75 protein-coding genes, 1 tRNA gene and 1 pseudogene (1 of these 77 only partly in view) are annotated in these 85,511 nt (G+C 59.9%); 46 read left to right on the top strand and 31 right to left on the bottom strand.

The features are described from left to right. Window positions 1-56: 56 nt before the first annotated feature. On the bottom strand, window positions 57-1,256 hold the full coding sequence (gene tyrS / locus HX811_RS16285) for a tyrosine--tRNA ligase (RefSeq protein ID WP_003210928.1): 1,200 nt from the start codon (window positions 1,254-1,256) through the stop codon (window positions 57-59). 211 nt (window positions 1,257-1,467) lie between these two features. Here tyrS and HX811_RS16280 point away from each other — a divergent pair, with 211 nt between their 5' ends. Then, a complete protein-coding gene (locus HX811_RS16280) occupies window positions 1,468-2,883 on the top strand; it encodes a peptidoglycan DD-metalloendopeptidase family protein (RefSeq protein ID WP_003210931.1) in 1,416 nt (471 codons plus the stop codon). A 3-nt stretch (window positions 2,884-2,886) separates the two neighbouring features. Continuing rightward, entirely contained in the window at window positions 2,887-3,978 is a 1,092-nt protein-coding gene (locus tag HX811_RS16275) for an anhydro-N-acetylmuramic acid kinase (protein ID WP_008434463.1), read from the top strand. A gap of 66 nt (window positions 3,979-4,044) precedes the next feature. On the opposite strand, the gene erpA is transcribed toward HX811_RS16275, so the two are convergent. Both erpA and argC read right to left on the bottom strand, forming a co-directional pair. Then, on the bottom strand, window positions 4,045-4,395 hold the full coding sequence (gene erpA, locus HX811_RS16270) for an iron-sulfur cluster insertion protein ErpA (RefSeq protein WP_003176443.1): 351 nt from the start codon (window positions 4,393-4,395) through the stop codon (window positions 4,045-4,047). A 162-nt stretch (window positions 4,396-4,557) separates the two neighbouring features. Beyond that, window positions 4,558-5,592 (bottom strand): N-acetyl-gamma-glutamyl-phosphate reductase, encoded by a 1,035-nt coding sequence (argC, locus tag HX811_RS16265; protein ID WP_003210935.1) that lies wholly within the window; start codon window positions 5,590-5,592, stop codon window positions 4,558-4,560. Between the two features lie 136 nt (window positions 5,593-5,728). On the opposite strand from argC, the gene hemJ reads away from it, so the two are divergent. The 6 genes from hemJ to coq7 all read left to right on the top strand — a co-directional run bounded on the left by hemJ (window position 5,729) and on the right by coq7 (window position 10,259). Then, window positions 5,729-6,157: a protoporphyrinogen oxidase HemJ gene (gene hemJ / locus HX811_RS16260; protein ID WP_003210937.1), complete on the top strand. Its 429-nt coding sequence runs from the start codon at window positions 5,729-5,731 to the stop codon at window positions 6,155-6,157. A 24-nt stretch (window positions 6,158-6,181) separates the two neighbouring features. After that, complete coding sequence (locus HX811_RS16255) at window positions 6,182-7,150, top strand: nitronate monooxygenase family protein (RefSeq protein WP_177046540.1); 969 nt, start codon at window positions 6,182-6,184, stop codon at window positions 7,148-7,150. A gap of 63 nt (window positions 7,151-7,213) precedes the next feature. Further along, the gene (locus HX811_RS16250; protein ID WP_177046538.1) at window positions 7,214-8,179 is read left to right on the top strand and encodes a DUF805 domain-containing protein; all 966 of its coding nucleotides are present in this window, start codon (window positions 7,214-7,216) and stop codon (window positions 8,177-8,179) included. Between the two features lie 62 nt (window positions 8,180-8,241). Further along, window positions 8,242-9,030 carry an SDR family oxidoreductase gene (locus tag HX811_RS16245; RefSeq protein ID WP_003210941.1) on the top strand — a complete coding sequence of 263 codons (789 nt, stop codon included), beginning with the start codon at window positions 8,242-8,244 and terminating at the stop codon, window positions 9,028-9,030. Between the two features lie 46 nt (window positions 9,031-9,076). Beyond that, the gene (locus HX811_RS16240; RefSeq protein ID WP_177046536.1) at window positions 9,077-9,415 is read left to right on the top strand and encodes a histidine triad nucleotide-binding protein; all 339 of its coding nucleotides are present in this window, start codon (window positions 9,077-9,079) and stop codon (window positions 9,413-9,415) included. A gap of 196 nt (window positions 9,416-9,611) precedes the next feature. Further along, window positions 9,612-10,259 carry a 2-polyprenyl-3-methyl-6-methoxy-1,4-benzoquinone monooxygenase gene (coq7, locus tag HX811_RS16235; RefSeq protein WP_003210945.1) on the top strand — a complete coding sequence of 216 codons (648 nt, stop codon included), beginning with the start codon at window positions 9,612-9,614 and terminating at the stop codon, window positions 10,257-10,259. A gap of 64 nt (window positions 10,260-10,323) precedes the next feature. Here the strand turns inward: coq7 and HX811_RS16230 are convergent, their stop codons facing one another. After that, window positions 10,324-10,746 carry an OsmC family protein gene (locus HX811_RS16230; protein ID WP_003210947.1) on the bottom strand — a complete coding sequence of 141 codons (423 nt, stop codon included), beginning with the start codon at window positions 10,744-10,746 and terminating at the stop codon, window positions 10,324-10,326. A gap of 250 nt (window positions 10,747-10,996) precedes the next feature. On the opposite strand from HX811_RS16230, the gene crp reads away from it, so the two are divergent. Further along, entirely contained in the window at window positions 10,997-11,641 is a 645-nt protein-coding gene (crp, locus tag HX811_RS16225; RefSeq protein WP_003210949.1) for a cAMP-activated global transcriptional regulator CRP, read from the top strand. Here crp and HX811_RS16220 read toward each other — a convergent pair. Genes HX811_RS16220 through HX811_RS16205 form a run of 4 tightly spaced genes read right to left on the bottom strand, consistent with a single transcriptional unit; the run spans window position 11,638 to window position 14,821 of the window. Next, a complete protein-coding gene (locus tag HX811_RS16220; protein WP_043226257.1) occupies window positions 11,638-12,333 on the bottom strand; it encodes a lipoate--protein ligase family protein in 696 nt (231 codons plus the stop codon). The two genes, crp and HX811_RS16220, sit on opposite strands and share 4 nt — an antisense overlap. Window positions 12,334-12,335: 2 nt before the next feature. Further along, window positions 12,336-13,172 (bottom strand): indole-3-glycerol phosphate synthase TrpC, encoded by an 837-nt coding sequence (trpC, locus tag HX811_RS16215; protein ID WP_003210953.1) that lies wholly within the window; start codon window positions 13,170-13,172, stop codon window positions 12,336-12,338. Next, window positions 13,169-14,218, bottom strand: a complete 1,050-nt coding sequence (gene trpD / locus HX811_RS16210; protein ID WP_177046534.1) for an anthranilate phosphoribosyltransferase — start codon at window positions 14,216-14,218, stop codon at window positions 13,169-13,171. The genes trpC and trpD overlap by 4 nt, the downstream gene beginning before the upstream one ends. Before the next feature lie 9 nt (window positions 14,219-14,227). Next, the gene (locus HX811_RS16205) at window positions 14,228-14,821 is read right to left on the bottom strand and encodes an aminodeoxychorismate/anthranilate synthase component II (protein WP_177046533.1); all 594 of its coding nucleotides are present in this window, start codon (window positions 14,819-14,821) and stop codon (window positions 14,228-14,230) included. Window positions 14,822-15,232: 411 nt separating this feature from the next. Here HX811_RS16205 and estP point away from each other — a divergent pair, with 411 nt between their 5' ends. After that, the gene (gene estP, locus HX811_RS16200; RefSeq protein ID WP_008434445.1) at window positions 15,233-17,155 is read left to right on the top strand and encodes an esterase EstP; all 1,923 of its coding nucleotides are present in this window, start codon (window positions 15,233-15,235) and stop codon (window positions 17,153-17,155) included. A 138-nt stretch (window positions 17,156-17,293) separates the two neighbouring features. Here the strand turns inward: estP and trpE are convergent, their stop codons facing one another. From trpE to HX811_RS16150, 10 genes are all read right to left on the bottom strand, one after another. Further along, window positions 17,294-18,775 carry an anthranilate synthase component I gene (trpE, locus tag HX811_RS16195; RefSeq protein ID WP_087694720.1) on the bottom strand — a complete coding sequence of 494 codons (1,482 nt, stop codon included), beginning with the start codon at window positions 18,773-18,775 and terminating at the stop codon, window positions 17,294-17,296. Window positions 18,776-18,843: 68 nt separating this feature from the next. Next, a complete protein-coding gene (locus HX811_RS16190; RefSeq protein WP_177046532.1) occupies window positions 18,844-19,662 on the bottom strand; it encodes a phosphoglycolate phosphatase in 819 nt (272 codons plus the stop codon). Continuing rightward, the gene (gene rpe, locus HX811_RS16185) at window positions 19,659-20,333 is read right to left on the bottom strand and encodes a ribulose-phosphate 3-epimerase (protein ID WP_003210966.1); all 675 of its coding nucleotides are present in this window, start codon (window positions 20,331-20,333) and stop codon (window positions 19,659-19,661) included. The genes HX811_RS16190 and rpe overlap by 4 nt, the downstream gene beginning before the upstream one ends. 83 nt (window positions 20,334-20,416) lie before the next feature. After that, on the bottom strand, window positions 20,417-21,565 hold the full coding sequence (locus tag HX811_RS16180; RefSeq protein ID WP_003210968.1) for an iron-containing alcohol dehydrogenase: 1,149 nt from the start codon (window positions 21,563-21,565) through the stop codon (window positions 20,417-20,419). Between the two features lie 202 nt (window positions 21,566-21,767). Then, window positions 21,768-22,592 carry an ABC transporter permease gene (locus HX811_RS16175; protein WP_003210970.1) on the bottom strand — a complete coding sequence of 275 codons (825 nt, stop codon included), beginning with the start codon at window positions 22,590-22,592 and terminating at the stop codon, window positions 21,768-21,770. Between the two features lie 13 nt (window positions 22,593-22,605). Continuing rightward, a complete protein-coding gene (locus HX811_RS16170; protein ID WP_003210972.1) occupies window positions 22,606-23,838 on the bottom strand; it encodes an ABC transporter permease in 1,233 nt (410 codons plus the stop codon). Window positions 23,839-24,011: 173 nt separating this feature from the next. Continuing rightward, the gene (locus HX811_RS16165) at window positions 24,012-25,052 is read right to left on the bottom strand and encodes an ABC transporter substrate-binding protein (RefSeq protein WP_010167251.1); all 1,041 of its coding nucleotides are present in this window, start codon (window positions 25,050-25,052) and stop codon (window positions 24,012-24,014) included. A 43-nt stretch (window positions 25,053-25,095) separates the two neighbouring features. Next, window positions 25,096-26,208, bottom strand: coding sequence for an ABC transporter ATP-binding protein (locus HX811_RS16160; RefSeq protein ID WP_003210974.1), 1,113 nt, complete (start codon window positions 26,206-26,208; stop codon window positions 25,096-25,098). 214 nt (window positions 26,209-26,422) lie between these two features. After that, on the bottom strand, window positions 26,423-27,052 hold the full coding sequence (locus HX811_RS16155) for a response regulator transcription factor (protein WP_003210977.1): 630 nt from the start codon (window positions 27,050-27,052) through the stop codon (window positions 26,423-26,425). 25 nt (window positions 27,053-27,077) lie between these two features. Further along, on the bottom strand, window positions 27,078-29,465 hold the full coding sequence (locus HX811_RS16150; protein WP_177046531.1) for a PAS domain S-box protein: 2,388 nt from the start codon (window positions 29,463-29,465) through the stop codon (window positions 27,078-27,080). Between the two features lie 77 nt (window positions 29,466-29,542). Here HX811_RS16150 and HX811_RS16145 point away from each other — a divergent pair, with 77 nt between their 5' ends. After that, window positions 29,543-30,517, top strand: a complete 975-nt coding sequence (locus HX811_RS16145) for an alpha/beta hydrolase family protein (protein WP_087694721.1) — start codon at window positions 29,543-29,545, stop codon at window positions 30,515-30,517. A gap of 118 nt (window positions 30,518-30,635) precedes the next feature. On the opposite strand, the gene HX811_RS16140 is transcribed toward HX811_RS16145, so the two are convergent. Genes HX811_RS16140 through HX811_RS16130 form a run of 3 tightly spaced genes read right to left on the bottom strand, consistent with a single transcriptional unit; the run spans window position 30,636 to window position 33,095 of the window. Next, complete coding sequence (locus HX811_RS16140) at window positions 30,636-31,403, bottom strand: TerB family tellurite resistance protein (RefSeq protein WP_177046530.1); 768 nt, start codon at window positions 31,401-31,403, stop codon at window positions 30,636-30,638. 1 nt (window position 31,404) lies between these two features. Continuing rightward, window positions 31,405-32,079 (bottom strand): N-acetylmuramate alpha-1-phosphate uridylyltransferase MurU, encoded by a 675-nt coding sequence (gene murU / locus HX811_RS16135; RefSeq protein ID WP_177020667.1) that lies wholly within the window; start codon window positions 32,077-32,079, stop codon window positions 31,405-31,407. After that, on the bottom strand, window positions 32,076-33,095 hold the full coding sequence (locus HX811_RS16130) for an aminoglycoside phosphotransferase family protein (RefSeq protein WP_177046529.1): 1,020 nt from the start codon (window positions 33,093-33,095) through the stop codon (window positions 32,076-32,078). The genes murU and HX811_RS16130 overlap by 4 nt, the downstream gene beginning before the upstream one ends. 130 nt (window positions 33,096-33,225) lie before the next feature. On the opposite strand from HX811_RS16130, the gene HX811_RS16125 reads away from it, so the two are divergent. The 11 genes from HX811_RS16125 (at window position 33,226) to HX811_RS16075 (ending at window position 47,320) form a co-directional block, all read left to right on the top strand. After that, on the top strand, window positions 33,226-36,024 hold the full coding sequence (locus tag HX811_RS16125; protein WP_102604411.1) for an LPS-assembly protein LptD: 2,799 nt from the start codon (window positions 33,226-33,228) through the stop codon (window positions 36,022-36,024). Continuing rightward, a complete protein-coding gene (locus HX811_RS16120) occupies window positions 36,005-37,342 on the top strand; it encodes a peptidylprolyl isomerase (protein ID WP_003210991.1) in 1,338 nt (445 codons plus the stop codon). Before HX811_RS16125 ends, HX811_RS16120 begins: the two co-directional genes overlap by 20 nt. Further along, window positions 37,339-38,328, top strand: coding sequence for a 4-hydroxythreonine-4-phosphate dehydrogenase PdxA (pdxA, locus tag HX811_RS16115; RefSeq protein WP_177046528.1), 990 nt, complete (start codon window positions 37,339-37,341; stop codon window positions 38,326-38,328). Before HX811_RS16120 ends, pdxA begins: the two co-directional genes overlap by 4 nt. Next, window positions 38,325-39,137, top strand: coding sequence for a 16S rRNA (adenine(1518)-N(6)/adenine(1519)-N(6))-dimethyltransferase RsmA (gene rsmA, locus HX811_RS16110; RefSeq protein ID WP_177046526.1), 813 nt, complete (start codon window positions 38,325-38,327; stop codon window positions 39,135-39,137). The genes pdxA and rsmA overlap by 4 nt, the downstream gene beginning before the upstream one ends. 124 nt (window positions 39,138-39,261) lie before the next feature. After that, window positions 39,262-39,642, top strand: a complete 381-nt coding sequence (gene apaG, locus HX811_RS16105; RefSeq protein ID WP_003210996.1) for a Co2+/Mg2+ efflux protein ApaG — start codon at window positions 39,262-39,264, stop codon at window positions 39,640-39,642. Then, window positions 39,642-40,493, top strand: a complete 852-nt coding sequence (locus HX811_RS16100; protein WP_177046525.1) for a symmetrical bis(5'-nucleosyl)-tetraphosphatase — start codon at window positions 39,642-39,644, stop codon at window positions 40,491-40,493. Before apaG ends, HX811_RS16100 begins: the two co-directional genes overlap by 1 nt. A gap of 33 nt (window positions 40,494-40,526) precedes the next feature. Beyond that, complete coding sequence (gene glpE, locus HX811_RS16095; RefSeq protein ID WP_003210998.1) at window positions 40,527-40,856, top strand: thiosulfate sulfurtransferase GlpE; 330 nt, start codon at window positions 40,527-40,529, stop codon at window positions 40,854-40,856. 285 nt (window positions 40,857-41,141) lie between these two features. Further along, window positions 41,142-43,064 carry a PrkA family serine protein kinase gene (locus HX811_RS16090; RefSeq protein ID WP_003210999.1) on the top strand — a complete coding sequence of 641 codons (1,923 nt, stop codon included), beginning with the start codon at window positions 41,142-41,144 and terminating at the stop codon, window positions 43,062-43,064. Between the two features lie 126 nt (window positions 43,065-43,190). Continuing rightward, a complete protein-coding gene (locus tag HX811_RS16085) occupies window positions 43,191-44,462 on the top strand; it encodes a YeaH/YhbH family protein (RefSeq protein ID WP_003211000.1) in 1,272 nt (423 codons plus the stop codon). Further along, on the top strand, window positions 44,459-46,021 hold the full coding sequence (locus tag HX811_RS16080) for a SpoVR family protein (protein WP_003211001.1): 1,563 nt from the start codon (window positions 44,459-44,461) through the stop codon (window positions 46,019-46,021). The genes HX811_RS16085 and HX811_RS16080 overlap by 4 nt, the downstream gene beginning before the upstream one ends. Window positions 46,022-46,084: 63 nt before the next feature. Continuing rightward, window positions 46,085-47,320, top strand: a complete 1,236-nt coding sequence (locus tag HX811_RS16075) for a multifunctional CCA addition/repair protein (protein WP_177046524.1) — start codon at window positions 46,085-46,087, stop codon at window positions 47,318-47,320. On the opposite strand, the gene folK is transcribed toward HX811_RS16075, so the two are convergent. Further along, window positions 47,290-47,808: a 2-amino-4-hydroxy-6-hydroxymethyldihydropteridine diphosphokinase gene (gene folK, locus HX811_RS16070; protein ID WP_102370018.1), complete on the bottom strand. Its 519-nt coding sequence runs from the start codon at window positions 47,806-47,808 to the stop codon at window positions 47,290-47,292. The genes HX811_RS16075 and folK overlap by 31 nt on opposite strands. Next, window positions 47,799-48,152, bottom strand: a complete 354-nt coding sequence (gene folB / locus HX811_RS16065) for a dihydroneopterin aldolase (protein WP_003211007.1) — start codon at window positions 48,150-48,152, stop codon at window positions 47,799-47,801. The genes folK and folB overlap by 10 nt, the downstream gene beginning before the upstream one ends. 74 nt (window positions 48,153-48,226) lie before the next feature. Here folB and plsY point away from each other — a divergent pair, with 74 nt between their 5' ends. Beyond that, window positions 48,227-48,796, top strand: a complete 570-nt coding sequence (gene plsY / locus HX811_RS16060; RefSeq protein ID WP_003211009.1) for a glycerol-3-phosphate 1-O-acyltransferase PlsY — start codon at window positions 48,227-48,229, stop codon at window positions 48,794-48,796. A gap of 33 nt (window positions 48,797-48,829) precedes the next feature. On the opposite strand, the gene tsaD is transcribed toward plsY, so the two are convergent. Next, the gene (gene tsaD / locus HX811_RS16055) at window positions 48,830-49,855 is read right to left on the bottom strand and encodes a tRNA (adenosine(37)-N6)-threonylcarbamoyltransferase complex transferase subunit TsaD (protein ID WP_087694726.1); all 1,026 of its coding nucleotides are present in this window, start codon (window positions 49,853-49,855) and stop codon (window positions 48,830-48,832) included. A 203-nt stretch (window positions 49,856-50,058) separates the two neighbouring features. On the opposite strand from tsaD, the gene rpsU reads away from it, so the two are divergent. The 12 genes from rpsU (at window position 50,059) to HX811_RS15995 (ending at window position 67,098) form a co-directional block, all read left to right on the top strand. After that, the gene (gene rpsU, locus HX811_RS16050; RefSeq protein ID WP_002551877.1) at window positions 50,059-50,274 is read left to right on the top strand and encodes a 30S ribosomal protein S21; all 216 of its coding nucleotides are present in this window, start codon (window positions 50,059-50,061) and stop codon (window positions 50,272-50,274) included. Between the two features lie 445 nt (window positions 50,275-50,719). Next, window positions 50,720-52,681 (top strand): DNA primase, encoded by a 1,962-nt coding sequence (gene dnaG, locus HX811_RS16045; protein WP_003211012.1) that lies wholly within the window; start codon window positions 50,720-50,722, stop codon window positions 52,679-52,681. 67 nt (window positions 52,682-52,748) lie between these two features. Then, window positions 52,749-54,599: an RNA polymerase sigma factor RpoD gene (gene rpoD, locus HX811_RS16040; protein ID WP_003211014.1), complete on the top strand. Its 1,851-nt coding sequence runs from the start codon at window positions 52,749-52,751 to the stop codon at window positions 54,597-54,599. A 120-nt stretch (window positions 54,600-54,719) separates the two neighbouring features. Beyond that, entirely contained in the window at window positions 54,720-58,463 is a 3,744-nt protein-coding gene (locus HX811_RS16035; RefSeq protein WP_102370019.1) for a bifunctional diguanylate cyclase/phosphodiesterase, read from the top strand. A gap of 15 nt (window positions 58,464-58,478) precedes the next feature. Then, a tRNA-Ile gene (locus HX811_RS16030) sits at window positions 58,479-58,555 on the top strand. Between the two features lie 114 nt (window positions 58,556-58,669). Next, on the top strand, window positions 58,670-59,485 hold the full coding sequence (locus HX811_RS16025) for a type IV secretion system protein (protein ID WP_256344435.1): 816 nt from the start codon (window positions 58,670-58,672) through the stop codon (window positions 59,483-59,485). A 723-nt stretch (window positions 59,486-60,208) separates the two neighbouring features. Beyond that, complete coding sequence (locus HX811_RS16020; RefSeq protein WP_177046523.1) at window positions 60,209-60,499, top strand: antitoxin VbhA family protein; 291 nt, start codon at window positions 60,209-60,211, stop codon at window positions 60,497-60,499. A gap of 484 nt (window positions 60,500-60,983) precedes the next feature. After that, the gene (locus tag HX811_RS16015) at window positions 60,984-62,273 is read left to right on the top strand and encodes a hypothetical protein (protein ID WP_177046522.1); all 1,290 of its coding nucleotides are present in this window, start codon (window positions 60,984-60,986) and stop codon (window positions 62,271-62,273) included. A 16-nt stretch (window positions 62,274-62,289) separates the two neighbouring features. Beyond that, complete coding sequence (locus HX811_RS16010) at window positions 62,290-64,374, top strand: sensor histidine kinase (protein WP_177046521.1); 2,085 nt, start codon at window positions 62,290-62,292, stop codon at window positions 64,372-64,374. Beyond that, window positions 64,371-65,060, top strand: coding sequence for a hypothetical protein (locus HX811_RS16005; RefSeq protein WP_177046520.1), 690 nt, complete (start codon window positions 64,371-64,373; stop codon window positions 65,058-65,060). The genes HX811_RS16010 and HX811_RS16005 overlap by 4 nt, the downstream gene beginning before the upstream one ends. Beyond that, window positions 65,050-66,087 (top strand): ComEC/Rec2 family competence protein, encoded by a 1,038-nt coding sequence (locus HX811_RS16000; RefSeq protein WP_164545342.1) that lies wholly within the window; start codon window positions 65,050-65,052, stop codon window positions 66,085-66,087. The genes HX811_RS16005 and HX811_RS16000 overlap by 11 nt, the downstream gene beginning before the upstream one ends. A 498-nt stretch (window positions 66,088-66,585) precedes the next feature. Further along, complete coding sequence (locus HX811_RS15995) at window positions 66,586-67,098, top strand: cupin domain-containing protein (protein WP_177046518.1); 513 nt, start codon at window positions 66,586-66,588, stop codon at window positions 67,096-67,098. A gap of 89 nt (window positions 67,099-67,187) precedes the next feature. Here the strand turns inward: HX811_RS15995 and HX811_RS15990 are convergent. The 3 genes and pseudogenes from HX811_RS15990 to HX811_RS15980 form a co-directional block, all read right to left on the bottom strand. After that, a pseudogene (locus HX811_RS15990) lies at window positions 67,188-67,594 on the bottom strand (type II toxin-antitoxin system HicB family antitoxin). Between the two features lie 70 nt (window positions 67,595-67,664). Further along, window positions 67,665-68,918 carry an amidase gene (locus tag HX811_RS15985; protein WP_177046516.1) on the bottom strand — a complete coding sequence of 418 codons (1,254 nt, stop codon included), beginning with the start codon at window positions 68,916-68,918 and terminating at the stop codon, window positions 67,665-67,667. Between the two features lie 10 nt (window positions 68,919-68,928). Continuing rightward, entirely contained in the window at window positions 68,929-69,354 is a 426-nt protein-coding gene (locus HX811_RS15980; RefSeq protein WP_003211024.1) for a VOC family protein, read from the bottom strand. A 113-nt stretch (window positions 69,355-69,467) separates the two neighbouring features. Between HX811_RS15980 and HX811_RS15975 the strand changes: the two genes are divergently transcribed. Beyond that, window positions 69,468-70,334, top strand: a complete 867-nt coding sequence (locus HX811_RS15975) for a LysR family transcriptional regulator (RefSeq protein WP_177046514.1) — start codon at window positions 69,468-69,470, stop codon at window positions 70,332-70,334. Window positions 70,335-70,376: 42 nt separating this feature from the next. On the opposite strand, the gene HX811_RS15970 is transcribed toward HX811_RS15975, so the two are convergent. Beyond that, window positions 70,377-72,737: a glucose/quinate/shikimate family membrane-bound PQQ-dependent dehydrogenase gene (locus HX811_RS15970; RefSeq protein WP_177046512.1), complete on the bottom strand. Its 2,361-nt coding sequence runs from the start codon at window positions 72,735-72,737 to the stop codon at window positions 70,377-70,379. Window positions 72,738-72,898: 161 nt separating this feature from the next. On the opposite strand from HX811_RS15970, the gene HX811_RS15965 reads away from it, so the two are divergent. The 9 genes from HX811_RS15965 (at window position 72,899) to pqqE (ending at window position 81,850) form a co-directional block, all read left to right on the top strand. After that, complete coding sequence (locus HX811_RS15965; protein WP_102604402.1) at window positions 72,899-73,381, top strand: Lrp/AsnC family transcriptional regulator; 483 nt, start codon at window positions 72,899-72,901, stop codon at window positions 73,379-73,381. Window positions 73,382-73,548: 167 nt separating this feature from the next. Further along, on the top strand, window positions 73,549-75,231 hold the full coding sequence (locus HX811_RS15960; protein ID WP_177020672.1) for an NAD(P)/FAD-dependent oxidoreductase: 1,683 nt from the start codon (window positions 73,549-73,551) through the stop codon (window positions 75,229-75,231). A 10-nt stretch (window positions 75,232-75,241) separates the two neighbouring features. Beyond that, window positions 75,242-76,036 carry a carbon-nitrogen hydrolase family protein gene (locus tag HX811_RS15955; RefSeq protein WP_177046510.1) on the top strand — a complete coding sequence of 265 codons (795 nt, stop codon included), beginning with the start codon at window positions 75,242-75,244 and terminating at the stop codon, window positions 76,034-76,036. A 50-nt stretch (window positions 76,037-76,086) separates the two neighbouring features. Further along, entirely contained in the window at window positions 76,087-78,459 is a 2,373-nt protein-coding gene (gene pqqF / locus HX811_RS15950; protein ID WP_177046508.1) for a pyrroloquinoline quinone biosynthesis protein PqqF, read from the top strand. Between the two features lie 159 nt (window positions 78,460-78,618). Further along, the gene (gene pqqA, locus HX811_RS15945; protein ID WP_003194766.1) at window positions 78,619-78,693 is read left to right on the top strand and encodes a pyrroloquinoline quinone precursor peptide PqqA; all 75 of its coding nucleotides are present in this window, start codon (window positions 78,619-78,621) and stop codon (window positions 78,691-78,693) included. Window positions 78,694-78,770: 77 nt separating this feature from the next. Continuing rightward, window positions 78,771-79,682 carry a pyrroloquinoline quinone biosynthesis protein PqqB gene (gene pqqB, locus HX811_RS15940; RefSeq protein ID WP_003211040.1) on the top strand — a complete coding sequence of 304 codons (912 nt, stop codon included), beginning with the start codon at window positions 78,771-78,773 and terminating at the stop codon, window positions 79,680-79,682. 11 nt (window positions 79,683-79,693) lie between these two features. Beyond that, window positions 79,694-80,446 (top strand): pyrroloquinoline-quinone synthase PqqC, encoded by a 753-nt coding sequence (gene pqqC, locus HX811_RS15935; protein ID WP_177046506.1) that lies wholly within the window; start codon window positions 79,694-79,696, stop codon window positions 80,444-80,446. After that, window positions 80,443-80,718 carry a pyrroloquinoline quinone biosynthesis peptide chaperone PqqD gene (gene pqqD, locus HX811_RS15930; RefSeq protein ID WP_003211043.1) on the top strand — a complete coding sequence of 92 codons (276 nt, stop codon included), beginning with the start codon at window positions 80,443-80,445 and terminating at the stop codon, window positions 80,716-80,718. Before pqqC ends, pqqD begins: the two co-directional genes overlap by 4 nt. Then, complete coding sequence (gene pqqE / locus HX811_RS15925; RefSeq protein WP_008434380.1) at window positions 80,711-81,850, top strand: pyrroloquinoline quinone biosynthesis protein PqqE; 1,140 nt, start codon at window positions 80,711-80,713, stop codon at window positions 81,848-81,850. Before pqqD ends, pqqE begins: the two co-directional genes overlap by 8 nt. 6 nt (window positions 81,851-81,856) lie before the next feature. Here pqqE and HX811_RS15920 read toward each other — a convergent pair whose 3' ends face one another. Together HX811_RS15920 and HX811_RS15915 are read right to left on the bottom strand one after the other, a co-directional pair. Continuing rightward, a complete protein-coding gene (locus tag HX811_RS15920) occupies window positions 81,857-82,015 on the bottom strand; it encodes a YqaE/Pmp3 family membrane protein (protein WP_003211049.1) in 159 nt (52 codons plus the stop codon). A gap of 186 nt (window positions 82,016-82,201) precedes the next feature. Further along, window positions 82,202-83,482 carry an aspartate aminotransferase family protein gene (locus HX811_RS15915; RefSeq protein ID WP_177046503.1) on the bottom strand — a complete coding sequence of 427 codons (1,281 nt, stop codon included), beginning with the start codon at window positions 83,480-83,482 and terminating at the stop codon, window positions 82,202-82,204. A gap of 209 nt (window positions 83,483-83,691) precedes the next feature. Here HX811_RS15915 and HX811_RS15910 point away from each other — a divergent pair, with 209 nt between their 5' ends. Continuing rightward, window positions 83,692-84,582 carry a LysR family transcriptional regulator gene (locus HX811_RS15910; protein ID WP_003211052.1) on the top strand — a complete coding sequence of 297 codons (891 nt, stop codon included), beginning with the start codon at window positions 83,692-83,694 and terminating at the stop codon, window positions 84,580-84,582. Window positions 84,583-84,808: 226 nt separating this feature from the next. Here the strand turns inward: HX811_RS15910 and HX811_RS15905 are convergent, their stop codons facing one another. Then, on the bottom strand, window positions 84,809-85,511 hold the 3' end of the coding sequence (locus HX811_RS15905; RefSeq protein ID WP_177046501.1) for an acyl-CoA dehydrogenase C-terminal domain-containing protein. The gene runs 1,076 nt beyond the window's last position; 703 of the gene's 1,779 nt are visible here — the last part of the coding sequence; the start codon falls outside the window, past its right edge; its stop codon occupies window positions 84,809-84,811.

The raw sequence follows: 85,511 nt of genomic DNA, 5'->3' as shown, positions 1-85,511 counted from the left end.
GGAAGTGGGGCGAATTATAGACAGATATAAAACGCCGTCAACAGTTAATTTCAGGTTTATTCGGATTTAAGCGTAATACGCGCAAATGCCTTCTTGCCGGCCTGGCAAACGTGGGTCGCGCCCAGCTCGTATATAAAGGTGCGATCGACAACCTCACCATCTATACGTACACCGCCAGACCCCAGAAGGTCGCGCGCCACCGCCGAGTTCTTCACCAGGCCCGCCTTATTAAGGACGGCAGCGATCGGCATTGCCTCGCCAGCAGTCAATTCAATCTCAGGCAGATCATCCGGCAGCTCGCCATCCTTCATACGGTTACCCGCAGCACGGTGAGCACTGGCCGCAGCCTCTTCACCATGGAAGCGCGCAACAATCTCTTCAGCCAGCTTGATCTTCACATCCCGCGGGTTAGCCCCAGCTTCCACTTCAGCACGCAACGCATTGATCTCATCCATCGAGCGGAAACTCAACAGTTCGAAGTAACGCCACATCAGCGCATCCGGAATCGAAACCAGCTTGCCGTACATCACACCCGGCGCTTCCTGGATACCGACATAGTTACCCAGGGACTTGGACATCTTCTTGACGCCATCCAGCCCTTCCAGCAACGGCATCGTCAGAATGCACTGAGCCTCTTGCCCATACGCACGCTGCAGCTCACGCCCCATCAGCAGGTTGAACTTCTGATCAGTACCGCCCAGCTCGACATCGGCACGCAACGCCACCGAGTCATACCCTTGAACCAATGGGTACAGGAACTCATGGATAGCGATCGGCTGATTGGTGGAGTAGCGCTTATCGAAGTCATCGCGCTCGAGCATGCGAGCAACGGTGTACTGGGACGTAAGACGAATGAAATCCGCCGGCCCCATCTGATCCATCCAGGTGGAGTTGAAGGCCACCTCGGTCTTGGCCGGATCAAGAATCTTGAAGACCTGGGTCTTGTAGGTCTCGGCGTTATCGAGAACCTGCTCACGGGTCAGCGGCGGACGCGTAGCGCTCTTGCCGCTCGGATCGCCGATCATCCCGGTGAAGTCACCTATAAGGAAGATCACCTGATGCCCCAGTTCCTGGAACTGGCGCAGCTTATTAATAAGCACCGTATGCCCAAGGTGCAGATCCGGCGCCGTCGGATCAAAGCCAGCCTTAATACGCAGGGGCTGACCACGCTTGAGCTTTTCGATCAGCTCAGCTTCGACCAACAGTTCTTCCGCACCACGTTTGATCAGCGCTAGCTGCTCTTCAACCGACTTCATAACAGACCCGCAAGGCTCAGATTCAAAAGGGAACCAACCATACAAGATCAGGGACTAATTACAAGTTTTGCCCTGCGCACGGACACCGTTCAGCAAGCCCAGCGTTCGCAAGCTTGCACCACAGATGATTTGGTTATATTTTATACAGTTATTTCATCTTCATCATGTCATTCATCTTTTCCAATTCATCTTTTCAAAGTCAAAATTACTTATGACCACAGAACCGTCTAAAGCGCCGCCGCTTTACCCGAAGACCCACCTGCTCGCCGCAAGTGGGATCGCCGCCCTTCTGAGCCTGGCACTCCTGGTATTTCCTTCCAGCGACGTAGAAGCCAAACGAACGACCCTAAGCCTTGACCTTGAAAGTCCGGTTGAGCAACTGACACAAGATCAAGACGCTTCCGACGCACTTCAAGCCACAAATGGCGCAGCCGAATCGCCGTTTGCCCAGATCGAAAGCAGCGCCGAAGACACCAAGGAAACCGCGCAGGCCGAACCTGCGGTAGTAGAGGCACCCAAGAACCCGCTGCACCGGGAAGTCATTGTTGCCAAGGGCGACACCCTTTCGACCCTGTTCGAAAAGGTCGGCCTCCCCGCCGCGACGGTCAACGATGTACTGGCAAGCGACAAGCAGGCCAAGCAATTCACCCAACTCAAGCATGGCCAGAAGCTTGAATTCGAACTGGCGCCCGACGGCCAGTTGACCAACCTGCACAGCAACGTCAGCGACCTGGAAAGCATCACCCTGACCAAAGGCGCCAAGGGCTTTGCGTTCAACCGCATCACCACCAAGCCGGTCATGCGCTCCGCCTATGTACACGGCGTGATCAACAGCTCGCTGTCGCAGTCCGCCGCCCGCGCCGGCCTGTCCCACAGCATGACCATGGACATGGCCAGCGTGTTTGGCTACGACATCGACTTCGCCCAGGACATTCGCCAGGGTGACGAATTCGACGTGATCTACGAACAGAAGGTCGCCAACGGCAAGGTCGTCGGCACCGGCAACATCCTTTCTGCGCGGTTTACCAACCGTGGCAAGACCTACACCGCCGTGCGCTACACCAACAAACAAGGCAACAGCAGCTACTACACCGCCGACGGCAACAGCATGCGCAAGGCGTTCATCCGTACCCCGGTTGACTTCGCCCGTATTAGCTCGCGTTTCTCGATGGGTCGCAAGCATCCAATTCTGAACAAAATTCGCGCTCACAAAGGCGTCGACTACGCCGCCCCGCGTGGCACGCCGATCAAGGCTGCCGGTGACGGCAAGGTCTTGCTGGCTGGTCGCCGTGGCGGCTACGGCAACACCGTGATCATCCAGCACGGGGCCACCTACCGCACGCTGTATGGCCACATGCAAGGTTTCGCCAAGGGCATCCAGACCGGCGGCAACGTCAAGCAGGGCCAGGTGATCGGTTACATCGGCACTACCGGGCTGTCCACCGGCCCGCACTTGCACTACGAGTTCCAGGTCAACGGCGTGCACGTCGACCCACTGGGCCAGAAGCTGCCAATGGCCGACCCGATCGCCAAGGCCGAGCGCGCTCGCTTCCTGCAGCAGAGCCAGCCATTGATGGCCCGCATGGACCAGGAGCGCTCTACTCTCCTGGCTTCGGCGAAGCGCTAAGCCATGTCGCTCTATATAGGTGTGATGTCCGGGACCAGCCTTGATGGCCTGGACATTGCCCTGATCGAGCAAGGCCCGGCGATCAAGCTGATCGCCACCCACTACATCCCCATGCCTGAATCCCTGCGTTCCGAGCTGCTTGGCCTGTGCGCCAGCGGCCCGGACGAGATTGCCCGTTCGGCGCTCGCGCAGCAGAACTGGGTGACGCTTGCCGCCCAAGGTATTCACGCCCTACTCGATCAGCAGAACCTCAAGCCCCAGGACATTCGAGCGATTGGCAGCCACGGCCAAACCATTCGTCACGAACCTGCACGGGGTTTTACCGTGCAGATCGGCAACCCGGCGCTGCTCACCGAATTGACCGGAATCACCGTCGTCAGTGATTTCCGTAGCCGCGATGTCGCCGCCGGAGGCCAAGGCGCCCCGCTGGTGCCTGCATTTCATGAGGCACTGTTTGGCGAGCGCACGGGCAACCGCGCCGTGCTGAATGTGGGCGGCTTCAGCAACCTCAGCCTGATCGAGACCGGCAAACCGGTTGCGGGCTTCGACTGCGGCCCGGGGAATGTCCTGCTGGATGCCTGGATTCACCAGCAACGCGGCGAGAACTTCGACCGCGATGGCCAGTGGGCTGCCAGCGGGAAGGTTGAACCCCAGCTACTCAAGGCATTGCTCAGCGATCCGTTCTTTGTGACCAAGGGGCCAAAAAGCACCGGTCGCGAAGTCTTCAACCTGGGATGGCTTGAGCATCACCTGGGACGATTGCCGCCATTCGCAGCCCAGGACGTGCAAGCCACATTGCTCGAGCTGACTGCCCTGACCATCGTCGAATCCCTGCAAACCGCCCAACCACAGACCGAAACCCTGCTGGTCTGCGGCGGCGGCGCCCACAACGCAACCTTGATGAGCCGCCTGAGCGCCCTGCTGCCGGCGACCCAGGTCAGCAGCACCGCCACCTGCGGCGTAGACCCTGACTGGGTCGAAGCCATGGCGTTCGCCTGGCTGGCCCATTGCTGCCTGGAAGGCATCGCCGCCAACCGCCCCAGCGTCACCGGCGCCCGCGGCCTTCGTGTACTCGGCGCGATCTACCCCGCCTGAATCCCACACAGCAAAACGCCGCTTGGCCCTATCAAGGCCAAGCGGCGTTTTTATATCCGCTGTCGATCAGATCGAGAACGAAGACCCGCAACCACAAGTGGTGGTGGCATTCGGGTTCTTGATCACGAAGCGCGAACCTTCCAGACCTTCCTGATAGTCCACCTCGGCTCCTGCCAGGTACTGGAAGCTCATCGGATCGACAACCAGGCTGACGCCCTCGCGCTCAACGATGGTGTCGTCATCGGCCACGTCTTCATCGAAGGTAAAACCGTACTGAAACCCTGAACAACCGCCGCCCGTAACAAATACGCGCAGCTTCAAGCGATCATTACCCTCTTCATCGACCAGGCTCTTCACCTTGTGCGCAGCACCGTGGGTGAATTGCAAAGCCGTGGGGGTGAAGGATTCAACGCTCATGCTGATAATCTCCCGGCGTAGCGCCGCCATATGCGTGATGGCGGGCATTATCCGCTTCTCCTAGAAAAGCGGTCAACTATTGTTACGGTATATCAATCTGCGCAGTGGCCATTAAAAACACGAAAGGCCCGATCAACGGGCCTTTGCGCAACAGCAGAAAATTTACGGCAGCATGCCCGCGTGGGACAGGCCCAGCTTCTCATCCAGGCCAAACAGGATGTTCATGTTCTGCACAGCCTGGCCCGAAGCGCCCTTGACCAGGTTGTCGATGACCGACAATACCACCACCAGGTCACCATCCTGTGGACGGTGTACCGCGATACGGCACACGTTGGCACCGCGCACGCTACGGGTCTCCGGGTGGCTGCCCGCCGGCATCACATCGACGAACGGCTCATTGGCGTAGCGCTTTTCAAACAGCGCCTGCAGGTCTACCGAACGATCAACGACTGTCGCATACAGTGTGGAGTGGATCCCGCGGATCATCGGTGTCAGGTGCGGCACAAACGTCAGGCCAACATCCTTGCCCGCAGCACGACGCAGCCCCTGGCGAATTTCCGGCAAGTGACGATGGCCTTTGACTGCATAGGCTTTCATGCTTTCCGACGTCTCGGAGTAAAGCGAACCTACAGCGGCCCCACGACCAGCACCGCTGACGCCCGACTTGCAGTCAGCAATCAGCCGCGATGCATCCGCCAGCCCGGCTTCCAGCAATGGCAGGAACCCCAACTGCGTAGCCGTCGGATAGCAACCCGGCACCGCGATCAGGCGTGCTTGCTTGATCTGCTCACGATTGACTTCCGGCAGGCCGTACACCGCCTCTTCCAGCAACTGCGGTGCACCGTGAGGCTGGCCGTACCACTTGGCCCACTCATCGGCGTCCTGCAGGCGGAAGTCTGCCGACAAGTCGATCACCTTGGTACCGGCGGCCAGCAACTCGCCCGCCAGGGCATGGGCCACACCGTGAGGCGTGGCAAAGAAGACCACATCACACGCGCCCAGGGTCTTGATATCCGGAACGCTGAACGCCAGGCCGTCATAGTGGCCTCGCAGGTTCGGGTACATATCGGCCACAGCCAGGCCGGCCTCGGATCGGGAAGTGATCACCACCACCTCAGCTTGCGGATGCTGAGCCAACAGACGCAGCAATTCGACACCGGTGTAACCCGTGCCGCCGACGATACCGACCTTGACCATAAACCTGCCCTCAACGAACCCACTGGAAAGCCGTCGATAATAGGGTTCGTATCGTCCTGCGACAACCTTCAACATGACGTGTAGACGCAAGAGCCACTACTATCTTCAGCTACCGTGAACCTGGGAATAACTAAAAATGCTTTATCTATGGGTCAAAGCCTTTCATATCGTCAGCATCGTCTGCTGGTTTGCCGCGCTGTTCTACCTTCCGCGCCTGTTCGTCTACCACGCCCAAAGCGAGGACACCATCAGCAAGGAACGCTTCAGCGTGATGGAGCGCAAGCTGTACCGCGGCATCATGGGCCCGGCGATGATCGCCAGCCTGGTGTTCGGCGGCTGGCTGATCTACCTCAACCCGGCCATCTTTCAATCCGGCGGGTGGATCCACGCCAAGTTGACCCTGGTAGTACTGCTCATCGGCTACCACCATATGTGCGGCGCGCAGGTAAAACGTTTCGCCCGTGGCGAAAACACCCGCAGCCATGTCTTTTATCGCTGGTTCAATGAAGTGCCAGTTCTGATATTGCTGGCTATCGTAATTTTGGTCGTGGTCAAACCGTTCTAATCTCTATTACTCGGGGTACTTCCAATGTCGCTGCCCGCTTCGCTCGAACAAAATCTGCGCCTGCCCGTCGTGGCTGCGCCGATGTTTCTGATCTCCAACCCGCAACTGGTGCTGGCCTGCTGCCGCAACGGGATCGTCGGCAGCTTCCCTGCCCTCAACCAGCGGGAAAGCAGCGGCTTCAAGGCGTGGCTGGAAGAAATCGAAGCGGGCCTGGCGCTGCTGGAGAACCCGGCGCCTTATGCGGTCAACCTGATCGTGCACAACAGTAACCCGCGGGTGGAAGCTGACCTGGCAATCTGCGTCGAGCACAAGGTGCCGATCGTCATCACCAGCCTGGGCGCGGTGAAAGAATTGGTAGACGCGGTGCATAGCTACGGCGGCCTGGTATTCCACGATGTCACCACCCGGCGCCACGCCGAAAAAGCCGCTGAAGCCGGCGTCGATGGCCTGATCGCCGTTGCGGCGGGCGCCGGTGGCCATGCCGGCACCTGGAGCCCGTTCTCGCTGATCGCAGAAATCCGTCAGTTCTTCGACAAAACCCTGCTGCTCGCCGGTTGCCTGAACCACGGCCACGAAATCCTCGCCGCGCAACTGCTCGGCGCCGACCTGGCCTATTTCGGCACGCGTTTTATCGGCACCACCGAAAGCCATGCCCCGGATGCCTATAAAGAGATGCTGCTCACATCGCGCGCCGCCGACATCGTGCACACTCCAGCCGTCTCCGGTGTTCCCGCAAGCTTCATGCGCCAGAGCCTGGAAAATGCCGGTTTCGACCTCGCCGCGCTGCAAGGCAAGGGTGAAGTCAATTTTGGCTCCAAGCTCAAGCCCCTCAACGACGAAGCCAAAGCCTGGAAGACCGTATGGTCCGCCGGCCAGGGCGTCGGAGAGATTGATGATTTGCCCAGCGTCGATGAACTCGTGGCCCGCCTGGATGCCGAATACCGCAAGGCGCTCGAGCATGCGGCACAATTGCCAGAACGCTGGCCACGCTGATCCGCGATCCAGAGCCTGCTGATCAAGGCAGGCCTCCCCAATTCAAGTGACAAGGATGCCCGCATGAGCGACAACCGTTTCAAGATTGTGTTTGATGGCGCATTGCTCCCGGGTGTCGAAAGCACCACCGCCAAGCTGAACCTCGCCGAGTTGTTCAAAAGTGATGTCGAAGCGATCGAAAAGCTATTCACCGGCCGCCCGGTCGCGCTGAAACGCGACCTTTCCCGCGCCGATGCCGAGACCTATCTGCAAGCGCTGAAAAACGCCGGGGTGGATGCGCGGATAGAAGAAGAGCAGCCGGTCGCCTTCAGCCTTGCCGAAACCCATGAAACGGACTCCGGCAGCTCGACTGATTACACCCGCCCCGCCGCATCGCCTTACGCCCCGCCCCGGGCCGCGGTTGGCGAGAACCTGCCGGAGTTTTCCACCCTTAAGGTATTCACCGTCAACGGCCGGATCGGACGCCTGCGCTTCCTGGCGTGGACGCTGGTGCTGAGCGTGGTGATCCTCCTCGTCTCAAGCGTGTTCTTCACCGTCGGACTTGGTATCGCTGCGGTCTCTCCGACGATTGCCATGGTCATTGGCTTCCTGGTGGGGATTGCCATACTCGTGGCCGCTGTGTGGGTCAGCGTACAGATCACCGTGCAGCGCCTGCATGACCTGGGCTGGTCCGGCTGGCTGTGGTTCCTGCACCTGGTGCCCTTCGTTGGCAGCATCTTCCCGATCCTGCTGATGGTCCTCCCCGGTAACACGGGCGCAAACCAGTACGGCGCGCCACCACCGCGTAACTCCACTGCGGTGAAAATCCTCTCCGCATTGTGGCTCGCATTCATTCCGCTGGTATTTGCCGGCGCGGTGTTGGTTGGCATGAGCGGCTACCTGGATCAACTGGAAAGCGATGTAGGTGGCAGCTACGAAAGCAGCTCCATCAACTCCGATGACGACAGCGACCAGGCCACCACCGTCGATGAAGTCGATGTGCAAAGTGCTGACGACACAGCCGAACCTGTAGACTCTACGCAACAGTGAAAAACGCCCGACGCCTGTGACGCCTCTGTCACAGGCCCGGTAGCGTTGCGATGGAGAAACGCATGACCCGTTACGCTCTGATCACCGGTGCCTCCAGCGGCATCGGCCTGGCCTTGGCCGAAGCACTGGCCCGTCGCGGCCGCAGCTTGATTCTGGTGGCCCGCCAGCGTGATCAGTTGGAAAGCATTGCAATCGAATTGACTCAGCGCTTCGGCGTCGAGGTGCTGTTCCGAGCCTGTGACCTGGGCGAGCCCCTGCGGCTCTCCGGGTTCCTGCTGGAACTGGAAGAAGGCGAGCGGCAAATCGACCTGCTGGTCAACTGCGCCGGCATCGGTACCAGCGGTCCGTTCCTGGCGCAGGACTGGATGACCGAGCAGGACCTGATGGAGGTCAACATCCTCGCCCTGACCCGCATGTGCCACGCCCTCGGCAACGCCATGGCCCTGCACGGCGGCGGGCAGATTCTCAACGTCGCGTCGGTTGCCGCGTTCCAACCCGGCCCGTGGATGAGCACTTACTACGCCAGCAAGGCCTACGTGCTGCACTTTTCCGAAGGCTTGCGCGAGGAACTGAAGACCTGCGGCATCAAGGTTTCCGTACTTTGCCCCGGCCCGACCCGCACCGCATTCTTCGGCACCGCCCAAATGGACACCGCCAAGCTGGATCGCAGCCAACAGTTGATGAGCCCGGAAGAAGTCGCGCTCTACACCGTGCGTGCGCTGGCCAGGAACAAAGCCATCATCATTCCCGGCCGGCGTAATCGCTGGCTGGCGTTCAGCCCGCGCCTGAGCCCGCGCTGGCTGACCCGCAAGATCGCCGGCGCGATCAACAAGGCCTATTGCCCGCGCTGATCGCCTGAGTACACTCACCCTGCACTTTCACAATGGAGAAACAGCTGTGGATACTCTGTTCACCAAGATCATCAACAGAGAAATACCCGCGAAGATCATCTACGAGGATGACCAGGTCATGGCCTTCCACGACATCGCGCCAATGGCACCCGTGCATTTCCTGGTGATTCCGAAAAAGCCGATCCGCACCCTCAACGACCTCACCGAGGAAGACAAGGCGCTGGCCGGGCATATCCTGTTCACCGCCCAGCGCCTGGCGGTTGAGCAAGGCTGTGAGAAGGGCTTCCGTGTGGTGATGAACTGCAACGAAGATGGCGGACAGACCGTTTATCACATCCACATGCATGTTCTGGGTCAACGCCAGATGAACTGGCCGCCGGGCTGAGCACTACCTGTGGCGAGGCAGCTTGCTGTGGCGAGGGAGCTTGCTCCCGCTGGGCTGCGTAGCAGCCCCAAAAACGAGAGCGCTGCGCACTCCAGCGCGAGCAAGCTCCCTCGCCACACAAGCAATTTGACCCAGCGCAAACGCTTCCCCCTCTCTTGCGGTAAACTGGCCGCCGAGATTCTTCCCGGAGGTCAGCATGACTACCCAACGTCACTACTCGCCGATTGATCGTCTGTTGCTGCAAGCCGATACGGCCATGCGCACGCTGCTGCCATTCAGCGGCCAACCGCACCGCCCGTCGCCCGCCATCGTGCGGCCCGAAGCGCAGATGAGCGAGACCGACACCCGCCACGTCGCCGGCCTGATGCGTATCAACCATACCGGTGAGGTCTGTGCCCAGGCGCTGTACCAGGGCCAAGCCCTGACCGCCAAGCTGCCGCAAGTGCGCGCCGCGATGGAACATGCCGCCGAAGAAGAAATCGATCACCTGGCCTGGTGCGAACAACGCATTCGCCAGTTGAACAGCCATCCGAGCGTGCTGAACCCGCTGTTCTACGGCTTATCGTTTGGCATTGGTGCGGTGGCCGGGCTGATCAGCGACAAAGTCAGCCTGGGTTTTGTGGCCGCCACCGAGCATCAGGTGTGCAAACACCTCAATGAACACCTCGAGCAACTGCCGGCTGAAGACGAAAAGTCCCGGGCGATTCTTGAGCAGATGCGCATTGATGAAGAACATCACGCCGAAAGCGCGCTGGACGCGGGCGGCTTCCGCTTCCCGGCACCGGTGAAATTTGGCATGAGCCTGCTGGCCAAGGTCATGACCAAAAGCACGTACCGCATCTAGTTTCAGCAGAAAACAAAAAAGGGCGCTATCAAGCGCCCTTTCTTTTTGCCTGCCGATTGAAGAATCAGCCCAACTCAATGATCTCGTAATCATGAGTGATGGCAACGCCCGCAGCGCCCAGCATGATCGAGGCCGAGCAGTACTTCTCTGCCGACAACTCGATGGCCCGCTTGACCTGGGCTTCTTTAAGCGCCCGGCCCTTGACGACAAAGTGCATGTGGATCCTGGTAAACACCTTCGGGTCTTCGGTGGCACGCTCGGCTTCCAGGAATGCTTCGCAGCTTTCCACCGCCTGGCGGGACTTCTTCAGGATGCTCACCACATCGAAATTGCTGCAACCGCCTACACCGAGCAGGAGCATTTCCATCGGGCGTACGCCCAGGTTGCGGCCACCGGCTTCCGGCGGGCCGTCCATGACCACCACGTGGCCACTGCCCGACTCACCGAGGAACATGGCTTCGCCCGCCCATTGGATGCGTGCCTTCATCGCCCAGACTCCACTGCTAAAAAAGGGTCGCCAGCTTAGCACAGCACTTTGGGCCGGCAGCGTTTCCCATGAAAGCGATCAACAGCAGGGTTTGCTGGGTAAATTCCCTAATGAAGTCAGAATGTGTCTGTTAAGCTGGCGCCAAATCAATGGCGCATTGCCATCCATTGGATGATGTAGCTTAGCCGTTGATCGCGCTGGATAAAAAAACAAGCTCACCAACACCGTGCAGTCTTTTCGGGATACAACCATGGTTGCTATTACTCCCACACCCAAAATCAAGAACCTCGACAAACTGCTGATGCATTGTCAGCGCCGGCGTCATCCGGCCAAGCACAACATCATCTGCGCGGGCGAGCGCTCGGAATCCCTGTTCTTCATTATCAAAGGCTCGGTCACCATCCTGATCGAGGATGACGATGGTCGCGAAATGATCATCGCCTACCTCAATACCGGTGATTTCTTCGGTGAACTCGGGCTTTTCGAACAAGCCGGAAAGGAACAGCAACGCAGTGCCTGGGTGCGGGCCAAGGTCGAATGCGAAGTCGCCGAGATCAGCTATACGAAATTTCGCGAACTGGCCCAACAGGATCCCGACATTCTGTACGCCCTGAGCGGCCAGATCGCACAGCGCCTGAGAGACACCACGCGCAAAGTCGGCGACCTGGCGTTCTTCGACGTCACCGGCCGGGTTGCCCGCTGCCTGCTGGAGTTGTGCAAGCAACCGGACGCCATGACCCATCCCGACGGGATGCAGATCAAGATCACCCGCCAGGAAATCGGGCGGATCGTCGGTTGCTCAAGGGAAATGGTTGGCCGTGTGCTCAAGGACCTGGAGGAACGCAACCTGGTGCATGTCAAAGGCAAGACCATGGTGGTCTTCGGTACGCGTTAAACCGGCAGGAAACTCGCAAGCATCTGACGGTACAACGTATCAAGCCGGGCAATCGCATCTGGCGCCGCAAAGGCTTCGTGCAGGGCGATGTGGCTTTCGGCGCGCACCCGTTGTTCCAGGCCGCATGCTTCATTGAAGCGATTGACCGCGGCGATCAACTCGACGCGATCGTCATCCAGCAGCAACGCACCATGCACCAACCCCACCGGGCGCCCGCCACTCTGGCGCCAGCGCTGGGCGGTACCGACCATTTTGCGACCATCAAGGTTGACGTTGTAGCGACCGTCGCAAAACGCACCGTCGATCTCGCCCACCGACGCGTTGCCACCCAACTCGGTCAGCAGGTCGCAAATCGGCTGGCACAGACGCTGGTAGCCGGTTTCGATACGGCCCTGGTCACCTTCACTGCGCGGTGGCGCGTAGACCAGCGCGATATTGACCGTGGCTGCCGACTGTGGAACCGGCTCACCGCCCGTTTCCCGCAGCAGCACCGGCCAACCGGCGTCTGCCGACACCTGGCTGGCGGTCTCGAATGCCGGAAGGCGGCTCAAACGACGAGGCATCACCAACGCTTGATCGCTGGGCTGCCAGAACAGCAGGCCGAACGGTTGCTCGCCGGCACAGACCGCGGCGAGCAAATCCTGCTCGGCCTTAAGGCCTGCCTCGACCGTCATCGCCACCGGCTGGGTCATCATCAATCCAGGGTCGAGCCACTGACGGCAACGCCACGCTCCGGGAAGAACAGGCGCTGCAACTCAGCCCCCGGGTTCTCGGCACGCATGAAGGTTTCGCCGACGAGGAACGAGTACACGCCGCTGATTTCCATCAGCTCCACATCGGCGCGATTGACGATGCCGCTTTCGGTGATCACCAACCGGTCGCGCGGGATGCGCGGCAACAGGTCGAGGGTGTTTTCCAGGCTGACTTCGAAGGTGTGCAGGTTGCGGTTGTTGACGCCCACCAACGGTGTGTCGAGGGTTTTCAGCGCGCGTTCCAGTTCATCACCGTCGTGCACTTCCACCAGCACGTCGAGGCCGACGCTCTTGGCCACGGCCGCCAGTTCAGCCATTTTCACGTCATCCAGTGCGGAGACGATCAACAGCACGCAATCGGCGCCCAAGGCACGGGCTTCGACGATCTGGTAAGGGTCGACCATGAAGTCCTTGCGGATCACCGGCAGCGAACACGCCGCACGTGCTTGCTGCAGGTACAGGTCGGCACCCTGGAAATAGTCGATATCGGTCAACACCGAGAGGCACGTCGCGCCGCCCTTCTCGTAGCTTTTGGCGATGTCTTCAGGGATGAAGATCTCGCGAATCACGCCCTTGCTCGGCGAAGCCTTCTTGATTTCAGCGATAACGGCCGGCTGTTTTTCCTTGGCCTGCTTGATCAGCGCATTGGCGAACCCACGCGGTGCATCAGCGGTTTTCGCCAGGCCTTCCAGCTCAGCCAGGCTGACCCGGGCACGGCGCTCGGCGACTTCTTCTGCCTTGCGGGCCAGGATTTTTTCCAGAACGGTCGGAACACTCATCCTTCATTCTCCACTTTGAACACCGCAGTAAACGCACCCAGTTCTTCGAGCTTTTCGCGCGCCAGCCCGGTATGCAATGCATCATGAGCGAGGGCAACACCCTCTTTAAGACTGTAGGCGTGATCCGCGGCGTACAGCGCCGCACCGGCGTTGAGCACAATCATTTCTGCGGCTTTCTGTCCGTTTTCGGTCCTGCGGCGTCCCAGGGCATCGCGAATCAGTTCAAGGGAGGCTGCCGGGCTTTCTACCGCCAGGCCGTGCAGGCTCTGGCTTTTCATGCCGAGGTCTTCTGGCTCGACCCAATACTCGGTGACCTGGTCGTTCTTCAGCTCCGCCACGAAGGTCGGTGCCGCCAGGCTGAACTCGTCGAGGCCATCCTTGGAGTGCACCACCAGCACGTGCTTGCTGCCCAGGCGCTGCAGGACTTCAGCCAATGGCCGGCACAGCGCCTGGCTGAACACGCCCACTACCTGATGCTTCACACCGGCCGGATTCGTAAGCGGGCCGAGCATGTTGAACAGGGTACGCAAGCCCAAGTCCTTGCGCGGGCCGGCGGCGTGTTTCATCGCGCCGTGATGGGACTGGGCAAACATGAAGCCGATGCCGACATGATCGATGCAGCGCGCCACTTGTACCGGGGTCAGGTTCAGGTAGATGCCTGCTGCTTCCAGCAAATCGGCGCTGCCGCTTTTACCCGACACCGCGCGGTTACCGTGCTTGGCCACGGTGCAGCCGGCAGCGGCCACCACAAAGGAAGAAGCCGTCGACACGTTGAAAATGTTCGCACCGTCGCCGCCGGTGCCGACCACGTCGACCACGCCGTCGAGGGTCTTGAGTTCAACCTTGTCGGCCAGCTCACGCATGACCGACACAGCGCCGACGATTTCGTCGATGCTCTCGCTCTTCATGCGCATGGCCATCATGAACGCGCCGATCTGCGCGTCGGTGCATTGACCGGTCATGATCTCGCGCATCACATCGCTCATTTCAGCGGTGCTCAGGTCCAGATGGCCGACGATACGGCTCAGGGCAGTCTTGATATCCATGAAAAGTCCTTAGCGCGTGCCGCCGCTCTGCTTGAGAAAGTTAGCGAACAGCTCGAAGCCCTGCTCGGTCAAAATCGATTCCGGGTGAAATTGCACCCCTTCGACGTTCAGTGTCTTGTGACGCAGGCCCATGATCTCGTCGACCGAGCCGTCTTCCAGCTGGGTCCAGGCCGTCAGCTCAAGGCACTCGGGCAGGGTTTCACGCTTGACCACCAGCGAGTGGTAGCGGGTTACCGTTACCGGCAGGTTCAAACCCTGGAATACGCCCTGGTCCTTGTGAAATACCGGGCTGGTCTTGCCGTGCATTACCTGGCGGGCGCGGACGACGTCGCCACCAAAGGCCTGGCCGATGGACTGATGGCCCAGGCACACGCCCAGGATCGGCAGCTTGCCGGCAAAGTATTGGATGGCTTCGAGGGAGATGCCCGCTTCGGTCGGCGTACACGGGCCTGGGGAGACGACGATGCGTTCAGGGTTCAACACGGCGATCTGGGCCACGGTCAATTCGTCGTTGCGCACCACCTTGACCTCGGCGCCGAGCTCGCCCAAGTACTGCACAACGTTGTAGGTAAAGGAGTCGTAGTTATCAATCATCAGCAACATGTGGGTTAAAACCTCTTGAATTCACTGACTTCTAATGACGGCCTTCCAAGGGAGTGACCCGCTGCCAGACGCACTTTCCGGTTGCCGGGGTTGGTCGGCAAGGGGCGTTTAACAGAGGGTGAAGAAGGCAAATCGGTACAGGTCCGGCGGGGCCGGTAGAGAAAAGTTAGGCGCGCCAACGCCAACGGGCGTGTGCCTTGACTACTCGCATCAAGAGTTTGCTGATGATCAACACGGGGAGGGTCTCATTCATACGTTCAGGCACAGTAACGTAGCCTCGCCAACGGTGCAATATCGAGCCGCAAATACGGGGGAAACTGCCCGACTGATAATTGGCGTCAAACTTTTCAGAACCCTTCCAAGGGCGCTACAGTCACAGTGCTGACAAAAAACAAAATCATGGACGGACTCATGACCAAGATGCCCTATTTCACCCCCATCGTCGGCTGCCTCTTGGCGCTGGCATGCTCGCAAGCCTTCGCCGCACCCTCGCCTTATTCGACGATGGTCGTTTTCGGTGACAGCCTGGCCGACGCCGGTACATTTGCCGACCCTGGCGCACCGGGCTCAACCTATCGCTTCACCAACCGCACCGGCCCGCAATACTTCGACGGCAGCGGCGAAAGCACATCGCTGATCTCCTCGACGTTATTGGGCGGCAAGCTGGGTGTTGCCCCGGGCGACCTGAATGCCTCGACCTCGCCGGAGCGCGCCGCGCTGGGCCAGCCAGACGGCAATAACTGGGCCGTCGGCGGCTACACCACCCAACAGATCTACGATGCCATCACCGGTAACTCCACCGTCACCGACAGCGACACCGGGCAGGTGTTGCGTACACGTCCCGGATACCTGGCATCAACGGGGGGCCGAGCCGACCCCAACGCGTTGTACTTTCTCTCCGGCGGCGGCAATGACTTCCTCGACGGCCTGGTCCTCAGCCCCGACCAGGCCTCGGCCGCAGCCGGGCGCCTGGCCGACAGCGCCCAGGCGCTGCAACAGGCTGGCGCCCGTTATGTAATGGTATGGATGCTGCCGGACCTGGGCCTGACACCTGCCGTCAATGGCACCCCGCTCCAAGGGGCCGTCAGCACCCTGGCCGGCGCGTTCAACCAGACCCTGGTACAGCGCCTGTCGCAAATCGATGCGCAGATCATCCCGCTGAACATTCCGTTGCTGCTCAAGGAAACCTTTGCCGATCCCGGGCGTTTTGGTTTTGCCACCGACCAGAACCTCAACCAGACGTGCTTCAGTGGCACCACCTGCAGGAATCCGGTGTATGGCGTCGGCGGCACCAATCCGGACCCGACCAAGCTGATTTACAACGACACCGTGCACCCGACCGAGGCCGGCCAGGTACTGATCGCCGACTACGCGTATTCACTGCTGGCAGCGCCCTGGGAAATCACCCTGCTTCCGGAAATGGCCCAAGGCACCTTGCGCGCCCATCAGGATTCATTGCGCAACCAATGGCAAGCCGACTCCCGTAGCTGGCAGGCCGTGGGCCAATGGCGGGCGATCGTCGACGCTGGCGGCCAGCACCTGGACTTCGATGATCAGAACAGCTCGGCCAGCGGTGACGGCAGCGGCTATAACCTGAACATCGGTGGCAGCTACAGGCTCAATGACGAGTGGCGCGTGGGTGTGGCAGCAGGCTTCTATCGCCAGAGTCTTGAGGCCGGCGCCAGCGATTCGGACTACAAGCTCAACAGCTACCTGGGCACCGCGTTCGCCCAATATCAGGAAGATCACTGGTGGGCCGACGCCGCATTGACCGGCGGCAAACTGGACTTCGACAACCTCAAGCGCAAGTTCGCCCTGGGCATCAGCGAAGGCACCGAGAAAGGCGACACCGACGGCTGGCTATGGGCATTGAGCGCACGGGTTGGGTATGACATCGCCGAGCCAAACAGCGAATGGCACTTCTCACCCTTTATCAGCGCTGACTATTCGCGGGTCGAGGTGAATGGTTACTCGGAGAAAGATGCCCGTTCCACCGCGCTGACCTTTGATGACCAACAGCGCGACTCCAAGCGTTTGGGGATTGGCCTGCAAGCCAACTACCGCTTCACCCCGCAAACCCTGGTGTTTGGCGAAGTGGCCCACGAGCACGAGTTTGAAAACGATACGCAGCGAGTGGGCATGTCCCTCAACAGCGTGCCGGGGATTGATTTCAAACTGGACGGCTACACGCCACGCAGCAATTCGGATCGCTTGAACCTGGGGATTACCCACAAGGTGACCAAGGACCTGGCGCTGAACGCGGCCTATAACGTGAGAAAGGATGACAACTTTACCCAGCAAGGGCTGAGTGTCGGGGTGAGTCTGGATTTCTGAGGCGATCTTAAATCCCTCACAAAACAACTGTGGGAGCTGGCTTGCCTGCGATAGCGGTAGATCAGTCAACTAATCTGTCGACTGTCACACCGCCATCGCGGGCAAGCCCGGCTCCCACATTTGGATCGAGATCAGCAGTTAGCCCTGCGGGGTCTGCTCAGCCAACGCCACCGCACGGAACATCGCCCGGCGCTTGTTCAGCGTCTCTTCCCATTCCAGGGCCGGTACCGAGTCGGCCACGATCCCGCCGCCCGCCTGCACGTGCAGTTCGCCGTCCTTGATCACCGCCGTACGGATCGCGATCGCAGTGTCCATATTGCCGTTCCAGGCGAAATACCCCACCGCGCCGCCATACACACCCCGCTTCACCGGCTCCAGCTCGTCGATGATTTCCATCGCGCGAATCTTCGGTGCGCCCGACAAGGTGCCCGCCGGCAGGATCGCCCGCAGTGCATCCATCGCCGTCAACCCGGCCTTCAGCTCGCCGGTGACGTTGGACACGATGTGCATCACGTTGGAGTAACGCTCGATCACCATCTTCTCGGTGAGTTTCACCGAACCGATTTCCGAGACACGCCCGGTGTCGTTGCGGCCCAGGTCGATCAGCATCAAGTGCTCGGCGATTTCCTTGTCGTCGCTCAACAGGTCCTGTTCCAGCGCCAGATCCGCCTCTTCGGTCGCACCGCGAGGGCGCGTGCCGGCAATCGGGCGCACGGTGATCAGGTTGTCTTCGACCCGCACCAGCACTTCCGGCGAACTGCCCACGACGTGGAAGTCGCCAAAGTTGAAGAAGTACATGTACGGCGTCGGGTTGAAACAGCGCAGCGCCCGGTACAAATCAATCGGCGCGGCCTTGAAGTCGATGGACATGCGTTGCGACGGCACCACCTGCATGCAGTCACCGGCAAGGATGTATTCCTTGATGGTATCGACCGCACGCTCGTAGTCATCCTGGGTAAAGCTGGAGCGGAACACCGGGTCAGCCGCCGGTGGGCGGCTGAGGTCCAGGCCGCGACGCGGGGTGATCGGCTGGCGCAGTTTTTCCAGCAGCGCTTCCAGGCTCGCCTGGCCTTGCTCGAACGCATCGGCCTGGGAAGGATCCGCCAACACGATCGCGTGCATCTTGCCCGCGAGGTTGTCGAACACCACCACCGCGTCGGAAACCATCAGCAGAATGTCCGGCACACCCAACGGATCGGGGTTCGGGGATTTGCCCAGGCGTTTTTCCACGTAGCGCACGCAGTCGTAGCCGAAGTAACCCACCAGGCCGCCGTTGAAGCGCGGCAGGCCGGCGATGGTCGGCACGTTGTAGCGCGCCTTGAATTCCTCGACGAAGGCAAGCGGGTCTTCCACGTCATGGCTTTCGATCTCGACGCCGTCCAGGGTGATGCTCACATGGTGATCATGTACCCGCAGCACCGTGCGGCACGGCAGGCCGATGATCGAATAACGGCCCCACTTCTCGCCGCCCTGCACCGACTCCAGCAGATAGGAGTTGGGCTCGTCGGCCAGTTTCAGGTAGATCGACAGCGGGGTGTCGAAGTCGGCCAGGGTTTCGCAGGCCATGGGGATACGGTTGTAGCCGGCAGCGGCCAAACGCAGGAATTCTTCGCGGATCATAAGGTGCCTCGTGGCTTGAGGGTCTAACGGTCAGGTGTGCAAACGTGCCGCAGCGCGGCGAGGATCAGTCAGGCGCGCCAACGCCAGCGGGCCAGGGCCTTGATGACTTTCATCCAGAGTTTGCGAGTGACCACCACGATGGGATTTCCAGAAGGGGATGGAACAGCGTCGGGCAACGTTATCTCAGCGCCCGTTCCCAAGCAACCGGGGATTAACAGGCGCAGGTCATCAATCACCAGCGCCGGGGATTCTTCGGCAATCGGCCGGCCATGGTTGTAGCCGTAACTCAAGGCCACACACTTGACCCCCGCCGCTTTCGCCGCCAGCACATCACTGCGCGAATCGCCGACAAACAGCGATTGGGACGCCGGGATATTGGCCATTTTCATCACGAAGAACAGCGCGGCCGGGTCGGGCTTCTTCTGCGGCAAGGTATCGCCGCCGATGATCCAGCGGAAATACCGGCCTATCTTCATCTGGTCCAACAGCGGTGCGACGAAACGCTCCGGCTTGTTGGTGATCAGGGCCATTTCCACGCCCTGCTTGTGCAGCCATTTCAGGGTGTCGCGCACGCCGGGATAAACCACGGTCAGTTCGTGGCCGTTTTCGTAGGCCACGTTGAACAGCTCAAGCGCATGCTCGGCTTCCACATCATCGACACCCTCGGCCTCGATGTTGTTGGCCAGGGCCCGGCGCACCAGCATCTGCGCGCCATTGCCGACCCACTCGCGCACCGACTCGATACCCGCCGGCTTGCGCCCCAGCTTGACCAGCATCTGGTCCACCGCCGCGGCCAGGTCCGGCACTGAATCGATCAACGTACCGTCCAGATCGAACATCACCAGCCGTGGCAGTTTGCCGGGGAACAGTTGCTCAAAGCCACTCATGGACGCGCCAGCGCCAGTTCTGCACGCATCTTGGCGATCACTTCCTGATAGTCCGGGGCATTGAAGATGGCCGAACCGGCCACAAAGGTGTCGGCACCGGCCGCGGCGATTTCGCGGATGTTGTTGACGTTGACGCCACCGTCGATCTCCAGGCGGATATCACGGCCCGACGCATCGATCAGCGCCCGCGCTTCACGCAGCTTGTTAAGGGTGCCGGGGATGAACTTCTGCCCGCCGAAGCCCGGGTTGACGCTCATCAGCAACACCATGTCGACTTTGTCCATCACGTACTCAAGCACGCTCAGCGGCGTGGCCGGGTTGAACACCAGGCCCGCCTTGCAACCGCCCTCGCGGATCAGTTGCAGGGTGCGGTCCACGTGCAACGTGGCTTCCGGGTGGAAGGTGATGTAGGTCGCGCCGGCTTCGATGAAGTCACCGACGATGCGGTCCACCGGGCTGACCATCAAGTGCGCATCGATAGGCGCGGTCACGCCGTATTTACGCAGGGCGGCGCAGACCATCGGACCAATGGTCAGGTTCGGCACATAGTGGTTGTCCATGACATCGAAGTGAACGAAGTCGGCACCGGCGGCCAACACCTTGTCCACTTCCTCGCCCAGGCGGGCGAAGTCGGCGGAGAGAATCGATGGAGCAATGACGAAGGGCTGCATGACGCACCTTTTTGAGCTAAATCACGATGGCGCGCATTGTATACCTCATGCTTTGCCGCGCGCACCGTGACCTCGCTCAATGGTTAATAAGCTGCCCGGTAGATTTTCTCGATATCAGCGGCGCTGAGCTTGCGCGGATTGTTGCGCATCAGCCGCTCGATCCCCGCCGCTTCTACCGCCATGGCCGGGATCGCATCTTCAGGCACACCGAAGCTGCGCAGGCCGGACGGAATCTCGACTGCGGCACACAGTCGCGTCATCGCATCGACGGCCTGGTCGGCGGCATCCACCGCACTCAAACCCGTGATATTCACGCCCATGGCCTCGGCTATCTCCTGCATGCGCTCCACACACGCCAGCTTGTTCCAGTGCATCACGTAGGGCAGCAGCAAGGCATTGCTTACGCCGTGGGCGATGTTGAAACGCCCGCCCAACGGGTAGGCCAACGCATGCACCGCGCCCACGCCGGCATTCCCGAACGCCATCCCGGCCATCAGGCTGGCGGTGGCCATGTCGTCCCGGGCCTCAAGGTTGGCGGGGTTGGCGTAGGCCTTGGGCAACGCCTTGGCAATCAGTTTGATCGCCCCGATGGCCAGTGCATCGGTGATCGGCGAGGCATTCAGCGACAGGTAGGATTCGATGGCGTGCACCAATGCGTCCACCCCACTGGCGGCGGTGACGCTGCGGGGGCAAGTCAGGGTCATCTGCGGGCTGATCAGGGCCACGTCCGGCAGCAGGTAATCGCTGACGATGCCTTTTTTCAGTTGCGCGACCTTGTCCGACAGAATCGCCACGTTGGTCACCTCCGAACCGGTGCCGGCCGTGGTGGGAATCGCGATCAGCGGCGGGCCTTTGCGCGGCACCTGGTCCACGCCGAACAGGTCGGCCAGGGCGCCATGGTAACCGGCGTAGGCCGCCACGCTCTTGGCGATGTCGATGGCACTGCCGCCGCCGACGCCGATCAGGCCGTCATGCCCGCCTTCGCGGTAGACGCGCATGCAGTCCTCGACGATGGCGATTTCCGGGTCGGGCAGCACGCGGTCGAAAATCTCGTAGGTCCGTTCGCCCAGGTGTTCCAGCGCCAGCGCCACGGTGCCGGACTTGACCAGTGCCGCATCGGTGACAATCAGCGGGTTGTCGACATCCAGCCGCGTCAGCTCGGCGGCCAGTTGCTCGATGGCGCCTGGGCCGGTGAGCAGTTTGTGGGCGATCTTGAATGAGGAAGTACTCATGTGCGCGGCCTCTTATCAGTTATGGGCTGGCACAAGATTAGCTGACTTGGGCTGGTTGTCTTGCATTCAGCTACTGAATAGACACAAACCCAATGTGGGAGCGGGCTTGCTCGCGAAGGCGGTAGGCCAGTCGATATCTCTGTTGACTGACACACCGCCTTCGCGAGCAAGCCCGCTCCCACATTTTGATCTCTGTTTGGCTTTAGACCTGGGCCGTACGCAGTTTCTCGCTGCGCCCGCGCAGCCATTCCAGGGTCAGCAACAGCACCACCGAGAAGGCAATCAGCAAGGTGGCCGCGGCGGCAATGGTAGGGCTGAGGTTTTCACGGATGCCGCTGAACATCTGCCGTGGCAAGGTTGCCTGCTCGGGCCCGGCAAGGAACAGCGTCACCACCACTTCATCGAACGAGGTGGCAAAGGCGAACAGCGCCCCGGAGATCACCCCCGGGGCAATCAATGGCAAGGTCACCCGACGAAACGCCGTCAGCGGTGACGCGCCCAGGCTGGCCGCCGCCCGCACCAGGTTATGGTTGAACCCCTGCAAGGTCGCCGACACGGTGATGATCACAAACGGCACGCCCAGCACCGCGTGCACCACGATCAGCGAGAAGAAGCTGTTGCCCAGGCCCAGCGGCGCGAAGAACAGGTAACTGGCCACACCGATAATCACCACGGGCACTACCATCGGCGAAATCACCAGGGCCATCACCAGCGCCTTGCCGGGAAAGTGCCCCCGGGTCAGGCCAATCGCCGCCAGCGTGCCGAACACCATCGCCAGCACTGTAGCCGCCGGAGCCACGATGATGCTGTTCTTCAGGGCGCGCATCCATTCCGCCGAACCGAAGAAATCCTGGTACCAGTGCAGCGAGAAACCTTGCAGCGGGTAAACCAGGAAACTTCCACTGTTGAACGACAGCGGGATGATCACCAGCACCGGCAAGATCAGGAACAACAGGATCAGGCCGCAGAGGATCCGCAAGCTGTAGAACCAGACCCGTTCCACGGGCGACATATAAGGGCTCAGCATCGCAACGGTCTCCTTAGCTCAGGCGCAGGCGGCTGGCGCCCACCAGCCAGTTGTAGATCAGGTACAGCACCACGGTGGCCAGCAGCAACAAGCCGCCCAAGGCCGTGGCCATGCCCCAGTTGATGCTGGTGTTGGTGTAGAAGGCCACGAAGTAGCTGACCATCTGGTCGTTCGGGCTGCCCAGCAAGGCCGGGGTGATGTAGTAGCCAATCGCCAAAATGAACACCAACAGGCAGCCGGCACCAACGCCTGCGTAGGTCTGCGGGAAGTACACGCGCCAGAAGCTGGCGAATGGGTGGCAGCCCAGGGAGATTGCCGCCCGCATGTAGGTGGGCGAGATGCCTTTCATCACGCTGTAGATCGGCAAGATCATGAAGGGCAGCAGAATGTGCACCATGGAGATGTAGACCCCCAGCCGGTTGAACACCAACTCGACGGGTTTATCGATCAGCCCCATGCCCATCAGCGCGCTGTTGATCAAGCCGCCGGACTGCAGCAACACGATCCAGGCCGCCACGCGCACCAGCACCGAGGTCCAGAACGGCAGCAGCACCAGGATCATCAGCAAATTGCTTTGCCGCGCCGGCAAGTTGGCCAGCAGGTAAGCCAACGGATAGGCCAGCAGCAGGCAGCACACGGTGATGACCAGGCCCATCCAGAACGTACGGGCGAAGATATCGAGGTAGATCGCCTGGTCCGGGGTGGCCGGGGCGATTTCGCCGAGGTCGTCGATGCGGTGATCGACGGCGGCCAGCAAGTAGTATGGCGTGAGGCTGCTGGTGTTACGCCGGATCGCCTGCCAGTACGCCGGGTCGCCCCAGCGTTCGTCGAGGTTTTCCAGCGCTTCTTTATAGGAGGCAGGCGCTTCGGTGAACGGCAGCGCCCGCGCGGTTTTCGTCAGCAGGCTGCGATAGCCCGCCAGCTCCATGTTCAAGCGTTTGGAGAGGTCGCCCAGGGTCGAGTTTTTCCGGGCTTCGCCCAAGTCCTCGCTGATGGCCTGGTACACCGGCTCGCCAGGCAAGCCACGACCGTCCCAGGCCGTCACCGCCACCACCGTGCGCGGCAGGCCGCCCACCACTTCCGGGTTGCCGACGCTTTTGTAGAGCAGCGCCACAATCGGTACCAGGAACACCAGCAGCAAAAACACCACCAATGGCGCGATCAGGGCCTGGGCCTTCCAGCGGTTGAGCCGCTCGGCACGCGCCAGGCGCTGTTTCAGGGTGGGGCTGGGAATGGCGAGGGCCATGGCGAACTCCGGGTTCTTAAACATGAATGCAAAACGTGGGTGTGGCGCTTGTCCTATGGCGAGGGAGCTTGCTCCCGCTGGGGTGCGAAGCGGCCCCCAAAGATGGGACTGCTGCGCAGTCCAGCGGGAGCAAGCTCCCTCGCCACAAGGTGGGTGTCACATCAGCGACCGGGTTACTTGGCCGCCCACGCGTTAAAGCGCTGCTCCAATTGCTCACCGTTATCCGCCCAGAAGCTCACGTCGATCTGCACCTGATTGGCGATGTTTTCCGGGGTAGTCGGCATATCCTTCAGGATGTCCTTCGCCAGCAACGGTACCGCCTGGGTATTGGCCGGGCCGTAGGCGATGTTTTCCGAATAGGTCTTCTGCTGCTGCGGCTGCACCGAGAAGGCGATGAACTTCTTCGCCGCGTCAGCACGGTCCTTGGCCAGGCCTTTTGGAATGGCCCAGGCGTCGAAATCGTAGATCCCGCCGTTCCACACCACTTTCAAATTGCTTTCTTTCTGCACGGCAGCGATCCGGCCGTTGTAGGCAGAACTCATCACCACGTCGCCAGAAGCGAGGTACTGCGGCGGTTGGGCGCCCGCTTCCCACCACTGGATATACGGCTTGAGCTCATCGAGCTTCTTGAACGCACGGTCCTGGCCATCTTTGCCGGCCAGCACCTTGTACACATCCTTCGGCGCCACACCGTCAGCCATCAAGGCGAATTCCAGGGTGTACTTGGCGCCCTTGCGCAGGCCGCGTTTGCCCGGGAATTTCTTGGTGTCCCAGAAATCGGCCCAGCCGCCTGGCGGTGCTTTCAGTTTGTCGGCGTTGTAGGCCAGCACCGTGGACCACACGAAGAAACCCACGCCGCACGGCTGGATCGCGCCCTTCACGTAGTCGCCCGGGTTGCCGAACAGTTTCGGGTCCAGGGGCTCGAACATGTCTTCGTCACAGCCACGGGACAGTTCCGGCGACTCCACTTCCACCAGGTCCCAGGACACGCTCTTGGTGTCGACCATGGCCTTGACCTTGGCCATTTCACCGTTGTATTCGCCGGCGACGATCTTGCCGTTGCCCGCGCTTTCCCACGGTGCATAGAAGGCCTTGACCTGCGCCGCCTTGTTCGCGCCACCAAAGGACACCACCGTCAAATCAGGGCCTGCCATGGCCTGTGTCGCGCCCATCAAGCTCAGAGCCAGGGCGGAATATTTCAGGGATCTCAACATTGTTGTTCTCTCCACGTGCGAGGTTGGTGAAGCAAGGGGGCGATCAATTCGCCTCTAGAAGTGGGTCGAGTGCGCGAACGTGCTCGACTTGCCAGCCAATCGGTACCACGTCGCCGACCGCCAAGGCTGTGTCCAGCTCGGCGATCGGTTGTTTCACAAAAAAATCGGTCTTGCCACAGACTTCCAGGCGCACCCGCACGTGGTCGCCCAGGTAGATGAACTCGGCCACGCGCCCGGAGAAACGGTTGACGCAGCTTTCACTGGAGCCATTCAGGCTGACGCGCTCGGGGCGCACCGACAGGGTCACCGGGCCGCCGACCTGGCCGACGTTCACCGCCAGCGCCTCGACCTTTTCGCCGCGCGCCAGCTCGACCACGCAGCGGTCGCCGGTGTGGCTGTGCAGGCGGCCATTGAGGCGGTTGTTCTCGCCGATGAAGTTGGCGACGAAGGTGTTTTTCGGTTCTTCGTACAAGGTGCGCGGGGCAGCGATCTGCTGGATCTCGCCCTGGTGGAACACCGCCACCCGGTCGGACATGGTCAGTGCTTCGCCCTGGTCGTGGGTCACGTACACCACCGTCACGCCGAGGCGCTGGTGCAGGTGCTTGATCTCCATCTGCATGTGTTCGCGCAGTTGCTTGTCGAGGGCGCCGAGGGGTTCGTCCATCAGCACCAGCTGTGGCTCGAACACCAGCGCCCGGGCCAGGGCCACCCGCTGCTGCTGGCCACCGGAGAGTTGCGCCGGGTAGCGCTGGGCGAAGGCATCGAGCTGGACCATGCTCAGTACACGCTTGACCCGCTCGCTGATGTCGGTCTTGCTCAGGCCGCGTACAGAGAGCGGAAACGCCAGGTTCTCGGAGACGGTCATGTGCGGGAACAGCGCGTAGTTCTGGAACACCATGCCGATGTCGCGCTTGTGGGGCGGCACGTTGTTGATGGAGCGGCCGGCCAGCTGGATCTCGCCGGCGGTGGGGGTTTCGAAACCGGCGAGCATCATCAGGCTGGTGGTCTTGCCCGACCCGGACGGCCCGAGCAGGGTCAGGAACTCGCCCTTGCGAATCTCCAGGTTGAGGTCTTTGACGATCAGGTTCTCGCCGTCGTAGCTCTTCTGCACGCCACGAAAGCTGACCAGCACATCATTTGAATCCACCTCGCTCATACCCGCACCTTTTTGTTTTGGACTGCCATGGAGCAAGCGTAGTCCAGCCGCCAGCCCGCGGAAATCGGGGGGCCGGAGAGATTGGCATCAGCCGGATGGAAGGTTTGGGGTAGGGATCGCCCTACACGGATGGCGGGCACAGGACAGTGCGACAGCTACAGGTGGCAGGAACGGGTCTGCCGGGGCCTGGGAGTGGTCGCGAATAGATATGCGGTTATAGAAGCTTATGCTCCATGGCGTACTTCACCAGTTCCGCCAGGGAGGTGATATTGAGCTTTTGCATCAAGCGCGCCTTGTGGGTGCTGATGGTTTTGCTGCTCAAGGCCAACTGCTGGGCGATGTCATTGACGTTGGCGCCTTGGGCCAAACGCTCGAATACCGAGAACTCGCGCTCCGACAGCAATGAATGCAATGGGCGCGAATCGGTCAGGCCGACTTCGAAGACCATGCGGTCTGCCAGGTCCGGGTCGATATACCGCCCGCCCGCCGCGACCTTGCGGATCGCCGTCAGCAGCAGCGCCGGGTCACTGTCCTTGGTGGCGTAGCCTGCGGCACCGACCTTCAGCGCACGGGCGGCCATTTGCGCTTCGTCGTGCATCGACAGCACCAGGATCGCCGGGGGATTGTTCAGCGCACGGATCCGCGGGATGGCTTCCAGGCCGTTGACGCCGGGCATCGAGATGTCCAGCAACACCACCTCGCAGGGCACGTGGCGCAGGGTTTCCAGCAACTGCTCGCCATTGCTCGCCTCGCCCACCACCAGCAAGTCCTTGGCCAGGCCGATCAGTTGCTTGATGCCTTCGCGAACGATGGTGTGGTCTTCAGCTACCAGTACACGGATCACTGTGGATGTCCTCTTCTTTTGGTTATCAATCCAGCGGCACCGTCACACTCAGGGTGGTGCCTTCGCCCAATGCGCTGTCCAGGCTCAACTGCCCGCCCATGATCAGCACCCGCTCGCGCATGCCCACCAGGCCAAACGATACCGGGCGCCCGGGGGCCTGGACGAAACCTGCACCGTCGTCGCTGATGGTCAGGCGCAAGTGCGCGCCCTCCACCACCAGCGTCAGCTCGACAGTATGCGCCTGGGCATGGCGCATCACATTGGTCAGTGCCTCTTGCAGGATGCGGAACAGGCCGATGGCCTTGGCGTCGCTCAGCGCCGGCAGATTATCCGGCACCTGCACCAGGCACGGAATCTGCGTGCGGGCCTCGAAACGCCGGGCTTGCCATTCGATTGCCGAGGCAATCCCGGCGTCGAGAATCGGCGGGCGCAGGGCAGTAGCCACGTCGCGCACCAGTTGGAACAGTTGGGCGATCAGGCGCTTCATGCTGTTCAGCCGCTCGTGCAGGCCAGGATCCAGTTGCGCGTAGGTCAGCTCGCACATCGAGGTTTCCAGCTTGAGCACGGTGAGCATCTGTCCCAACTCGTCGTGCACTTCCCGGGCGATGCGGGCCTTCTCTTCCTCGCGCACGGTTTCCAGGTGGGCCGACAATTCCCGCAATTGCGCGCGGGAGGCGTCCAGCTCCAGCTCGATGCGCTTGCTCTCGCTGATGTCCCAGACAATTCCGTCCCAAACCACGGCGCCGTCTTCCAGGCGCCGGGTCACGGCCTTGATATCGGCCCAGCGCTGCTCGCCCAGGCGGGTCAGGATGCGGCCCTGCCAGGCCCAGTTGCTCTCGGTCTCGATGGCCTGGTCCTGGGTGCGGTGATAACTGGCGCGGTCGTCGGGATGCACCAGGCTGCGAATGCCCATGGCCGGATGGCTGAGCACTTCCGGCGCGTAACCCACCAGGCGCTCGCTGCCCTGACTGATGTAGGCGAACTCGATCGCCTCGCTGCGCGGCAAGCGCTCCAGGCGAAACACCAGCCCCGGCACATTGGCGGCGATCCCTTGCAGCCGCGCCTCACTTTCCTGCAACGCCGCGAGGGCCCGGCGACGCTCGGTGACATCGTTGAGGTAGACCACCAGGTACTCGCCGTCGGCAAAGCGCAGGAAACTCAGGGACACATCGGCTGGCAATACGCTGCCATCGGCGCGCAGGCAACTGGTGGCAAAACTCTGTGGCCCGTCTTCGCTGGCCCGGGCGCGCTTCCACAGGTTGAGCCAGCGGTCCATGGTCAGCGTCGGGTCGAACTCGATCAGCGGGCGTTCGATCAGGGCGCCGGGGGCGTAGCCGAGCATGGTTTCCGCCGCCTGATTGGCGTAGCGCACATGGCTGTCCCAATTGACCCAGAGGATACCGACGGTGCTTTGGTCGATGGAGAACTGGGTCAGGCGCAAGGCTTCGGCACCCGCGGCGCGGGCGGCGCTTTCTTCGCGGGCGGCCAGCAGATTGTGCTCCAGGCCGCGTTGCTGGCGGCGCTGCCAGAACACCACGGCCAGGCTGGCGAGCAATAGCAGGCCCAGCAGCAACGTGAGGTTTTGCCAGAAGCCGGGGGACTCGGTCACCCGTGGGTATTTGGGCTGCAGCCAGCGGCTGTGCAACTGGTCCAGATCACGAGCGGGAATCGCGCGCAAGCCGCTTTGCATGATATCGGCCAGCTCGGGCCAGTCGCGCCGTGTGGCCACCCGCAGCAATTGCGGCAGGCCGATATCGCCGACCACGGCAAGGCCGGCGAACTCGGTTTCGCCCGACAACCGGCTCAATTGCGCCTCATCCACCACTGCATACCGCGCCTGCTGACTCACCAGTAATTGCAGGGCCTGGCGCTCCATGGGCACGCCTTGCAGGTTGAGGCTCGGGTAGGTGCTGCGCAGGTAATCCGCCACTGCGCTGGGCATGCGCACGGCGACGCGGGATTGGTCGTCGAGTTTCTCCAGGTCGACTGCGGTGCTGCCATCACGAACCCCGACAATGTGCTGGGGCACGCGCATATACGGATCGGAGAACAACCACAGGCGCAGGCCGGCCGGGGTTTGCAGCAGGCCGGGGGCGAGGTCGACCTCGCCGTCACGCACCGCCGCCTCCAGTTGCTCCTGATTGGGAAAGTTGCGCCAGGTCAGTTCGATATTCAGCGCCTTGGCCAGCCACTGCATCAATTCGACATTGGCCCCGGACAGCCGCTGCAAGCGCCGATCGTATTGGGCATAAGGCGCCTGTAACACCAGCCCGACCCGCAGGTCGGGATGCTGTTCGAGCCATTCGCGCTGGGCGGCATCGAGCTGCGCCTGATGAGTGGAAGGCGCAGGCACGGCGCCCGCGATCAAGGGAAAGCATATACAGCCGATAACCAGCAGGTAGCGAAAACCCATGATCCACGTCTCATATCACTGACAAATACTGACCAACCCATTAGGCTGCCGGAATCACTTCTGGCCGGAAATCAACGATGCCACTTTCCCACCGCTCGGCACTGCCAGCATTGTGCCTGTCGCTGCTGTTTACCAGCGCCTTTTGTGTCGAGGCCGCCGACACTCCCGCTCCCGCCCCGGAAAAGCCAGTGGTGCGCCAGCCCTTGCCGGAGCGCAGCCAGGAAGAAGCCAACGCCCTGGAACGACAAATCCCGCAGCAGGAACAACAACAGTTGCAGGCGGGCAGCGATTCTTTCCTGGCTTTGTGGAAGCCGGCCAACAGCGGTGAGCCTGAAGGCGTGGTGATTATCGTCCCGGGCAACGGCGAAAGTGCTGACTGGCCTCAAGCAATCGCGCCGTTGCGCAAGAAATTGCCGGACGCCTCCTGGGGCACCCTGAGCTTGTCGCTGCCGGACCTGACCCTGGACACCTTGCCACCCCGCGTCATCGAATCGCCCAAGGCGACCGTGGAGACCAGCAGCAAAGACGCCAGCACCGTCGCCAAACCCGTGGAGCAAGCCGCCAGCGCCGAAGCGGAAGGCACTGACCCGGCCGTGGTTCCCGGCACCGATGAACAAGACAAGACCGACACCACGCGAATCTTCGCGCGCATTGACGCCGCCCTCGCCTTCGCCCAGACCCAGAATGCCCGCAGCGTCGTATTGCTCGGCCACGGCACCGGCGCCTGGTGGGCCGCGCGTTACCTGAGTGAAAAACAACCGGCGCAGGTGCAGAAATTTGTCATGGTGGCCGCGCAGACCCCGGCGGGCCGTGCCCCGGACCTGCAACAACTGGCACCGAAACTGAAGCTGGCCACGGCAGACTTTTTCTACCAGGACAACGCCCAGGCACGCAAAGCGGCCCAGGAACGTTCCCAGGCCAGCAAGCGTTTGAAGAATGACAGCTACAAGCAGGTGTCGTTGAAGGCCTTCCCCGATAACAGCCAGGCAGGGCAAGAGCAGCTGTACCGGCGGATTCGCGGGTGGCTGAGCCCGCAAAATCCCGGAGACTGATCGCCGCTGTTGAAACGGATAAAAATCAACTGTGGGAGCTGGCTTGCCTGCGATACAGGCAACTCGGTTTCACTGATGCACCGAGGTGATGCCATCGCAGGCAAGCCAGCTCTCACAGTCAGCGAAAATCTCGTCTTTCGCGAATCAGCGCGTAAGCGTTGTGCAGCTCGCGGGTGCGCTCGGTCGCCTCGCGCACTTGTGCGGGGCTGGCGCCACTGCCGGCAATCTTGTCCGGGTGGTGCCGGCTGAGCAGGCGCCGGTAGGCACGCTTGATCACCGCGGGCTCCGTCGTCGACGTCACCCCCAGAATCCGCAACGCCTCCTGATAAGCCCCGCCACGATTGGCCAACGGCTTGCGCTCCGGCTCATAGTCAGCCGCCAGCGCCTGGATCTGCTGGACCGTCCAACCCAGCCATTTGCCCCATTGTTCAATCAACTCGCGCTCGGCCGTACTGGCCTTGCCGTCCGCCCAGGCCATGCGCCAACAGGCACGCAGCACACCTTCCGCCGCATGGGGCTGGGCCTTGAGCACGCCCAGATAACTGCGTACCCGGTCCGAGCCGGACTTGCCGCGATTGAACGCGGCAATCGCACGGCGCTGGGCCGGCTCGGCCATGTCCAGCGAGCGCATTTCCTGGCGCGCCTGCTGGATATGCCCGTCCACCACCCGGCCGTTGCTCTTGGCCAGGCGGCCAAGCAACACGAACAGCAACTCGTCATTGCGCAGCGCCGCCCGACCGCCAAGGCGCTCGCGTAACTGGGCCCAACTTTGCAGTTCCAGGCGCCGGTCCAGCGCCTGGCCCAGCAGTGCGCCCAACATGGCCCCCGGAATGCTGGCAATGGCAAAGCCCGCCCCGGCTCCGATCAGAGTCCCTGGCCACAACATCCTAGTGCCCCGCTGTCAGCAGGGTTTCGACTTGCGCCAGACGCTCCAGCGTCCCGACATCGATCCAGCGTCCGTTCATGTGTTCCCCCGTCACCAACCCTTTCGCCATGGCGTCACGCAACAGCGGCGCCAGCTTGAAGGCACCCGCACTGCAACCCGCGAACAGCTGGGGGTGGAGTACGGAAATGCCACTGAAGGTCAGGTTATCGGCACCGGCGGCGGCATCATGAAGCGCGCCGTCCTTCAGGTAGAAATCACCACCGGACGGATGGTGCGGCGGGTTGTCGACCATCACCAGGTGGGCCAGCCCATCCAGTGGCTGGTGGAGGCTGGCGAAGTCGTAGTCGGTCCAGATGTCGCCATTGACCACCAGGAACGGTTCGTCCCCCAGCAGCGGCAAGGCCTTGAAGATCCCGCCGCCGGTTTCCAGCGGCTCGCCTTCGGCCGAGTACTGGATGCGTACGCCGTACTGCGAGCCATCGCCCAGATAGCCTTCGATCTGCTGGCCAAGCCACGCATGGTTGATGACGATCTCGGTAAAGCCCGCTTTCGCCAGCGCCTCGAGGTGGTACTCGATCAGGCGCTTGCCGCCGGCCTGGATCAGCGGCTTGGGCGTGTGCAAGGTCAGCGGGCGCATCCGCTCACCTTTGCCGGCGGCCAGGATCATGGCCTTCATACCACCGCCTCGACGCGCAGGCTCGCCAGCAATTCACCCAGTTCGCTCAACTCTGGCCGGTCCACGAGCACCGCTTCTATATACGCAAAGAAGCGCGACACGTCCGCCAGGTAGCGCGGCTTGCCATCGCGGTGGCAGATGCGCGCAAAGATGCCGATCACCTTGAGGTGACGCTGCACGCCCATCAGGTCGCTGGCCCGCAGGAACTCCTCGAAGTCCGCCTGCACCGGGATACCCAGCGCGCCGGCGCGCTGCCAGTAACCGCGCTGCCATTCCCGCACGCGGGCCTGCGGCCAACTGAGGAAGGCGTCCTTGAACAGGCACGTGATGTCGTAGGTCACCGGGCCGTAGACCGCATCCTGGAAGTCCAGCACGCCGGGATTCGGCTCGCTGATCATCAGGTTGCGCGGCATATAGTCGCGATGCACCAGGACCTTGGGCTGGGCCAGGGCGCTGTCGATCAGGTGTTCGCTGACGCGTTGCCACAGGCCAAGCTGCCGGGCGTCGAACTCGATGCCCAACTCCCGGCGAACGTACCATTCAGGAAACAATTCCAGCTCCCGACGCAACAGCGCGACGTCATAACTGGGAAATGGGGCGTCCATCGGCAATTGCTGGAAAGCCAACAATGCGTCTATGGCATCGGCGAACAATTGATCGGCATTTTCAGCCGTAATCACGTCCAGATAAGTTTTTTTCCCCAGGTCGTTAAGCAAAAGAAAGCCGCGAAGCAGATCTTGCGCATAAATTTTCGGAACATTTATTCCCGATTGACCGAGTAAATGAGCGATATCGACGAAAGGTTTGCAGTTTTCCTGGGGGGGTGGAGCGTCCATCACGACAAAACTGCGACCTCCTCCCTCCCACCGGAAGTAACGCCTGAAACTCGCGTCACTGCTGGCCGCAGTCAACGTGGCCGGGGGTACGACACCCCAGCCCTGGGTGGTAAAGAGGCCTGGCAATTGCTCATCAAGCCAGACTTTCAGCTGTTGCAAACGTAGATCTTGGTCGGGCATTACAAGGGTCTCCGACGGCGCTAGCCGTCAAGCGGGTCATGCTTTATTATCACGCATCTTTTTCAGACCATCGAGAGGCGTGCGGCCCACACCGCGGGCAGATGGCACGCAGGAAGCCCGGACTAATAAGATGGCATTGAAATCCCCCGCGTTTCGTAGAAAATTTCCGTTGCTGGTAACCGGCAGTCTGCTGGCCATGCAACCTTTCGCCACCTCATTCGTGGTCGCCGCGGAACAGTATGACTGCTCAGTCTCTGCTTCGGGTGCCTGGGATTGCGCGCCGAAAACGGCCGCAGCCCCGCTGCCACCGCGCCCGGTGCATGACGGCAGTGCCGTCAGCTCTGCCAGTGGCACGCCGCAAGGCGAGTCCGGCGGCACCGCCGAGGCCGTGCCGCAGACCGCTCTGGTCACCGAAGCCAAGGGCCGCGGCCTGCGTTCGCGCAGCGCCGACTACAGCCACCTGGACTGGGTCCCTCGCGAGAAGCTCACCGCCGCACAACTGGCCGAGACCGGCCCGTACTGCTCCGGCGCGTACATCGAGCCGATCCGTCCTGGCATGAACGACAAGACGAACAAGAGCGACGCGCCGACCTTCATCGGCGCCAAGGTCTCTCGTTACGAGCAGGAACAACAAGTTGCTTCCCTGGCCGGTGACGTCGTCATGCGCCAGGGCAGCATGCAGGTCGAGGCCGACGAGGCCAACCTGTACCAGGCCGAGAACCGTGGCGAGCTGAACGGCAACGTCCGTCTGCGCGACAACGGTGCCCTGCTGGTGGGCGACCACGCTGAAGTCCAACTGGACACCGGCGCCGCCAAGGTCGACAACGCCGAATACGTGATGCACAAATCGCGCATCCGCGGTAACGCGCTCTACGCCAAGCGTGCCGAGAACGCGATCATCCGTCTCAAGGACGGTACGTACACCACCTGCGAGCCGAACAGCAACGCCTGGCAGCTCAAGGGCAACAACATCACGCTCAACCCGGCCACCGGTTTCGGTACCGCGACCAACGTGACGTTGCGGGTCAAGGACATTCCGATCCTTTACACCCCGTATATCTATTTCCCGATCGACAACCGTCGTCAATCCGGCTTCCTGCCGCCGAGCTTCAGCACCGGTAGCGAGACTGGCTTTACCCTGGTTACGCCGTACTACTTCAACCTGGCGCCAAACTACGACGCCACGTTGTACCCGCAATACATGACCAAGCGCGGCCTGTTGATGGAAGGCGAATTCCGCTACCTCACCAAGTCCAGCGAAGGCCAGTTTGGCGGCGCGTACCTGAACGATGATAACGACGAGCGCAAAAACCAGACCGACTACGAAAAAACCCGCTACATGCTCAACTGGCAGCACAAGGGCGGTCTGGATTCACGCCTGCTGACACAGGTCGACTACACCAAGATCAGCGACCCGTATTACTTCCAGGACCTGAAGTCGTACCAGATTGGCGTTCAGAGCCAGGAATACGTCAACCAACAGGGTTCCGTAAGCTATCGCGGCGACAGCTATACGGCGCGATTGAACGTCCAGGCTTATCAGCTGGCGACTATCTCCAATATTACGCCTTACAACAGGCTGCCCCAGCTCACGTTCAACGGCACGCTGCCATATCATCCAGCCGGTCTGGAGTTTGCCTACGAGACTGAAGCAGTCAGGTTCGAACGAGACCTTGAGAACGGCACGTTTACCGACGAGGACGGCCTTACATCTGACCGACTCGATAAAAACGTAGCCGGCCTGAACCGTGCGAACGGTAACCGTCTGAACCTGGCACCTAGCGTCTCGCTGCCACTGAACTGGACCTACGGTTTCATCACGCCGAAATTGAAGTACGTTTACACCAAGTACGATCTGGACTTGGACAGCATCGGCAAGAATGACCTGGTCACCAATCGCCTTGGCTCCTCCTCGCTTGGCGAGAGCTTCAAAAGCTCTGAGGACCGTGCAGTACCGATTGCCAGTATCGATAGCGGCCTTTACTTTGACCGCAATACCCAATGGTTCGGCGACAACTATCGTCAAACCCTGGAACCACGCTTGTTCTACCTCTATGTACCTGAGAAAGATCAAACCGACATTCCGGTATTCGACACCAGCGAGACAACGTTTAACTACTCATCGCTGTTCCGCGACAACCGCTTTGTCGGAAGCGACCGTATCGGCGACGAGAACAAACTGTCCCTCGGCGTGACCAGCCGCTGGATTCAGGACAACGGTTTCGAGCGTCAACGCGTCTCCATCGGCCAGGCCCTGTACTTCAAGGATCGCGAAGTCCAGTTGCCAGGTATTGATGCCAAGACCCGCGACGATGCGCATTCGAACGTCTCGCCTATCGCACTGGATTACGAGTTCCGCTTCAACCGCGACTGGCGCGCTACTGCAGACTATAACTGGGACACCGACAGCCACAGCCCACGCTCCGGCAGCGCGATGTTCCACTATCAGCCGGAAGACAACCCGAACAAGGTTATCAACGTCGGCTACCGCTATCGCAATGACCAGGTCGTCTACAACCAGTCGACCGGCAAGTGGCAGTTCGGCGGCGACTATGGCACTCCGGGCACCGACAACTTCGTGAAGGATTACTACAAAATCCAGCAACACGACTTCTCGATGATGTGGCCGATCATTCCGCAGTGGAACCTGATCACCCGCTGGCAGTATGACTATGCCCGCAACCGCACCCTGGAAGCCTTTGGTGGTTTCGAGTACGACAACTGCTGTTGGAAACTGCGTGTGATCAACCGTTACTGGGTCTCCAACGACGAATACACCCAGGCTGCCCCGCTGAACGAAAAGGGTGACCACGGGCTCTTCTTCCAAGTTGTCCTCAAAGGACTCGGCGGCCTGACCGGCGCCAAGGTAGAGAGCTTCCTCGACAAAGGCATTGAAGGTTATCGTGAACGTGAAGACCAAGCTTTCTGATTGTCTGCGCCCGCTGATGCTGGGCGCGCTGTTCCTGGGTACCGCCGCAGCTCACGCTGCGGTTCAACCGCTGGATAAGGTAGTGGCCATCGTCGATAACGACGTGATCATGCAGAGCCAACTGGACCAACGGGTCAAGGAAGTTCAGCAAACCATCGCCAAGCGTGGCGGCGGCGTACCGCCGACCAGCGTGCTGGACCAGCAGGTGCTTGAACGCCTGATCGTTGAAAACCTGCAACTGCAGATCGGCGATCGCTCCGGTATCCGTATCAGCGACGAAGAATTGAACCAGGCTGTCGGCACCATCGCCCAGCGCAACAACATGAGTGTTGATCAGTTCCGCGCCGCCCTGGCTCACGACGGCCTGTCCTATGAGGACGCCCGTGACCAGATTCGCCGGGAAATGATCATCAGCCGTGTACGTCAGCGTCGCGTGGCCGAACGGATTCAGGTGTCCGAGCAGGAAGTGAAGAACTTCCTCGCCTCCGACCTTGGCAAGATGCAGCTTTCCGAAGAACTGCACCTGGCCAACATCCTGGTGCCTACGCCCGACAGCGCCAACGCTGAACAGCTCAATGCTGCTGCAGCGAAAACCCAGGCTATCTATGACCGTCTCAAGCAAGGTGCCGACTTTGCCCAGATGGCCATTGCCCAGTCCGGCAGCGACAACGCCCTCGAAGGCGGTGACATGGGCTGGCGTAAAGCCGCGCAACTGCCACCACCGTTCGACCGCGAGCTGAGCGCCATGGAAGTTGGTGGCATCACCCAGCCTGCCCGTACGCCTGGCGGTTTCATCATCCTCAAGTTGCTCGGCAAGCGCGGTGGCGAAGAAGCCCAGATGAAGGACGAAGTTCACGTTCGTCACATCCTGGTCAAGCCAAGCGAGATCCGTACCGAAGCCCAAACCAAGGAACTGGCCCAAAAGCTCTATGACCGCATCGAAGCGGGCGAAGACTTCGGCGAACTGGCGAAGAGCTATTCCGAAGACCCGGGTTCGGCGCTTAACGGCGGCGATCTGAACTGGATCGATCCGAAGGCACTGGTTCCAGAGTTCCAGGACGTCATGGCCAAGACCCCGCAAGGCGTGCTGTCCAAGCCGTTCAAGACCCAATACGGCTGGCATGTGCTGGAAGTCCTTGGCCGTCGCGCCACTGACAACACCACCCAGGCCCGCGAGCAGCAAGCCCTGACCGTACTGCGTAACCGCAAATACGACGAAGAGCTGCAAACCTGGCTGCGTCAGATCCGTGACGAAGCCTACGTAGAGAACAAGCTTCCTGGTGCCGACCAAACAGGCACCGACCAGGCAGCCCAGTGACACCCAAGCGTTTCGCACTGACACCCGGCGAGCCGGCCGGCATTGGTCCTGACCTGTGCCTGCTGCTCGCCTCGCACCCCCAGCCACACCCCCTGATTGCCATTACCAGCCGCGACCTGCTCATTGAGCGGGCCGCGCAGTTGGGTGTGGTTGTCGATCTGCTGCCGGTGGGCCCGGGCAACTGGCCTGATCTGCCGGCACCGGCCAACAGCCTGTACGTATGGGATACCCCGCTGGCGACCAAGGTCGTGACCGGGCAACTGGACAAGGCCAACGCTGCCTTCGTCCTGGAAACCCTGACCCGTGCCGGCCAAGGCTGCATCGACGGGGATTTTGCCGGGATGATCACCGCCCCGGTACACAAGGGTGTGATCAACGAATCAGGCATCGCCTTTTCCGGACATACCGAATTCCTCGCTGAGCTGACCCATACCGAACAAGTGGTGATGATGCTGGCAACGGGCGACCTGCGGGTGGCGCTGGTGACCACTCACCTGCCCCTGCGCGAGATTGCCGACGCCATTACCCCCGAGCGACTGGAGCGTGTCACACGCATTCTGCACGCCGACCTGCAACAGAAATTCGGCATCGCCCAACCACGCATCCTGGTCTGTGGGCTCAACCCCCACGCCGGTGAAGGTGGCCACCTGGGCCATGAAGAAATCGACATCATCGAACCAACCCTGGAGCGTCTGCGCCTTGAAGGCATGGACCTGCGCGGCCCATTGCCTGCCGACACTCTGTTTACCCCCAAATATCTGGAGCACTGCGACGCAGTGCTGGCGATGTACCATGACCAGGGCCTGCCCGTGCTGAAGTACAAAGGCTTCGGCGCCGCGGTCAACGTGACACTGGGCCTGCCGATCATCCGCACCTCCGTCGACCATGGCACCGCCCTGGACCTCGCAGGCAGCGGCAAGATCGATACCGGCAGCCTGCACGTGGCCCTGGAAACCGCCTATCAGATGGCCGAGACCCGTATATGACCGAGCATTACCAACACCGGGCGCGCAAGCGTTTCGGGCAAAACTTCCTGCACGACGCTGGCGTGATCGATCGCATCCTGCGTTCCATCCATGCCAAGCCCGAAGACCGCCTGCTGGAAATCGGCCCGGGCCAGGGCGCCCTGACCCAAGGCCTGCTGAAAAGCGGCGGCCAGTTGGACGTGGTTGAGTTGGACAAGGACCTGATCCCGATCCTCAACCAGCAGTTCGCCGGCATGCCCAATTTCAACCTGCACCAGGGCGACGCGCTGAAGTTCGACTTCACCAGCCTCAATGCAGCGCCCAACAGCCTGCGGGTGGTCGGCAACCTGCCGTACAACATCTCCACCCCGCTGATTTTTCACCTGCTGAACAACGCCGGCATCATCCGCGACATGCACTTCATGCTGCAAAAGGAAGTGGTCGAGCGCCTGGCAGCGGGTCCTGGAGGCGGTGACTGGGGTCGCCTGTCGATCATGGTTCAGTACCATTGCCGCGTAGAGCACCTGTTCAACGTCGGACCTGGCGCGTTCAACCCGCCGCCGAAAGTCGACTCCGCCATCGTGCGCCTGGTGCCTCACGCGGTGTTGCCACACCCGGCCAAAGATCACAAGTTGCTGGAGCGCGTGGTGCGCGAAGCCTTCAACCAGCGCCGCAAGACCTTGCGCAATACGCTGAAGGCCTTGCTCAGCAACGCTGAAATCGAGGCCGCCGGCGTCGACGGCAGCCTGCGCCCTGAGCAGCTGGACCTGGCCGCCTTCGTGCGCCTGGCTGACCAGCTCGCCATTCAGCCTATGCCAGTGGCTGAATAAATAGTAGGCGCCGGCTTGCCGGCGATGGCGCACTCACGATCGCCATCGCTGGCAAGCCAGCGCCTACGGGCCTAGACTGACCGGCATCCGCTGTTCCCCCGCTTTTGCTTTTAAGGCCTCTTGCATGTCCGATCCTCGTTATCAGATCGACGTCAGCGTCGTCACCCGCTTTCTGGCGGAACAATCGCAACCCGAGCAGAACCGCTTTGCGTTCGCCTACACCATTACCGTGCAAAACAACGGCGAGCTGCCTGCCAAGCTGCTGTCGCGCCACTGGGTCATCACCGACGGTGACGGCCAGGTCGAGGAAGTACGCGGCGCCGGCGTGGTCGGCCAACAACCGCTGATCGCCCCAGGCAAGAGCCACACCTACAGCAGCGGCACTGTCATGACCTCCCGTGTCGGCAACATGCAAGGCAGCTACCAGATGCTCGCCGACGACGGCAAACACTTCGACGCCATCATCGCCCCGTTCCGCCTCGCGGTGCCTGGAGCCCTGCACTGATGGCGACGTATGCCGTCGGCGACCTGCAAGGCTGCCTGGAACCGCTCAAGTGCCTGCTCGAGCGTGTGGCTTTCGACCCGGCCAAGGATCGCCTGTGGCTGGTGGGCGACCTGGTCAACCGTGGCCCGCAATCCCTGGAAACCCTGCGCTTCCTTTACGGCATGCGCGACTCCCTGGTGTGCGTACTGGGCAACCATGACCTGCACTTGCTGGCCGCCGGCAATAACATCGGGCGCCTGAAAAAGGGCGATACCCTGCGGGAAATCCTCGAAGCGCCGGATCGCACCGAGCTGCTTGACTGGCTGCGCCGGCAAAAACTCATGCACTACGACGAGAGCCGCGACACCGCCTTGGTGCATGCGGGCATTCCACCGCAGTGGACGCTGAAGAAAGCCCTCAAGTGCGCGAGTGAAGTCGAAGCAGCCCTGGCCGATGACAACCTGTACACCGCTTACCTGGATGGCATGTACGGCAACGAACCCGTTAAGTGGGACAACGAACTGACCGGCGTCGCGCGCCTGCGGGTGATCACCAACTACTTCACCCGCATGCGTTTTTGCACCGCCGAAGGCAAGCTGGACCTCAAGAGCAAGGAAGGCGCCGACACCGCCCTCCCCGGCTATAAGCCCTGGTTCGCCCACAAGGAGCGCAAGACCCGCGAAACGAAGATCATCTTCGGCCACTGGGCAGCCCTGGAAGGCAAGTGTGATGAACCTGGCGTGTTCGCCCTCGACACCGGCTGCGTATGGGGCGGCGCCATGACCCTGATGAACATCGACACCGGCGAGCGCTCAAGCTGCCAGTGCGACTCCCCCGTTCCCGAACAACTGCAGGCCACGGCAAAGCGCTGAGCCGCGCTTTCATACAGGCCAAAGGAGCCCGCCATGACTGAATTCAAACGTATCCCTCCCGAGCAAGCCCAGGCCCTGCGCGAGCAAGGCGCGGTGGTTGTCGACATCCGCGACCAGCCGACCTACATCGCCGGCCATATCAGTGGCGCCCAGCACCTGGACAACCACAACATCGCCGACTTCATCCGCGCCGCCGACCTCGACGCGCCGGTCATCGTGGCGTGCTACCACGGCAACTCCAGCCAAAGCGCCGCCGCCTACCTGGTGAGCCAGGGCTTCTCCGACGTCTATAGCCTCGACGGTGGCTTTGAGCTATGGCGTGCGACCTATCCTGCAGAAATTGCCGCAGGCGACGCGCAATAATTTTTTTCAAACCCCGCTATCCCGCGTGACGCTTGGCCTCGCGCCGTTTCTGACGAACGGCGCGGCCAAACTAATTTCGTATCGCGCCTTGACCTCCCGGATTCCGAACTATCCTTAAGCGCAGGCCATCCAAAACAGGGGAGAGCCGGTACACCGGCGTGCGGGTCATCGGTAGCGTTTCAGGGTGTTCTGGGGGGAAAACGGCCATTGGTGTCCACCAATGGCTGCCAGCATCGACTGATTGATCCGGCGTCGGCTCCACGTATCGAGCGAGGTGACGACGTCATGAGTATTTTTAGCCACTTCCAACAACGCTTCGAGTCCACCCGCCAGGAAGAGCTCTCGCTTCAGGAGTATCTCGAACTGTGCAAAAAGGACCGCAGCGCCTACGCGTCTGCCGCTGAACGCCTGCTGTTGGCGATCGGCGAGCCGGAACTGGTGGACACCGCAGCCAATTCGCGCTTGTCGCGGATTTTCTCGAACAAGGTGATCCGTCGCTACCCGGCCTTTGAAGACTTCCACGGTATGGAAGAATGCATTGACCAGATCGTCTCGTATTTCCGCCATGCCGCCCAAGGCCTGGAAGAGAAGAAACAGATCCTCTACCTGCTCGGCCCCGTCGGCGGCGGCAAGTCGTCCCTGGCCGAAAAACTCAAACAACTGATCGAGAAGGTGCCGTTCTACGCCATCAAGGGCTCGCCGGTGTTCGAGTCGCCCCTGGGGCTGTTCAACGCCACGGAAGATGGCGCGATCCTCGAAGAAGACTTCGGTATTCCACGGCGCTACCTCAATACCATCATGTCGCCCTGGGCGACCAAGCGCCTGGCCGAATTCGGCGGCGACATCAGCCAGTTCCGGGTGGTGAAGCTCTATCCCTCGATCCTCAACCAGATTGCCGTGGCCAAGACCGAACCGGGTGACGAGAACAACCAGGACATCTCGGCACTGGTGGGCAAGGTCGATATCCGCAAACTCGAAGAATTCCCGCAGAACGACGCCGATGCCTACAGCTACTCAGGCGCACTGTGCCGGGCCAACCAGGGCCTGATGGAGTTCGTGGAGATGTTCAAGGCACCGATCAAGGTGCTGCACCCACTGCTTACCGCCACCCAGGAAGGTAACTACAACAGCACCGAAGGCCTGGGGGCGATTCCATTCACCGGGATCCTGCTGGCCCACTCCAACGAATCGGAATGGCACACCTTCCGCAACAACAAGAACAACGAAGCCTTCATCGACCGGATCTATATCGTCAAGGTGCCGTACTGCCTGCGGGTCAGCGATGAAATCAAGATCTACGACAAGCTGCTGTTCAACAGCTCCCTGGCCAAGGCTCATTGCGCGCCTGACACCCTGAAGATGCTGGCCCAGTTCACCGTGTTGTCGCGCCTCAAGGAGCCGGAAAACTCCAACATCTACTCGAAGATGCGGGTGTATGACGGCGAAAACCTCAAGGACACCGATCCGAAGGCCAAGTCGATCCAGGAGTATCGCGACACCGCCGGCGTGGATGAGGGCATGAACGGCCTGTCGACACGTTTTGCGTTCAAGATCCTGTCCAAGGTCTTCAACTTCGACCCGCACGAAATCGCCGCCAACCCGGTGCACCTGCTCTACGTGCTGGAACAGCAGATCGAACAGGAACAATTCCAGGCCGAAACCCGAGAGCGCTACCTGCGATTCCTCAAGGAGTACCTGGCACCGCGCTACATCGAGTTCATCGGCAAGGAAATCCAGACCGCGTACCTGGAGTCCTACAGCGAATACGGCCAGAACATCTTCGACCGCTACGTGCTGTACGCAGACTTCTGGATCCAGGACCAGGAATACCGCGACCCGGAAACCGGCGAGATTCTCAACCGCGTAGCCCTCAACGAGGAACTGGAAAAGATCGAAAAACCCGCCGGCATCAGCAATCCGAAGGATTTCCGCAACGAAATCGTCAACTTCGTGCTGCGCGCCCGGGCCAACAACAACGGCAAGAACCCTACCTGGCTCAGCTACGAGAAGCTGCGGGTGGTCATCGAGAAGAAAATGTTCTCCAACACCGAGGATCTGCTGCCGGTCATCAGCTTCAACGCCAAGGCCAGCAAGGAGGATCAGCAAAAACACAACGACTTCGTCACTCGCATGGTCGAGCGTGGCTACACCGACAAACAGGTACGACTGCTCTCCGAGTGGTACTTGCGGGTCCGCAAATCGCAGTAAGGCAGCGACAAGCGTGCAATGCCAGGCTCCCGGTGCGCCGGTCAGCCTGGCAATCGACCGCTTGTCTTTAAGCTTCCAGCTTGCCGCTTGAAGCTTGTAACTTGAAGCTGCCCGGAGGGCTCCTGCATGAGCTATGTGATCGACCGACGTCTCAATGGCAAGAACAAGAGCACGGTAAACCGCCAGCGGTTCCTGCGGCGTTACCGTGACCACATCAAAAAGGCCGTCGAAGAGGCCGTCAGCCGCCGTTCCATCACCGATATGGAGCATGGCGAACAGATCAGCATCCCCGGACGCGACATCGATGAACCGGTGCTGCACCACGGCCGGGGCGGCAAACAGACTGTCGTGCATCCCGGCAACAAGGAATTCACCAGCGGCGAACATATCCAGCGGCCTCAAGGCGGTGCGGGCGGCAAAGGGCCGGGCAAGGCCGGCAACTCCGGCGAAGGCATGGATGAGTTCGTGTTCCAGATCACCCAGGAAGAATTCCTGGAATTCATGTTCGAAGACCTGGAACTGCCCAACCTGGTCAAACGCAACCTGACCGGTACCGACACTTTCAAGACCGTGCGCGCCGGGATCAGCAACGAAGGCAATCCGTCTCGGATCAACATCATCCGCACCCTGCGTTCAGCCCATGCGCGACGTATCGCCTTGTCTGGCAGCAGCCGCGCGAAGCTGCGGGATGCCAAGGCGGAACTGGAGCGCCTGAAACGCGAAGAGCCGGACAACTTCGGCGATATCCAGGAAATCGAAGCCGAAATCGCCAAACTCAGTGCGCGAATCCATCGCGTGCCGTTTCTCGACACCTTCGACCTGAAGTACAACCTGCTGGTCAAGCAACCCAATCCCAGTTCCAAGGCGGTGATGTTCTGCCTGATGGACGTGTCCGGCTCCATGACCCAGGCGACCAAGGACATCGCCAAGCGCTTCTTCATCCTGCTGTATCTGTTTCTCAAGCGTAACTACGACAAGATCGATGTGGTGTTCATCCGCCATCACACCAGCGCCAGGGAAGTCGACGAGGAGGAATTCTTCTACTCGCGGGAAACCGGCGGCACCATCGTCTCCAGCGCCTTGAAGCTGATGCAGGAAATCATGGCCGAACGCTATCCGGCCAACGAGTGGAACATCTACGCCGCCCAGGCTTCCGACGGCGACAACTGGAACGACGACTCGCCGATCTGCCGCGACATCCTGATCAACCAGATCATGCCGTTCGTGCAGTACTACACCTACGTCGAAATCACCCCGCGCGAGCATCAGGCCCTGTGGTTCGAATACGAGCGCATCAGCGAAGCCTTCGCTGACACCTTCGCCCAGCAACAATTGGTCTCGGCCGGCGATATCTATCCGGTCTTCCGTGAACTCTTCCAGCGCAGGTTAGTGACATGACCGCCAAAGAGCATAAGCGCCAACCCATATCCACGGGGTCCGAATGGACCTTCGAACTCATCCAGGCCTATGACCGGGAAATCAGCCGCATCGCGGCGGGTTATGCCCTGGATACCTACCCCAACCAGATCGAAGTGATCACCGCCGAACAGATGATGGATGCCTATGCGTCCGTGGGCATGCCCCTGGGCTATCACCACTGGTCCTACGGCAAACACTTCCTCAGCACTGAAAAGTCCTACACCCGCGGCCAGATGGGCCTGGCCTACGAAATCGTCATCAACTCCGACCCGTGCATCGCCTACCTGATGGAAGAAAACACCATCTGCATGCAGGCGCTGGTGGTGGCCCACGCGTGCTACGGGCATAACAGCTTCTTCAAGGGTAACTACCTGTTCCGCACCTGGACCGATGCCAGCTCGATCATCGATTACCTGGTATTCGCCAAGCAATACATCATGCAGTGCGAGGAGCGCCACGGCATCGATGCGGTGGAAGACCTGCTGGACTCCTGCCATGCCCTGATGAACTACGGCGTCGACCGCTATAAACGCCCGTATCCGATTTCCGCCGAAGAAGAACGGCTGCGCCAGAAGGACCGTGAAGAGCATCTGCAAAAGCAGATCAACGACCTGTGGCGCACCATTCCCAAACGCGCCGGCAAGAACAACGACAAGGACAATGCGCGCTTCCCCGCCGAACCTCAGGAAAACATCCTGTATTTCATCGAAAAGCACGCGCCATTGCTGGAGCCCTGGCAGCGGGAAATCGTGCGGATCGTGCGCAAGATTGCCCAGTACTTCTACCCACAACGCCAGACCCAGGTGATGAACGAAGGCTGGGCCACGTTCTGGCACTACACTCTGATGAACGACCTGTATGACGAAGGCCTGGTCACCGACGGTTTCATGATGGAGTTCCTGACGTCCCACACCAGTGTGGTCTTCCAGCCGGGCTTCGACAGCCCCTACTACAGCGGTATCAACCCGTATGCATTGGGCTTTGCGATGTACCGCGATATCCGGCGCATGTGCGAGCACCCCACCGAAGAAGACCGCCGCTGGTTCCCGGAGATTGCCGGCAGCGATTGGTTGTCGACCATCAAGTTCGCCATGAGCAGCTTCAAGGATGAGAGCTTCATCCTGCAGTACCTGTCCCCCCAGGTGATTCGAGACCTCAAGCTGTTCAGCATCATGGACGACGACCTCAAGGACGATCTGCTGGTGCCCGCCATTCATGACGAGCCGGGCTATCGCACCATCCGCGAAACCCTCGCGGCGCAGTACAACCTGGGCAACCGCGAACCCAATGTGCAGATCTACAGCATCGACGTACGCGGCGACCGCTCGCTGACCCTGCGCCACCAGCAGCACGACCGCAAACCGCTGGGAGAGTCCACTGAGGAGGTTCTCAAGCACCTGCACCGGCTGTGGGGGTTCGATATCCACCTGGAGACGCTGCAAGGCGACCAGGTGATGAAAACCCACCATGTTCCGCCCCGCAACGAACACGGCGACAACGATTACGGCCGCCTGGACCTGGCAGTCGTGCATCTGTGAAACGGCAAAGCCTCCATTGGCGGGCCGCAGGCGTTATCCTGTGCCGCTAATGGAGGCTTTTTCATGCAAATCTACAAAGTCGGTGGTGCGGTACGTGATCGCCTGCTGGGCATCCCCGTTACCGATATCGACCGTGTCGTAGTCGGCGCTACCACTGAAGAAATGCTCGCCCTGGGCTACAAGCCTGTGGGGTCGGACTTCCCGGTATTTCTTGACCCGAAAAATGGTGACGAGTACGCCCTCGCCCGCACGGAGCGCAAGAGCGGCCGGGGTTATGGCGGCTTTGTGTTTCACGCCAGCCCCGAAGTTACCCTGGAAGAAGACCTGATCCGCCGCGATCTGACCATCAACGCCATGGCCGAGGATGACGCGGGCAACCTGACCGACCCTTATCACGGCCAGCAGGATCTGGACGCACGCATTCTGCGTCACGTTTCCCCGGCGTTTGCCGAAGATCCACTGCGTGTCCTGCGCGTTGCCCGCTTTGCTGCGCGCTATGCCGGCCTCGGCTTTACGGTAGCGCCCGAAACCCTGGAACTGATGCGCGAACTCAGCGAGTCGGGCGAACTGGAAGCCTTGACGCCCGAACGCAGCTGGAAGGAGATTTCCCGCGCATTGATGGAAAACCAGCCACAGGTGTTTATCCAGGTGCTACGCGATTGCGGCGCCCTGAAAACCCTGATGCCGGAAATCGACGCACTGTTTGGCGTGCCGCAACCCGAGGCCCATCACCCCGAAATCGATACCGGCGTGCACACATTGAGCGTGCTGGAACAGGCGGCCATCCATGCCCAACCGTTGACCGTCCGCTGGGCCTGCCTGCTGCACGATCTGGGCAAGGGGCTCACGCCTGTGGATAAGTTGCCGCAGCATATCGCTCATGAGCAACGCGGCGTGAAGCTGATCAAGGCGATGAACGAACGCTTCAAGGTGCCAAGGGATTGCCAGGAGTTGGCGTTGCTGGTGGGCGAATATCACACCCACGGCCACCGCGCACTGGAGCTGAGGCCCTCGACATTGCTGGAGTTGCTGCAAAGCTTCGACGTTTACCGTCGCCCGCAACGCTTTGAAGAGTTTGTGGTGGCATGCGAGATGGACGCCCGCGGGCGCAAGGGCCTTGAGCAGAGAAGTTATCCACAAGCCGATTATTTGCGCGGTGCGGCGCTGGCGGCCAGAGGTGTGGCTGTCGCGCCGCTACTGGAACAAGGCTACAAAGGTCCCGAACTGGGCGAAGCGCTGAAACGCGAACGGCTCAAGGCGCTAAAAGCCTACAAGAGCGAGTCCGGCGTCAACGGCTGATCCCGCCATTCGAACGCGACCGGCGCCAGTACCTGGTCAATGTGTGCATCCTCCCACAGCGCGGCAAATGACTTGCCCACCTCAGGATGCACACGCTGCGGCGCCATCAACGACAGCGGCCACAGCACAAACGCGTTCTTCAGGATTTCGGCCCGGGGCAGGATCAGGCCATCGAAGTTACCCACCAGCTCGCCATACAGCAGCACGTCGATGTCCAGCGGCAAGCCCTTGCGATCCGGGGCGTAGCGGCCATTGTCGGCCTCGATGAATTTCAGCCGGCGGTCCAGCTCCATCAACGGCAGGTCGGTATACGCCGACACCACCAGATTGAAGAATGGCCCGCTCTTGATGCCCACAGGCTGGCTTTCAAACACCGGCGAACAGCGCATCTGCGTCAGGAAACCCGCCAGCGCATCAAGGCCAGCGTGCAAATGGGCCTCACGCTCGATGTTACTGCCAAGACCAAGGTAAACCTGAGTTAGCGACATCCGCGCTCGATCTCCACGCCCACACCCTTGGCGGCCGGTACGGCGCCGGGCTTGGTCAGTTTGAGGTGCAGCCAGGGAATCTGGAACTCACTCATCAACACTTCAGCCAGGCGCTCGGCGAAGGTTTCCACCAGCTGGAATTGCGCCTGCTCGGCAAAGGCCTGGATCCGCGCGGACACGCTGGCGTAATCCAGCGCCAGGGTCAGGTCATCACCGGCAGCGGCCGGGCGGTTATCCCAGGCGAAGCTCAGGTCCAGACGCAGGCATTGCCGGATACCGCGCTCCCAGTCGTAGGCCCCGATCACGGTGTCGACTTCCAGGCCTTCGATAAACACTCTGTCCAAGCACTCTTCTCCGCTGCACGACAAGGGCGCGATGCCCCGTTAGAATCAGGGCGTCCTCGCCCGGAATAGTTAGCATGTTTTGGTTACTGGCGACTCTCGCCTACCTGCTCGGCTCGCTGTCCTTCGCCATTTTGCTCAGCCGCCTGACGGGAAATCCCGACCCGCGAATGAGTGGCTCAGGCAATGCCGGCGCCACCAATATGTTGCGCCTGGCCGGCAAGAAACTCGCCGTACTCACGCTGTTCGGCGACGTCTGCAAGGGCCTGCTGCCGGTGCTGATCGCCGATCTCGCCGGGCTGTCGCTGCAACAGCAAGCCTGGATCGGCGTCTGCGCGGTGCTCGGCCACCTGTTCCCGCTGTACTTTCGCTTTCGCGGCGGCAAAGGCGTTGCGACGGCGGCCGGCATGCTGCTGGGGATCTACCCACCGGCGGCGCTGCTGGCCATCCTGGCCTGGCTGCTGACGTTCTACCTGACACGCACCAGCTCACTGGCCGCCCTCATCGCCACGCCCCTGACCCTGCCGTTGCTGGCGTGGCAGGAACCGGAGGCGCTGGTGCCGATGAGCGTGCTCACGCTGCTGATCGTCTGGCGCCACCGGGGCAATTTACGCGACCTGTTTGCCGGGCGCGAACGGCATTTTTAAATACGCCCGGTGAACCCGGCTCACGTTCGCCCGTTACAGCGGCGGCAACTGCTCCATCGGCCAGCGCGCCTGCACGCTGATTGCCAGGCTTTCATGCTGCCCGGCCTGCAAACGCTGGCAACCGGCATAGGCGATCATCGCACCGTTATCGGTGCAGAATTCGGGACGCGCATAAAACACGTCGCCCTTCATGTCGCCGAGCATTTTCTCCAGGGAGCTGCGCAGCGCCTTGTTCGCGCTGACGCCGCCCGCGATCACCAGGCGCTTCATGCCCGCCTGCTTCAGGGCCCGCTTGCACTTGATGGTCAAAGTCTCCACCACGGCCTGCTGGAACGCCAGCGAGATGTCGCAACGGGCTTGCTCACTGTCGTCTCCGGCGCTGACGCTCTGCTGCCAGGTGTTCAGGGCAGAGGTTTTCAGGCCGCTGAAACTGAACATCAGGCCAGGGCGATCGCACATCGGGCGCGGGAAGGTATAGCGCCCCGGAACGCCTTTTTCTGCCAAGCGGGCGATTTCCGGGCCGCCCGGATAATTAAGGCCCATCATCTTCGCGGTCTTGTCGAACGCTTCACCGGCAGCGTCGTCCAGGCTTTCGCCCAACAGCGTGTATTGACCGATCCCGTCGACCTGAACCAGCTGCGTATGGCCGCCTGAAACCAACAAAGCGACGAACGGGAACGCTGGCGGGTTTTCTTCCAGCATCGGTGCCAGTAAATGGCCTTCCATGTGGTGCACACCAAGGGCCGGAATGCCCCAGGCAAATGCCAGCGCCTGGGCGCAAGAGGCCCCAACCAGCAGGGCTCCGACCAATCCGGGGCCTGCGGTATAGGCAATGGCGTCGATCTCGGTCGGCACGCAGCCGGCCTCGTCCAGCACCTGGCGAATCAATGGCAGCATGCGTTTGACATGATCACGGCTGGCCAGCTCCGGCACCACGCCACCATAGGCGCGATGCAGGTCGATCTGACTGAACAGTGCGTCGGCCAAAAGCCCGCGTTCACTGTCGTAAAGTGCGACACCGGTTTCGTCGCACGAGGTTTCTAATCCCAGAACTAGCATGGGTTTGCGCCTTGTAGAGGCTGAATTCGAAGGCGCGCATAATAGTCGCCACTCCCCCTCCCGACTAGCGGTTTTCGATCAGAGGCTTTGCATTCCGGGCAATGAGGGGTTAACATCCGCAACCCTTAAAAACCGACGACCTCAGCCGCGAATTTTTTGCGACGAGAACGTTGATTCCCGGTAATGAAAGAAGGTAGCTCTGGATGCCAGCCGTCAAAGTAAAAGAGAACGAACCCTTCGACGTAGCTCTGCGTCGTTTCAAGCGCTCCTGCGAAAAAGCCGGTGTTCTGGCTGAAGTTCGTAGCCGCGAATTTTACGAGAAGCCAACTTCTGAGCGTAAGCGTAAAGCAGCAGCCGCTGTTAAGCGTCACGCCAAGAAAGTTCAGCGCGAGCAGCGCCGCGCCGTTCGTCTGTACTAATACACAGACGTTCGTAGCAAGCTTCTGCCAAGCCCGGCCCTCAGCCGGGCTGTTGGCATTTGCGGATATCGCTTGATGCTTCACCGTTGACGCCGCACACGCGACTGAAACGAACTGCTTCACACGTCAGGACTGGCTCTTTTGCCAGCGGTGCACGTCTCTTCTGACGAGCCTCACAAGGCTACTGACGAGCACACTTATTTTTTAACAGGCGATCAACAGGTCGGCTGCGCCCACCGATGAGCTTCCGAGGCCCCCACATGGCCAAGACCGGACTCCCGGGCAACATTTCTACGCCGGGCACTGATCGGAACTAACGTCAGTGAATGTTCGGCAGATACACTTCCTGACAGACCAAGCAGACGACAGTAGATCGAGCCGCACAACACGCGCGCCTTGAGCACTTTGCGGGCCCTCTTTTACACGCAGTGATGACGAGAACGCCATGGCCGGGCTAATTCCCCAGAGCTTTATTGACGACCTTCTGAACCGCACCGACATCGTCGATGTTGTCAGCTCGCGCCTGCAGATGAAAAAGGCCGGCAAGAACTACACCGCCTGCTGCCCGTTCCACAAGGAAAAGACTCCGTCGTTCAGCGTCAGCCCCGACAAGCAGTTCTACTACTGCTTCGGCTGCGGCGCTGGCGGCAACGCCCTCGGCTTCATCATGGACCACGACAACCTGGACTTCCCTCAGGCCGTCGAGGAACTGGCGAAAGCCGCCGGCATGGAAATCCCCCGCGAAGAGAGTGGCCGCCCGCACAAACCGCGGCAACCCACCGATTCGCCGCTGTACCCGCTGCTTACCGCTGCTGCCGACTTTTACCGCCAGGCACTGAAAAGCCACCCGCAGCGCAAAGCCGCCGTCGATTACCTCAAGGGCCGCGGCCTGACCGGTGAAATCGCCCGCGACTTCGGCCTCGGCTTCGCCCCGCCGGGCTGGGACAACCTGTACAAGCACCTGAGCAGCGACACCCTGCAGCAAAAAGCCATGATCGACGCCGGCCTGTTGGTGGAAAACGCCGAGACCGGCAAGCGTTATGACCGCTTCCGCGACCGCGTGATGTTCCCGATCCGCGACAGCCGCGGCCGCATCATCGCGTTCGGCGGCCGGGTGCTGGGGGACGACAAGCCCAAATACCTGAACTCACCGGAAACCCCGGTGTTTCATAAAGGCCAGGAACTCTACGGCCTGTTTGAGGCGCGCAAGAACAACCGCAACCTCGACGAAATCATCGTGGTTGAAGGCTATATGGACGTGATTGCCCTGGCCCAGCAAGGTTTGCGCAACGCCGTGGCGACCCTGGGCACCGCGACCAGCGAAGAGCACTTGAAGCGCCTGTTTCGCGTGGTGCCCAACGTACTGTTCTGCTTCGACGGCGACCAGGCCGGCCGCAACGCAGCGTGGCGTGCCCTTGAGTCGACCCTGTCGAGCCTGCAGGACGGGCGGCGCGCACGCTTCCTGTTCCTGCCCGAAGGCGAAGACCCGGACACCCTGGTCCGCTCCGAAGGCACCGACGCGTTCCGCGCGCGCATCAACCAACACGCACAACCGCTGGCCGATTACTTTTTCCAGCAACTGACCGAAGAGTCCGACCCGCGCTCCCTCGAAGGCAAGGCCCACATGGTCACCCTCGCGGCCCCGCTGATCGACAAGGTTCCGGGCGCCAACCTGCGCACCCTGATGCGCCAGCGCCTGCTGGAAATCACCGGCTTGAGTGGCGAGGCCGTCAGCCAGCTGGCGCGCAGCGCGCCGCAAGAGGCGCCGCCGGCCTACGACCCGGGCATGGATTACGACGCCATGCCGGACTATTCCGACTTCCACCAACCGCAGGAGGCCTACACGCCCCAGCAGGAGTGGACACCGAAGAAACCCGGCGCCGGCGGCAAGAAATGGGACAAGAAACCCTGGGACAAAAACGGCAAACGTGGCGGTGACCGTGACGAACCGCGCGGCCCACGCGTCCCAGCAGCAGTAGAGCCGCCCACCATGGCAGCCCTGCGTACACTTTTGCACCACCCGCAACTGGCACAAAAAGTCGAGGATGCGGGGCACTTTGCGGCCGAAGACCACACCAATACGCAACTGTTGGTGGCCCTGCTCGAAGCCGTACAGAAGAATCCTAAGCTAAACTCATTCCAGCTGATTGCACGCTGGCACGGCACCGAACAGGGCCGTTTGCTGAAGGCATTGGCAGAAAAGGAATGGCTGATTGATGGCGATAACCTTGAACAACAGTTTTTCGACACCATTACTAGCCTGGTAGCTCGTCAACGCGAGCGAAACCTGGAACAACTTCTTCGAAAAGCGCGTCAGAGTGAATTGACCGCCGAAGAGAAAAATCAACTGCGCGACCTTTTAAGTCGCAATGTTTCCGCATCAAACCCGACCTCAGCTGGCGTGTGAGGTCATAGCTCGGGTATAATCCTCGGCTTGTTTTTTGCCCGCCAAGACCTTCAGTGGATAGGGTGTTATGTCCGGAAAAGCGCAACAGCAGTCTCGTATCAAAGAGTTGATCACCCTTGGTCGTGAGCAGAAGTATCTGACTTACGCAGAGGTCAACGACCACCTGCCTGAGGATATTTCAGATCCAGAGCAGGTGGAAGACATCATCCGCATGATTAATGACATGGGGATCCCCGTACACGAGAGTGCTCCGGATGCGGACGCCCTTATGTTGGCCGACGCCGATACCGACGAGGCAGCCGCTGAAGAAGCAGCCGCCGCGTTGGCAGCGGTCGAGACCGACATCGGTCGCACGACTGACCCTGTGCGCATGTATATGCGCGAAATGGGTACGGTAGAGCTGCTGACACGTGAAGGCGAAATCGAAATCGCCAAGCGTATCGAAGAGGGCATCCGTGAAGTGATGGGCGCAATCGCGCACTTCCCAGGCACGGTTGACCACATTCTCTCCGAGTACACTCGCGTCACCACCGAAGGTGGCCGCCTGTCCGACGTCCTGAGCGGTTATATCGACCCGGACGACGGCATTGCGCCACCTGCGGCTGAAATTCCGCCACCGATCGATGCCAAGGCTGCGAAAGCAGACGACGACACCGACGACGACGAAGCTGAAGCCAGCACCGATGACGAAGAAGAAGTCGAAAGCGGTCCGGATCCGATCATCGCAGCCCAGCGCTTTGGCGCGGTCTCCGATCAGATGGAACTGGCTCGCAAGGCCCTGAAGAAGCACGGTCGCGGCAGCAAGCAGGCAACTGCTGAATTGCTGGCCCTGGCTGAACTCTTCATGCCGATCAAACTGGTACCGAAGCAATTCGAAGGCCTGGTTGAGCGGGTTCGTAGCGCCCTTGAGCGTCTGCGTGCACAAGAGCGTGCCATCATGCAGCTCTGTGTCCGTGATGCGCGCATGCCGCGTGCCGACTTCCTGCGCCAGTTCCCGGGCAACGAAGTCGACGAAAGCTGGACCGACGCACTGGCCAAAGGCAAAAGCAAATACGCTGAAGCCATTGGTCGCTTCCAGGCCGACATCGTTCGTTGCCAGCAGAAGCTGACTGCATTGCAGACCGAAACCGGTCTGACGATTGCCGAGATCAAGGACATCAACCGTCGCATGTCGATCGGTGAGGCCAAGGCCCGCCGCGCGAAGAAAGAGATGGTTGAAGCGAACTTGCGTCTGGTGATCTCCATCGCCAAGAAGTACACCAACCGTGGCCTGCAATTCCTCGATCTGATCCAGGAAGGCAACATCGGCTTGATGAAAGCGGTGGACAAGTTCGAATACCGTCGCGGCTACAAGTTCTCGACTTATGCCACCTGGTGGATCCGTCAGGCGATCACTCGCTCGATCGCCGACCAGGCCCGCACCATCCGTATTCCGGTGCACATGATCGAGACGATCAACAAGCTCAACCGTATTTCCCGGCAGATGTTGCAGGAAATGGGTCGCGAACCGACCCCGGAAGAGTTGGGCGAACGCATGGAAATGCCTGAGGATAAAATCCGCAAGGTATTGAAGATCGCTAAAGAGCCGATCTCCATGGAAACCCCGATCGGTGATGACGAAGACTCCCATCTGGGTGACTTCATCGAAGACTCGACCATGCAGTCGCCAATCGATGTTGCTACCGTTGAGAGCCTGAAAGAAGCGACTCGCGACGTACTGTCCGGCCTCACTGCCCGTGAAGCCAAGGTACTGCGCATGCGCTTCGGCATCGACATGAATACCGACCACACCCTTGAGGAGGTTGGTAAGCAGTTCGACGTTACCCGTGAGCGGATTCGTCAGATCGAAGCCAAGGCGCTGCGCAAGCTGCGCCACCCGACGAGAAGCGAGCATTTGCGCTCCTTCCTCGACGAGTGATCACAAAAACCCCGGCCCAGGCCGGGGTTTTTGCTTCTACAGATTAAATCCTCGCTGCCTCCCCTCCCCCGCAATGCCCGTCTACACTCGAAACATTCCCCGTGCCATAACGAGACCGTTATGCCCAGATTGCCGACCGTGTTACTGCTGTCGCTGCTGACCTGGACCGCAACGGCTGGCGCGTTGACTCTCACCGATGAAGAGCGTGGCTGGCTGGCGGACCACCAAGAGTTGCGCCTGGGCGTCGACGCCTCCTGGCCACCCTTTGAATACCGCGATGAAGACGGTCGCTACCAGGGCCTGGCCGCTGATTATGTGCGGCTGATGCAGGATCGCCTTGGCGTCAGGATCAAACTGATCGAGCCGGTGAACTGGAGCGCCGTGCTGGAACAGGCCCGCAACAACCAACTCGACCTGCTGCCGGGCATCATGTCCACACCGGAACGCCAGGGTTTCCTGTCGTTTACCCGGCCTTATCTCGACTTCCCCATCGTCATCCTCGCCCACGAAGGCGGCCCGCAACCACGCAGCCTCAAAGACCTGTACGGGTTGAAGGTGGCCGTGGTGGAAAACTACGCGCCCCATGAACTGCTGCGCACTCACCACCCGGACCTCAACCTGGTGGCCATGCCCAATGTCAGCGCTACGCTGCAGGCCCTGGCCACCGACAAGGTCGACGCCGTAGTGGGCGATCTGGCGTCCAGCGTGTGGAGCCTGCGTCAACTCAAGCTGGAAGGCCTGTACATCAGCGGCGAAACGCCTTACCGCTATCAGTTGGCCATGGGCGTACCCAAGGACGACAAGATGCTAGTGGGCATCCTCGATAAAGTCCTGGCCGACATCAGCCCGTCTGAGACCGAGGCCATCCAGCAGCGCTGGGTCGGCAACGTCATCGACCACCGCACGCTCTGGACGGATGTGCTGCTCTACGGGTTGCCGGCCGTGCTGTTGCTGAGCATCGTGCTGGCCGTGGTTATCCGGATCAATCGTCGGCTCAGCTCGGAAATTTCCCGCCGGGTCGCCCTCGAACAGGAACTGCGCAGCAGCGAATACCACTATCGCGGCCTGGTGGAGAGCCTTTCCGCGATCGCCTGGGAAGCCAGCATCAGCGATTTCACCTACAGCTACGTGTCGCCCCACGCCGAGGAACTGCTGGGTTACCCCCGTGCCCACTGGCTGATCCCGGGCTTCTGGCGCAACATCATCCACCCCGCGGACCTGACCCGCACCGAATCCTATTGCTACGCCGAAACCCGGGCCAACCGCGACCACAGTGTCGACTACCGGGTGATCACCGCCGATGGACGCTGCCTGTGGGTGCGGGACATCGTCAGCCTGATCGAACACGGCCACGAACCCGTGCTGCGCGGCCTGATGATCGACATCAGCGAGGCCAAGCGCACCGAGGAAGCGTTGCAACTTTCGGAACAGAAATTCGCCTCTGTGTTCCAGCAATGCCCGGACATCCTGGTCATCGCCCGGCTGTCGGACGGCTGCCTGATGGAGGTCAACAAGGCATTCGAAGACCAGATCGGCCTGAGCGCCGAAGCAGTCGTAGGAAAAACCGCCACTGAACTGAATATCTGGGGCATCCAGGGCGTAGGCCCCGGCCTGCTGCAACGGGTACAGACCACCAGCATCCGCAACCTGGAAATGCCCTTCCTGCGCAGCAACGGCCAGGCCTTCACCGGACTGATCTCCGCCGAACCCTTTCAACTGGATACCACCGAAGCCCTGGTCGTGGTGGTGCGTGACATCACCCAGCTGAAAGAAACCCAGCAGCGACTGCAGACCTCCGAAGAGAAATTCGCCAAGGCCTTTCATGCCTCTCCCGACGGCCTGCTGTTGTCCCGCCAAAGCGACGGTTTGCTGATTGAGGTCAACGAAGGATTCAGTCGAATTACCGGCTTCAACAGCGTGATGTCGCTGGACCAGTCAACCCTGGACCTCGGGATCTGGGTCGACCTGAACGAACGCAAAGACATGCTGGAGCGGCTGCAACGGGATGGATTTGTCCGCGACTTTGTCTGCCACATCCGCCGCAGCGACGGCGAAATTCGCCTGTGTGAAGTCTCCAGCCGCCCGCTGCCCATCGGCGACGACGACTGCATGCTGACCATCGCCCGGGACATCACCGAACGCCAACTGATGCAGGAAAAACTGCAACAGGCCGCCACCGTGTTCGAGAGCACGGCCGAAGGCGTACTGATCACCGACACCCGGCAAAATATCAGCGCCGTGAACCGCGCCTTCAGCGAGATCACCGGCTACAGCGAAGCCGAGGCCCTCGGCCAAACCCCGCGCCTGCTTGCCTCGGGCCTGCACGACAGCGCCTTCTACGCGGCCATGTGGCACCAACTGACGGCCAACGGCCACTGGCAAGGCGAGATCTCCAACCGGCGCAAGAGCGGCGAGCTGTACCCCAGCTGGCTGACCATCAGCGCCGTGCGCAACCGCGAGGAGTCGATCACTCACTTCGTCGCCGTGTTTGCCGACATCTCCAGCCTCAAGCACGCCCAGGCGCGCCTCGATTACCAGGCCCACCACGACCCGCTGACCGGCCTGCCCAACCGCACCCTGTTTGAAAGCCGCCTGCAAGCCGCCCTCAACAACCAACAGGAAACCGGCAGCCAGGGCGCCGTGCTGTTCCTCGACCTCGACCGTTTCAAACACATCAACGACAGCCTCGGCCACCCGATTGGCGACCTGCTGCTCAAGGACATCGCCGTTCGCCTCAAGGACCAACTGCGAGACGTCGACACCGTCGCCCGCCTGGGCGGTGACGAATTCATCATCCTGCTGCCCGGCCTGCAACAAGCCAGCGACGCCGAACACCTGGCCAATAAGCTGCTGGCCTGCTTCACCCCACCGTTCCAGGCGGGCGAGCATGAGTTCTTCATCAGCGCCAGCATCGGCACCAGCCTGTACCCACGGGACGGAAACGACGTCGCCACCCTGGTCAAAAACGCTGACGCCGCCATGTACCGCTCCAAGGCCAAAGGCCGCAACCGCGTCGAAAGCTACACCCAGGACCTCACCGCGCAAGCCAACGAGCGCGTGGCCCTGGAACACGAACTGCGCCGAGCGATCGAGCGCGACGAATTGTCTCTCTATTACCAGCCGAAACTCAGCCTCGACACCCAACAACTGATCGGCGCCGAAGCCCTGATTCGCTGGCGCCACCCCACCTTCGGCGAAGTGCCGCCCGAGCACTTCATTGCCCTGGCCGAAGAGAACGGCATGATCCTGCAGATTGGCGACTGGGTACTGGAGCAGGCCTGCCGACAGATGCACGACTGGCGAGAAATTTTTGATGACTTCGGCCCGCTGTCCGTCAACCTCGCCGGCGCGCAACTGCGCCACCCCAACCTGCTGGCGCGCATCGAGCAACTGCTGCGGGACAACCGCCTGGAGCCTGGCTGCCTGCAACTGGAGATCACCGAAAACTTCATCATGAGCCAGGCCGAAGAAGCGCTGGAGGTGCTGCACCAGCTCAAGCATCTGGGCGTGCAACTGGCCATTGATGACTTCGGCACCGGCTATTCGTCCCTCAGCTACCTGAAACGCCTGCCGCTGGACTTCCTGAAGATCGACCAATCCTTCGTCCGCGGCCTGCCCGATGACCCACACGATGCGGCGATCGTGCGCGCCATTATTGCCCTGGGGCACAGCATGCAATTCACCATCATTGCCGAAGGTGTGGAAACGCCGGCCCAGCAAGCGTTTCTGGCGGCTGAAGGTTGTGAGCAGATGCAAGGCTACATCGTCAGCCTGCCGCTGCCGCCGGACCTTTTCGCCGCTACTTTCCTTCGTATGAGCGTTTCGGACTTTTCGGATGGCACAGCGAAGAAACCATCGCTATAATCCGCGGCCTACTGAGGGCCTATAGCTCAGTTGGTTAGAGCAGGGGACTCATAATCCCTTGGTCGTAGGTTCGAGTCCTACTGGGCCCACCATCTTGAAAGCCGCGCACTGCGCGGCTTTCGTGTTTCTGGCGGAAGTTTCCTGACGACCTGCGGAAAGTTTCTGCTTATCAGCGGACTGGCAATGAACGCAGACACGTACATGGCATGGATAGTGGAATCACTTCACGGCCTAGAAACGGGGTTGCCTCTGCCTTCTCAGCAACTGGCGATTCAACCGCTTCAACCTCTGTGTTTCAGGTAGTGGACAAAGCCATGTCCGACGGCTGGGCGATAGATGCCGATATCCTGGCGAGGATGGGAACCCGCGCCTGGCACGAAGTGGGAATGATATTTTTTGATTTGTTGACCGCCATAATCGTCTACGCGGCAACACTCATTATCGCGGTACCTGCTGGAGCAATGATCATCGTTGCAAAGGGAATGCTGTCGATCATGCTGGGGATCGGGCCAATTTTTATCATGATGCTGTTGTTCGGTCAGTTCACATCCAAATGGTTCGATAGCTGGTTCGCCCAGGTCATCACCTACATCCTGCAAATAGCGTTGGTGGTCACTGTGCTCAGCTTCGGAATTAAGTTCTTCTCATCGCTAACCAGCGACATACTCGCGACACCCGCCGACTACCCCATTGCCACATTTCTGGAGCTTCTGGTGGTAACGGTTGTTGTGCTGTACATGTTGCAGCAAGCCAATGCCGTCGCTGGCAGCCTTGCAGGTGGACTATCAAGTGCAGGGCTTACCCTACGCGGAATCGCGAGCGGTGCCGCCTCACCGATTACCAAAGGGCTTAACCGACAGTCCACGCGGCGCGACATGCAGTCGGGCCAAATGGTCACCGCTGGACGCTTGAACCACCTTGCGGCCGGTAATACAGCCTGGAACCCAGCCTACCGACAGCACGTCATGCAGAACATGGGCAAAAACTGGGGGAACGCTACCGGCGGCAAAGTAAATCAGTAGCCCTGACTTATGACTCATCAGACCTCGCTTCGTCGGGGTCTTTTTCTGAGCACCGTCGACAAGCGTATGTCGGGTCAAGGGGTTGGTGCGGCCCGCAGGAGCGAAGCGACGAGGACTCGGCCCCTTGACGCGGCAGAAGCGACCAACGCTTACGGCATGGGTGTTGGGGATCAAGGCCGGAGGCCTCCCCCTGCACCCTTGACGACAGAGGGCGACTCGCTCCCTTTCCGATTGCGGGAAGGGCGGGGGGATGGGCAACTCTCAAACCCGTTAACCAATTGTAAATAAACGACTAATAACAAAAACAAGACAGTTTCAGCGCGCCTCTGATTCATGTTCAATCATAAGGCGTATTAAACCCACCCCGGACACACAACACGCGGAAGGCGAATGCAACACGACTACGAAAACTCCGCGCTTTGCTTGGGCAACCCCTTCGGTTGCATCCCGTGTCCGAACTTGCCGGACTGGCTGCGGGGGCAGGTACTGCGGGCAGAGCCCTTGACCTCCCCCTTGCTATAGCCTCAGTGCTTACTGTGGCATCAAGGGTACGGCTACGCCCGGCATCCTCACCCGTTCGGTGCTCGCCTTCGGCTCCGCTCCGCATGCGGCTTCCGGTGCCGCCCTTGACACCACATCCAGCTAAAACCTTGATACTTTGGTGCGCACCTTGAACATAGCGCTAATGCGGTCCTACGTTCAGCCAAACAGCGAGAAATCCACATGACCTCAAACAACCAAGAGCCGACGCAGCACCAAGGAAGCATCGAAATTGAAGCCGTTGATACGAAGGAACCGGAGCATCAGATTTCTGAGGCAGAGCAGAATGAGCGTAAAAAAGCTGTCGCCTTTGCCAATACAGCCATCGGCCTTTCTGGATTCGAAACTTCAGAAGAAATGAAACACCTTGGTCAACGCTACATCACCGGCGAAATTGACCTGAACGAATTTGTGATTCTCTCTCATAAGATGCTTCCTGACAGCGACGATTCTCAGCCATCAGGAACGCAGTGAGCGTTGCAAAAAGCTTGTTCATGAACAAGGAATGGAATGCGTGGGGGTCTAATGCAGGATAGGCAAAGCGCCGGGTAAGCGTATGACAAAGTGCTCCCGTGGCAGCAAATCTCTTGTTCATGAACAAGTACTAAGTCCCATAGATATCTAGTGCAGGATAGGCTTTCACCGAAAAGCTGTATTACACAACGCCACCTCCACCACGTTATTTCCTTGGTCATGAACAAATTTGAAGAAAGGTGGCGCACTACTGCTGGATAAGCAGACCACCGGTCAAATGCGCACGCACCCGCTTTTGCCGAAACTCGAATGAAGAGGCCAACGTGACATCATTCACCAGCCCCGGTGGCCCGGTTCCATTCTCTGCCGCGCCGTGGGGGAGCAGATGCTGGTGCAAAGGTTGGTACAGCATCGCTGTCGATTCCGCTTGCCGTGAGGGCTTGCAGTCTGCAGACTCTGTGGGTTATCCACCCAAGTGAAGCATATGATGAACGGCGAAATCCCCCTCTCCTCCTTTGCCACCGCTCTGATGACGGCAGGCGACCTGGATGAAGGGACGTTGTGCCCTGAGAAGCTTGTAAGCGACCTCATGAATGGGCACGCAACCGATTTCGTCTACAACACATTGTCATTGTCTGACCGGCGCAGCCACGGAGTTTTCTTCTCAGGTGCCTCGTGGGCGAAGAAAATTTTGGCAGGGCGTGATCTAACTGGATGGCAACGTTTCGTCGATCCAAGTGTTGGTGTTGGTGACCTACTTCTTGAGGTATGCCGCTCTTTGCCGTTGAATAAAACAGCTAACGACACGATTAAGGACTGGGCGGATAGGCTAGTTGCCGTCGATTTAAGAAAATCATTTCTAGATATAGCTTGGATGAGAGTTCAAGCTCTTGCCTTTCACCGCCATGCTGCTGAAAAGGGACAATCCAATAAAATTATTTTCAAAGAGCTTCCAGATAATTTCCTAGTCGGAGACGCACTTGAAATTGATCTGCAACTTACGCCGAACGATTGTGTAGTCATGAATCCACCTTACCAGCGGATTCAGGCGCCTGAAAATAGCTTTGCCGGAAAAGGAAAGCGATCTGCTGCTGCGCTTCACCTTGAACATATTATACGGACAGCTCCGCCCGGAGTAGGCATCTTCGCATTGATCCCGGACGTACTGAGAAGTGGCAGCTCCTACGCCAAGTTCAGAATGGAGTTAACAAATCTAATTAATCTTATCTCGTTCGAGCCATTTGGCGCTTTTGGCACACAAGCTGACATTGACGTAGCCATACTTGTCGCCACATCGAAGGCTCCCGAAGAAGTCTTTATAGAACCTGATCCGGAAGTATGTAATGAGCTATGCGTCGAGGAGTTCTTCTCAGTATCTGTTGGACCGGTAGTACCTCACCGAACGCCTACTAATGGTAAGCTTTGTGGGTATCTAACTGCCAAGAACGCAGCTGTTGGCGAGGAAATAAAAGCAGCGTCAGAATTTGCCACATATAACTGTCGAATAGAACGCGGGCCATTTGTGATAGTGCGTCGAACCTCTAGCCCTTCCGACAAAAAAAGGGCACGAAGCACATTATTCTCCTCACGAGAAGAAACTTTGGTAGAAAATCATCTTTTGATTCTCAAGCCGAAGGACAGAAAAATATCAACATGTCGCTTATTGTTGAATGTGCTAGATCATGAACGTACCGACGCATGGCTGAACCACCGCATCAGGTGTCGCCACTTGACGGTTGGTGCAATTAAGAGCCTACCCTGGATCGCAGATTGAAAACGGAGCAAACCATATGGAGTCGCCAGCGCTTGGATTTAGATTTGCCCCCTCTATCTTAGTAAGACTAGGCGAGGAGTTAGTTCCTAACCTCGACCAGGCAATCATTGAGCTGATTCGTAATTCTTACGATGCCGATGCTAAAGAATGCACAGTCGAGATTAAATTAGACAAAGGTGATGGCGGCACCATAGTTATTTCCGACAATGGTTCAGGGATGACGTCTGAACAAATACTCAACAACTGGTTAGTGCTGGGTGGCTCATCTAAAGAAAGTACTAAACTTACACCTAAAGGCCGTCGCACTGTTGGTGATAAAGGGTTGGGAAGGCTAGCCGCCTTGAGAGCAGGGTCTTCTGTTGAGATGGTAACGAGGCATGAAGATTCGCCTGCGGATGAAGCACATTCAATAACTATCGAATGGAGCAAGTACGACAAAGCTAAAGTTGTAGAGGAAGTCGGGCTTCCTTTAGAGAAAAGCAGACGTATCGATCCAGGCACCACGACGACTTTAAAGGGTATAAAACGCACCCTTGGGAAAAGTGAAACAGATCGACTGGGCCGAAGCATAGTTCTGCTTACTAGCCCCTTCAGCGGACAAAGCGACTTTAAAGTAAATTTGATAGCCCCTGACTTTCCTGAATTGGAGGCGCGAGTCAGAAATGGATATCTCGACGACGCAGAGTATGTTTTAAGGGCAAACCTGCATGCTGATGGTTCGGGCCATGCAGAAGTTTTAGACTTTAAGGGCGATTTGCTATACAGCGCAAACTCTGATGAATGGCCCATAAAAAAACCTAAAACCCCAATAAAATACAATGCTCCATCGGCGACGTTTGAACTTTACAGCTTTGTCTTCAATAAAAACGCCTTTGCTGGTCGCGGCTCTACTATTGGTGAGATAAAAAACTGGCTTAAGGTTATCGGAGGCGTGCATTTTTATCACCGTCAATTCAGAGTCCCACCATATGGCGACCCTGGACACGATTGGTTGGATATGAACCTTTCGCGAGCCCGAAGCCCAGAGGAACGTCCCTCCACTAATACCAGTGTTGGTCGTGTGATCGTTGATGATCCCGAAGGCGTGCTTAAACAAAAAACTGATCGATTCGGCTTTATTGAGAGTGACGAATTCTTTGAAATTCGCCGCTTTGCTAAAGACGCATTAGATTGGCTAGCTCGCCGTCGCTTGCGCGATGCTGAAACGCGCCGAGACTTGCAAAAGCAACAGTCCGGCGAAGAGCCAGCTAAAGCCCGCTCCGACTTACTAGACACCATTGCCCAGTCTTTGCCAGCGACAGAGCAAGAGAAAGCAATCAAAGCTCTTGATCGACTTGAGCAGAACTTTCAGAAAGAACTCCGTGCAACGCGAGAAGATTTGGTCCTCTATCGCTCTCTCGCCACCGCAGGCACTACGGCAGCAGTGTTCGCGCATGAGATTGGGAAACCTATAAGGACCATCGCCGGAAACGAAAAAACAATACGCCGAAGAGTAAAAAAATACTGCGCCGCCGAAATACTATCACAAATAGAACCTTCTCTAGATCTCATCGTGAGCGGCTCCGAGCGCCTTACTCGATTCGCTTCCATGCAAATTGATTTTCTGAAGCGCGAAAAAAGACGCCATGGTGCGGTTAATATCAACAAGGTGATCCAAACTCTTCATAATCTGTGGCGACCAATACTTGAAGACGCAAAGATCGAGCTGTTACTTACGCCTTATAAAACTGACGATGCGCTCATTTACGGCGCCGAGGCTCTTGTAGAGACCATTATCACAAATTGCCTGACGAATTCGGTTAGCGCTTTCGAACGCTCAGGGGCGCGTACAAAAGATAGGTTGATCAAAATCATGGTTAGCATCGAAGGCAATACTGTGGCAATTGAGGTCGAGGACAATGGCCCAGGCATAAATATGGACATTAACGAAATCTGGCTTCCTGGCAGAACAACTCGCCAAGAAGGAACCGGCTTTGGACTTACGATCGTAAAAGATTCTGTTCTAGATCTAGGCGGGAAATATAGTGCATCAACTGTAGATACGTCCGGTGCGATCTTCAAATTCGTTTTCCCATTATTAACAAACCAAGCCAATATATGAATATCATGAGACCAATTAGGACGGTAGCTGTTGTAGATGATGATGATCAAGCTGCTCAGACCCTCATTCACGCCCTGGAAGACGGCCGATTCAACCCTTATCGTCAAGAAGCTGCTGAGAGCTTAGCCGCTTTAGCCGACCTCATAGTGGAGAATTCCGATGCCGCTGTCTGTGATCATCGTTTGAGGTATGGCGCATTCGCCGATATATCAGGCGCGGAGCTCGCGGCAGCATTAATTGAGCGGAAGCATCCTACGATTTTAGTGACTCAATATCTCGACCAGTACGCAGACATTGCTATCCGAAGCCATCGAAATAATTTGCCAGTAGTTCTGCGGCGTGAAGATGCCGATGAACCTGATGAGCTTCGTGCGGCATTCGCAAGGTGCAAAAATGAGCTAAGACGTGGAAAAGTGGATGACCGCAAACTACATAGAACCTTGCTGCAGGTTATGGATATCTCGGATGTTGGTGGCATTGCAGTTATCGATGCCATAGTGAATGGTTGGAATGCCAAGGATACTGTACGATTTCCACTTTCATTAGTAGCCCCCGAGCACCAGAATAAAGTCTCACGCTTCAGCATACTCAGCGCTCTGACTAATGTTAGTACTCCTGAAAAGGTCGACCTATACTTTGAAAATGTAGAGCTTGCACCAGAGCCGGAGAGTGATGATGGCTTGTAGTGAACTAATAATACTCGACGTAGGGCATGGAAACTGCACGATCATTAAGCATGGCGATGAAGCAATCATAATCGACGCCCCTGGACGCCCCATCGTCGCCAAGGTGTTAGATGAGCTAAAGATTAAGTCAGTCCACGCGCTACTTATATCACACGCTGATAGTGACCATCTCTCCGGCGCCATCCCTATTTTGATGAATTCTGACCGCCCAGTCAAACAGGTTTATGTTAACCCGGACCTTAGAAAAACTGAATCGTGGACTCAGTTTCGAATTGCAGTAGGCGATGCAAGAAAAAAACAAGGCACTGCAGTTTACCCATCACTACATGTGGACCAACCGCAGGGTCTAACGCTATACGACACAACTCTCAGAGTTCTTCACCCAACCCCAGAAATGTGTTTGGCGACTATTGATGGTCAGCACACTGATGGAGTTAGGCTTAATGCAAATAGCATGTCTGCTGTTGTGTTAATTGAACACAATGGAGAACAGGTCTGCCTACTTGCGGCAGACTCCGGCCGACACAGCCTCGATATCATGCTTAGTGAGCATAGAGACTTACGTGCCCAAATATTGGTATTCCCGCATCATGGAGGCCACACAGGCGTTGCAGCCGACAATAGGTCCTTTGCCAAAGACTTGGTTTCTGCGGTGCAACCCAAGCTTGTGCTGTTTTCGCTGGGCAGGGGTTCCCATGGTACCCCTAGACCGGAAATTATAGCGGGTACTCGGGAGGCAATTTCAGCTCAACAACCGTACATAGCGTGTACTCAGCTTTCTAAAAACTGCGCAGATTCACTGCCCAGCCAGGCTGATAGAAAGCTAGTAAACCACTCAGAAGGTTTCTCAAAGAATCAATGCTGCGCGGGAACCATTGTTCTTCCTTTAAGTGATGATGGGGTGGAAATCATGATGGGAGAGCTCAATGAGCATCACGGAAAATTTGTGGTATCCGAATTGCCCAAAGCTCTTTGCCGACGCCAGCTTGCGCAAGCAGTACCGCAATTGATTGCAGCAGTCAGTTAACTGCGAATGGGTGCCCGTTTCCATTGCCACTCGTGGCCTAGCGGCTGGTTCAGATTTTTGCCCGCTTTCGCGGTCGACTCCACTTTTAGAAAGCGTCTACATCATCCAAAGCGACGCGTTCTGAAGTAGGTCTCACACAAGCGTGAGTTCCAACGAGAAACGCAAAATCAGTACAATCACGGTACAGTACCCAGCTTGAGCAACCTTCTCAAAATTACGCTCAACACCAATAACCACGGGCCCTCCAGCTATGCCAACCTACGTTCACCTACGAACGCTTTCTCTAGGCATACTAGCTCGCCCAGCAACTCATAATCCCTTGGTCGTAGGTTCGAGTCCTACTGGGCCCACCATACTCAAAGCCGCGCATTGCGCGGCTTTGTCGTTTCTGGCGCGTGAGTCGTGCAGCAATGAAACATTGGTTAGTTGTCCCGAACGGCTACGGCGCTGACCATGATTCCCAGTCAACGCCAATTCAGCACGAGAGAAACTTGTTCCATGCATCAGCAAAAACGCTCGCCGCGCAACGCAATCCACAGCCTGGGCATGCGTGCCGCAGCCACCGTCGCAATCACCCTCGCCACCTTGAGCGGTGCACAAGCTGCCCCCGCCGCCACTGACTCCATCAAGGCATTCAAGCTCTGCACCGGCGCCGACAACAATTCGCACGTACTGGAAGGCACCATCGACCAGAGCATGCGCAATGACGTGACCGCCGTTCACTTCAAGCAAACGGCGGCGCATTCCTCGTATAGCTGGCATAACGACCCGGAGCCACAGTACGTCATGACGCTGTCCGGCACCCTGGCGTTCGTGACACGCGGCGGTGAGAAGTTCACGTTGCATCCGGGTGAAGTACTGATCGCCGAAGACAACACCGGCACAGGGCATCGCTGGAATCTGGTGGACGATCAACCGTGGCGGCGAGGATACGTGGTGCTGAAGCCGGGTGCGCCGGATTCATTTATCCCGAACGATGCTGCCGCTGCGAAGGTGTGCAAGGGGTCGTAGTCTCGCTGATCACACCTCCTCGAATAAAAGAAAGACTTACGCTTTGCGGCGTAAGCCTTTTTTGTACTGCGTGCTCTACCGGCCCGTTATCAAACGGAAAGTTCGCGCAAAGCCGCCGTCGCCAGGAACCCAGAGCGCGAGGCATAGCGATGGTCTTTTTGCACTCGCTCATCGATACGATTCAAAAGTTGCTCAGGCAGTGAGGTGAGGCGTTGAACCTGACTGACTTGCCCAGGTAAGGAGTGAGATCAAAGTCGATCACCGCCCACACGCCACCCGCAAAGTCCGGATTCTCCAAATGGACGTCGACCTCTCTAGCCTGAGGAAGCCGCTCCTCATCAGCAACCAATCCCTCGAGGTGCAGCGCTAAAGCTTCGCGGACATTATCCAGAGCTTCGGAAAAGGTTGTGCCCGCAGAAAAGCAACCTGGCACGTCCGGGACAGTCACGCTGTAATCTGAATCAGCGCCTTTATGCATCACCACAGGGAATTTCATTTTTCACCCTCTGAATGAACCGCCTGGGGCTCACTCAACAGATCAGCAACGTGTTCCCCCATAGTGCCTTTCAGCTTACCAACGCATCAACAATGACTTGCGCCGTACCCAGCAACGGCGCATCCCCTCTGAACGCCCCAATTACCTGCAACCCCACCGGCAACTCCCCTTCCCCACGCATCACCGGCACATTTACCTGCGGCAAGCCAAAAGCGCCCCAGAACTTGATGAAGTCCGACGGGCCCGTGGTCGCCAACCCCACCGGCGCCAGCATCCCGCAGGAAACACTCAACATCGCATCAAACGGCTGGCAGATCTGCGCGAGCTGCGGGGCGAGTTGCGCGAGGCGTGACTTCGCAGCCGACTCCTGTTCCCAGCTTGTAGCCTTCGCACGCTCAATCATGGCCAATGTCGAATCACTGAGTAACTCAGGATGAGACTGAAACTCCTTGGCCAATGAACGGGCACCTTCGCAATCGTTGATCAACTGGTGATCGTCGAATACTCCGTCGAACGCTTCAGGCAACACGACCTCACTGACAAGAGGCCCCAACCTGGCTATCGCTAGCTCAATCGCCTGGGCCACCACCGGCTGCACATCCGACCAGCGAGAAGTACGGCAGAAACCAAGCCGCAAAGGCCGACGACCGACCTCAACAGCCGGAAACCCTCGAATCAACACCTGCGCCACCCGCTCAAGATCACGCACCGAACGGCCATACCAACCCACCGTATCAAAGCTCGGCGCCAGGGGTTTCACGCCTTCCAGCGAGACCAGTCCAAACGACGGCTTGAAGGCAAACAACCCGCAATAAGCCGCAGGCTTGAGCAACGACCCCGCCGTTTGGGTACCCAACGCCAACGGGAAAAACCCGGCCGCCATCCCCGCAGCAGAACCCGCGCTGGAGCTACCCGGAGTGCAGGACAAATCCAGCGGATTACGCGTCGGCCCGGTGTTCATGTAGGCAAATTCGGTGGTGTGGGTCTTGCCCATGATGATCGCGCCCGCCTGGCGTAGCAACGTCACCACATGGGCATCCCGCGATGGACGATTACCCTGGTAAATCGGCGAATAGAATTCCGTTGGGTGGTCGGCGGTATCAAAGATGTCCTTGACCCCTACGGGCACGCCGGCGAGCAGACCGGCGCAGCCCTCAAGCCCACGGGCTTGCTTGCTCACCGCCTCAGCGTCGAAGGATGCAAACGCCTGGATATCTGGCTCGTCGACGCTTATGCGCGCAAGAAAGTGTTCAGCAACCAAAGCCGGCGTAATCGCCCCCGAACCCACCGCCTCGGCGATGCCCGTTGCATCCAGGCCATTCATCAACGAGCCCTCACTTGGCAAACAACTGCCCAATGTCCTTGAACGCCTTGAACTCCAACGCGTTGCCGCACGGGTCAAACAGGAACAACGTCGCCTGCTCACCCACCTGGCCTTTGAAACGAATATGCGGTTCCAACACAAACTGGGTATTGCGCGCCTGCAAACGCTCCGCCAACGCATGCCAATCATCCCAACTCAACACCACGCCAAAATGCGGCACCGGCACGTCGTGGCCGTCCACTGCATTGGTGTGCGCCGCCTCTTGAGAAGCGGTTTTCGGATGTTCATGAATCACCAATTGATGTCCGAAGAAGTCGAAGTCGACCCAGTGATCACTGGCTCGTCCCTCCTCCAACCCAAACACCTCGCCATAAAACTGCCGCGCTGCCGCCAGGTCGAATACCGGAATTGCCAGGTGAAAAGGAGCCAGTGCCATCAGGTTTAACCTCTACGGGTATTAAGTCCTTGCGAGTCTAGCCTTGCCGTAACCGATGGAAAGACGATAGTTTTCGCATCGAGCTCAAATTATTTCGATCAATCGAGACGCCCATGCTGCGGGAACTGAAAACCTTTATCGCCGTTACCCGCCATGGCACGTTCGCCGCAGCGGGCATGCATATCGGGCTGACACAATCGGCGGTGAGTGCGCAGATCCGTCAGTTGGAGCAGGTGCTCGGCGTGCAGTTGTTCGACCGAACCGGGCGCCAGGCCACGCTGAACGCGGCGGGGATCCGCGCGCTGCCGCTGGCCAGGGAGATTCTCGAGACGTTCAACCGCATGGCTGTGCCGGTGGATGCCAATGAGTACAGGGGCGAGTTGAAGGTCGGCGCCATCACCACCGCCCAGACCGGCCTGCTGCCCCAGGCCCTGGTGCGTTTGCGCCAGGCGGCGCCGACGGTGGAGTGCAAGTTGGTGCCGGGAGTTTCCCTGGAGCTGCTCAGCCAGGTGGATGCAGGCGAACTCGACTCTGCAATCATCATTCGCCCACCCTTTGACTTGCCCAAGGAACTGCACGTGCAACTGCTGCGCAGGGAGCCGTTTGTGTTGATCGCGCCGCTGAAGGTCGAGGGGGATGACCCGCTGCAACTGCTCGCCGCTCATCCTCACGTGCGCTACGACCGGGCTTCGTTTGGCGGGCGGCTGGTCAGTCGCTTCCTGCGGGATCAGCGGCTGGACGTGCAAGTGGCGCTGGAACTGGACGAGATTGAGGCGCTGGTCAAAATGGTCGAATGCGGCCTGGGCGTTTCACTGGTTCCCCACGCCGGACTATGGCTGGACCGATCCCCGCAGGTGCGTGTCATCCCGCTGGGCGAGCTGACCTTTAACCGGGAAATCATCTTGCTGAGCCGCTACAGCCAGCGCAACCTTCCGGTGCCACAACTCTTTGCCCGATGCCTGCTGGCAGACACGATCTAAGACGCAAAAAAAAGCCGCACATCCATGCGGCTTTTTCATGCCCTATTTCTTGGGCAACGCGTAGGCAATCACATAATCCCCACGGTCCGGCGACTGTCGCGCGCCGCCAGCGGTGAGCACGATGTACTGCGTGCCGGTCTTGGGCGACACGTAGGTCATCGGCCCCGACTGGCTACCCACCGGCAGCCGTGATTTCCAGATCTCGTTGCCGTTGCCGGTATCGAAGGCGCGCAGGTAGAAGTCCTGGGTGCCGGCGAAGAACAACAGACCAGACTGGGTCGCCAGCGATGCGCCAAGGGTCGGCATGCCAATCGGAATCGGCATGTGCATGCGGATACCCAGCGGCCCGGTGTCTTCAACCGTGCCCACCGGCACTTGCCACATCAGCTTGTGGGTTTTCAGATCGATGGCCGACATAGTGCCAAACGGCGGTTTCTGACACGGAATGCCCGCCGCCGAGAGGAAGCGCTCGCGCATCGCGCCGAATGGCGTACCGTCTTGCGGCACTACGCCCATTTCGATGCCACTGGCACCGGCGGCGATCTTGTCGCGCGGAATCATGTAGTTGGCCAAACCCAGGCGCATGTCGTTGACGAACATATAGTGGGTGTTCGGGTCCACCGACACGCTGCCCCAGTTCATACCCCCAAGCGAACCCGGGAATTGCAGCGCACGGTCCAGGCCTGGCGGCGTATAGACGCCCTGGTGACGCATGCCCTTGAACTGGATGCGGCACATCAGTTGGTCAAACGGCGTGGCGCCCCACATGTCGGATTCGGTCAGCTGCTGATTGCCGATCGAAGGCATGTCCACCGAGAACGGCTGAGTCGGCGAATAACGCTCGCCGGGCACGTTGCCCTGGGGCACCGGGCGCTCTTCAACCCTGGCGATGGGCACGCCGGTTTCGCGGTTGAGCAGGAAGATTTCACCTTGCTTGGTGACTTGGGCCAGTGCCGGTTGCACGCCGCCGTTGCCATCCGGAATGTCGTAGAGCAGCGGCTGTGCCGGCAGGTCGAAGTCCCACAGGTCGTGGTGAGTGGTCTGGAAGTGCCAGCGCACCTGGCCGGTCTTCACGTCGATGGCGACGATGGAGGAGCTCCACTTGTCGTCATAGGCGGTACGTTCACCGGCGAAGAAATCCGGGGTGGCGTTACCGGTAGGCAGGTAGACCAGGCCGAGCTTGGCGTCGTAGGACATGGCCGACCATACGTTCGGCGTGCCACGGGTGTAGGTCTCTCCTGCAGGTGGGCGTTTGGTGGTGTTCGGGTTGCCCGGATCCCAGGCCCACACCAGTTCGCCGCTGTGCACGTCAAAGGCGCGCACCACGCCTGGCGGTTCACCGGTGGAGAAGTTGTCCGCCACGCGTCCACCCACGATCACAACATTTCCCGCCACCAGTGGCGTCGAGGTTTGCTGGTAATAACCGGGCTTCACTTCGCCCATGTCGGTCTTCAGGTCGACAGTGCCGTGGTCGCCGAAGTCTTCGCAAGGCGCGCCGCTTTCAGCATTGATCGCAATCAACCGGGCATCGCCGGTCGGCAGAAACAGACGTTTCACACAGGCTTTGGCGCCGGCGGGTTGCTCGCTGGCACTGCTGTCGAAATAACCCAGGCCACGGCAACGTTGCCAGTTGGGGCCGCTGCCCTGGGGGTCGAATTTCCAGCGTTGGGCACCGGTATCGGCATCCAGGGAAAACACTTTGCCGTAGGCGGTGCACACGTAAACGCTGTCACCGATCTGCAGCGGGGTGTTCTGGTCTTCGGCACCGGCGCCATTGCTCTCGGGGATGTCGCCGGTGTGGAAGGTCCAGGCCACCTGCAACTTGTCGATGTTGCCTTTGTTGATCTGGTCCAGCGCGGCAAACCGATTGCCGGCGGTGGTGTTGCCCCAGTGGGCCCAGTCTTTTTGCTCGGTGCCCGGCGTTACCGCAGTCACCGCAGGCTCACTGCTGGCCTTGACCACGTGGGTCGGTACAAACATGTACGCCAGGGTGGCGACCACGCCCAGGCCCAGCAGCCCGGCAACGCCATAGGCGCCGCGCCCGGGTGTCGATCCGGAAGCGCGGGCGAGCTGTGGATAAATCAGCGCGACTACCAGGCCGATGACGGCGAAGGTCAGGACTCGCGAAACCAACGGCCAGTATTCCAGGCCGGTATCCCACACCGCCCAGATCGCAGTCAGCACCAATGCCACGGCGTACAGCCATGCGCCCTGAGGCCGGCGCTTGGCGATCAGCACACCAGAAACCAGCATCGCCAGGCCCATCAGCAGGAAATACCAACTGCCGCCCAGCACTACGAGGTAACCGCCACCGCCTGCCAAACCCAGGCCGATCAAGGCGATCAGCAGGCCCAGCCCAACCAGCAACCATCTGCTGCCGGTGGCAGCCCCAAAGTTATTCATCGCGCAAACGTCCTTCCTGTATACCTAACGCAAAATAATGTACCAAACAGTTACTTTTCACAATCTGGCACAAAATAATGTGTTCGATCAGCGGCGAAAATAAATTCCCGGCCGGGCGGGCAGTATCGCCAGGACCGAGCCTGTAACATGCTCGCCCATTGATGCCCGCGCCGGAGAACACCTTGTCCGCCTCTCACCCTCCCGTCCTCGATGAAATCGATCGCCAGTTGATCGCCGCCTTGCAGATCAACGCGCGTGAAAGTGTGGCCATGCTTGCCCGGCAACTGGGCATCGCGCGCACCACCGTCACCTCACGCCTGGCGCGCCTGGAAAAAACCCAGGTGATTACCGGCTATGGCGTGCGCCTCAGCCAGCGGGTGGTGGACGGTGGTTTGCAGGCCTACGTGGGGATCACCGTGCAACCGCGCTCCGGCAAGGAAGTGCTGCGCCGGATCAGTGCCATGGCGCAGGTTCAGCAGTTATGTGCGGTAAGCGGCGAGTTCGATTACGTGGCCTGGCTGCGCACCGATTCGCCGGAACAGCTGGATCAACTGCTGGACCAGATCGGCAGCGTCGACGGCGTGGAGAAGACCACCACCTCGATCATCCTCAGTAACAAACTGGATCGCGGACAACCAATCTGACCAGCAAGCTCGTCATTCTGACTAAAAACAATTCAATCCGACGACACATTGCGTCTTATTAACGAACGCTACGCTCCCTAGAATGGCTGCCATCTTTTCCTATACTCAGCGGGTCGCGCCCCGCCGAGCCGCCAGCAAGGTCAGCCATGAGCATTCCTTCCAGCACCATCAGCAAGACCAATCGCCACCCCGCCAACGGTAAAAAGCCAATCACCATCTTTGGCCCGGACTTTCCGTTCGCCTTTGATGACTGGATCGAACATCCGGCGGGCCTGGGCAGCATTCCGGCGGCCAACCACGGCGCCGAAGTGGCGATCGTCGGCGCCGGGATTGCCGGGTTGGTGGCCGCCTACGAGCTGATGAAGCTGGGACTTAAACCCGTGGTGTATGAAGCCTCGAAAATGGGTGGCCGCCTGCGCTCCCAGGCGTTTGAAGGCGCCGAAGGCATCATTGCGGAACTGGGTGGCATGCGTTTCCCGGTGTCCTCCACCGCGTTCTACCACTACGTCGACAAACTCGGGCTGGAGACCAAACCCTTCCCCAACCCGCTGACGCCGGCTTCCGGCAGCACGGTCATCGACCTCGAAGGCCAGACGCACTACGCACAGAAACTCGCTGACCTTCCTGCACTGTTCCAGGAAGTGGCTGACGCCTGGGCCGACGCCCTGGAAGCCGGCTCGCAGTTCGCCGATATCCAGCAAGCCATCCGCGACCGTGACGTACCGCGCCTGAAAGAGCTGTGGAATACGCTGGTTCCGTTGTGGGACGACCGCACCTTCTACGACTTCGTGGCGACCTCCAAAGCGTTCGCCAAGTTGTCCTTTCATCACCGCGAAGTGTTCGGCCAGGTCGGTTTCGGCACCGGCGGCTGGGACTCGGACTTCCCCAACTCGATGCTGGAAATCTTCCGCGTGGTGATGACCAACTGCGACGATCACCAGCATCTGGTGGTCGGCGGCGTCGCCCAAGTGCCCATGGGCATCTGGCGCCATGTGCCGGAGCGTTGCGCCCACTGGCCCGAAGGCACCAGCCTCAGTTCCCTGCACAACGGTGCGCCACGGGCCGGGGTCAAGCGCATTGCCCACGCGCCGGACGGCCGTTTCGCCGTCACCGACAACTACGGTGACACCCGCGAATACGCCGCCGTGCTGACCACCTGCCAGAGCTGGCTGCTGACCACCCAGATCGAGTGCGACGAAACCCTGTTCTCGCAAAAGATGTGGATGGCCCTGGACCGCACCCGCTACATGCAGTCGTCGAAGACTTTCGTGATGGTCGACCGGCCGTTCTGGAAGGACAAGGATCCGGAAACCGGCCGCGACCTGATGAGCATGACGCTGACGGATCGCCTGACCCGCGGCACCTATCTGTTCGACAACGGTGACGACAAGCCGGGGGTGATCTGCCTGTCCTACTCCTGGATGAGCGATGCGCTGAAAATGCTTCCGCAACCCATCGAGAAACGCGTGAAACTGGCTCTGGATGCACTGAAGAAGATCTACCCGAAAGTCGACATCGCCGCGCGGATCATCGGCGATCCGATCACCGTGTCATGGGAAGCAGACCCGCATTTCCTCGGTGCTTTCAAAGGCGCACTTCCCGGCCACTATCGCTACAACCAGCGGATGTACGCGCACTTCATGCAGAAGGACATGCCGGCGGAGCAACGCGGTATTTTCATTGCCGGTGACGACGTGTCCTGGACCCCGGCGTGGGTTGAAGGCGCCGTGCAAACCTCGCTGAACGCGGTGTGGGGCATCATGACTCACTTCGGTGGCAGCACTCACCCGCAGAACCCGGGGCCGGGGGATGTGTTCGACGAGATCGGGCCGATCGCACTGCCCGAGTAAGGAGTTGCCCATGCGTGTTGCCCTGTATCAATGTCCGCCTTTGCCGCTGGACGTGGCCGGTAATCTCAAGCGCCTGCATCAGTTGGCGCAAGAGGCCACCGACGCCGACCTGCTGGTACTGCCGGAGATGTTTCTCACCGGCTATAACATCGGCGTGGAAGCGGTCGGCGCCCTGGCTGAAACCCAGGACGGTCCCGCTGCCCAGTCCATCGCCGCGCTGGCGAAAAACTCGGGCGTGGCGATTCTGTATGGCTATCCGGAGCGCGGTGCAGACGGGCAGATCTACAACGCCGTGCAGTTGATAGACGCCAACGGCCAACGCCAGTGCAACTACCGCAAGACCCACCTGTTTGGCGATCTCGACAACTCGATGTTCAGCGCCGGGGACGATGATTTTCCGCTGGTGGAATTGAACGGCTGGAAGCTGGGTTTCCTGATTTGCTATGACCTGGAATTCCCGGAGAACACCCGGCGCCTGGCGCTGGCCGGGGCGGAGTTGATCCTGGTGCCGACGGCCAATATGGTGCCCTTCGATTTCGTCGCCGATGTGACCGTGCGGGCGCGGGCGTTTGAAAACCAGTGTTATGTGGCCTACGCCAATTACTGCGGGCAGGAAGGCGAGATCCAGTATTGCGGGCAAAGCAGCATCGCCGCGCCGGATGGCCAGCGGATTGCCCAGGCCGGTCTGGATGAAGCGCTGATCGTGGGCACACTCGATCGGCAGTTGATGGTCGACTCACGCGCGGCCAATCGCTACCTGCTGGACCGTCGTCCCGAGCTTTATGGGGCGTTGCACAAGCACTGATCCCGCAGGTTTGCGCTAGCATAGGCACTTCCTACGTTTCGGAAGTGCTCATGCCTGCGCCGGCCCACCCTCATCACCTTCAATTGACCCTGGCCAGCGGCCTGCGGGTTTCCTTGCATCATGCGCCGCGCTTGAAGCGCGCCGCGGCTGCCTTGCGCGTTGCAGCGGGCAGCCACGATGTACCCCTGGCGTGGCCGGGACTGGCGCATTTTCTTGAGCATTTATTGTTCCTGGGCACCGAGCGTTTTCCCGCAAGCGACGGGCTGATGGCCTACGTCCAGCGTCAGGGCGGGCAGGTGAATGCCGGCACCCGCGAGCGCACTACCGACTTTTTCTTTGAGGTGCCTGTTTCGGCATTTGAAGCCGCACTGGAGCGCCTGGGGGACATGCTCGCCCATCCGCGCCTGGCCCTGGAAGACCAGTTGCGTGAGCGCGAAGTATTGCAGGCGGAGTTTATTGCCTGGTCGCAAGATGCCACGGCGCAACAGCAACAAGCGTTGCTGGAAGGTGTTGCGGCGGATCATCCGTTGCGCGCGTTTCATGCGGGCAACCGGGATAGCTTGGCGGTAGAGCGTGAGGATTTTCAGCAGGCGTTGCGGGATTTTTATGAAGGTTTCTATCATACCGGGCAGATGACCTTGAGCCTTGCGGGCCCTCAGTCGCTGGTGGAGCTGGAGGCATTGGCGCATCAGTTTGGCGCTGCGCTGAAGACTGCACCTCTGCGGCGACAGACGCCGGCGCCAGCGTTGCTGGCCGGCAATCAACGTACTTATCAACACACCGATGAACACCACTGGCATCAGGTGGTGGCAAGCGAGGCTTCCCCTGAGGCGCTGGATTTCCTCTGCCTGTGGCTGAACACTTCGGCGCCCGGCGGGTTGCTCGCCGAGTTGCAGTCGCGGCAGTTAGTCAGCGCCATTAACGCAACGGCGCTGTATCAATTTGCCGGACAGGCGTTGTTGGATATCAAGTTCACCCTGGACACTCAGGGTGCGCAGCAGACGACACTGATCGAAGAACTGCTGCACGACTGGCTGAGCTTTTTCGCACACAGTGACTGGGCGCCCCTGCGGGAAGAGTACGCCTTGCTGCTTGCTCGCAAACAACAGGTCAGTGGTGCCCTGGCATTGGCCCGGCAGGCCAACGAACTGGTCCTGTCCGAGCAAAGCGCCAGCTCCCTCAAGACCCTGCTGGACTCGCTGCAATTGCCGCCGTCCCGGCACGCCTGGCAACTGCCGCCCACCAATCCGTTCCTGCAGCCGGCAGCCAGGGAAGAGCGCCCGGGGCTGATTCGCGGGCAAACCAGCGCCCATCGCGGCCTGCGCACGTTCGCCCAGGATCGCTCCCGTGGGCGAAAGGACCTTTCGGCGCTGACCTTCAGCCAGGCCTTGCCAGGCGACACAGATGAAGGCGCGCTCTACCTGCGCTGGCATCTGGATTCGCCGCTGGATGCAGAGCTTTTCCCACGGCTGCGTGAGAACGCCAGCCAGGCTGGCGTCCAGTTGTCTTTCGAGACAATCGGCGGTCACTGGCAGCTGAAGATGCTAGGGCTGCACGAACCCATGCCCGCGATATTGGAGGAAGTGGCCCGTGAGCTGACCCGCCTCGACGAAAATGCCGGAGCGTCATCGTTCCCGGCACCGGCAATGGCGATCCGACAGTTGCTCAAGGCATTACCCGAGTATTGCGCCGACATCCCAGCTGCACAGCAGGTTGCTGGGCAAGACCGATGGTCAACCGCTCGCTGGCAAGGGCTTGCCGTGGGACTGCCCGCCGCCTGCGAGACGGCGATAAAAAGTGCAGCCGGGAAACTGCCCGGCCAACCCCAAGCGGCTATCAGCGAACTGCCGTCAATCAGCAGCCAGCATCGTTGGCACGAAGTCAGGACCGATTCCAGCGACGCCGCGTTGCTGCTGTTCTGCCCGACACCCACACGCTCCCTGGCGGACGAGGCTTGCTGGCGCCTCCTCGCACATCTGGTGCAAGCGCCGTTCTACCAGCAACTGCGTGTTGAGCTTCAATTGGGCTACGCGGTGTTCAGCGGCATCCGACAGTACAACGGGCAAACCGGCCTGCTGTTTGGGGTGCAATCCCCAAGCGCGTCTCTTGCGCAAATACTTGATCACCTGCAGGCGTTCCTGAAGCAACTGCCCGCGCTGATTAACGCCCGCGAACTGCCGAACGATCTGGCCCGGCAATTTTCCCTCGACGCCCTACCCACTTCCCAAGCCGCTGAACTGCTCTGGCACGCGCACTTGGCAGGCCACCCGTCGGATTACATCCAGCAGCTGCAAGATTTCATCCAGACCCGCACCCGCGAGGATTTAATGGTAGCTGCACAGCATCTCAATGCTGCTGCAGGCGGATGGCGCTGTGTGGCCAATGGCGCTTGTGCCGCCGGCTCCTGGCAACGATCTGGCTGATCATTGCCGCTTCGGTAAAAGGCTTTTTCCCGCAGGACAGCGCTATCTTCAAAAGAAGTACGTAACATTCACATGCACACATCTGAACATCTCCGCTTGGAGGTGGACTATATGTATTACTTGGTAGTAAACGTCCCTTCCCTTCGTAGGAGTAAGAACATGACCTGGTCCAAACCTGCTTACACTGATCTGCGTATCGGCTTTGAAGTCACCATGTACTTTGCCAGCCGCTGATTGGCTTTGTATCGCAATGCAACGCCTCGGCTCGCCCGGGGCGTTTTTATTTTTGAGTTGTGTGTAATGGAGCGGCCATGTTTGTCCAGATTCTAGGTTCCGCCGCGGGCGGTGGTTTCCCGCAATGGAACTGCAACTGCGTGAACTGTGCAGGTTTTCGCGACGGCAGCCTGCGGGCCGAGGCGCGTACCCAGTCGTCCATCGCGATTTCCGATGACGGCGTGAACTGGGTGCTGTGCAACGCCTCGCCAGATATCCGCGCCCAGCTTCAAGGCTTCGCCCCGATGCAACCGGGCCGCGCGCTGCGGGATACCGGCATCAGCGCGATCATCCTGATGGACAGCCAGATCGACCACACCACCGGTCTGCTCAGCCTGCGCGAAGGCTGCCCGCACCAGGTGTGGTGCACCGACATGGTCCATGAAGACCTGAGCACCGGCTTCCCGCTGTTCACCATGCTGACCCACTGGAACGGCGGCCTGGCCTGGAACCGCATCGAGCTGGACGCCAGCTTCACGATCCCCGCCTGCCCCAACCTGCGCTTCACACCATTGCCCCTGCGCAGCGCGGCACCGCCCTACTCACCTCACCGATTCGACCCACACCCGGGCGACAACATCGGCCTGATCGTCGAAGACCTGCGCACCGGCGGCAAGCTGTTCTATGCGCCGGGCCTGGGCAAGGTTGACGCACCGTTGCTGGAAATAATGGCCGGCAGCGATTGCCTGCTGGTGGACGGCACGATGTGGGACGACGACGAAATGCAGCGCCGTGGCGTCGGCACCCGCACCGGTCGCGAGATGGGCCACCTGGCACAAAACGGCCCCGGCGGCATGCTGGAAGTGCTGGAGCAGTTGCCCAAGCAGCGCAAGGTGCTTATCCACATCAACAACACCAACCCGATCCTGGATGAAGACTCGCCCGAGCGAGCCGAGCTGCTGCGACGCAATGTGGAAGTGGCGTACGACGGCATGAGCATTGAATTGTAGGAGCGAGCCAAATGACTGACACACCGCTGACCACCGCCGAGTTCGAACAGGCCCTGCGCGCCAAGGGCGCCTTCTACCATATCCATCACCCGTATCACGTGGCGATGTACGAAGGCCGCGCCACCCGCAAGCAGATCCAGGGCTGGGTCGCCAACCGTTTTTATTACCAGGTGAACATTCCCCTCAAGGACGCCGCGATCCTGGCCAACTGCCCGGACCGGGAGATTCGTCGTGAGTGGATCCAGCGCCTGCTGGATCACGACGGCGCTCCCGGCGAAGACGGCGGCATTGAAGCCTGGTTGCGCCTGGGACAGGCCGTCGGCCTCGACCCGGATCAACTGCGCTCCCAGGAGTTGGTACTGCCGGGCGTACGATTTGCGGTAGACGCCTACGTCAACTTCGCCCGCAGGGCCAGCTGGCAGGAAGCCGCCAGCAGTTCCCTGACCGAGTTGTTCGCCCCGCAGATCCACCAGTCGCGCCTCGACAGCTGGCCCCAGCATTACCCATGGATCGACCCCGCCGGCTACGAGTATTTCCGCACCCGCCTGGGCCAGGCTCGCCGGGATGTGGAGCACGGTCTGGCCATCACCCTGCAGCACTACACCACCCGCGAAGGCCAGGAGCGCATGCTGGAAATTCTCCAGTTCAAACTGGACATTCTTTGGAGCATGCTCGATGCAATGAGCATGGCTTATGAACTGAAACGCCCGCCGTATCACAGCGTGACCGACCAGCGTGTATGGCATAAGGGGATCACCCTATGAGCTTCGATCGCAGCAAAAAACCGACCTGGCGCCAGGGCTATCGTTTCCAGTACGAACCGGCGCAAAAAGGCCATGTGCTGCTGTACCCGGAAGGCATGATCAAGCTCAACGACAGCGCCGCGTTGATCGGTGGCTTGATCGACGGCGAGCGCGATGTCAGCGCAATCATCGCCGAGTTGGACAAGCAGTTCCCTGGCGTGCCCGAGCTCGGTGAAGACATCGAGCAATTCATGGAGGTTGCCCGTGCTCAGCACTGGATCGAACTTGCCTGACCTGCCACCCAAGCCGGAAATCGGCCTGCCGCTCTGGTTGCTGGCCGAGCTGACCTACCGCTGCCCGCTGCAATGCCCGTACTGCTCCAATCCGCTGGATTTCGCCGAGCAGGGCAAGGAACTGAGCACGGAACAGTGGATCAAGGTATTTCGTGAAGCCCGGGAAATGGGCGCTGCGCAACTGGGGTTTTCCGGCGGTGAGCCGCTGGTGCGCCAGGACCTCGCCGAACTGATCGCCGAGGCGCGCAAGCTGGGTTTCTATACCAACCTGATCACCTCCGGCATCGGCCTCACCGAGCAGAAGATCAGCGACTTCAAGAAGGCCGGCCTGGACCATATCCAGATCAGTTTCCAGGCCAGTGACGAGCAAGTGAACAACTTGCTGGCCGGCTCGAAAAAAGCCTTCGCGCAAAAACTCGAAATGGCCCGGGCAGTGAAAGCCCATGGCTACCCGATGGTGCTGAACTTCGTCACCCATCGGCACAATATCGACAAGATCGACCGCATCATTGAGCTGTGCATTGCCCTGGAAGCGGACTTTGTCGAGCTTGCCACCTGCCAGTTCTACGGCTGGGCCCAGCTCAATCGTGTCGGCCTGTTGCCGACCCAGGAACAGCTGGTGCGCGCCGAACGCATCACCAACGAATACCGCGCCAAGCTCGAAGCCGAAGGCCACCCGTGCAAGCTGATATTCGTCACGCCGGATTACTACGAGGAACGCCCGAAAGCCTGCATGAATGGCTGGGGCAGCATCTTTCTGACAGTAACGCCGGACGGTACTGCCCTGCCGTGCCACGGCGCCCGACAGATGCCGGTGCAATTTCCCAATGTGCGCGACCACAGCATGCAACACATCTGGTACGACTCGTTTGGCTTCAACCGCTTTCGCGGCTACGACTGGATGCCCGAGCCGTGCCGTTCATGTGACGAGAAGGAAAAGGACTTCGGTGGGTGCCGCTGCCAGGCGTTCATGCTGACCGGGGATGCCAGCAATGCTGACCCGGTGTGCAGCAAATCGGAGCACCACGGCATGATCCTCCAGGCCCGCGAAGAAGCGGAGCACGCCACCCAGACCATTGAGCAACTGGCCTTTCGCAATGAGCGCAACTCACGGCTGATCGCGAAAGGCTGAGGTCTTTTAGCGTTTGGCGATGATGTACACCGCGTGCACGATGCCGGGAATGTAACCGCACAAGGTCAGCAGGATGTTCAGCCAGAACGCGCCAGCGAAACCCACTTGCAGGAACACACCCAGTGGCGGCAGCAGAATAGCGATGATGATGCGAATGATATCCATGGGTTCAGCTCCAGAAAATCGGCTCGTGTGAGCCGTACAAGCTAATCGACCTTGGCCGTTGGTAAGGGTTCAGTGGGATCTGGCACTCAGCCATCGTCCAATTCGCGGACAAAAAAACGCCCCCAGCCAAAAGAATCAGGCTGGAGGCGCCGCGTATACCGCGAGACGGTTCAGGAAATATGGGGCTTAAACGGCAATGCCCTTGCGGCATTGCAGCTGTGCAGTGCGCACCCGGGAGAAGGCACGGGCCAGACGCAGGAGCATTTCGTCGACGTTGCTTTTGCTCAATGTGAGCGCCGGGGTGAAGCGCAGGCAATCGGGTTGCGGCGCGCTCAGGATCAGGCCTTCACTGAGCGCGGCGTTTACCACCGCATCTGCCGAATCCTCCGACAGAGTCAGTCCCCACAGCAGGCCTTGGCCGCGCAGTTCACCCTGGTCATAGCGATGCGCCAGGCGGGCAAGCCCTTCGCCCAGATAAGTGCCGACCTCGCAGACGTGTGCAAGAAATCCGTGGTTCAGCACCGTATCAAGCACCGCCACACCGGCGGAAGCCATCAGCGCGTTGCCGTGGTGGGTGCCTTCCAGCTCACCCAGCTCAAAACAACACGCTTTGCCCCGTGCCAGCAACGCCGCCAGCGGCACACCACCCCCCAAGCCCTTGCCCAGGGTGATGATGTCGGCGCGAACGCCATAGTGCTGTTCGGCGAGCAACGTGCCACAACGGCCGGTGCCGGTTTGCACTTCATCGAGGATCAACAGGATTCCCAGCTCACGGCACAGGCGTTCGACACCCTTGAGGTAATGCTCGGTCGCGGGAATGACGCCGGCATCGTTCTGGATCGGTTCCAGCATGATTGCCACGGTTTGCGCATCCACCGCCGCGTGCAGCGCCGGCAGGTCGTTGAACGGCACGTGGCTGAAGCCTGGCAACTGGGGCTCAAAACGGTTTTCACTGGCGGCTGCCGAGGCCGACATCGCGGCAAAGCTGCGGCCATGGCAACCGTTGCTCGCGGTGATGATGCGATAGGCGCCGCCACGGTGCAGTTGGCCCCATTTGCGCGCCAGCTTGATAGCCGCTTCGCAGGCTTCGGCGCCGCTGTTGAGCAGGTAGGCCTGGTCGCTGCCGGTGCGATGGCACAGGCGGTCGGCGAGGTTCAGTTGAACGCGGTTGTGCAGGCTGTTACCGGGATTGATCAGCGATTGGGCCTGATCGGCCAGCGCCTTGGTCACTGCCTGTGGGCTATGGCCCAGGCTGTTGGCGCCGCCACCCTGGCTGAAGTCGAGATAGGCGCGGTCTTCGCTGTCCCACAGCCAGGAGCCCTGGCCGCGTACAAACACCTGTTGCGGGCGGGCCACACTGGGCATCAGGCAATCGCTGGAAAGATCGTCTCGCAGAGCCGGGGTCTTCGCCTCGAGGATCAGATCATCCAGGCTGGGGGCGGGGCGACGCAGGTTGAACAGGTTCATGGATGAACCCCTTTGGCAATCGCACCTTGGTCGGTATTACCGATAAACCCATGGCGGAGGTTTTTTGCCTTGCCTATGCAAACACCGTCAACATAAACACTACTCATCGTGCTTTCCGGCCCTGTAAGCCCTGTGAATAGGCGCTAGACTAGGCGCCTTGGGAGCACTCGGCCATTTCGATTTTCCAGCATTTTCGATAAGCATTACTTATGGATTTCAAGCAACTGCGTTATTTCGTCGCGGTGTACGAAGAAGGCCATGTGGGGCGGGCAGCGGAGCGCCTGTCGATCTCCCAGCCAGCTTTATCGCAGCAGATTCGCCAGCTCGAGCAAAACCTTGATGTGAGCCTGTTCGAACGCAGCAGCAAGCGCCTGCTGCCGACCCTCGCCGCCCACACTTTGTATAACCACGCCCTGCCCTTGCTCGACGGTATGCAGCATGCGGTGGAAGCGCTGCGCAACTTCAAGGGCCAGGCACTGCGCACCTTGGCGATCGGCGTGCTGCAAACCGTGCACACCAGCCTGGTGCCGCAGATGCTCGAACGGGTGCGCAAGGCCCAGCCGCACCTGGTCGTACAGATCTACGAGCTGACCGGGATGGAAATCGAACGCCGGCTGCTCAACGGCTCGCTGGATATCGGCATCAGCTACCTGCCGCCACGCCAGCCGGGGCTGCACGGCGTGCTGCTGTATGAAGATGAACTGAAGGTGGTCATCCCGGCTGATCACCCGCTGCGAGAATTCAAGAAAGTCTCCCTGAAGCAAGCCGCCGAGTTACCCATGTTGCTGCTGGGGGAGGAGTTTCAGGTGCGCCAGATATGGCAAGGTCAATTGGCCAACCTGGGCCGACGCCCGCAAGTGCAGGCCGAGTTGAATACGATGGCGGGGATTCTCGACAGCCTGCCCCACACCAAGCTGGCGACGGTGCTTCCCGGACGCTCCCAGGACGAACACAACAGCAAGGCGTTGCTGTGGAAACCCTTGAGCGAACCACGGGTGCCGTTGAAAGTGGGGTTGGTGTGCCGGGATGTGCAGCGCCAGCAGGCGACGCTGGAATTGTTGCGCACGCTGCTGGAAGACGTGATGAACGCGCCCGCCTGACTTTTTCGCAGGCAAAAGAAAACCCCGCCGAAGCGGGGCTTTGCAGACTGTTTCCCTGACATCCATTTCACTCCGCCTTCCTGGCAGAATCCTACGTGTCCGTGTTGTTGCTTTGCGCTTCCTGCGCGACGTCCATGTGAAGTAGATTATCCGTGGATCCAATTTGGCGATAGAGGACGAATAGCAGCACGTCATGTAAGAGAATGCTTACACGCCCTCCAAGCCCTTAGAACAGTGCTTCATCCAGCAAAAACAGCGATTCGCTACCGGCTTTTACCGAGGCGCTGAGGGACGCGATCCGCGGCAGCAAGCGCGCAAAGTAGAAACGCGCGGTGCCCAGCTTGCTCGCGTAGAAGTCTTCCTGAGCCTCTTTACCCAGAGCCGCCTTGGCCATCAGGGCCCACATGTAGGCATAAGCCATGTAGCCGAACGCGTGCAGGTATTCCACGGATGCCGCGCCGATTTCATTCGGGTTGGATTTGGCGCGGTCCAGCAGCCAGGCGGTCAGTTCGTCCAGGTCATCCACGGCCGCGTTCAGCGGTTTGGTGAATTCGGCCAGTTCGGCGCCGGCAGTGGCGGTGAAATGGCGGATCTCATCAGCGAACAGCGTGTAGAACGCCCCGCCGCTGCCGACGATCTTGCGTCCCACCAGGTCCAGGGCCTGAATGCCGTTGGTGCCTTCGTAGATCTGGGTGATGCGCACATCACGCACCAGTTGCTCCTGGCCCCATTCGCGAATGTAGCCGTGGCCGCCGAAAACCTGCTGGCCGTGCACGGTGGTTTCCAGGCCCAGGTCGGTCAGGAACGCCTTGGCAACCGGGGTCAGCAGAGCAACCAGATCGTCCGCGCGTTTGCGGGCGGTGGCGTCTTCGCTGAACTTGGCGGTGTCGAGTTGCATCGCCACGTAGGTGGAGAATGCGCGGCCACCT

Origin of the sequence: Pseudomonas sp. F8002, assembly GCF_013385495.1 — a bacterium.
GTDB lineage: Bacteria > Pseudomonadota > Gammaproteobacteria > Pseudomonadales > Pseudomonadaceae > Aquipseudomonas.
Note: the sequence above shows the minus strand (reverse complement) of the source record. Positions and strands in the feature narration are given on the sequence as shown.

Excerpts from the sequence above, each read along its gene's own strand:
- tyrS (WP_003210928.1), bottom strand. The coding sequence starts at position 1,256 with ATGAAGTCGGTTGAAGAGCAGCTAGCGCTGATCAAACGTGGTGCGGAA.
- HX811_RS16280 (WP_003210931.1), top strand. The coding sequence starts at position 1,468 with ATGACCACAGAACCGTCTAAAGCGCCGCCGCTTTACCCGAAGACCCAC.
- HX811_RS16275 (WP_008434463.1), top strand. The coding sequence starts at position 2,887 with ATGTCGCTCTATATAGGTGTGATGTCCGGGACCAGCCTTGATGGCCTG.
- erpA (WP_003176443.1), bottom strand. The coding sequence starts at position 4,395 with ATGAGCGTTGAATCCTTCACCCCCACGGCTTTGCAATTCACCCACGGT.
- argC (WP_003210935.1), bottom strand. The coding sequence starts at position 5,592 with ATGGTCAAGGTCGGTATCGTCGGCGGCACGGGTTACACCGGTGTCGAA.
- hemJ (WP_003210937.1), top strand. The coding sequence starts at position 5,729 with ATGCTTTATCTATGGGTCAAAGCCTTTCATATCGTCAGCATCGTCTGC.
- HX811_RS16255 (WP_177046540.1), top strand. The coding sequence starts at position 6,182 with ATGTCGCTGCCCGCTTCGCTCGAACAAAATCTGCGCCTGCCCGTCGTG.
- HX811_RS16250 (WP_177046538.1), top strand. The coding sequence starts at position 7,214 with ATGAGCGACAACCGTTTCAAGATTGTGTTTGATGGCGCATTGCTCCCG.
- HX811_RS16245 (WP_003210941.1), top strand. The coding sequence starts at position 8,242 with ATGACCCGTTACGCTCTGATCACCGGTGCCTCCAGCGGCATCGGCCTG.
- coq7 (WP_003210945.1), top strand. The coding sequence starts at position 9,612 with ATGACTACCCAACGTCACTACTCGCCGATTGATCGTCTGTTGCTGCAA.
- HX811_RS16230 (WP_003210947.1), bottom strand. The coding sequence starts at position 10,746 with ATGAAGGCACGCATCCAATGGGCGGGCGAAGCCATGTTCCTCGGTGAG.
- crp (WP_003210949.1), top strand. The coding sequence starts at position 10,997 with ATGGTTGCTATTACTCCCACACCCAAAATCAAGAACCTCGACAAACTG.
- HX811_RS16220 (WP_043226257.1), bottom strand. The coding sequence starts at position 12,333 with ATGACCCAGCCGGTGGCGATGACGGTCGAGGCAGGCCTTAAGGCCGAG.
- trpC (WP_003210953.1), bottom strand. The coding sequence starts at position 13,172 with ATGAGTGTTCCGACCGTTCTGGAAAAAATCCTGGCCCGCAAGGCAGAA.
- trpD (WP_177046534.1), bottom strand. The coding sequence starts at position 14,218 with ATGGATATCAAGACTGCCCTGAGCCGTATCGTCGGCCATCTGGACCTG.
- HX811_RS16205 (WP_177046533.1), bottom strand. The coding sequence starts at position 14,821 with ATGTTGCTGATGATTGATAACTACGACTCCTTTACCTACAACGTTGTG.
- estP (WP_008434445.1), top strand. The coding sequence starts at position 15,233 with ATGACCAAGATGCCCTATTTCACCCCCATCGTCGGCTGCCTCTTGGCG.
- trpE (WP_087694720.1), bottom strand. The coding sequence starts at position 18,775 with ATGATCCGCGAAGAATTCCTGCGTTTGGCCGCTGCCGGCTACAACCGT.
- HX811_RS16190 (WP_177046532.1), bottom strand. The coding sequence starts at position 19,662 with ATGAGTGGCTTTGAGCAACTGTTCCCCGGCAAACTGCCACGGCTGGTG.
- rpe (WP_003210966.1), bottom strand. The coding sequence starts at position 20,333 with ATGCAGCCCTTCGTCATTGCTCCATCGATTCTCTCCGCCGACTTCGCC.
- HX811_RS16180 (WP_003210968.1), bottom strand. The coding sequence starts at position 21,565 with ATGAGTACTTCCTCATTCAAGATCGCCCACAAACTGCTCACCGGCCCA.
- HX811_RS16175 (WP_003210970.1), bottom strand. The coding sequence starts at position 22,592 with ATGCTGAGCCCTTATATGTCGCCCGTGGAACGGGTCTGGTTCTACAGC.
- HX811_RS16170 (WP_003210972.1), bottom strand. The coding sequence starts at position 23,838 with ATGGCCCTCGCCATTCCCAGCCCCACCCTGAAACAGCGCCTGGCGCGT.
- HX811_RS16165 (WP_010167251.1), bottom strand. The coding sequence starts at position 25,052 with ATGTTGAGATCCCTGAAATATTCCGCCCTGGCTCTGAGCTTGATGGGC.
- HX811_RS16160 (WP_003210974.1), bottom strand. The coding sequence starts at position 26,208 with ATGAGCGAGGTGGATTCAAATGATGTGCTGGTCAGCTTTCGTGGCGTG.
- HX811_RS16150 (WP_177046531.1), bottom strand. The coding sequence starts at position 29,465 with ATGGGTTTTCGCTACCTGCTGGTTATCGGCTGTATATGCTTTCCCTTG.
- HX811_RS16145 (WP_087694721.1), top strand. The coding sequence starts at position 29,543 with ATGCCACTTTCCCACCGCTCGGCACTGCCAGCATTGTGCCTGTCGCTG.
- HX811_RS16140 (WP_177046530.1), bottom strand. The coding sequence starts at position 31,403 with ATGTTGTGGCCAGGGACTCTGATCGGAGCCGGGGCGGGCTTTGCCATT.
- murU (WP_177020667.1), bottom strand. The coding sequence starts at position 32,079 with ATGAAGGCCATGATCCTGGCCGCCGGCAAAGGTGAGCGGATGCGCCCG.
- HX811_RS16130 (WP_177046529.1), bottom strand. The coding sequence starts at position 33,095 with ATGCCCGACCAAGATCTACGTTTGCAACAGCTGAAAGTCTGGCTTGAT.
- HX811_RS16125 (WP_102604411.1), top strand. The coding sequence starts at position 33,226 with ATGGCATTGAAATCCCCCGCGTTTCGTAGAAAATTTCCGTTGCTGGTA.
- rsmA (WP_177046526.1), top strand. The coding sequence starts at position 38,325 with ATGACCGAGCATTACCAACACCGGGCGCGCAAGCGTTTCGGGCAAAAC.
- apaG (WP_003210996.1), top strand. The coding sequence starts at position 39,262 with ATGTCCGATCCTCGTTATCAGATCGACGTCAGCGTCGTCACCCGCTTT.
- HX811_RS16100 (WP_177046525.1), top strand. The coding sequence starts at position 39,642 with ATGGCGACGTATGCCGTCGGCGACCTGCAAGGCTGCCTGGAACCGCTC.
- glpE (WP_003210998.1), top strand. The coding sequence starts at position 40,527 with ATGACTGAATTCAAACGTATCCCTCCCGAGCAAGCCCAGGCCCTGCGC.
- HX811_RS16090 (WP_003210999.1), top strand. The coding sequence starts at position 41,142 with ATGAGTATTTTTAGCCACTTCCAACAACGCTTCGAGTCCACCCGCCAG.
- HX811_RS16085 (WP_003211000.1), top strand. The coding sequence starts at position 43,191 with ATGAGCTATGTGATCGACCGACGTCTCAATGGCAAGAACAAGAGCACG.
- HX811_RS16080 (WP_003211001.1), top strand. The coding sequence starts at position 44,459 with ATGACCGCCAAAGAGCATAAGCGCCAACCCATATCCACGGGGTCCGAA.
- HX811_RS16075 (WP_177046524.1), top strand. The coding sequence starts at position 46,085 with ATGCAAATCTACAAAGTCGGTGGTGCGGTACGTGATCGCCTGCTGGGC.
- folK (WP_102370018.1), bottom strand. The coding sequence starts at position 47,808 with ATGTCGCTAACTCAGGTTTACCTTGGTCTTGGCAGTAACATCGAGCGT.
- plsY (WP_003211009.1), top strand. The coding sequence starts at position 48,227 with ATGTTTTGGTTACTGGCGACTCTCGCCTACCTGCTCGGCTCGCTGTCC.
- tsaD (WP_087694726.1), bottom strand. The coding sequence starts at position 49,855 with ATGCTAGTTCTGGGATTAGAAACCTCGTGCGACGAAACCGGTGTCGCA.
- rpsU (WP_002551877.1), top strand. The coding sequence starts at position 50,059 with ATGCCAGCCGTCAAAGTAAAAGAGAACGAACCCTTCGACGTAGCTCTG.
- dnaG (WP_003211012.1), top strand. The coding sequence starts at position 50,720 with ATGGCCGGGCTAATTCCCCAGAGCTTTATTGACGACCTTCTGAACCGC.
- rpoD (WP_003211014.1), top strand. The coding sequence starts at position 52,749 with ATGTCCGGAAAAGCGCAACAGCAGTCTCGTATCAAAGAGTTGATCACC.
- HX811_RS16035 (WP_102370019.1), top strand. The coding sequence starts at position 54,720 with ATGCCCAGATTGCCGACCGTGTTACTGCTGTCGCTGCTGACCTGGACC.
- HX811_RS16025 (WP_256344435.1), top strand. The coding sequence starts at position 58,670 with ATGGATAGTGGAATCACTTCACGGCCTAGAAACGGGGTTGCCTCTGCC.
- HX811_RS16020 (WP_177046523.1), top strand. The coding sequence starts at position 60,209 with ATGACCTCAAACAACCAAGAGCCGACGCAGCACCAAGGAAGCATCGAA.
- HX811_RS16015 (WP_177046522.1), top strand. The coding sequence starts at position 60,984 with ATGATGAACGGCGAAATCCCCCTCTCCTCCTTTGCCACCGCTCTGATG.
- HX811_RS16010 (WP_177046521.1), top strand. The coding sequence starts at position 62,290 with ATGGAGTCGCCAGCGCTTGGATTTAGATTTGCCCCCTCTATCTTAGTA.
- HX811_RS16005 (WP_177046520.1), top strand. The coding sequence starts at position 64,371 with ATGAATATCATGAGACCAATTAGGACGGTAGCTGTTGTAGATGATGAT.
- HX811_RS16000 (WP_164545342.1), top strand. The coding sequence starts at position 65,050 with ATGGCTTGTAGTGAACTAATAATACTCGACGTAGGGCATGGAAACTGC.
- HX811_RS15995 (WP_177046518.1), top strand. The coding sequence starts at position 66,586 with ATGCATCAGCAAAAACGCTCGCCGCGCAACGCAATCCACAGCCTGGGC.
- HX811_RS15985 (WP_177046516.1), bottom strand. The coding sequence starts at position 68,918 with ATGAATGGCCTGGATGCAACGGGCATCGCCGAGGCGGTGGGTTCGGGG.
- HX811_RS15980 (WP_003211024.1), bottom strand. The coding sequence starts at position 69,354 with ATGGCACTGGCTCCTTTTCACCTGGCAATTCCGGTATTCGACCTGGCG.
- HX811_RS15975 (WP_177046514.1), top strand. The coding sequence starts at position 69,468 with ATGCTGCGGGAACTGAAAACCTTTATCGCCGTTACCCGCCATGGCACG.
- HX811_RS15970 (WP_177046512.1), bottom strand. The coding sequence starts at position 72,737 with ATGAATAACTTTGGGGCTGCCACCGGCAGCAGATGGTTGCTGGTTGGG.
- HX811_RS15965 (WP_102604402.1), top strand. The coding sequence starts at position 72,899 with ATGCCCGCGCCGGAGAACACCTTGTCCGCCTCTCACCCTCCCGTCCTC.
- HX811_RS15955 (WP_177046510.1), top strand. The coding sequence starts at position 75,242 with ATGCGTGTTGCCCTGTATCAATGTCCGCCTTTGCCGCTGGACGTGGCC.
- pqqF (WP_177046508.1), top strand. The coding sequence starts at position 76,087 with ATGCCTGCGCCGGCCCACCCTCATCACCTTCAATTGACCCTGGCCAGC.
- pqqB (WP_003211040.1), top strand. The coding sequence starts at position 78,771 with ATGTTTGTCCAGATTCTAGGTTCCGCCGCGGGCGGTGGTTTCCCGCAA.
- pqqC (WP_177046506.1), top strand. The coding sequence starts at position 79,694 with ATGACTGACACACCGCTGACCACCGCCGAGTTCGAACAGGCCCTGCGC.
- pqqD (WP_003211043.1), top strand. The coding sequence starts at position 80,443 with ATGAGCTTCGATCGCAGCAAAAAACCGACCTGGCGCCAGGGCTATCGT.
- HX811_RS15920 (WP_003211049.1), bottom strand. The coding sequence starts at position 82,015 with ATGGATATCATTCGCATCATCATCGCTATTCTGCTGCCGCCACTGGGT.
- HX811_RS15915 (WP_177046503.1), bottom strand. The coding sequence starts at position 83,482 with ATGAACCTGTTCAACCTGCGTCGCCCCGCCCCCAGCCTGGATGATCTG.
- HX811_RS15910 (WP_003211052.1), top strand. The coding sequence starts at position 83,692 with ATGGATTTCAAGCAACTGCGTTATTTCGTCGCGGTGTACGAAGAAGGC.